Raw genomic sequence first — 111,174 nt, 5'->3', positions numbered from 1 at the left:
GTAGATGGCGGTGACGTCATCGTCGCTCGGCACGCGGCCGAACTTGGCCTTGTAGCGCTCGGCGATGGCCGGGATGTCGCACAGGGTACGGATGTGGTCCCACTTGCCCATGCCCATGGGGCCGCGGGCTTCTGCCAGGCTGACCTGCACGCCGAACTCGGCGAAGGCTTCGACGAAGATCTGGGTCGGTGCGAAGGAGCCGAAATCGACCACGGTGCCAGCCCAGTCGAGGATGGCGGCTTGCAGTTGCTTGGGTTGTTCATAGTTCATGGCATTCAATCCTGTGGGAATTCGGGCAGGCGTCAGATTTCGAATACTTCCATTTCCTTCAGCGTCTCGGCGATGGCCGCGACGGCGGCACGCATGCCGCTGGCGTCGACCTGGCCGATGCAACCGACGCGGAAGGTTTCCACCTGGGTCAGCTTGCCCGGGTAGAGGATGAAGCCCTTCTCGCGCACCCGGTTGTAGAACTCGGTGAAGCTGTAGCGGGCGTCACTCGGAGCATGGAAGGTGACGATGATCGGAGCCTGGATCGCGGCCGGCAGGAAGCTGCGGAACCCGAGTTCGGCCATCTCGGCCAGCAGAGTCTGGCAATTGTTTGCGTAACGCTGATGACGGGCCGCAAGGCCGCCCTCCTCCTCGTACTGGGTCAGCGCTTCGTGCAGCGCGGCGACCACGTGGGTCGGCGGAGTGAAGCGCCACTGGCCGGTCTTGGCCATGTAGGCCTGCTGGTCCTGCAGGTCCATGGACAGCGAATGGCAGTTGCCGGCGCTGGCGTTCAGCGCGCTGCTGCGGGCGAAGACGAAGCCCATCCCCGGCACGCCTTCCAGGCATTTGCCGGAAGCGGCGATCAGCGCGTCGAAGGGAATGTGGCGGGCGTCGATGTCCAGGGCGCCGAAGGAGCTCATGGCGTCGATGATCAGGCGCTTGCCGTGGGATTCGATGACCTTGGCGATGTCCTGCAGCGGGTTGAGGATGCCGGTGCTGGTCTCGCAATGGATCAGTGCGACGTGGGTGACGCTGGGGTCTTCCGTGAGCAGACGGTCGACGTCCGCGGCGGTGGTCGGCACGTCTTCTTCGGTTTCGAAGGTGCTGAACTCGCGGCCGATCACCTGGCAGATTTTCGCCAGGCGCTTGCCGTAGGCGCCGTTGATCAGCACCAGCACCTTGCCGTCGCGCGGCACCAGGGTGCCAATGGCGGCCTCCACTGAGAAGGTGCCACTGCCTTGCAGCGGTACGCAGGTGTGGGTCGCTTCGCCGTGGATGATCGCCAGCAGGCGCTTGCAGACGTCGGCGGTCAGGTCGTTGAAATCGCGGTCCCAGGAGCCCCAGTCGACCATCATGGCGCGACGGGTGCGGGGGGACGTGGTCAGCGGACCGGGAGTCAGCAGGATGGGGGCTCGCTCGGCAGTGCTCATGCTCGATTCCTCTTTCGTGGGAACGTCGTCAGGGCTGAATTCGGTTGGGCCGGGCGGGTTCGCCGTGGCCTGGGCATAACTTGCCGGCCGGGCAGATATCGTTCAAATTGTTTATCACGATGCACTGCATAAGCCGGACATATACCTCATGAACCTCTTCCAGCTCCGGGCGTTCGACGCCGTCGCCCGCGAACGCAGCTTCACCCGCGCCGCCGAGCGCTTGTTCATCAGCCAGCCAGCGGTGACCGGGCATGTAAAGGCGCTGGAGGAGCACTACCAGGTCAACCTGTTCCGCCGCACCGCGCGAGGCGTGGAGCTGACAGAAGATGGCGTACGCCTGTCGGCGATCAGCCGCACCCTGTTCGCCCTGGAGGAGGAAGCCGAAGCCATGCTCGACGCCAGCCGCGAGCTGGTGACCGGGCGTATCGAGGTAGCCGCCGACGGCCCGCACCTGGTGATGCCGATGCTCGCCCGGCTGCGCGCGTCCTACCCCGGCATCACCGTCAATCTGCGCCTGGGCAATGCGCAGGAAACCCTCGCAGCACTGATGGACGAGCACGTCGATATCGCCGTGCTGACCGAAGTGGAGCCGCGCGCCGGGCTGTTCCTGCGCGAACTGGTGGAGTCACGCATCTGCGCGTTGGTGCCGGCCAGCCATGCCTGGAGCGAGCACGCTGGCGAGCTGCCGCTGGGCGAGCTGGACCAGCGGATCATGGTGCTGCGCGAGCCCGATTCCATCACCCGGCGCACCTTCGATGCGGCCTGCTCGGCAGCCTCAGTGGCGCCGCGCGTGCTGCTGGAGTTGGACAGCCGCGAAGCGGTGACCGAAGCAGTGGCGGCGGAGCTGGGGATCGGCATCGTGTCGTCGCTGGAGGTCAGCCCGGACCCGCGGGTGAAGGCGATTCCACTGAGCGGCGACGGGCTGCTCAACCGCCACGCCATCGGCTGCCTGGAACGGCGCCGGGGGTTGCGGGTGGTGAGTGCGTTTCTGGAGTTGGCGGAAGCCTGACCTGAGGTTCGGCAGGATGCGGTTCGCGAGCAAGGTCGTTCCTACAAGGGAAACGCCAGCGTATGACCAATCTGTAGGAGCGAGGGGACGCCTAGTTCTTGCTCGCGAACCACCCACAACCATGCCCTACTCCGCCGGCAAATCTTCCTTCACCAGATCGAGAAAGGTCGCCACGATCCGCCGCGTGCTCTGCTCGCGCAGGCATACCAGCGTCTCGCTCATACGCCAGTGGCAATCGAGGATCGGCAGCGCATGCACGCGCGCATCCGCGCCCAGTTCGGCGGCCGAAACCACGCCCACACCAATCCCCACTGCCACCGCTTCCAGCGACGCCTCACGCCCCTCCACCTCGATGGCCGGACGGATGCGCAGGCCGGCGCGGGCCATTTCCGCTTCGAGCATCTGCCGGGTCACCGAGCCCTGCTCGCGCAGCACCAGCGGCATGTCGTCGAGATCGGCCAATTCGATGGACTCGCGCCCGGCCCAGGGATGACTGCGGCCGACGAAGGCCACGATGGGGTCGCTACGCAGGGTGAAGGTCAGCAGGCGTTCGTCCTGGACTTCGCGGCCCAGCAGCGCCAGGTCGGCCTGATAGTCGAACAGCCGTTGCAGGGACTCGTCGGTGTTGCCCGTTTCCAGCTTTACGCGGATACCCGGATGGCGTTGGCAGAAGCGCGCGATCTGCGGCAGCACGTGTACCGGTGCATCCACCGCCAGGGTCAGGCTCCCTGTCTGCAGCGCGCTGGATTCCTGCAGCAGCTCCTGCGCCTCAGCCTCGATCACGAACAGCCGCTGGGTTACCGACAGCAGGCGTTCGCCCAATTCGGTCAGGCGCACCGAACGCTTGTTGCGGTGGAACAACAACACGCCATAGCGCTCCTCCAGCTTGCGCACCTGATCGGAGACCGCCGGCTGGGTGAGAAACAGGCGCTCGGCGGCGCGGGTGAAACTGCCGTGCACCGCGACGGCATGGAAGGCCTTGAGCTGGGCGTGGGAAACGGACATGGGCGCGCCTCTGCAGGAAGGTTCTGACCCGTCATCCGCCATCGGACAGAACGCGACTGAAAGGTCATTCACGCAGAACACTAGCGTCATGGCGCTCTGTCATACAAGCCCAGCTTATTTTTGAAATCTGATAAATCGATTTCAGTTATTTATTCGAAATTGTTTCCATCGCTCCACCGCCGCTTCCCGACATCCACACGGAACGGCGGCACAGAACAGCTACAGCGCTTCTGACCCGCACCGCGAAGACGGTGCGACGTGCTCGGAAAACAACAATAAAAAAGGCGTTACCCACTGACTGCCGGCACAGCACAACAACAAAGAGGTCAGACCATGCTCAACCCTCACGGCATCGCATCGCCGCGCGCCTCCCTCGCCCGCTGGAAATGGCAGATCTTCGCCATCACCTGGCTGGCCTACGCGGCCTTCTACTTCACCCGAAAGGCCTTCTCGGTGGCCAAGCTCGGCATCGCCGAGGACCCCAGCTTCCATCTCGACAAGATCGCGATGGCCAACCTCGACGCCATCTATCTCACCGCCTATGCAGTGGGCCAGTTCACCTGGGGTGTCTTCGCCGACCGTTACGGCCCGCGTGTGGTGGTGTTCGGCGGCCTGCTGATCTCCGCCGCTGCCGCGCTGGTCATGGGCAGCTTCGCCACCCTGCCGATCTTCGCCACCTGCATGGTGGTCCAGGGCCTGGCGCAGTCCACCGGCTGGTCGGGGCTGTGCAAGAACATCGGCAGCTTCTTCGCCACCCACGAACGCGGCCGCGTGCTCGGGCTGTGGAGTACCTGTTACGCCTTCGGCGGACTGGTCGCCTCGCCCTTCGCCGGTTGGTGGGCCTATGAAGTGTTCGGCACCTGGCATGCGGCGTTCTACTCCACCGCTGCCGTGGTCGGCGCAGTCGCCATCCTGTTCTTGCTGCTGCAACGCAACCGTCCGCAGGACGTCGGCCTGCCGCCGGTGGAGGCCGATGTACAGCAACCCGAAGCGGTGAACTACGCCGGCTTCAAGCACGAGGGCGAAAACGGCAAATCCCTGCGCATCCTCGGCAAGGTGCTGCGCAACCGTACCGTGCTGACCCTGGGGCTGGCGTACTTCCTGCTCAAGCCGGCGCGCTACGCGATCCTGCTGTGGGGGCCGGTGATCGTCTACGAACGCATGCCGGGGCTGGGCAAGGTCGGCGCGGCAATCCTGCCGTCAGCCTTCGAGGTCGCCGGGCTGCTCGGTCCGATCCTGATCGGCTACGCCTCCGACCGCATCTTCGGCGCACGGCGCATGCCGGCCTGCGTGATCAGCCTGCTCGGCCTGACGGTGTGCCTGGCGCTGTTCGTCCCGGCCATGCAGACCGGCAGCAGCCTGTTGGTGCTGGGCCTGCTGTTCATGATGGGCCTGACCCTGTACGGACCGGACTCGATGATCAGTGGCGCCGCTGCCGTGGACTTCGGCACCGGCGAAGCGGCCGGCACGGCAGCGGGTTTCGTCAACGGCTGCGGTTCCATCGGCGCGATCCTCGGTGGCCTGCTGCCGGGCTACTTCGACACCTACACCGTGTTCATCGGCTTCACCGTTACCGCGCTGATCGCCGCCGGCATCCTCATTCCGCACTGGAACAGCCGCCCGGAAGCGGCCAACCAGCCAAACTCCGGCAACGACGAACCCCGCCTGAACGCACGCCCCGTGCGCTCCTGAGTCCCGCTTGCCCCTCACCAGCCGGCTGAGGGCATGGGTGAGGCGCCCCGCGCGCCTCGCCCTTTTTTCGTTTACCGAACACACCCGGAACCATGGATGGACTTGTGCCATCAGTCACAGCTGAATAACATTGATTATCATTTGAAAATTATTCCTGCTGGACGCCCTTGTGAGCACTTCCAACCTCGACGCGGTCTTCCTGGCCCAGCGCCTGCCGCTGCTGCGCACGCTCGTTCGGATGGTGAAGAACCCGAGCATCGCCGAAGACCTGGTGCAGGAAACCTACCTGCGCGTCGCCCGCACCCTGCTCGAACGCCGCATCGATCACCTGGAGCCTTTTCTCTTCCAGACCGGCCGCAACCTCGCGCTGGACCACCTGCGCCACCTGCGCATGCAGTCGCGGACCATGCTCGAGGACGTGCCTTTCGACGTGGTACAGGCTGTGCCAGCGCCGGGCTCCAGCGCCGAGGACCAGTTGCACGCGGAGAAGCTGCTCGAACGCCTGGGCGCCACCCTCGAACAACTCAGCGAACGCCAGCAACGCATCTTCATCCTCAGCCGCCTGCACGGCTGCGGCTATGCGGAAATCGCCGAGCAACTGGACGTCTCGCCCAGCACGGTGCAGAAGGAACTGAAACTGATCATGGCGATCTGTGTCGGACTGGTCAGCCGCCTCGAGGAAACGGTATGACGGACTACCGTTCGCCGGCCGATTCGACAACAATGCGCGGCTCCCCCTCCCAGGACCGCCCCGAGGATCGCCCCTTGCCCCCCGCAGACCCGCAGCAGATGGCCGAAGCCCTCGACTGGCTGATCCTCGAGGACGACATGGACGCCGCCACCCGTGCGCGCTTCGAGGCCTGGCTCGCTGCCAGCGAAGGCAATACGCAGGCGTACCAGCGCGTGCGCGATGCGTGGCAGTCGCCACTGCTGCCGGTGGCTGCCGCCCGCCTGGAACGCAAGCGGGAGCAGGCAAAGGTTCAGCCGCTGCGCCGACAGCGCCGCTTCTGGAAACCAGTCGCCACGGCTGCGGCGCTGGTGCTCGCCATCGGTGTCGTGGTTCAGGGCGACCTGCTGACGCGCCTGTGCGCGGACCATCTCACCGCCGTGGGCGAACGGCAGAAAGTCCAGTTGGCCGATGGATCGAACGTGCTGCTCAATACCGACACCGCGTTCTCCAGCAAGGTCGACGACCAGCAACGCGTCGCCCGCCTCTATCGCGGCGAAGCCTTCTTCGACGTCGCCCACGACCGCAGCCGCCCGTTCGAAGTGGAAGCCGGGCCGGTGCAGGTCACCGTGCGCGGCACGGCATTCGCTGTGCGCTACCTGGGCAACGAGGCGGAGGTCAGCGTGCAGCGCGGCGAGGTGGACCTGCGCACGCGCCTGGACGATGCCCGCGTCAGCCTGGGTGCCGGCGACAGCATCCGCGTCGGCCCGCAGGGTTTCGGCGAACGCCAGCACAGCGGCGAGGCTGCCTCGCAACTGGCCTGGGTAAAGGGCCGCATGGTGTTCGAGAACTGCCCCATGAGCCAGGTACTGGCCGAGTTGCGCCGCTACTACCCCGGCTGGATCGTCAACACCAACGAGCGCCTGGACAACGTCAGCGTCACCGGCAACTGGCGCCTGGACGACCCGCTGGGCGTGGCCCGCTCGCTGGCGCAGATCACCTCCGCCGAGCTGCACGAATACCCGAAACTGCTGATCCTCAACTGATCGCCCGCCGCTGAACGGAAAGTATTTTTACTCGATTCGAAAGGCTCGTTCGTTTAGTCAGAAGCCAATGCAATAGATTCGCATTTACGAATGCGAACAACGACTGACTAAGAGAGCCCTTCGATGACCATTGCTTCTTCGCGTGCCCCTCTGCGCCGGCTGTCCGCGCCGGCCAGCATCTCGCTGCTCGCCCTGTCCATCGGCCTCGCCAGCCTGCCGGCCACTTCCGCACTGGCGGCCGAGGCCAGCCAGACCCAGGCCGGCTACCGCTTCGATATCGCTCGCCAGCCCCTGCCGCAGGCACTGAATGCCTTCAGCGCGGTGACTGGCTGGCAGGTGGGCGTGGCTGGCGATTTGGCCGACGGCGTGGAATCCCCAGGCGTCAGCGGCCGCCTGCCGGCGGAGCGCGCACTGAAGACCCTGCTCGGCGGCACCGGCCTGACCGTCCGCCAGCTCGGCCCGCGCAATGTGGTCCTGGAACGCAACCTCTCCTCCGTCTCCGAGATGCAGCCGCTGACTGTCACCGCCACCCGCCAGGCGCAGAGCGTCACTTCGGTGCCGACCACCGTCAACGTGGTGAGCCGCGAAGAGCTGGACCGCAAGAACGTCAACAGCATCAAGGAACTGGTGCGCGACATGCCCGGCGTCTCCGTCGGCGGCACCGGCAACCGTGCCGGCATCACCGGCTACAACATCCGCGGCATCGACGGCGACCGCGTGCTGACGCAGATCGACGGCGTCGAGATCCCCAACAGCTTCTTCAATGGCCCGTATGCGCAGACCGAGCGCAACTACGTCGACCCGGAGATCGTCAAGCGCGTCGAAGTCCTGCGCGGCCCGGCCTCAGCCCTGTACGGCAGCAACGCCATCGGCGGCGCGGTGAGCTACTTCACCCTCGACCCGGACGACATCATCAAGGACGGCCAGGACGTTGGCGCGCGACTGAAGACCGGCTACAGCTCCGCCGATGACAGCTGGCTGACCTCCGCCACCGTCGCCGGCCGCCTCGACACCTTCGACGGCCTGCTGCACCTGAGCCAGCGCAACGGCCACGAAACCGAGTCCTACGGCAGCACCGGCGGCACCGGCCTGTCGCGCACCGAAGCCAACCCCGAGGACGTGCGCACCACCAACGTGCTGGCCAAGCTGGGCTGGAACTACGCCGAAGGCAGCCGCTTCGGCCTGGTCTACGAGAAGTACAAGGACGACGTCGATACCGACCAGAAAAGCGCCTACGGCGGCCCGTACTTCAACGGTGCGCCGACCATTCCCGATTCCGTGCTGCCCGGCGGCATGTACCAGTGGCGCACCGGCAACGACACCATCACCCGCGAGCGCTATGGTCTGGAACACCAGATGCTGCTGGACAGCGCCGTGGCCGATCACCTGAAGTGGACTTTCAACTACCAGATCGCCAAGACCGACCAGAGCACCGACGAGTTCTATTACCCCATCACCCGCCAGGTGCTGCGCACCCGCGAGACCCAGTACAAGGAACGCCAGTGGGTGCTCGACCTGCAGATGGACAAGGCCTTCGCCCTGGGCGACACCGACCACCTGCTGACCTACGGCACCACCCTCAAGCGCCAGAAGGTCACCGGCTACCGCGAAGGCGGCGCCACCTGCCTGGCCGTCAGCCGTACCTGCCCCACGATCGGCGGCCCGAGCACCGTGGCCAGCGATCAACTGGCGCGCAGCAGCGACTTTCCCGATCCGACCATCGACACCTACGCGCTCTTCGCCCAGGACGAAATCCGCTGGAACGACTGGACCTTCCTGCCCGGCCTGCGCTACGACCACACCCGCCTGAAGCCCCACGTCACCGACGAATTCCTCAACACCGTCGACCAGAGCGGCGACGGCGACGTGAGCAGCGAAAGCAAGACCTGGCACCAGCTCTCGCCCAAGCTCGGCGTGACCTATTCGTTCAACGACAACTACCTCTGGTACGGCCAGTACGCCCAGGGCTTCCGCACCCCGACCGCGAAGGCGCTGTACGGTCGCTTCGACAACCCCACCAGCGGTTATCGCGTGGAGCCCAACCCGGACCTGGACCCGGAACGCAGCCAGAGCTACGAGACCGGCCTGCGCGGCAACTTCGAGGAAGGCTCGTTCGACGTGGCGGTCTTCTACAACAAGTACCGCGACTTCATCAACGAAGACGCCATCACCCCCGGCTACGACGAACCGACCTTCACCAGCAACAACATCAAGCACGCCATCATCAAGGGCGTGGAAGTGAAGGGCCGCCTGGAGCTGGGCGCCTTCGGCGCACCACAAGGCCTCTACACCAAGGGCTCGGTGGCCTATGCCTACGGTCGCAACAAGGACACCGGCGAGCCGATCAACAGCGTCAACCCGCTCACCGGGGTGTTCGGCCTGGGCTACGACGAACAGGCTGGCCGCTATGGCGCGCTGCTCGACTGGACCCTGGTCAAGCGCAAGAACCGCGTGGACGACAGCCAGTTCAACGCCCCGGACGGCACCAGCAGCCAGTTCAAGACGCCGGGCTTCGGCATCCTCGACCTGACCGGCTACTACAAGCTGACCGACGACCTGACCCTCAACGCCGGCCTCTACAACCTCACCGACAAGAAGTACTGGCTGTGGGATGACGTGCGCGGCTACGACGGCGTCGGCGAAGCGGCGGTGCTGGCCCCGGCCAACCTCGACCGCCTGACCCAGCCGGGCCGCAACTTCGCGATCAACCTGGTGTGGGATATCTGATGCACTGATTGGCACGGGATTCCTGATGAACCCCGTGCCAGCTCGCGAACCTGTCTCGCTCCGGCATCACCCATTGAACGCGCGACAATCTTTACGCTTTCCAAACGCTGATTCGTCTCGTCTACAAAGCCCTGTAATTTCAAGGAATTGGACATGTCCACCGTGGAACTCCCTGCCCTGCGCTCGCAGCGCCTGAACGCGCTGACCCACGCTCCCCACGAGCGCCTCGACCACGCCGTGAAGGCCCGCGAGCCCTTCTCCAGCCGTGAGCGCTTCGCTCGCTTCGTGGTCGCCCAGTACCTGTTCCAGTCCGAGTTGCAGGCCCTGTACCAGGACGCCGAGCTGGGCAAGATATTCCCCGACCTGCCGCAGCGCTGCCGCGCCGATCAGGCCCGCCTGGACCTGGCCGACCTGGACACCGAAGTCCCCGCTCCGGTTGCCGGCGCCGTCGATAAGCCGAGCCTGGCCCACGCGCTGGGCTGGCTGTTCGTCTCCGAGGGTTCCAAGCTGGGCGCTGCGTTCCTGATCAAGCGCGTCGCCGCGATGGGCCTGGACGAAAACACCGGCGCGCGCCACCTGGGCGAGCCCGAGGGTGGTCGCGCCGAAGGCTGGAAACGCTTCACCCGCACCCTCGACGCCCTGGAGCTCAGCGAAGCCGAAGAGCGTGAAGCCGAAGCCGGTGCCATTGCCGCCTTCGAGCGCTTCGCCCATCTGCTGCAACACAGCTACGACAGTGCACCTGCCGCCGTCTGAGGCCATCGAGCGCGCGCCCGTAGCAGGAGCGCGCGCCACGCCGTTCGGCCCGGCACGCTCGCGCCTGGCACGGATCGCCTTCGCGCTGCTCGCCTATACCAGCCTGGGCGTGGGCATGGTGGGGTTGGTGGTGCCAGGATTGCCGACCACCGAGTTCGTCCTGCTCGCCGCCTGGGCAGCGTCGAAGAGTTCGCCGCGTCTCTCGGCCTGGCTGGAGAACCACCGGCTGTTCGGCCCCATCCTGCACAACTGGCGCAATGGGCGCGCCGTCGCCCGCCGCGCCAAGATCAGCGCCAGCCTGGCAATGCTCGCCGCCCTGGCGATCATGCTGATCACCCTGCCCCACGGCCTCTGGCTGTACGCCGTGATCCTCGGTATGGCGGTTGGCAATCTGTGGATCTGGTCGCGCCCGGACACACCCAGGCCGTAGCCAGCACGCGGGCGCGGACCTATGCTGGAGGTCCGTTTCCTTTCTGCCTCAACGAGCCATGAACCAGCCCACCAGCAAAGTCGACGCCGTCCTCGCCGAAGCCCAACGCCGCCGCGAAACCAGCTACCGCGAAAAGGCCCTGAAGATGTACCCCTGGATCTGCGGTCGCTGCGGCCGCGAGTTCAGTGGCGTGCGCCTGCGCGAACTGACCGTCCACCACCGCGACCACAACCACGACAACAATCCCGAAGACGGCTCCAACTGGGAGCTGCTGTGCCTCTATTGCCACGACAACGAGCACCAGCGGCAGGTGGACCTGCATTACCAGAACGGCAACGACGCCGGGAACAAGGGGCCGAAGGTCACCCACAAGGGACTCGCCGGGCTGGCCGACCTGCTGAAGAAGAAGGACGACGGCGAAGCATGAATCCCACATCCTTCCTGTAGGAACGGACTTGTAGGAGCGGACTCCGTCCGCGATCGGTTTTCCACCGCACCGGTCGACAAGGGATCTCCGCGAAGCCATCGCGGGCGGAGTCCGCTCTTACGCCGCCTGCCACAATCTGGCATGCACCTGTAGGAGCGAGCTTGCTCGCGAACAACCCCCGCTGCGGACCCGGTTCGCGAGCAAGCTCGCTCCTACAAACCGGTCCGCGCGATGGAGACTTCAGCGCAGGCCGGCAACGATCTCCAGCGAGCGCAGGCGCAGCTCGTGATCGTAGATGTCGCTGGTGAAGATGATCTCGTCCACGCCCGTCTGCTCCAGCAGGATTTCCAGGCGGCTGCGCACCTTCTCCGGACCACCGATCACCGCCAGACCAAAGAAGTTGCCGACAGTATCCTGCTCATGAGGTAGCCACAGCCCGGCCATGCTCGGCACTGGCGGCTTCTGCTTCAGGCTGTCGCCACGGATCAGCGCCAGCACGCGCTGGAAGGCAGTGGTCGCCAGGTATTCGGCTTCCTCGTCGGTCGGGGCCGCCACCAGCGGTACGCCGATCATGGCGTACGGCTTGTCGAGCACCGCCGAAGGCTGGAAGTTCTCGCGGTAGATGCGCAGCGCGTCGTGCAGGTAGCGCGGTGCGAAGTGCGAGGCGAAGGCGTAGGGCAAACCCTTTTGCGCTGCCAGGTGGGCACTGAACAGACTGGAACCCAGCAGCCAGATCGGCACGTTGGTGCCCTCCCCCGGAATCGCCAGCAGCGACTGTTGCGAGCGACGCGGGCCGAGGAGCATTTCCAGCTCGGCGACCTGCTCGGGGAAATCGGCACCGTCACCCAGGCGGTCGCGGCGCAACGCGCGCATGGTCGCCTGGTCGGCACCCGGCGCACGCCCAAGGCCGAGGTCGATACGGCCCGGGTACAGCGTCTCCAGGGTGCCGAAGTTCTCCGCCACCACCAGCGGCGGATGGTTGGGCAGCATCACGCCGCCGGAGCCGACGCGGATATGCTCGGTCTTGCCGGCGATGTGACCGATCAGCACGGCCGTGGCCGAGCTGGCGATGCCGTCCATGTTGTGGTGCTCCGCCAGCCAGTAGCGGGTAAAGCCCAGGCGTTCGACGTGCCGGGCCACCGCGACGGCGTTGTTCAATGCCTCGGCAGCGGTGCCCTGGTCGCGCACGGGGACCAGGTCGAGCATGGAAAAGGCAGTTTCTGACAGGGACTTCATAGGCACTCCGATTCGGGTCGCGCAGGCACCGGAACGCAGCGCCGCGGACAGGACTTTGACAATGACTCTATCGATGCGCTCCTCGCCTGACCACTTGTCGGGATCGATAGTGCTCATGCCGGCGAGTGATAAAGGCGCAGGCGCGTTGCCATCACCTGTTCACGGGACAGTCACCGCGCTGTCATGCCGGACCGCCAGAATGCCCTGGCGCTGAAGGACCAGCGCCCCATCTACACGGACATCCGCCGCCAATCCTCCCCAGGCAACGGCGAATCCTGTGGCCTGCGAAGCAAAAAGCCCGCATCCGTGCGGGCTTTTTGCTTTGTCATCGCCAGAAACTTCAGTCGCGGTTCTTCACCATTTCGAAGAGTTTCAAGCGATCGCTGATTTCCTGCAGGGTGTGGCGGAACGGGTCGTGCTGTTCGCTGTGGGCCGGGTCGACGAAATTCCACACGATCACCTGGCTGGAAGTCGGCAGTTCGTCGCCCTCGTCGCTGGACTTGTCGCACAAGTCGATCAGGTAATCGAAATGCTGGCCGCGGAATTCATCGATGGACTTGCTGCGTAGGCCTTCGGTGGAAATCCCTGCGTGTTCCAGGACGCTGCGCGCACGGGGATCGACGGCGGTCGGGTGGATGCCCGCGCTGAAGGCTTCGAAGTGTTCGCCATCGGTGTGCCGCAGCAGCGCTTCCGCCATCGGCGAGCGGGCGTCGTTGGCGACGCAGACGAACAGGACTCGGCGTTTCTCGGTCATCTTTACCTCGGCACGGGGGATCGGCTTTGCGCCCCCTTATACGTCAGGTTTTATGACAAGGCCGTGTCAGCGCCATGAAGGCTCACAACACGATGTAGTCGCTGCGCTGCACGATGCCGCGGCTCTCGCCTTCCACCAGGTGGACATAACGCCCGCCGACCTGGTCGACGGCAATGCAATCGTCGACGTCGATCACGGCATCGGTGTGCGCCTTGTCCCAGCTGCGCGGCATGCGGCGCTTGGCGCGTACCTTGGCGTCGGCGGCATCGCGTGCGGCCACCAGTACGTACTGGTGCGCCTCGCCGAAACTGCCCAGCTCGTAGCCGCCCAGGTTGACGAAGAACAGCCGCTGCTCGCCTGGCGCCGGCATTGAATCGCTGAACTCCACGCGATACGCCTCGACGCCGTCCACCTCCAGCCAGGAATCGATGTGCAGGCCTTCCGGGCTGCCGAACCAGGCGTCGCGCAATTGCGCGTAGGTGGATTTCAGGTTGTCGCCAAGGACAAAGGCCACATCGTGAACCTCGATCCGCGCGCGCGGATGGCGTCCCCCCAGCATGACTACGAACAGCATCTCAGCCCCTTCCTAGGTTTCAGACTGGCTCTGACAAATTCGTCACACGGCAGGTTCAATCTAATGGCGGATAAATGGCCATCCGCCAGCCAACCTCATGGGTGTGCAAGCGCTATATATAAAGTTATATTCTGAACCCTCGCTTGATTGCCCCGATGTTTCCCCATGCCCCAGACCGCGCCCACCCCGACGCGCCGCCGTCAGCGCCCCGCCCTCAGCATCCGTGACCGCAATCGCCAGCGCATCCTGCTGGCCGCCGGCGAGGAATTCGCCGAGAAGGGGTTCACCGCCGCCAAGACCCAGGACATCGCCAGCCGCGCCGACCTGCCCAAGTCCAACGTTTATTACTATTTCCAGAGCAAGGAGAATCTTTACCTGCGCCTGCTGGAAAACGTGGTGGATGCCGTGCTGGAAGCCTCCGCCCTGCTGCGCGAGTGTGACGACCCGGCCTGGGCGCTGCCCGCGCACATCCGCGCGCGCCTGTATATCGCCCGGCAGTGGCCGTACGCGTACAAGGTATTCGCCAGCGAAATGCTCCACGGCGCTCCGCGCCTGCCGCCGGAATGGTTGCAGCGCCTGCGGGCGGAATCGCGTCGCAGCCTGGAGTGCATCGCCGCCTGGATCGACCGTGGCCTGCTCGCCCCGGTGGACCCGCAGCACCTGCTGCTGAACATCTCCGCCGCCACCCGCACCTACATCGATTTCGACTGGCAGATCGCGATGATCACCGGCAAGGCACAGCCGGATGCCGATGACTTCGACGCGGCCGCCGCGACCATCACCCGCCTCGTCCTGCGCGGTACCGAGCCGGAACCGGCAGCACGCCTGCGGCCCTTGCCGCTCTAGCGCGCCACGAGGTCTGCACTAAGCTGTGATTGTCCGCGCGGCCTTGCGCCGTGTCCGCAGCTCTCAGGGAGACGCCATGAAACCGCTACTGATCGCTACGCTGTCGCTGATCGTCGTGCAGCCCGCCTTTGCCGCCATCCCCATGCTCAACTACGACTGCCCCAATGACATCCAGGTCTACACCGACGAGGGCGGCCCGGTGTACATCAACGGCAAGGAAGCCAAGGTCAAGCAGAAGAACGACCAGTACCTCGAGGCCAAGGGCGAAGGCGTGACCATCTCCATCAGCCTCAATGAGGATGGCAGCGCCACGGTGTCCTACACCGGGCCGAAAGGCGCCAACGGTATGTGCCAACCCGCTGAGGGCGACTGATTCAGTCCTTCGGCGCACGCCCCAGGCAGCGCTGGTAGCGCTCGCCCACGCGCTGGGCGAACCAGGCGGTGGTGAGCTGGCGGGTGATCTTCGGGCTGTGCAGCGTGATCCCCGGCAACATCGCCCGCGGCATCGACTTGCCAGCGGAGCGTTCGGCCAGGGCGAAGACCTTGGTGTAGAGCTCCGACCGGGTGAACTCCGGCTTATCGCCCAACTCCAGGTCGCGGCGGATTTCCCGCTCGCTCATGCCCAGCTTCGGCCCCAGGGTGCGCACCGCCTTCTCGGTGCTGCCGGCGTCATTGCTGCCATAGAGGATCACGTCCCCGTCCAGTGCCAGGGTGATACCGGTGAGGTCCGCGACCACGCGCTGGAACGCCGCGTTGCGGCTGGCATACCAGCCGGCGTTGAAGTCGGCGAAACGGTACAACTGACGCGGATAGTTCACCGGATAACCCAGCAGGTGGGCGGTACCGAAGTACATGCCGCCTCGGCGGCTGAACACCTCGCGGCGGATACTGCCGTCCACCGGGTACGGGTAGCCCTCGGCATGGGCCTGCGCGAACGCGATGCTGACCTGCATCGGCCCACCGGTATGCACCGGGTTGAAGCGTCCGAACAACTGCTGGCCCAGCGGTACGCCGCCGATGAAGTCATCGAAGATCGCGCTCAGTTCCCTCTCGGTCTTCGCGCTCGCCAGGCGCTGGCTGTAGGTGCGGCCATTCGGCGATTTCAGCGCCAGCGCGGTATCGATGAGGAAACCCGGCACATGGACCTTGCTCGCACGCCGGTCGATCTCGGCGCGAGCGATCTTGCCCAGCCCAGGCACGGCCGGGTCGGCCTTGAAGTTGGACTCCTGCTCGGTGATCGCCACCACTGAGCAGAGGTTCTCGGTAGTCGCCGGAATGCGCTGGGTGGTGAAGGCGACCTGGATGTCCTTCGCCCAGCCCTCGCGGTCAGAAGTGCCAGCGGGAATCAGCCTGACCAGCTTGCCGCGCACCTCCTCCGGGGTCGGCTCCGGCACGCTCGGCGCGCGGCTGCCGCAGCCGGCCAGCGCCAGCAACGCGGCCACGCCCAGCAGTTGAATGTATCGGGATGAAAGCCTTTTCAGGCTGGGTGAATCTGCCGTCAGGGCAGCCGCAGTCATAGTCCGTTCCTTGCTTGAAGTCCGCCTACAGGACCGGTGCGCAGCGGCACAGGTTCCCCGGCATTGTCAGGCAAGCACGGATTTCAGCGCCAGGCCAGGCGCCGCAGGTTCAGGCTCCAGCCGCGCTGCATGCCGGCGGCGGCCAGCAGGATGGCGATCACGCCCAGCCATTGCAGCGGAGTCAGGCGATGGCCGAAGGCGAACCAGTCGACGAAGATCGCTGCGATCGGATAGATGAACGACAGCGCCCCGGTCAGGGCTGTCGGCAGTTTCTGGATCGCGCCGTAGAGCAGCACGTACATGATGCCGGTGTGCACGATGCCCAGGGTCGCCAGGCTGGCCCAGGCCGTGCACGCCTGGGGCAGCGAGGTCAGGTTGGCCCAGGGGGCGAGCAGGAGCACGCCGGTCACCGCCTGGATCAGCGCGATCAGGTGCGGCGGCACGCCGGTCAGGCGCTTGATGATCAGTGCCGCCACGGCGTACAACGCCGCCGCACCGAGTGCCAGCGCGATCCCGCCCAGGTAGTCGCTGCCCACCTGCCCCGCTTCACCGTGCGCGCTGACGATGGCCAGCATGCCGAGGAAGGAAATACCCAGCCAGGCGAGTTTTTGCGCCGTCACCTTCTCGCCGAGGAACAACGCGCCGAGCAACACCAGCAGGAATGGCTGCACGTTGTACACGGCCGTGCCGATGGCGATGGAGGCCCGCGAGTAGGAGCCGAACAGCAGCACCCAATTGCCAACGATGGCCGCGCCGCTGAGCAGCGCCAGGCCGAAGGTGGCGCGGCTGAGAATGCCAGGGCGCAGGAAGCCCATGGCGGCACAGATCACCAGCAGGGTGGCGGCGCCGAATACGCAGCGCCAGAACACCACGTCCAGCACCGGCTGGCCGGAAACCACCACCAGCCAGCCGATGGTGCCGCAGATCAGCATGGCGCTGATCATTTCCAGGGTGCCGCGCCTGATTCGCTCGTTCATGATTCACCTCCGCTTGTGGTGATCAGTATGAAGAGGTGAATTCATGCACTCCATCGCCTGACGCAGGCAAAGCCAGCTATTCACCTTTACTATCAAGGCAACTATCCGAATTCACCTTTCGAGACAAAAATGACCGACGATATCGACCAGTTGCTGATCGCCGCACTGATGGAAGACTCGCGCCTGTCCCTCAAGGCCCTGGCCCAAGTCAGCGGCCTAAGCTCCCCCAGCGTCGCCGAGCGCCTGCGCAAGCTGGAGGAGCGCCAGGTGATCACCGGCTACACGCTGAACGTCGACCCGCGCGCCTTCGGCTACCAGTTGCAGGCGATTGTCCGGGTGCGACCGCTACCGGGAAAATTGCAGGAAGTGGAGAAGCAGATCCTGGCGATCCCCGAATTCACCGAATGCGACAAGGTCACCGGGGAGGATTGCTTCTACGCGCGGATGTGCGTGCGCTCGATGGAGCAGTTGGATGAAATTCTCGATCACCTCAATGGCTTCGCCGAGACCAATACGGCCATCGTCAAGAAGAGTCCGGTAAAGCGGCGGTTGCCGCCGATGGCATGAATCGCCGTGGCCCGCGTCAGACAACTCAGACCGAAAGCCAGACATTCAAGACCAGGCGCCACGCGGCTTCGCCAGATCGGAACCGGGTCCCGCTAGCGGGCCCGGCCTAGTCCAATGGTAGTGTTCCCTTTCGCCGGCCTGTTTCGAATGTCATGATTCGGCGTCCGCCGGATCCGCTAGCCCGGCACTTGCACTGTGACACTTGAATTCGGCGTCCATGTCTTCACTCGGCGGCTTTGACTCACACCTACCGACCGTTCTGGTCATCGATGACGAACTGCGCTCCCGCGAAGCCCTGTCGCGAGTGCTCGACGGCGAGTTCCAGGTTCTGCTGGCAGACTCGGCCGAGCAGGCCCGCGAGTTGCTCGAATGCCACCCGGTCACGGTGATCCTCTGCGATCAGCGCATGCCCGGCGTGCAAGGCATCGAGTTTCTCAAGGAGGCGCGCGAGCGCTGGCCCGAGGTCGTGCGCATCGTACTCTCCGGCTACACCGACTCCGAAGACATCATCGCCGGCGTCAACCAGGCCGGCATCTACCAGTATCTGCTCAAGCCCTGGCTGCCCGAGCACCTTCTCACCACGGTGCGCAACGCCGTGGAAAGTCGTGCTTTACACAACCACATGCAGCATCTGGATGTCGAGTTGCGCACAGCTACGCCTGTGCTTCGTCGGCGCAGCCAGCAGGTGCTGGACAAAGTCCGCGACGCCTTCGACTTCGCCCGCATCGTGCGCGAGCCCGGCAGCCCCCTGGACGTCGTGTGCGAATTGGCGGCACGGGTGGCACGTTTCGATCTGTCGGTGCTGCTGCTCGGCGAGTCCGGCACCGGCAAGGAACTGTTGGCACGCGCCATCCACTACGCCAGCCCGCGTTCAGGCAAGGCCTTCATCATGGAGAACTGCGCGGCGCTGCCGGACTCGCTGCTCGAATCCGAACTCTTCGGCCACAAGCGCGGAGCCTTCACCGGCGCCCACCAGGATCACATCGGGTTGATCCAGCGCGCCCATGGCGGGACCTTGTTCCTCGACGAGATCGGCGACACCTCGCCGGCCTTCCAGGTAAAGCTGCTGCGCGTTCTGCAGGAAGGCGAGCTTCGCCCGGTCGGCGCCAGCACGTCGGTGCGCGTCGATGTGCGAGTGATCGCCGCAACGCACCGTGACCTGGAGGCCGACGTCCGCGACGGGCGATTCCGTGGCGACCTCTACTACCGGCTCGCCGGAGTATCCCTTGGATTGCCGCCGCTGCGTGAACGCAGCGGCGATCTCATTCCCATCGCCAGCAAACTGCTGGCCGACGCCAGCCAGGAACTCGACCTGCCCGGCCTGCATTTCGCCGCCGACGCCTTGGGCAGCCTGCTGCACTATCCGTGGCCCGGCAACATCCGCGAGTTGCGCAACGAGATCTACCGTGCCGCCGCGCTGTCCGAGGGAGCGGAAGTCGGCGCCCGTGCGTTTTCCCTGAAGGTACTTCAGGGCCAGGCACAACGCGCACGCCCCTCCTCCTGTGTGCCTGGAGTCCCAGCCGGCACGTTGCAGGAGCAACTCGACGCCATCGAGGCGGGCCTGCTCAAGGAAGCGCTTCTGCGCAACCACTGGAACAAGACCCACGCCGCACGCGAACTGGGACTGTCGCGCGTTGGCCTGCGCCAGAAACTGCGCCGCTTCGGCCTGGAGGAATCGCCATGAGTGCCCCTTTTCGCGTTCTCTGGCTGCAGTCCGGCGGTTGCGGCGGTTGCAACATGTCGCTGTTGTGCGCCGATACCCAGGACTTCGCCGGGCTGTGGCGCAACGCCGGGATCGAGTTGCTGTGGCACCCCTCGCTGTCGCTGGAAAGCGCGCATGAAGCGTTATCGATCCTCGATGACTGTCTGAGTGGACGCACGCATCTGAATGCACTCTGTATCGAAGGTTCGCTGCTGCGCGGCCCCAATGGCAGCGGTCGCTTCCATCTACTGGCCGGCACCGGCGTGGCGATGATCGAGTGGGTGCGGCGCCTGGCGGATGTCGCCGACTACACCCTGGGCATCGGTACCTGTGCCGCCTACGGCGGCATCACCGCAGCCGGCAACAACCCCACCGACGCCTGCGGCCTGCAGTACGACGGCGAGCGTCTCGGCGGCCTGCTGGGGGGCGAATACCGCTCGCGCAAAGGGCTACCGGTGATCAATGTCGCTGGCTGCCCCACTCATCCAGGTTGGGTCACCGATACGTTGATGGCCCTGGCAGCCGGATTGTTCTGTGCATCCGACATGGACGCCCTGGGCCGCCCGCGTTTCTACGCCGACCAACTGGTCCATCACGGCTGCACGCGCAACGAGTTCTACGAGTACAAAGCCAGTGCGGTAAAACCCTCCGACCTGGGGTGCATGATGGAGAACCTCGGCTGCAAGGGCACCCAGGCCCACGGCGACTGCAACAACCGCCTGTGGAATGGCGAGGGCTCCTGCACCCGCGGCGGCTACGCCTGCATCAATTGCACGGCGCCCGGGTTCGAGGAGCCCGGCCACGGCTTCCACCTCACGCCCAAGCGCGCCGGCATCCCCATCGGCCTGCCCACCGACATGCCCAAGGCCTGGTTCGTCGCCCTGGCGGCCCTGTCGAAATCGGCCACCCCGGAACGCGTCAAGCAGAACGCCACCGCCGACCATACGCTGATCGCACCCGTCATCCACCGCACCCGCCGCTAGGGAATTCGCCCATGACACGCCTGCTGGTCGGCCCGTTCAACCGTGTCGAAGGTGACCTCGAAGTCCAGCTGGATATCGAGGACGGACGGGTGCGCTCGGCCCAGGTCAACGCCACCATGTACCGGGGCTTCGAACAGATCCTCCGTGATCATCCACCGCTCGACGCGCTGGTCTATGCCCCGCGTATCTGTGGCATCTGTTCGGTATCCCAGTCAGTCGCTGCCGCACGGGCGCTCGGTGCTTTGGCCGGCGTTCAGCCACCCGCCAACGGTTTGATCGCCACCAATCTGATGGCCGCGACAGAGAATCTCGCCGACCACCTGAGTCATTTCTACCTGTTCTTCATGCCGGACTTCGTGCGCCCGCTGTATGCCGACCGCCCCTGGTTCGCCGATGCGGTACAGCGTTTCACGCCGCACACCGGCAGCCAGCAGCGTCTGGCCCTGGCCGCGCGCAAACGCTGGCTGGACCTGATCGGTACGCTGGGCGGCAAGTGGCCCCACACCGGCTCCATCCATCCCGGCGGCTCCACCCGCGCCATCGATCCGGCCGAGCGCCTGCGCCTGTTGACGCGGGTGCGCGAGTTTCGCCAGTTCCTGGAGAACGAGCTGTTCGCAGCGTCCCTCGAGCGCATCGCCGGGCTCTCCAGTGAAGATCAGCTGTGGTCCTGGTACGCCGAAGCGCCGGGGCACGGCGACCTGCGTCAGTTCCTGCGAATCGTCCTGGACAGCGGTCTGGAACGCCTGGGCCAGGGGCCGGGACTCTACCTGTCCTATGGCGCCTATCCGCAGGCCGACGGCACGCTGGCTTTCCAACGCGGCCTGTGGGATGCGGCGACAAGGCAGGTCCGCCCGCTGGTACTGGATGAGATTCGCGAGGACGCGAGCCATGCCTGGCTGCACGATAGCGCAGGCCCGCTGCATCCCTCCGTCGGCGTGACCGAGCCTAGCCTGGACAAGAACACGGCCTACACCTGGAACAAGGCACCGCGCCTGGCCGGCGCCGTGCTGGAAACCGGCGCACTCGCCCGCCAGCTGATCCGCGGCCAGCCCTTGTTGCGCGAGGCAGCGGCTCGCTGTGGCGGTAGCGTCTACACGCGGTTGTTGGCCCGCCTGGTGGAGTTGGCACAGGTCATACCACTGATGGAGGGCTGGTTGCTCGCCCTGCGCACTGGCGAGCCTTATTATCTGGACTGCCCACTACCCGAAAACGGCAGCGCCGTCGGCCTCACAGAAGCAGCGCGCGGCGCGCTGGGGCATTGGCTCACGGTCGATCAAGGGCGAATCGCCAGCTACCAGATCATCGCCCCGACCACCTGGAATTTCTCGCCACGCGATGCCCAGGGCCGTCCCGGAGCCCTGGAGCAGGCCCTGGAAGGCGCCCCGGTGCAGCCTGGCGAACAGAATCCGCTAGCGGTGCAACATATCGTGCGCTCGTTCGACCCCTGCATGGTCTGCACCGTGCATTGACCCGGAGTATCGCCATGCAACGCCTGACCATTTCCCTCGACGACAACCTGGCCGATGCGCTTGACCAGTTGATTCGCGCCCAAGGGTACGGCAATCGCTCCGAGGCGCTGCGCGACATGCTGCGCCGGCACATCGAACAGTCGCGCCTGTGCCAGGACGCCGAGTCGCTGCACTGCGTCGCCAACCTCAGCTATGTCTACGATCATCACTCGCGCACGCTCGCCGGAAGAGTCATGACGCTGCAGCACGACCACCACGACCTGACCATTGCCAGCCAGCACGTCCACCTGGACCATGACCACTGCCTGGAAAGCCTGATGCTACGCGGACCGGTGGAGCAGGTCCGCGCCTTCGCCGAACGGCTGAGCGCCGAACGCGGCGTACGCCACGGCAATCTGAACCTGATCCCGGTGGCGACCTCGACCGATGATCACGTCCACCTGCATCCCACGAGCTGACACGCATGGCCCGCAAACCGCCGTCGCAACTGGACGAAGACGCCTGGCTGGAAGTCATCGTCAAGATGGATGAGGTTTACTCGCAACTGGTCCAGGACGAGATCGAACTGGAGCAGAAAAACGCCGAACTGGAGCAGTCGCAGCAGTTCATCGCCAGCATGCTGGCATCCATGTCGGACATCCTCCTGGCGTGCGATCCGCAGGGGCTGATCGAGGAGTCCAACCAGTCGCTGCGCAACCTGGTCAGCAGCGACGAAGCAGGCCTGCTCGGTCTTTCGGTCTACTCGTTACTTGGCGATGACGCCAGTATCCAGCGGCTGCGCAGCCTGCTCGGCGGCCTGCGCCGGGACAACGACAGTGCCAGCCTGGAAGTGAACTTTCGCGGCAACGCGGGAGAGTTGTTACCGGTCGACCTCAGTTGCACGGTACGCAGTGGCCTGCATGGTCGCTGCCTGGGGCACGTTCTGGTAGGCCGTCCACTGGGCGAACTGCAGCACGCCTACCGCCAACTCCATGAGGCCCACGAAGCGCTCAAGCGCACCCAGCAGCAACTGCTGCACGCCGAGAAAATGGCCTCCCTGGGACGCCTGGTCGCCGGCGTGGCCCATGAACTGAACAATCCGATCAGCTTCGTGCTCGCCAATGCCCACGTCCTGGGTGGCTATGGCAAACGCCTGCAGGACTACCTGCAAGCCGTACACGATGAGCAACCGATCGACCAGCGCGAGGTGCTGCGACGGCAACTGCGCATCGATCCGTTATTGGCCGACCTGCCGCTGTTGATCGAAGGTACGCTGGAAGGCGCGCAGCGCACCGCCGATATCGTCAGCGCACTCAAGCGCTTTTCCGCGATGGACCGCGGGCACCCCGGCGAAGCCTCGCTCAATGACGTTATCGAGCGTGCCATTCACTGGATCACCCGCGGCACCGCACCCGATCTGATCGTGCACTGGCAACCCGCCGACGATGTGCAGGTGCAGGGCAATGCCGGGCAGTTGCTGCAAGTGCTGATGAACCTCACCCAGAACGCCTACGACGCCGCGCGCCATGCTACGGCCGAGCCCCCGCAACTGTGGATCGAACTGACCCGCGAGCCCGGCTGGGCCAATCTGAGCCTGCGTGATAACGGCGCCGGCATCGCCGAACACCACCTCAGCCAGGTGTTCGAACCCTTCTTCACCACGAAGCCTGCCGGACAAGGCACCGGCCTGGGCCTGGCGATCAGTTACGGCATCGTCGAGCGGTGTGGGGGCACGCTGACGGCGGGCAATCACCACTCGGGCGGTGCGGAGTTCCACCTGCGCCTGCCGAGCCTGGACTGACCGCAACGGAGAATAGCTTTCCACTGCGCGAGCCATACCGGCAATCGACTCATCCGCACCACGAGCACCGGCCATTTGCCGCGCCCGAGGGATTGGCACAGCGCTTGTATGACGATTTTTTGATTCTTCATACAAGACAGCTGGAGACCCCATGCCTCACCCGGCCTCGCCCCGCTCCACCATCACGCTGTTCATCGGCCTGTTCAGCATCAATCTTCTAGCCTGGGCCTGGGCATTGGTCGCCTTCAGCGACTATCCGATGCTGCTGGGCACCGCTGTGCTCGCCTACAGTTTCGGCCTGCGCCATGCAGTGGATGCAGACCACATCGCCGCCATCGACAACGCCACGCGCAAACTGATCCAGGAGGGCCAGAGCACCGCCAGCGTCGGCTTGTATTTTTCCCTCGGCCACAGCAGCGTGGTGATCCTCGCCTCGGTACTGATCGCCCTCAGCGCTGCCAGCCTGCAGGACGAACTGGAAGCCTTCCACGGTATCGGCGCACTGATCGGGACCTCGGTGTCGGCGGCTTTCCTGCTGCTGGTAGCGCTGATCAACCTGGTGATCCTGCGTTCGGTCTATCGCGCCTTCCGCCGCGTCCGCCAAGGTGAGCGGCTCGGCGAAGCTGAACTGCAGGGCATGCTCACCGGCAGCGGCCCAATCGCACGCCTGGCGCGCCCGCTGTTCCGCCTCATTCGCCGAAGCTGGCATCTCTACCCGCTGGGCTTCCTGTTCGGCCTGGGCTTCGATACCGCCACGGAAATCGGCCTACTCGGCATTGCCGCGAGCCAGGCATCGCAGAACCTGCCGATGGTCTCGATTCTGGTGTTTCCTGCGCTGTTCACCGCCGGCATGGCCCTGGTCGACAGCGTCGACAGCGTGCTGATGACCGGCGCCTATCGCTGGGCCCAGGTGCGCCCTGCGCGCAAGCTCTACTACAACCTCACCATCACCTCCGCTTCCATATTGGTGGCGCTGCTGGTGGGTGGCATGGAAGCCCTCAACCTGCTGGCCGGGCAACTGGGACTGGAAGGCGCCGCCTGGGACTTCATTGCCGAAGTCAACGAGCAGTTCGGCTTGCTCGGCTACCTGATCATCGGCCTGTTCGTCGCTACCTGGCTGCTGTCCTGGGCGTTCTATCGCTACAAGGGCTATGACCGGCTGGACCTGGCATCGGCCTGAACAACTGATCACAGTGTTTCCAGTTCAGACCCCAAAGCGGTAATCAACTTTCCAGACAGGGCCCTCAGCGATTCTGGAAGACCACTACCTGACGGTGCGAAACCCTGCCGTACCGGCCTTTTCGGCCTGGAAAAAAGTCGTATCCCGTCATGCGACCAAATGGCACAGGTTTTGAAGTGGCCGGGTATGCCATTTCAACGCACGTCCCCATCGCACCCTGCAGCCTTTCGCCATGATCACGCGCCGGCTGCCCCTTCCTCCCCCGATCCCACCGTCACGCCGGCCTGCCGGTCCGCCGTGACGGTCCCTTACGCCGTGTCAGAAACGCCGGCGCAAGCCATTCCAGAGAGCAAGAAAAGCCTGGCCGAGGAGAAAACAAGTGACCGAAACCTTCTATGAAGTAATGCGCAGGCAGGGCATCTCGCGGCGCAGCTTCATCAAATTCTGCTCGCTGACCGCCACGTCGCTGGGCCTGGGCCCGGCCTTCATGCCGCAGATCGCCTGGGCCATGGAGAACAAACCGCGAACGCCGGTGCTCTGGCTGCACGGCCTGGAGTGCACCTGCTGCTCCGAGTCCTTCATCCGTTCTGCGCACCCGCTGGCCAAGGACGTCGTGCTGTCGATGATCTCCCTCGACTACGACGACACCCTGATGGCCTCCGCCGGGCACCAGGCCGAGGCGATCCTCGATGAGGTGATGACCAAGTACAAGGGCAACTACATCCTCGCCGTCGAAGGCAACCCGCCGCTGAACCAGGACGGCATGAGCTGCATCATTGGCGGCAAGCCCTTCGTCGAGCAGCTCAAGCGCGTCTCCCGCGACGCCAAGGCAATCATCTCCTGGGGTTCCTGCGCCAGCTGGGGCTGCGTGCAGGCCGCCAAGCCAAACCCGACCCAGGCGGTGCCGATCCACAAGGTGATCACCGACAAGCCCATCATCAAGGTGCCCGGCTGTCCGCCCATCGCCGAGGTGATGACCGGGGTAATCACCTACATGCTGACCTTCGACCGCATTCCGGAGCTGGATCGCCAGGGGCGGCCGAAGATGTTCTATAGCCAGCGCATTCACGACAAATGCTATCGCCGACCGAATTTCGACGCAGGCCAGTTCGTCGAGGCCTGGGACGATGACTCCGCGCGCAAGGGCTACTGCCTGTACAAGGTCGGCTGCAAAGGCCCGACCACCTACAACGCCTGCTCCACCGTGCGCTGGAACGGCGGCACCAGCTTCCCGATCCAGTCCGGGCACGGCTGCATCGGCTGCTCGGAAGAGGGGTTTTGGGACAAAGGCTCGTTCTACCAGCACCTGACCGACATCAACGCCTTCGGCGTGGAGGCCAACGCCGACCAGATCGGCCTGGCCGCTGCCGGCACGGTCGGTGCGGCAATCGCCGCCCACGCCGCGGTCTCCGCCATCAAGCGCGCCAGCAACGGCAAGGCCCATACCTCCACGCACGACGCCTGAACGCAGTACAGGAAGCCTGATCCATGAGCAATTATTCCACCCAGGGTTTCGATCTGGACAACAGCGGCCGGCGCATCGTCGTCGACCCCGTGACCCGCATCGAGGGCCATCTGCGTGTCGAGGTCAATCTCGATGCCAACAACGTGATCCGCAATGCCGTATCCACCGGCACCATGTGGCGCGGCCTCGAAGTCATCCTCAAGGGGCGCGACCCGCGGGATGCCTGGGCCTTCGTCGAACGCATCTGCGGTGTGTGCACCGGCTGTCACGCCCTGGCGTCGGTACGCGCGGTGGAGGACGCGCTGGGTATCCACATCCCGCCCAACGCCCACCTGATCCGCGAAATGATGGCCAAGACCCTGCAGGTGCACGATCACGTCGTGCACTTCTACCACCTGCACGCGCTGGACTGGGTCGACGTGGTCTCGGCGCTCAAGGCCGATCCCAAGGCAACCTCGGAGCTGCAGCAACTGGTTTCACCGGCGAATCCGAAGTCTTCTGCGGGCTACTTCCGCGACGTGCAGAACCGCCTGAAGAAGTTCGTCGAAAGCGGCCAGCTCGGTCCGTTCATGAACGGCTACTGGGGTAATCCGGCGTACAAGCTGCCGCCGGAAGCCAACCTGATGGCGGTCACCCATTATCTGGAAGCACTGGACCTGCAGAAGGAGTGGGTAAAGATCCACACCATCTTCGGCGGCAAGAACCCCCACCCCAACTATCTGGTGGGCGGCGTACCCTGCGCCATCAACATCGATGGCGACCTCGCCGCCGGCGCTCCGTTGAACATGGAGCGGCTGAACTTCGTGCGCGCCCGCATCGACGAAGCGCTTGAGTTCGTGCGCAACGTCTATGTGCCCGACGTTCTGGCAATCGGCACTCTGTACAAACAGCAGGGTTGGCTGCATGGCGGCGGCCTGGCGGCGAGCAACGTGATGGACTACGGCACCTATGCCAAGGTCAATTACGACGACAGCACCAACCAATTGCCCGGCGGCGCCATCCTCAATGGCAACTGGGACGAGATCCTGCCGGTGGATCTGCGCGACCCGGAGCAGGTACAGGAGTTCGTCAACCACTCCTGGTACCAGTACCCGGACAACGACAAGGGCCTGCACCCCTGGGATGGCATCACCGAGCCGCATTACGAGCTGGGCGCCGCCACCAAAGGTTCCCGCACCGCGATCGAGGAGATCGACGAAAGCGCAAAATACTCCTGGGTCAAGTCGCCGCGCTGGCGCGGCCATGCCATGGAGGTCGGTCCGCTGGCCCGCTATATCCTCGGCTATGCCCACGCACTCAAGGGCAACCCGCACTGCCAACGGGTCAAGGAGCAGTTGGAAGGCTCGCTGCAGGCGGTCAACCATGACCTGCCCCGCGCCCTTGGCCTGGGCGAAACCGACTACAGCGCCAAGCAACTGCTGCCGAGCACCATCGGCCGCACCCTTGCCCGCGCGCTGGAAGCGGAATACTGCGCGGAGATGATGGTCGACGACTGGAACGAGCTGATGGCGAACATCCGCAACGGCGACCGCGCCACCGCCAACGTCGAAAAGTGGGACCCCAAGACCTGGCCCGCCGAAGCCAAGGGCGTGGGCAGCGTTGCCGCGCCGCGCGGCGCGCTCGGCCACTGGATACGCATCAGGAATGGGCGCATCGAGAACTACCAGTGCGTGGTGCCCAGCACCTGGAACAGCAGCCCGCGCGACGGCAAAGGTCAGATCGGCGCCTTCGAGGCCGCACTGATGAACACCCCGGTCGCGGTGGCCGATCAGCCGGTGGAAATCCTTCGCACGCTGCACTCCTTCGACCCCTGCATGGCCTGCGCGACCCACGTGATGAGTGAGGAAGGCGTCGAGTTGAGCACGGTCACCGTGCGTTGAGCCACCCAGCAGCCAGACGCCGGGCGCCACCGCGCTCCCGGCGCACTTGAGGTGACGACATGTCCGAGCATCACAGCGAATACGTCTACGAGGCACCCGTGCGCCTATGGCACTGGATCAACGCCAGTTGCATCCTGGTGCTGGCGGTGAGTGGTTATTTCATCGGTTCGCCGCTACCCACCCAACCGGGCGAAGCCAGTGCCGACTTCCTGATGGGCTATATCCGCTTCGCCCATTTCGCCGCGGCCTACTTGTTCGCCATTGGCATCGTCGGCCGCGCCTACTGGGCTCTGGTCGGCAATCAGCATGCCCGCGAGCTGTTCTGGGTTCCCCTCACCAGCAAGGCCTACTGGCTCAGCTTCGGTGTCTGGCTGCGCTATTACCTGGCGATGGGACCGGTACCGAAACCGATGTTCGGCCACAACCCGCTGTCCCGATTCGCCATGGTGTTCGTCTTCCTGCTCACCTCGCTGTTCATGCTGGTGAGTGGTTTCGCCCTGTATGGCGAGGGCGCGCAGATGGGCTCCTGGCAGGAGCGCCTGTTCGGCTGGGTAATGCCGCTGCTGGGAGGGTCGAACAATGTGCGTACCCTCCACCACCTGGGCCTGTGGCTGATGGTCATCTTCATCATGGCGCATGTGTATGCCGCCGTGCGTGAGGAAATCTACGGCCGCCTGAACCTGATCGGCAGCATCATCACCGGCTACAAGAGCCTGAAGAAATGAACCCGACCTCCCCCTCGCCGCGCATCACCGTGCTCGGCATCGGCAACCTGCTTTGGGCCGACGAAGGTTTTGGCGTGCGCTGCGTCGAGGCACTGCAGCAACGTTACGAGTTCGCCGGCAACGTTACCCTGATCGATGGCGGCACCCAGGGCTTGTACCTGATCCAGCATGTGCAGCAGGCCGACTACCTGCTGATCTTCGACGCGGTGGATTACAACATGGCGCCCGGCACCCTCAAGTTCGTCGCGGATGACGAGGTGCCGCGCTTTCTCGGCGTGAAGAAGCTCAGCCTGCACCAGACGGGCTTCCAGGAAGTGCTGATGCTGGCCCAGCTCACCGGCCACTACCCTCAGCGGGTCCTGTTGATGGGTTGCCAGCCCGAGCGCATGGACGACTACGGCGGCAGCCTGCGCCCACCCGTAAAGGCCGCACTGGAGTTGGCCATCGACGCCGCCCGGCAGGTACTCGAGGACTGGGGAGGCGCGCCGCGTACACGGACCGCGCCGCTGCCTGAAGAGGAAGCCGTGACGATGCTGAACCTGGACCTGCAGCGCTACGAAAGCGAGCGCCCCAGCGAGCAGGATGCCTGCCGCGTCGGCGACGAACGCATCCTCGGGCGGCGCAGCTGACATGTGCATCGGCCTTCCCATGAACGTCCTCGCCGTCCGCCCCGGCGCAGCGCTTTGCAGCGACCGCCAGGGCCAGCAACGCTGGATCGACACCGTTCTGGTGGACGAGTGCGCCATCGGCGATTGGCTGCTGGTATTCATCGATGCGGCTCGCGAGCGCTTGGCGCCTGAACGCGCAGCGGAAATCCACGCCACCCTCACCCTGCTCGACGCCGCGCTGCACGGCGAACCCGCCGATAGCCAGCCCGCCTTTGCCCTGCCCTCGGCCATGAGCGCCGAGCACCTCGCCAGCCTGCTAGGCCAACCACTATCCAAGGAGACCCTATGAGCGAGTCCGCCGCCTTCCTGGCGCCCCTGCCTGCCACCCCCGACGTACCGCCGCTGATCACCCGCCTGGTCGAGCAATTCGCCGCCAGTTGGGTGGGCCTGGATAACCTCGATGCCTGGCTCGCCCAGTCCGGCGAAGCCTTGCTGCTCCTCTGCGGCGACCCGGTGCGCCATCCCGAAGGTCTCGACGTGGCGGTGATACTGCCCGAGCTGTGCAGGACGCTCGCTGCCCGCCACGATTGCCACCCGCGCCTGGGCGTTGGGCGCAGCGCGGACGAAGCAGCCCTGGCCGAGCGTTTCGCCCTGCGCCGCTGGCCGAGCATCATCTGGCTGCGCGATGGTGGCTACGTCACCCAGATCGACGGCATGCGCGACTGGGATGCCTACCTGCGCCTGGCCGAGGACGCCCTGCAGCAGGGTAACGCGCTGATCCCGCTGCGCAGCGAAGCCGTACAACCCGTGCCAGGAGGCTGCCAGTGAACGGCGCCCGTCCCATGGACCCGCTCCAGTACATCCCACTGATGGACATCGGCCCCGGCTCACAACCCGAGGACGACGCCACGCTGGAATACATCAGCATGCCGCAGGGCATGTACACCCACGCGTCGCCAAGGCTTCCCGAGCCTGAGGCGCTGGACGCCACGCCGGGCGCACGCCAGGCGTTGGGCGAAATCCTCCACATGCTGCGCAGCCGGCGCGCCGGCGATGCGCCGCCGAGCCTCGACCTGCATACCTATAGCGAGGCTGATCGAGTCCTGCTCGACCAACTGCTCGGCGAAGGCGAAGTCAGCGCGCGAATCGGCGGCGCCGACGGTGTACGCATCCAGGAATCGATTTTCGCCGGCGTCTGGCGTGTGTTCGGTGCCGGGCATGATTACATCGACGTGGACGCGGCCCCGGCATTGCTGCGGCGCACCACGAAGCTCGACGTCTCGACCGAGGTGTTCGTACCAGTGCTACCGCTGCCGGGAGGCGTGATGAACGCCCCGGCGCTCCTCACCGAACTGCAGGATCGCACCCTCAACTGGCGCCCCGGCAGCGCGGCTCATGTCATCAACCTCAGCCTGCTACCGCTCTCCGAACAGGATGTGCCCTTTCTCGACCAGCGCCTGGGTGAAGGCACCGTGCTGATCCTGGCGCGCGGCTACGGCAACTGCCGCATCAGCAACACCCGCGCGCCCAACTGCTGGCGGGTGCGTTACTTCAACTCCCAGGACGCGCTGATCCTCGACACCATCGAAGTCACCGACCTGCCCGAAGTGGTACTCGCCGCGCCAGAAGACATCGCCGACTCGCTGGAACGTTTCGAAGACGTCATCCAATGGTTCGAAAGTGAGCTTGCCGGGGCCGACCAATGAGCGAGCGTGCAGGTTTCGAAGGCAGCTACCTGGGCGACCGCAATCGGCTACCGGACGATGCACGCCTGGAATGCAAGATCTGCTGGTGGGTCTACGATCCGTCCCAGGGCGATCCGGTATGGCAGATCGCGCCGGGGACGCCGTTCGCGCAGTTGCCCGCACACTGGCGCTGCCCCAATTGCGATGGCGAGGCCGAGCAGTTCATGGTGCTCGATGACTGACCCGCTCGCCCGCGCCAAAGCCCTGGCGCAGCGCTTTCGCGAGATTGCCGACACGCGCATGCGCGGCCTGCCGTTACTCAACCCAGCACTGGGAGTCGAGGCAATCGATTTTGCCCCTCAGCGCCTGGGCCCGGAATCCAACAGTGGATTGCTCGGCATCCTCATCACGCCCTGGTGCATGAACCTGGTCTGGTTACCCGACGACACCCGGAACTCACCCGCCGAAGGCATCACCTGCGAGTATGCACTGGGTGGCGAACGCTTGAGCTTCATCGGCAGCGTCGATGAACGAATCGGCCATTACCGGAGCTGCTCGCTGTTCTCGCCCATGTTCGAGTTCCGCGACCCACAAAGCGCTCGGGATATGGCTCACCAGGTATTGGCCGCTCTACGCCGTCCGCCCGTTGAACAGCCGGCCAACCCGAGCCGCCGTGGCTTGTTCTTCCGCCTGGCAGGAGCCCGTCAATGAGTGTTGGCGAAGGCCTTTCGCGTCTGGCCGGTTCGCTACGCGTGCGCCCGGCGCAGCAGCCGGCACTGCTCGGTGGTCGCCCGCCACTGGCCGGACGCTTGCTGCGCGGGCAGCCGGCGGAAGCGGCAGTGCGTCATCTTCCGCTGATCTACAGCCTCTGCGGCCAGGCCCATCGGCTGACTGCCGAACTGGCGCTGCAAGCCGCGATACAGGGCGGCGGCGAGCCTGATGATCAGGCTCGCCAGCGCCTTCGCGAGGAAAACATCCGCGAACACCTGCGGCATATCCTGCTGGATTGGCCGCGTCTTCTGGCAGGCCCGCAATCCGGCGTGAAGCTGCTCTCGCCCCGGCCGGCTCAGAACCTCGACAGCTGGTTCGATGGCTCAGCCCAGGACTGGCTGCAACGTTGGCACACCGACCCACGCAAGGCTCTGCTGGAGTGGAGCCTCCATAGCCATCACCCTCTGGCCCGCCTGCTGCACGACTGCCGTCGGCGTGCTGAGGCGCTTGTGCTATCGGCCCAGGCACTGCCGACCACCCCGGCCAGCCTGCTGGAAATCGGCCGAAGCCTGGGCGGTGAAGAGGATTTCCTGCGCCGTCCCGAACTGTGCGGCGAACCACGCGAGACCGGCGCCTGGACGCGCGGACGGGAAACCCGCCCGGAGCGCTACGACACCGCCTGGCTGCGCCTGGGCGCACGCCTGGCCGACCTCGTCGAACTGAGTCAGGCGCCTGCCGCACCGCTGGAGATGGGCGCACTGGCTCTGGGCGAAAGTCAGGCGCTGGCCTGGAGCGAAACCGCCCGTGGCCTGCTGCTGCACCGGGTACGCCTCGAACCCGCCCCCGGCGGCTGGAAAATCTGTGACTACCGGATACTGGCACCTACCGAGTGGAACCTGCATCCTCGTGGAACGCTGGCGCGGGCGCTTGAGACCCTGCCCGACGATGCCATGGCAGCACGCCAGGCGGAACTGTTGCTGGCGGTATTCGATCCTTGCCTTCCCTACCGACTGGAAAGTCCCGTGCTCACCCCAGTCAATACCGCAGGAGCGTTGCACGATGCATGAGGTCAGTCTGGCCGGGGGCATTCTCGCCGCCGTTGACGACGCCGCGCGCAAGGACCCGTTCCGGCGCGTCAGCCGCCTGCGCCTGGAGGCCGGCAAATTGGCCGGAGTCGAGGTTGAGTCACTGCGCTTCGCCCTTGAGGCCATCGCTCCCGGCAGCCTGCTCGAAGGCGCACAGATCGTGATCGAACAGCCCGACGGCCAGGCCTGGTGTCTGGACTGCGCCACCAACGTACCGCTGGTCCAGCGCGGTGCTCCCTGCCCGCAGTGTGGCGGCTTCTGGCTGCAACCCAATGCCGGCACCCAATTGCGAATCCTCGACCTGCAGGTCGAGGACCACTGATCCCGCGACAGGAGGAACGCCATGTGCGTCGTCTGCGGCTGCTCCAGCGGCCACTCCCATGACAGTCACTCGCATCCCGCACCAGACTCTGCACCCAGTACCGATGTGATGGATGCAGGTGGCGACCTGCACTACGGCCTGGGCACCGCCGGGGTGTCCCTGCCCGGCGTCAGCCAGTCGCGCACCATCCAGATCGAGCAGGATGTCCTCGGCGAGAACGACCGCCATGCCAGACGCAATCGCCAGGGCTTCGAAAGCCACCAGGTGCTCGCCCTGAACCTGGTGTCCAGCCCCGGCTCGGGCAAGACGACCCTGCTCTGCGCCACCCTCGAAGCCTTGCGTGCACAGCACCCGCACCTGCCGCTGTCGGTGATCGAAGGCGACCAGCAGACCAGCAATGATGCCGAGCGCATTCGCGCCACCGGCGTCGCGGCGATCCAGGTCAACACCGGCAAGGGCTGCCATCTCGATGCGCGGATGGTCGCCGACGCCTACGCGCGCCTGCCGCTGCACGACGCAGTGCACGCCCATCATGGACACGCCCATGCCATGCCGTTGCAGGCGCCCGCCGCCGGGCTGGGCGCCGGCACACTGCGTCCGGTCAAGCCCCACGCCCCGGCCGGCATTCTGTTCATCGAGAACGTCGGCAACCTGGTCTGCCCTGCCCTGTGGGATCTGGGTGAAGCGGCCAAGGTGGCGATTCTGTCGGTGACCGAGGGTGAGGACAAACCGCTGAAGTACCCCGACATGTTCGCGGCGGCGGGGTTGATGCTGTTGACCAAGACCGACCTGCTGCCGCATCTGGACTTCGACGTGCAGCGCTGCCTGGAGTATGCCCAGCGGGTCAACCCCGGCTTGCGCGTGATCCAGCTCAGCGCCCGGAATGGCAGCGGCATGCAGGCCTGGCTGGACTGGCTGCTCGGCGACCGGACACTGCGCGCCGATGCCCGGTCCGCGCGCATTGCCGCCCTGGAAGCGGAGCTCGCTCAGCTCAAGGCGCGCCATGACTGAGCTGAGAATCCAGAGCCTGCCCGGCGCTGCGACCTGGCCGCCGGTTCTGGCCTGCGGCGCATGGCTGAAGAACAGCGCCTGTCTGCTGCAGGGCGATCAGGTCATCTGGTCCCCGGTACACGGTGACCTCGGTGAACCGGACAACTGCCTGGCGCTGGAAGACTCGCTGGAGTGCTTGCTCGGCCATGCCGAAACCCGCCCGCGCGCCATCGCCCATGACCTGCACCCGGACTTCCACAGCACCCGGTTGGCGTTCGATGTAGCAGCTCGCCTGGGCGTCCCGGCGCTGGGCGTGCAGCATCATCATGCGCACATCGCCGCCCTTCAGGCCGAACACGGTCTGCAGGGGCCGGCCCTCGGACTGGCACTGGATGGCGTGGGCCTGGGCACTGACGGTAACGCCTGGGGCGGCGAGCTGCTGTGGGTCGACCACGGCGCCTGGCGTCGCCTCGGAGCATTACTGCCGCTGCCCCTCCCCGGTGGCGATATCGCCGCTCGCGAGCCATGGCGGCTGGTGGCCGCGGCGCTGCATCTGCTCAGACGCAGCGAAGAGATCGGCCCGCGCCTGGCCCCACTGGTCGGCGCCCAGCCTGCCGCCACCGTGGCCCGGATGCTCGAACGTCAGCTCAACTGCCCGACCAGCAGCGGCGCCGGACGCTGGTTCGATGCCGCCGCCGGTATTCTCGGGCTGAGTGTGCGCCAGGCCTTCGAAGCCGAAGCAGCGATCGCCCTCGAACGCTGCGCAACCGACTATCTGAGTCAGCATCCGGCCCCGGACGTCGCCGGACTCTGGCAAGTGCGCCACGACGGGCGCCTGGATCTCCTGCCGCTGCTGGCCCGACTGTTCGAGCTGGCCGACCAGGGCCGCGCCCATGAAGGCGCCGCCCTGTTCCACCTGACCCTCGCCGCCGCCCTGGCCGACTGGGTGGCACAGCAGCCCACGGAACTCTCGGTGCTGTTGGGCGGCGGCTGTTTTGCCAATCGCCTGCTCAGCGCGCAATTGAGCGATCTTCTGTCACTTCAGGGGCGGTGTGTATTCGGCACGCAAACCGTTTCCTGCGGCGATGCCGGCCTGGCCCTGGGGCAGGCCTGGGTCGCCGCGCAGTGGGCCGTCCCGGCCTGTGAGGCGGCGCTGCCGCTGGAGGATATTGCCCCATGTGTCTAGCCATTCCCGCCCGCGTGGTCGAACTGCGCGATAACGACCAGGCGCTGGTCGATCTCGGCGGCATCCGCAAGGAAATCTCCCTGGCGCTGGTCAATGGCGCGCAGCTGGGTGACTACGTGATCGTCCACGTGGGCTATGCCCTCGGGCTGATCGACCCGGAAGAAGCGCAGCGCACCCTGGAGATGTTCAATGAGCTGGGCCAGTCCCAGGGGCTGGAGCCATGAAATACATCGATGAATACCGCGACGGCGAACTCGCCCGGCAGATCGCCCAACGCATCCGCACAGTCGCACAGCCGGAACGGGAATACCGCTTCATGGAATTCTGTGGCGGCCATACCCATGCTATCTCCCGCTATGGCGTGAGCGACCTGCTGCCAACCAACGTACGCCTGATCCACGGGCCCGGCTGCCCGGTCTGTGTGTTGCCGATCGGGCGAATCGATCTGGCCATCCGCCTGGCCATGGAGCGGCAGGTGATCCTCTGCAGCTACGGCGACACGATGCGCGTGCCAGCCTCCGATGGACTCTCGCTGCTGCGCGCCAAGGCCCGGGGCGCGGACATCCGCATGATCTACTCGCCCCAGGACGCGCTGAAGATCGCCGAGGCCAACCCTGAGCGCGAAGTGGTGTTCTTCGCCGTCGGCTTCGAGACCACCACCCCACCCACCGCCCTGGTGATTCGCGAAGCGGCGCGGCGCGCAGTGGACAATTTCAGCGTGCTCTGCTGCCACGTCCTCACCCCGCCCGCCATTGCCCACATTCTCGACGCACCGGCCGAACAGGCGGTAGCGCTGGACGGCTTCATCGGCCCGGCACACGTCAGCGTGGTCATCGGCGCAGGTGCCTATGGCGAGTTCGCCCGGCGCTACCGCAAGCCGGTGGTGATCGCCGGCTTCGAACCGCTGGACGTGCTGCAGTCCATACTCATGCTCGTGCAGCAGGTCAACGAAGGCCGCGCCGAGGTGCAGAACGAATTCATCCGGGCCGTCAGCGACGAAGGCAGCCGGCCGATGCAAGCGTTGATGGAGGAGGTCTTCGAACTGCGCGAATGCTTCGAATGGCGCGGCCTGGGCGAGATGCCCGCCAGCGCCCGGCGCATCCGCCCGGCCTTCGCCCGGCACGACGCCGAAGCGCGCTTCGCCCTGCACTACCAGTCCGTACCGGACCACAGGGCCTGCGACTGCGGGCCGATCCTGCGCGGGCAGAAACAGCCTGTCGACTGCCGACTGTTCGGCACGGTCTGCACCCCGGAGAACCCTGTCGGCTCCTGCATGGTTTCCAACGAGGGCGCCTGCGCCGCGCACTACGCCTACGGGCGCTACAAGGACATCGAGGTAACCCGCGTATGACCTCCCCCACTGCCGTCAGACGCGCCTACGTGCGCCCTCTGAACCTGCGCGACGGCCGCATCGAGATGGCCCACGGCTCCGGCGGCCGGGCCTCGGCGCAACTGATCGAGGAAATCTTCCTGCGCGCCTTCGACAATCCCTGGCTACGCCAGGGCAACGATGGGGCGACACTGGCTACGGTGCTGGGCACGGGTGAGCGACTGGTGATGGCGACCGACGCCCACGTGATCTCGCCGCTGTTCTTCCCCGGTGGCGATATCGGCAGCCTGTCGGTACACGGCACCGTCAACGATGTCGCCATGAGCGGCGCTCGCCCCCTGTACCTGTCGGCCAGCTTCATCCTCGAAGAAGGCTTCCCCCTCGCCGACCTCAAGCGCATTGCCGACTCCATGGGCCGCGCCGCGCAGGAAGCCGGCGTCGCCATCGTCACAGGCGATACCAAGGTGGTCGAGCGTGGCAAGGGCGATGGCGTGTTCATCAGCACCACAGGAGTCGGCGTGGTGGCCGCCGGCATCGATACCAGCGGCAACCGCGCGCGCCCCGGCGATGTGATCCTCGTGTCCGGCTGCATCGGCGAGCACGGCGTAGCGATCCTCTCGCAACGCGAATCCCTGGAGTTCGAGACACAGATACGGTCCGACAGTGCAGCACTGCACGGTCTGGTGATGTGCATGCTCGAAGCCGTACCGGGCATACGCGTATTGCGCGACCCCACGCGCGGCGGGCTGGCAGCGACGCTCAACGAGATCGCCGGGCAATCCGACGTGGGCATGCTGCTCGATGAAGCCGCCATCCCGGTGCAGCCGCAGGTGGAAGCCGCCTGCGAATTGCTCGGGCTCGATCCCTTGTACGTCGCCAACGAAGGCAAGCTGGTGGCGATCTGCGACGCGCGCGACACCGACACCCTGCTGCAAGTGATGCGTGCCCATCCGCTGGGCGCACAGGCGGCGCGAATCGGCAGCGTCATCGAGGACGGGCACGGCTTCGTGCAGATGCAAACCCGTTTCGGTGGCCGCCGCATCGTCGACTGGCTCGCAGGAGAGCAACTACCGCGGATCTGCTAGCGGCTGGCGAGCCACAAAGCGTCTGGGCTGCCGGCAAGCACGGAGCATCTCCGCGCTAGCCGAAAAACAAAGGCCCCTTGCGGGGCCTTTGTCGTTTGCTCGCTTAGCGAGAGGCCTTGCGGCGCAACGCCGAGGGACTGAAATTGGAGTCGTCCGGGGCCGGCTGGCTGAAGTCGGCGGTGCCAGGCTCCTCGTTGTCCAGCCACTGGATGCTGTAGCGGTGCGCCTGGAGGTCATGGAAGGTGTCCAGGGCGGTCCACACCATCGGCTGCTCGTAGAAGCTCTTCAGGTAGGCCAGCGACACGCGCCACAGCTCGCCGCGGCCGTCGTACTGGTCCACCACGGCGGCGCCCCAGCTGTCCTCGTCGAGGTAGAGGGTGCGGCGCGAGTAGATGTGCCGCGCGCCGGGCTTCAGCTTGCCGTCCACTACCCACACGCGGTGCAGTTCGTAACGGGTGTACTTGGGATTGACGTGGCCCGGGGTGAGCAGGTCCTTGTACTTAACCTCCGGGCTGGTGATCTGGTAGTTGTTGTAGGGAATGTAGATTTCCTTCTTGCCCACCAGGGTCCAGTCGTAGCGGTCCGGCGCGCCGTTGTACATGTCGGTGTCGTCGGCGGTGCGCAGACCGTCGGAGTCTTCGATCGGAGTGTCGTAGGCCAGCGTCGGGGCGCGGCGCACGCGTCGCTGGCCGGGGTTGTAACCCCAGGCCTGGCGCGGTTCCTTGACCTGGTCGAGGGTCTCCTGGACCAGTGCGCCGTTGCCGGCCAGGCGAGCCGGCGCGGTGGTGAAGGTCATGTAGTAGAACAGTGTATTGCCGAGCTTGTCGTAGCTGCCCTTGGGGTCGTAGAAACGGAACAGCGCCTCGTCCTGGGAGGTCACCAGCGCGTAAGCGCCGTTACGCTGCACGCCGGCCTGGGACGAACGCCGCACGATATAGGTGCCGCGGTAGCGGGCGATGTGATTCCACACCGCTTCCACGCCACTTTTCGGGATCGGGAACGGCACGCCGCCGTAGGCGTCGGAGAAGCCGTTGCCGCCCTCCACCAGCTTGGCACTGGTGGCGTTCTTGTAGATGTTGTCGTAGATCCACTGTGGCGCGGAACCGGTACGGTGGGTCTCGTAGACCGGCATCTGGTAACTGTCCGGATAGGCGTTGAACAGTGCGATCTGCCCCGCGGTCAGGTTGGCCTTGTACTGGTCAAGGTTGGCCTTGGTGATGACGAACTTCGGCTTCTCCCCAGCGAACGGATCGACATGGTGCGCACCCGGCCCCTTGTAGCCGGCGGGTGCCGAGGTCAGGCCGCCGCTCCAGGCAGGAATGGTGCCAGCGGCGTTACCGGCCTTCTCCGCGCCCATGGGCGTCAGGCTGCTCTTCAGCTGGGCAGCCTGGTCGGCCGAGACGGCAGCGCGCGCATCGGTGACGGCGAGGGCTGTCAGCGTGGCAAGGACGATCAGGGAACTCTTCTTGTACATGGTCCTCTCCGGATCAGAACGAGTATTTCGCGGTGATCGAGACGTTGTCGCGGTCGCGCATGGAGTTGCTGGAGCCGGCGCCGTAGTAGTTGGTGTACTGGGTGCCGACTTCGAAGGTGTTCAGGTAGCTGGCGTCGATGCCGAGGGTGTAGGCCTTGCGGCCTTCGATGAAGTTGCCGGTGCGGTCGGAGTTGCCGCTGAAGTCCTCCTGGTAGACGGCGTAGGGCGAAAGTTTCACCCCAGCGTAGACGTCGTTCCAGCTACCGGTGAGCAGCAGGGTGTAGCCATAGCTGTCGCGGCTGATCTGCACGTCGTCGTCGTTGCCGCCGACGTAGGCCTTGTCCTGGGCGCCGACGAACTTGCGCTCGGTGCCGTCCCAGGCGGTGTACTTCAGGCTGCTGCCACGGATGTGCTCGGAGGCGAGCTCCGCCACGCCGGTCATGGAGTCGAAGGTCAGGTGCGGGCCGAAGTTGTAGATGGTCGACAGCGAGATGTTGTAGGTCTCGGCGCGTTCATAGTTCTCGAACAGGCTGCCGCGGCACAGCTGCTTGCCGGCCACCTGGGCGCAGGCCTGCCCGGCGGCCACATTGCCGTCGTAGAGGTTGGTCTGGCCCAGCACGCCCTGGGTCAGCAGGTCGCCGAGCAGGTCGTCGGTGGCGGAAATGCTGATGGGCATGTTCGGCCGGTAGGCGATCTCGCCGGATACCGAGGCATCGCCCAGGGTGGTGTTGAAGCTGAAACCGTACATGCGGATGTCTTCGACATAGTCACGGCGGGCTTCGGCGTTGCTCGCCATGTCCAGCGTGGCCAGGCCCGGCACCGCCTCGCCCAGGCCCAGCGGGCCGAGCAGGCTGTTCAACGCGTCGACATCGACACCCTGGTAGTTGCGCAGATCGACCGCGACCTGCGGCTCCTTGGCATGGTAGTTGACGAAGTAGAAACCGAACTCGGTGGAGTTGAGCTCCTCGGCGATGTAGCGGAACGCCACGCCGAACTGGCCGTCGTCGCGCGCCTCGATGTCCTTGCCGATGTTGGCCACCTTGAAGGTGCCGGTGTTCGGATCGAGGAAGGCGTTCGGCCCATGCGGGCCGTTGCCCAGCAGGCCGAGAGAGGCGACCGTCGGGTAGCCGGCCAGCAGTTCCTTGATCAGCGGGTCGGTTTCGGTGGTATAGGCGGTTTCGCCACCATCGCTGAACAGGTCGGTATCGGAGAAGTAGGTACCGACCGAGTCGAGGCGGGTTTCCTTCCACTTCCACTGGTAGAAGGCTTCCATGGAGAGGTCGTCGGTCAGGCCGAGGTTGAAGCTCAGGGCCTCGACCGGCACCAGCACTTCCTTGAGTTCGGAACCCGGCAGGTGGAAGCGTGCGGCGTCGACCGGGTTGATGGTGTTGACCCCACCACGGTAGAACACGCCCTCGCCCCAGTTCAGCACCTGGCGGCCGACGCGGCCGGTCAGCGGGTGCTCGTCGACATCCCAGCTGCCGGACAGGTAGGCATCCAGCAGCTCGGCCTTGCGGCCGGCGATATGCCGGGTGTCGTCGGTGAAGTGGTCGTCCTGCGGGTACGACTGACTGGGACGCTCCACGCCATTGGTGGTGTCGTAGTAGTCGTTGCGCTTGTCCATGATCTGCGTGTCGTAATACGCGGTGCCACGCATGAACAGGCCATAGTTCTGGTACTTGGCCGAGAGGTCGGAAGTGAGCTTGAAGACCTGGGAAACCAGGCCGGTGTCGAAGTTGCGGTTGCCGTCGTCGGCGTTGATGTCGCTGATGTTGCTCTTGTCGCGGCCCTGCACGCGCCACATGGCGCCGTAGGACAACGTGCTGTCCAGCGAGCCGGTGATCTCGTTGTCGGCCAGCTTGAACTCCAGAGCCTGGGCCGAGCCCGCCACCAGCAGCGGCAAGAGTCCCATCACCGCCCCCGCCCGCCGCGGCGCCCAGAAAATGGACGAGCGCGCACCCAATCGACTGTTCATAGACAGCATTACCTCCATGGCCAAGATTTATCGCCCCGGTCATTGCGGCCAGAGCTGTTCTTATTCGTTTCTCGGCTGCCGCCAGCCTCGGACAAAACCGGGCCGCCGTGCAGTAACACTCCTGCCAGAGCGCTTGCGGGCGCTATGGCCCCCCCTCCTCTTCTGCTTGCACGCTGGAGTTGGGACTATCGTGCAGGCAAAGTAACAAACTGTTTCCCCTCTGCCAATGGAAAGGATGTAATCCGTCTCTTTCAACAGGCAAAGAAAAGCCCGGCATATGACCGGGCCCTTCTCTTACAGAGGGTTATTACTGCGTGACTTATTCGACGGTGAAGGTCTTTTCTGCCAGCAGGCGATCGCCCTGAAACACCATGAAGCGCCACTGGCCCTGTACCACCTCATGATTCTCGGTGAACTGGTAGGCCATCACATCGGTGGGCGCGCCCACGACCAGCTTCTGCACCACTTCGAACTTGTCGTGGCGCTGGCCATCGGGGCTGACCACGCCGGGAGTGAAGTACAGCAGCGTCAGCGGAGTATCGCCCTCGACCTTGCCACTGAGCTGGTAGCGCAGGCCGAACTTGGTGCCCAGCTTGGCCGGCACGCGGGTGGTGGACTCGAGCTCCTGCTCGCTGCGCGTCAGCACGCGCTCGCCCGGCTGGTAATCCTTGTAGTTGCTGACGAAGACGCCGTACTCGACCGGGCCGTTGACGCGCACTTCGGCAAAGGCCGAGGAGGCGAAGGCAGAAGCCAGGGAGAGAGCCAGGACTGCTGGCAGGCGGGAAATGGGCATGTCGCGCTCCTTGTTGGGGTCCGCGCGAGGCTATGACATCGCCGTGACAGCCTGATGACAGCTTGGCGCCGCGTGGGTAGGCATGGCGCCAAGCGTCTATCATGCGTGGATCGGACCACTGGACACCATCATGAGCGACAGCCTGCTAGCCATCCGCCCGCGCGCCGAAGACGTCGAGGGCGTGCCCATCCTGCGGCCCCTGCCGTCTGCACAGCGGCGCAGCATCGGCCCCTTCGTATTCTTCGACCACATGCTCGAAAGCAGCTTCGCGCCGGAGCATGGCATGGACATCCGCCAGCACCCGCACATCGGCCTGTCCACCCTCACCTACCTGTTCGAGGGCCAGGTGCAGCACAAGGACAGTCTCGGCTCGGACCAGCGGGTACTGCCCGGCGACGTCAGCTGGATGACCGCCGGCCGCGGCGTCGCCCACGTCGAGCGAACCCCCGCCGACCTGCTGCACAGCGGCTCGCGCCTGCACGGCCTGCAGGTCTGGCTGGCTCTGCCGCGCGAGCTCGAGAGTTGCGAGCCCAGCTACAGCCACCACGCCAGCGCCAGCCTGCCGGAAAGCGACCACCTGGGCGTGCGCATCCGCATGATCGCCGGCACCGGCTTCTGCCTGGAGTCACCGGTGCCGGTGCACTCCAGAACGCTTTACGCCGACCTGCAACTCAATGCTGGCGCGACCCTGGTGATACCCGACGAACACCCCGAACGGGCGCTCTACCTCATCGAGGGAGAGGCCCTCCTGGACGACGAGCCCTTGTCACCGCACGAGCTGGTGGTGCTGCCCGAAGGTGAAACCTTCACCCTCAGTGCCTGTGGCGACTGCCATGCCGTGATCGTCGGCGGCGAGCCGCTGGATGGTCCGCGACGGATGAACTGGAACTTCGTCGCCAGCGACCCGGCACTGATCGACAACGCTCGTGCCCGCTGGGCCGCCCACGACTGGCCGACGGTGCCGGGTGAGCAGGAACGCATCGAGTTGCCGCGCTAGCCGAACAGAGAAACCTATCGGATATCGCCGCCGCGCTGTCGAACACCGGCGAATGCTTGAGGACTCGCGCGAAGGCCTGCTGTAGCATCGCGCGCCCTGAACCCTTGCCCCCGGCAAGCCCGCTACTTCTGGCCCGAGGAGTCCGCGATGGACCAGTCGACCGCCCAACGCCACACCAGCGCCCTCACCGTGCTGACACTGCTGTTCTTCATGTGGGGCCTGATCACTTCGCTGAACGACATCCTCGTGCCGCACCTCAAGGCCGTCTTCACGCTGTCCTATGTGGAGGCCTCATTGGTGCAGTTCTGCTTCTTCGGCGCCTACTTCATCATGTCCTTCCCCGCCGGGCGGCTGGTGGAGAAGGTCGGCTACAAGAGCGGCATCATCGTCGGCCTGTCCACAGCCGGCCTCGGCTGCCTGCTGTTCTACCCGGCGGCCGGCTCGCAGTCCTATCCGTTCTTCCTCGCCGCGCTGTTCATCCTCGCCTCGGGCATCACCCTGCTGCAGGTTGCGGCCAACCCCTACGTGAATGTGCTCGGCCCCGCCGCCACCGCGGCCAGCCGGCTGAACCTGACCCAGGCGTTCAACTCCCTGGGCACGACGGTCGGCCCGCTGCTGGGTTCGGTGACCATCCTCGCCATCGGAGCCGGTGCCGCTTCGCAGATCGGTGGCTCCGCCGCCAGCGAAGCCGACTCGGTGAAGACGCCTTACCTGGTGCTGGCCGGGCTGCTGTTCGCCATCGCCGTGCTGATCGCCCTGTTCCGCCTGCCGAAGATCCATCACGGCGAACCCACCGATGGCGCGGCAGGCCGCCAGTCGATCCTCGCCCACCGGCACCTGGTGTTCGGGGTCATCGCGATCTTCTGCTACGTCGGCGCCGAAGTCTCCATCGGCAGCTACCTGGTGAGCCTGATGGGCCAGCCGGACATCGCCGGGCTGCCGGCGGAGCAGGCCGGCAAGTACCTGTCGTTCTACTGGGGTGGCGCCATGGTCGGTCGCTTCATCGGCAGCGCCCTGATGCGCGCGATCGCGCCGAACCGTCTGCTGGCCTTCAACGCCGTGGCCATCGCGGTGCTGATCGGCATAGCGCTGACCCTGGGCGGGCACGTGGCGATGTGGGCGCTGATCCTGATCGGCCTGTTCAATTCGATCATGTTCCCGACCATCTTCTCTCTCGCTCTGGAGGGCCTGGGCAACCTCACCAGCAAAGGCTCCGGCCTGCTCTGCATGGCCATCGTCGGCGGCGCGCTGATGCCGCTGGTGCAGGCCTTCTTCGCCGACCGTATCGGCCTGCTGCCCTCCTTTGCCGTGCCGCTGGTGTGCTACCTGTACATCATCTGGTTCGGTGCGCGCGGCTATCGTGCCGACCAATCAGCCTCCGCCCCTGCCGGCACCCCCTGAAACCACACTGCGACGGGGCGCGGTGTCCGCGCCCCTTTCACCTGATTCCTACAGGCCTATCGGCCCCCTCGCCCTAGCTGGCGTCAGCTCGTTCCCGAAGACTGCCTTCCGTTTCCCTCCGCCGACCCTCTTCGGCGCAAGGGACCGATTTCCCCGGAAGGAGCACACCCCGTGGCTGACCCCCTCTCGCTGGTCGTCAATGGCCAGCCCCGGCACCTCGCCGTGGCCGCCGATACGCCGCTGCTGTACGTCCTGCGCAACGACCTGCAGCTCAATGGCCCCAAGTTCGGCTGCGGCCTGGGCGAGTGCGGCGCCTGTACCGTGCATCTCGACGGCATCGCCACCCGCTCCTGCGTCACGCCGGTCTCCGCGGCTGTGGGGCGCCAGGTCACCACCCTGGAAGGTCTCGGTACACTGGATGCCCCGCACCCGGTCCAGCAGGCCTTCATCGACGAGCAGGCGGCGCAGTGCGGTTACTGCAGCAACGGCATGATCATGACCAGCGCAGCCCTGCTCGCCCGCAACGGCTCGCCCAGCGACGAGGAGATCCGCCAGGAACTGGCCTATAACCTGTGCCGCTGCGGTACCCACGTGCAGATCCTCAGTGCCGTGCGCAGGGCCGCCGAGCGAATCGGCAACCGCGGCCAGGAAAACCCGGCATGAGCCTGCTCGGCCGCCGTGAGTTCCTGAAGGCCGGCGCGGCCCTGCTGGTCAGCACTCAACTGCCTGCCCCATTGCTGGCGCAAGGCGCCGATGGCGTGTTGACCCTCGACGAGGTCGACAGCTTCATTGCCATCGCCGGCAACGGCACCATCACCGCTGCCTGCGGCCATGTCGACCTCGGCACCGGCATACGCACTGCCCTGACCCAGATAGTCGCCGAGGAGCTGAATGTCGACCTGCAGCAGATCACCCTGCTGCTGGGTGACACCCGCTACACGCCCGACCAGGGGCCGACCATCGCCAGTTCGACCCTCCAGGTCAGCGCCATTCCGCTGCGCCGGGCAGCCGCCGAGGCAAGGGAGTTCCTGATGCAGCGCGCGGCGCAACACCTCCGGGTCGACATTCGCCAGCTCGACTGCGCCGGCGGGGCAATCTTCGTCAGAGGCAAACCCACCCGCAGTATCGGCTACGGCGAACTGCTGCGTGGCGAGCGCTTCGAACTGAAGGTCGATGCCAGCGCGCCGCTCAAGGCCCACAGCGATTACCGCGTGGTCGGCCGCTCGGTGCCGCGCCTGGACATCCCGGCCAAGGTCACGGGCGGGCTGACCTACGTACACGACATGCGCCTGCCGGGCATGCTCCATGGCCGCGTGGTGCGGCCGCCCTACACCGGTGCGGATGTCAGCGCGCCGCTGGGCAGGAGCCGGGCGGAAGTGGATGAGCAGTCCGTAGCCCACCTGCCCGGTTTTGTCCGGCTGGTGATAATAGGTGACTTCATCGGCGTGGTAGCCGAGCGCGAAGAGCAGGCGATCCACATTGCCCGCCAGCTGAAAGTACGCTGGAAGCACTGGAGCGGCCTGCCACCCCTGGGCCTGGACGAACTGGAATCCACCCTGCGTGCCCATCCCAAGCAGCCACGCATGCTCCAGGACGACATGCAGATGGATGCCGCGCTGGCGCAGCTCCACCGTCCCCTGCAGCGCACCTACGTCTGGCCCTATCAGCAGCACGCCTCCATCGGCCCATCCTGCGCGCTCGCGCACTTCGAGGATGGCCTGATGAAGGTCTGGTCGGGCAGCCAGAACCCCCACGACCTGCGTGCCGACCTGGCGACCTTGCTGGGCATGCAGCCGGAACAGGTCGAGGTCATCCGGATGGAAGCGTCGGGCTGCTATGGCCGCAACTGCGCCGACGACGTGAGCGCCGATGCCGCGCTGCTCGCCCTGGCCGTCGGCCGACCGGTGCGCGTGCAACTGATGCGCGAACAGGAACACGGCTGGGAGCCCAAGGGTTCGGCGCAACTGATCGAAGTCCGCGGCGGGCTGGATGAGAACGGCGACGTGGCGGCGTACGACTTCTCAACCTGCTACCCCTCCAATAACGCGGCCAACCTGGCCCTGCTGCTCACCTCGCGGGTGGACGCCAAGCCGCAGATAACCCAGATGGGCGATCGCACCGCCGTCCCGCAATACGCCTTTGCGCACATGCGGGTGGTCTGCAACGACGCAGCCCCCATCGTTCGCGCCTCGTGGATGCGCGGCGTATCGGCACTGCCCAACGTCTTCGCCCATGAGTCCTACATCGACGAACTGGCGCAGATGGCCGGCGCCGACCCCATCGAATTCCGCCTGCGCTACCTGCATGACGAACGTGCCATAGCGCTGATCAACGCGCTGGCCACCGCCGCCCAGTGGCAGCCGCGCGTCTCGCCCAACCCGCGGGCACGCCAGGGCAACCTGCTGGTCGGCCGCGGCTTCGCCTACGCGCGCTACTTCCACAGTACCTTCCCAGGGTTCGGCGCGGCCTGGGCGGCGTGGATAGTCGACGTCGAGGTCGAGCCGCACACCGGCGCCGTCCGCGTGACCGAGGTCCACGTGGCGCAGGACTGCGGGCAGATGGTGAATCCCGACGGGGTACGCCACCAGGTCCACGGCAACGTGATCCAGGCCACCAGCCGTGCACTGATGGAGTGCTCGACCTTCGACCGCAGCGGTGTCACCAGCCTGGAATGGGGTGGCTACCCGATCCTCGGATTCCCCCAGGTGCCCAGGATCACCGCGCTGCTGCTCGACCGCCCCGGTACACCGCCGCTGGGGGCCGGCGAATCTGCCTCGGTACCCAGCGTCGCCGCCATCGCCAATGCCCTGCACGACGCGACGGGCGTGCGCTTCACCCGCCCGCCGTTCACGCCAGAACGGGTACTGGCTGCCCTGAACGAGAAACAACCCAAATGAAAAACCACTCACCGGGCATCATCGCAGCGCTGGCCGCATCAAGCCTGGTAGCGCTGGCCATTACCTGGAAAGGGAGCATTGCACCAGCCGACCCGCCGGCCGTCGACAGCTTCGGTGCCGAGTCCATCGCCCGCGGGCAGAAACTGGCGGCCCTGGGCGACTGCGCCGCCTGCCACACCCGTGAAGGTGGCGCGCCGCTGAGCGGTGGCCGTGCGATGGCCACACCGTTCGGCACGCTCTACACCAGCAACCTCACCCCGGACCGCGATACCGGGCTGGGCAGCTGGTCCTTCGAGGCCTTCGAGCGAGCGATGCGCGAAGGTGTCTCGCGGGAGGGCGACTACCTCTACCCGGCCTTCCCCTACACCGCCTTCACCCGCATTGGCGACGAAGACCTGCGCGACCTCTACGCCTACCTGATGAGCCGGCCGCCGGTGAAGGCGCAGCCCAGGGCCAACCGCCTGCGCTTCCCCTACAGCCAGCGCAGGCTGATGGCCACCTGGAACCTGCTGTATTTCGACCAGGGCCGCTTCCAGCCTCAGCCGCAGCGCGATGCGGCCTGGAACCGCGGCGCCTATCTGGTGGAGGGGCTCGGCCACTGCAGCGTCTGCCATTCACCGCGCAACGCACTGGGTGCCGAGCGTGCCGGCAAGCAACGCTTCACCGGTGCGACAGTGGACGGCTGGCAGGCGCCCCCTCTCGACGGCAGCGGCCAGACGGCGATTCCCTGGACCCAGGCGACGTTGTACGACTATCTGCGCAACGGCTTCTCGCGCTACCACGGCGGCGCCGCCGGCCCCATGGCAGCGGTAGCTGCAGGCCTTGCGCAGCAACCGGACGCGGACCTGCAAGCCATGGCGCGCTACCTCGCGAGCCTCCGGCCGGAACAGCCCGTCGACTTCTCGCCACAGAAGCAGGCGAGCGAGTTGGAAGAGCGTACCTACGGCACCCTGCAACCGGTCAGCGGTACTGGCGCAAGGCTATTCAATGGCGCCTGCATGGCCTGCCACCATGACGGCGACAGCCCGAAGCTCAATGGCGTGCGGCCGTCACTGGCTGTGAGCAACAAACTCTATGCGGCCACGCCGGACAATCTGCTGAGGGTGATCCTGGATGGCATCGGCGAACCCGCCCGACCGGAGCTGGGCTACATGCCGGCGTTCCGTCACAGCCTCAACGACGAACAGATTGTCGCGCTGGCGCGCTTCCTGCGGGAGGACTTCGCCGGCCTGCCAGCCTGGCCGGACCTCGAATTCAAGGTCGCCAAGCTGCGCTGAGCCCGGCGTGGGGGAGCGGCGCGACCGCCCTCCCCCCGATGCCGTCAGGCGCCGAAGCGCTCCTCCAGCAGGTCGAACATCGCGGCGAAGGCACGGCGTGCCACCTTGGCGTCGTACTGCATCTTGCCGGGAATCTGCGCGTGCGGGTCGGTGAAGGAATGCGCGGCGCCGCCGTAGCTGGTCAGGGTCCAGTCCACCCCGGCATCGATCATTTCCTTGGCGAAACCGCTGAGCTGCTCGCGCGGCACGAACGGGTCGACAGCGCCGTCGAGGACCAGTACCGATCCCTTGATGTTCTGCGCATCGGCCGGGTTCGGCGTATCCAGGGTGCCGTGGAAGGACACCGCAGCCGCCAGCGGCGCGCCGTCACGGGCCAGTTCCAGGGAGCAGCAGCCGCCGAAGCAGAAGCCGAAGGTGGCCAGCTTCGCGGTATCCAGCGGCGCCTTGTCGGCCTGTTCCAGCAGGGTCTTCAGCGAAAGCTGCATGCGCTTGCGCAGCAATGCACGGTCGTTCTTCAGCGGCATCATGGCGGCGCCGGCCTGTTCCGTGCCATTGGGGCGCACATCCTTGCCGTAGAGATCGGCCACCAGCACCACATAGCCGCGCTCGGCGACCTTGCGGGCGATATCCACTGCGCCCTGGCTGACGCCCATCCAGTTCGGCGCCATCAGCAGGCCGGGACGCGGCGCGTTGCTGGCGGCATCGAATACCAGTTGGCCTTCGAAGGACACGCCATCGAGGCTATAGGCGACAGGTTGCACGCTGATCTGGCTCATTCGGGTAGTCCCCTTTCGCTTGTCGGTGTAGTTGATCGAGTACTGGAAAAACACAAAGCCCGCCGAAGCGGGCTTTGGGCTGGTTCAGCTTAGGCGGAAAGTTCCACCAGCAGCTTGTTCAGGCGGCGCACATAAGCGGCCGGGTCCTTCAGGCTGTCCCCCGCGGCCAGGGCGGCCTGGTCGAAGAGGATGTGGGTCAGTTCGCCGAAGCGGTCTTCGTCGGCTTCCGCGTCGAGCTTCTCGATCAGCGGGTGGGCCGGGTTGAACTCGAAGATCGGCTTGGCTTCCGGCACCTTCTGCCCGCTGGCCTCGAGGATCTGGCGCATCTGCAGGCCCAGGTCCTGCTCGCCGATGGCGAGGATCGCCGGCGAGTCGGTCAGGCGGTGGGAGACACGCACCTCGGCGACTTCATCGCCCAGTGCGGCTTTCAGGCGCTCGGCCAGGCCTTCCTTGGCCTTGGCGATCTCTTCCTGGGCCTTCTTGTCCTCTTCCGAGTCCAGGCTGCCCAGGTCCAGGTCGCCGCGGGCGACGTCGACCAGTTGCTTGCCGTCGAATTCCGGCAGGTAGCTCATCAGCCACTCGTCGATGCGGTCGGTGAGCAGCAGCACTTCGATGCCTTTCTTGCGGAAGACTTCCAGGTGCGGGCTGTTCTTCACCTGGGCGAAGCTCTCGCCGGTGAGGTAGTAGATCTTGTCCTGGCCTTCCTTCAGACGGCCGATGTAGTCGGCCAGGGAAACGCTCTGCTCGCCGCTCTCGTCGCTGGTGGAAGAGAAGCGCAGCAGGCCGGCGATCTTGTCCTTGTTGGCGAAGTCCTCGGCGGGGCCTTCCTTGAGCACCTGGCCGAAGTTCTTCCAGAAGCCCTTGTAGGCCTCGGCGTCATTGCTGGCGAGTTTTTCCAGCATGTCCAGGGAGCGCTTGGTCAGCGCGGACTTCATCGAATCGACGATGGGGCCGGACTGCAGGATCTCGCGGGAGACGTTCAGCGACAGGTCGTTGGAATCCACCACGCCCTTGATGAAGCGCAGGTACAGCGGCAGGAACTGGTCGGCCTGGTCCATGATGAACACGCGCTGCACGTAGAGCTTGAGGCCGCGCGGCGCCTCGCGGTGGTACAGGTCGAACGGCGCGCGGGCCGGGACGTACAGCAGCGAGGTGTACTCGAGCTTGCCCTCGACCTTGTTGTGGCTCCAGGTCAGCGGGTTCTCGAAGTCATGGGCGATGTGCTTGTAGAACTCCTGGTATTCCTCGTCCTTCACCTCGGTGCGCGGACGGGTCCACAGGGCGCTGGCACGGTTGACCACTTCCCACTCGGTTTCAGCCGGCTTGTCGGCCTCTTCCCCGTGGTGCTCCTTCGGCAACTCGATGGGCAGCGCGATGTGGTCGGAGTATTTCTTGATGATGTTGCGCAGGCGCCAGCCGTCGGCGAACTCGTCCTCGCCGTCCTTCAGGTGCAGGACGATGCGGGTGCCGCGCTCGGCTTTCTCGATGGTGGCAACTTCGAACTCGCCCTCGCCCCTGGACGACCAGTGCACGCCTTCGCTGGCCGGCGCACCGGCACGGCGGCTGAACACATCGACCTGGTCGGCGACGATGAAGGCACTGTAGAAGCCCACGCCGAACTGGCCGATCAGGTGGGAATCCTTCTTCTGGTCACCGGAGAGGTTCTTCAGGAAGTCGGCGGTACCGGACTTGGCGATAGTGCCCAGGTGCGCGATCACTTCCTCGCGGCTCATGCCGATGCCGTTGTCTTCGAGGGTGACGGTCTTGGCGTCCTTGTCGAAGCTCACACGGATCTTCAGCTCGGCGCCGCCTTCGAGCAGCTCGGGCTTGGCCAGGGCCTCGAAACGCAGCTTGTCGGCCGCGTCGGAGGCGTTGGAAATCAGTTCGCGAAGGAAGATTTCCTTGTTCGAATACAGGGAGTGAATCATCAGGTGAAGCAGCTGCTTCACTTCGGTCTGGAAGCCCAGTGTTTCTTTTTGAGTCTCCGCGCTCATCGTTTCTCGCTCCGAGGGTGACAAATGCCGCGTCGTGCGGCCGATGTCAGCGAGATGGGGGCTTCCCGAACCAATTCAAGGGGTTGGAGAAAATTCGCCGGCAAATGACCGGCGAAAGGTCAGCGCGCCGGCAGTTCGATGTCGGTCACTTCGCTGGGACGCAGCGTGTAGCTCGCCTCGCCCGGGCCATCGATGACCTGGCGGATGACGATGCGGCCGTCGACATCGAGGCCGACGAAGACGCCCTCGGCAACCCGGCCGCGCTCGGTGGTCACGCGCATGCTGCGGTTGACGTAGCGCTGCGGTGCGGACAGCAGGCGCTCGATGGCCAGGCGACCGCTTTCCGGCGCCTGCGGCACAGGGGCACTGGATTTCGCCGGCGTGGCGGCCGCAAGGGGGGCAGCAGCGACGTTCGACGCCTTCATCCGCGGGTAGCGGTCGTCCCGCACACCCCAGCCGCGCGTGGGGGTCTTCTCCAGCGTGACCTGCAGGTCCTGCGGCGCGCCGCCTACCTCGACGGTCAGTGCAACCTCCTGGGAGGCACGCTGGGTATCCAGGGCAGGCATGCGGGTGACGGCGACATCACGACGCGCAAAGCGGCGCTGCAGGTAGTCCTGCAGTACATAACGCAAGGTATCGCGGGAGTCGAAGCGGGTATCCACCTCGCCATCGCGATAGCGCAGGCGGTCGGTGAAGACTTCGATGGTGCCCGAAAGCGTGGTCTGCATCTGGGCCGGCAGCACCAGGTGGAAGGCGCCCTCCAGGCGGTTGGGAGCCTTCGGCGTCAGGTCCAGGTGCAGGCTGTAGCCACGCTGCAGACGGACCGCTTCGGGCAGGTCCTGGCTTGGCGCGAGCCAGCTGACTTCGATTTCCGGCAGGCGTCCCTTGTCGTCGGGCAGCACGTCCAGCCTGAGCGGGCCGCTGACCGGCGCAGCCAGGCGCACCTGGATTTCGCGGTGAGCGTAGAAGTCCTGGCCTTCGCGCAGGCTGAGCACACCGTCGATGAACTCGGCCTGTTCGGGCACGAAGGGCTGGCCATTCAGCTCCCCGCGCAGGTTGATCGCCAGTTCAGGCTTGGCGACCGCCTCGGGCTTGAGCCACTCCAGGCGGAGGATGGCCTCCAGGCGCGCACTGTCGCGGCTGGCCAGCATCGTCAGGCCGACCACCAGCGGAATGCAGCCCAGGGCCCCGAGGGCCACGGCGCTGCGGGCCAGCCGCCAGTGGATCAGGACGAACAGCACGGCCAGCGGCGGTAACAGGCTGGCAAGCCCCCAGAACAGGCTGCGCTCGAACGCGCGGGCAATCAGCCAGACGTACCCCGCGAGGATCAGCAGCAGGCCGAGCAGGATCAGCAGCGTATCCATTCAGGCGCCATCGACCTTGAAGTGCGCGCGAGCGGTGGCGATGGGTTCGGTGCGAGTGGTCTGCCAGGCGGTAATGGCGACGTTCGCCACGCGCCGGCCCTGGCGCCAGACCTGGCACTGCGCGTAGGTATCGCGGAAGTGCCCGGCGCGCAGGTAGTCGATGGAGAAGTCAATGATCTTGGGCATGTGCGGGATGCCCATGAACATCAGCAAATGCAGCAGCGCCGAGTGCTCCATGAAACCGGCGATCACCCCGCCATGCAGGGCCGGCAGCGTGGGGTTGCCGATGTTGTCCGGGTTGGCCGGCAGGTGGAAGATCGCATCGTCGCCCAGGCGCAGGCAGCGGATGCCGAGCAGCCGGGCATAGGGGATCGCGTCTATCAGCGGGTCGTAGTCCTTGCTCTCGTGCGCGGCGCGCACCATGGCCTCGATGTTCACCGTGGTCATCCCTGGCCCCCATCGACGTCGCGCTTCACCGAGCCGGCGGATACCGCCTTAGCCATGCGCATGAAGGTCCCGACCACATGGGCGATGGGTTCGCTGGGGTCGTCCTGATAGGCATAGCCACGGGTGAAGATGATGTTCGGGGTGACCCGGTAGCACTCGGCGAACCCGTAGACATCCTTGTGCGGCTGCGCCGGGTGCATGTAGTCGATACGCAGGTCCAGGGTCGGGCAGATCTCGAACTGCGGCAGCACGCAGACGGTGGAAATGCCGCAGGTGGTGTCCATCAGCGTGGTGATGGCGCCGCCATGAATCACGCCGGTTTCCGGGTTGCCGACAATGGCCTCGCTGTAGGGAAGCCGCAGGGTCAGGCCGGAGGCGTCTGCCGCATGCGCGCTGATGCCCAGCAACTGGCAGTGACGCAGCGCCGAAAGGAAGCGTTGGGCGCGCTCCAGGAGTGGGTTTTCGGACATGGGAGGGTCGACCGATTGACTGCACGGGGCCGCATCATACCCCGGTCGTTGTCACTCCTGCAGTGATGGAATACAGGGGCGCAGGAATATTCATTGAACTAATTCACACAAGCCTGGTTCAAAGGGCTAACACCAGGAAAGCCGCACATGGAGGCTCCGCATGAAAAAAACCCTTCCCTTCGCTCTGCTGATCGTTGCAGGTCTGGGCCTTGCCGCCTGCGACAAGAAAGAAGAGCCGAAAGCGCCGCCGGCACCGGCCGCGACCGAGCAGCCGGCTACTCCGGCGCCGACCACTCCACCGGCACCTGAAGCCTCCCCGGCCACTCCGGCTGCCCCGGCCACTGCGCCGCAGGAGCCCGCCGGCGACGAGCAGAAACAGTAAGTCGCTTGCGCTGCACAAGACAAGGCCCGCATTTTGCGGGCCTTGTCGTTTCTGCCGTTTGCCGCTCAGCCGCTGGGAGGAATGTCGTTGTCCCGTGGCGCGTCGCTCTGGGGCGTCGGCGTGTAGACCATCACATGGAGCACGCTGGAGTGGAATTCACGCTGGTACAGCACGCCCACTACACCCGCCGTCACCAGCATGAAGATCCAGGGGTTGATGAACCAGGCCAGCATCGCCAGGCCGAAGTAGTAGGTGCGCAGGCCCTGGTTGAACTGGTGCGCCGCCAGCGACACCACGCGTGCCGCGCGCTCGGCGAAGGATTTGCGCTCCAGCTCGCCGACGTTGCGCTCCCCCACCATGGGCGCCGAACCGATCAGCACCGCCGCGAAGTTGTATTGGCGCATGCACCAGCTGAAGGTGAAGAAGGCATAGACGAACACCACCGCCAGGCACAGCAGCTTCAGCTCTGAAAGCCCGCGAGTGGGCGGCGTCACGAAAGGCAGGTCGGCGAGCACCGATATCGTGCGCTCGGCCGAGCCCAGCAGGGTGAGGATACCGGCCAGGATGATCAGGGTGCTGGAAGCGAAGAACGAGGCGTTGCGCTCCAGGTTGCCGATCACGCTGGCGTCCGCCACGCGGTTGTCGCGCAGCAGCACGCGACGCATCCAGTCCTGGCGGTAGAGATGCAACACGCTGGCCAGGCACGCGGTGTCGCGGGCCTTGGTCTTGGCGTAGCGGGTGTAGCCGATCCAGCAGAAGAGGAACCAGAGGATGGCAAGCAGGTTCCAGAAATACTGGATGTCGAACAGGTCGACGACGTCGGTCATGGATTTCCTTGCGATTGGAGACGGAATGAAGTCGGTACGCAGCCGATAGACGCCAGTTTATCCCGCCAGGACACGCGCCCCCTGCGCAGGCTTACCGGTATGTGGCGCATGTCCGGGCGCGGGGGCCGCCGGGCGTTCACAAGCCTTCGCAGCCGCGCCCGGTGGGCGTGTTGCCCGGCACGCCCCTACCAGCGCAACAGACGCGGACCCAGGGCCAGGCCCAGCAGCGTAGGCAGGAGCATGCCGAGCAGGTACCACACGCCCCAGAAGGGAATGCCCATCTCCGGGCAGTGCAGGCAGTACGCCAGGGTCGAGGTAGCCCCGGCGAGCAGACCGCCAGCAGCACCGGCCAGGCGCAGCCGGGTGGGCGCCAACCCACGCAGCGCCCAGAAGACGGCGATGAATGTGGGTATCGAGAGCAACGCAATGTTCAGCGGGCAGGTGCGCCAGGTCTTGCCCAGTATCAGCCCGGCGCGCGCTTCGGCAGGCACCGCAGCCAGCTCCACCGCGCCACCCAGCCACACCAGCAGCACCGGCAGCCCGAGCAGTAGCCACGCAGCACCACCCTTCACTCCCGGCCGCGCCAGGCGGCTGCTCAACCCGTAAGCGATCAGCGCCAGGCCGCCGGGCAGCGCGACCTTGGCCCAGAACAGTGGAGTCCGCGCGACGTCAGCGAGGTCCGCGCGCACCCCATAGAGCGCGGCCATCAGCAGTATCGCGCCCAGGCCGCCGCCCAGCAGAGCCAGTGCAAAGCGCTTGCCCAGCGCTCGCCTATCGACCGCGCTTTCGCCGGCAGCCAGCAGGTCGATCAGTTCATTGGTCTTCATCGCTTCGCAACCCTCGGATCATATTCGCCAGGGCCTTCAGCCCGCGGTGGATGCCGACCTTCACGGCGGAACTGGAAAGCCCGGTCAGGCTTGCCGTTTCCTCTACAGATAACCCTTCCAGCTTCACATGGACGATCGGCAGGCGCTGCTTGTCCGGCAACTGCTGCAGCAGTTTGCCCAGATCGCGGCTGGCCTGCGCCGGCTGGTCGTCCTCGGTGGCGAACAGCTCGCCCTCATCGTCGTCCAGCGGATCATGCAGCGCTTCGCGACGGGCAAAGGCGCGGAAATGGTCAGCCAGCTTGTAGCGCGCAATCGCCTGCACCCAGGCCGTCAGTGGCTGTTCTGCGCGATAGGTGTGGCGGGCGTTGTGCACGGCCAGCAGGACTTCCTGCACCAGGTCCTCCACCTCGCCGGGGCGCTGCGCCAGACGGCGGCGCAGAAACGCGCGCAAGTGCGGGCCAAGGGCGGCGAGGAACTCGCGGTAGGCCGCCGCGTCACCGGCCATGCCCTGCATCAGCAGTGTCTGAAGCTGCGCTTCGCGCGCGATCAACACGTCCTGGCTGGTAGTTCGTTGCATCGGCCGTCCTGGTTACAGCGCGCAAGGAAAATCTTCCCGAGTCTGCCCCACGCTTGCTGGCAGATCGCCGGCCCGCAGAAAAAACAGGCAGCTGTTCAATACCTTAGGGCCGCCCCAGGGAAATCTCAAAAAAATCTTCAGGCGGCTGTAACCGGATCACCACTCCCGGCGAACTACTCGACAAGCCGCCGGAAATCTCTGTGCGGCCCCACCACCCAACGGGAGACCGCACCATGAAAAACCTCACCCTCGCCACCGCCGCCCTTGCCCTTGCTGCCCTTGCCGGGAACGCGCTGGCCGACGACATGAATACCAAGGCCAGCACGGGCGCGGCCATGGAGAAATGCTACGGCGTGGCCCTGGCCGGCAAGAACGACTGCAAGGCCGGCGCCGGCACCACCTGCGCAGGCAGCGCCAAGAAGGACTACGACGGCATGCACTGGAAGAACGTCCCGGCCGGCACCTGCGCCTCGATCAAGACGCCGCACGGCATGGGCTCGCTGACCCCGATGAAGTCCTGAGTGCAGGCTGCCGACCATGAACGTATCGACTCAACCGGGTGCCGGGCTTGGGCTCAAGGCCGAGCACTACGCCCAGGCGCTCGACTGCTGCGCGCGAGGGCTCTGGTTCGAAGTGCATCCGGAAAACTACATGGTCGGCGGCCCTCGCCTTGCCTGGCTGGAGCGGATCGCCGAACGGCATCCGCTGTCGCTGCACGGGGTTTCGCTGTCCCTGGCGGCGGACGCCGCCCCCGACAAGGCTCATCTGCTGCGGCTGCGCGCGCTGGTTGAGCGCGTGCAGCCCGTGCTGATCTCCGAGCACCTGGCCTGGTCCACCTGGCGCGGCCGGTACCTGCCGGACCTGCTGCCCTTCCCGCGCAGCCACGCGGCCCTGGCCCGCATCGTCGACAACATCGAGCGCACCCAGCATGCCCTGGGCCGGCGCATCGCCATCGAGAACCCCAGCCACTACCTTCGCCTCGACGGCCACGACTGGGACGAGATCGAATTCCTCACCGAACTGGCGCTGCGCACCGGCTGCGGCCTGCTGCTGGACATCAACAACGTGCATGTCAGCGCGCACAATCTCGGCTTCGATGCCAAGCGCTATCTCGACCGATTCCCCGCCGCGGCCATCCTGGAAATCCACCTGGCCGGGCACAGCCACGACGAGCGCGGCGAGCTGCTGATCGACTCCCACGACGCCCCCATCGCCGAACCGGTCTGGGAGCTCTACCAGCACCTGATCCGGCGCATCGGCCCGCGCCCGACGCTGATCGAGCGCGACGACCAGATCCCCGCCTTCAGCGAACTGCTGGCCGAGCGCGAAATCGCCCAGGGTATCCTCAACCGGGCGAAGGTGGCCGCATGAAGACGTCCCTCGGCAGATTCCAGGAAGCTTTCGTCGAAGCGCTGTACCAGCGCTCTCCCCCCGGACTGCAAGGTCTGACCGAGCAGGCCGGCTTCAGCGTCTACCGCAACACCGTGCTCAAGGGCTGCACCGACGCCTTGTGCGACAACTTCCCCAGTGTCGAACGCCTGGTCGGCACCGACTGGCTGCGCGGCGCGGCGACCATCCACGCACAGCAGACACCGCCGAACGACGCTCGCCTGGTGCTCTACGGCGAAGACTTCGCCGATTTCCTCGACGCCTTCGAACCCGCGCGCGAGTTGCCCTACCTGGCCGGCGTGGCGCGCCTCGACCGCTTGTGGCTGGAAGCCTACACCGCGCCACAGGAGCCTGCGCTGCAGTGGTCCGACCTGGCGGGCATGACCGCTTCCGACCTTGCCCCCTGTCACCTGCAACCCCGCGCCAGCGCGCGCTGGCGCTGGTTCGATCAACAGCCGATCTACAGCATCTGGCGCTACAACCGCGAAGCGCTGCCATTGCCCGAAGAGCTGCCCTGGCACGCTGAAGGCGCGCTGCTGGTCGGCCATGCCGAGGGCGTCACCTGGCAGGCACTGGACGTGGGCGGTTGCGCCTTCCTCGATGCCTGCGCCAGCGGTCATGACCTCGATCAGGCATCGACCCTGGCGCTCAGGGCGCAAGCCGACCTCGACTTCACGGTACTGCTGGGCAACCTGCTCGGCGCCGCCGTGTTCCAACCGCTGAAACTCACCTGAGGAAGCCGCCATGGACATCTCCCGCAGCCACTACCCGGGCGGCGCCCTTCGCCAGCACTGGAACACCATCGCCAGCCGCCTGCAGTCCCTGCTCAGCGACTCTTTGTTGTGCCTGGTGGCGCGCCTGGGGATCGCCTCGATCTTCTTCCTCTCCGGGCGCACCAAGGTCGAGGGCATCCTGACCATCACGCCGAGCACCTACGAGCTGTTCCAGACCGAATACGTGCTGCCGCTGGTGCCACCCTATATAGCCGCGCACCTGGCGACCTACGCAGAACACTTCTTCCCGGTCCTGCTGGTGCTGGGCCTGTTCACCCGCCTCTCCGCCCTCGCCCTGCTGGGCATGACTGCCGTGATCGAAGTGTTCGTCTACCCCGATGCCTGGCCGACGCACCTGTCCTGGGCCGGCCTGCTCCTGCTGCTGATTGGTCGCGGCGCGGGCGCCTGGTCGCTGGACCGGGCATTGAAGATCGGCTGACGGCATGGCGGCTCTCGTCGACGGTCATCCTGGCTTTCCCGGTTCAGCCGGTAGCGGTCATACTCGGTCTTTCTGGGACGAAACCTCTACCCGCCGATGTCCGACTCTGACCTCCAAGATGAACCCGATGCACGAAGCGTTTCCGCCGCAAGCAAGCGCACGCGGCGACTGCTTCGCTCGCGCTGGCTGAAATGGCGGCAGCACCTCGCGTTCTGGGTCGGCGCCCTGCTGGTGGGGCTGGTAGCCCTGGCTTTTGCGTGGCTGGCGGATCGCTCCTTCGGGTTATTCCAGCGGATGCTGCAGGTATCGCCGTGGCTGCCGCTACTGGCGACGCCGCTGGGTTTTGCGCTGCTGGCCTGGATCACCCAGCGCTGGTTCGTGAACTCGAAAGGCAGTGGCATCCCGCAGGTGATTGCCGCGCTGGAATCGCCATCGCGGCGATTCCGTGCGCAGGTGCTCGCCCTGCCGGTGGCGCTGGTGAGGATGCTGTTCACCCTCGGCGCCCTGCTGGTCGGTGGCTCGGTCGGCCGTGAGGGGCCTACCGTGCACGTGGGCGCCGCGGTGATCTACGCCTTCGGCACGCGCCTGGGCCTCCACGGCCGACGCACCGTGGCAGGGCTGATCCTGGCGGGCGGCGCCGCCGGCATCGCGGCAGCTTTCAACACACCCCTTGCCGGGGTGGTTTTCGCCATCGAGGAATTGAGCCGCACCTACGAGCAGCGCTTCAGCGGGCTGGTGCTGACCGCCGTACTGATCGGCGGCGTGGTCACCCTGGGCCTGATGGGGCACTACTCCTACTTTGGCGACATCAGCGGCGGGTTGCCCACGGGCTGGGGCTGGAGCGAAGTGCCCGCCTGCGCGCTGCTGGGCGGCGTGCTCGGTGGGCTCTACGTGAAGCTGGTACTGCCGGCGCAGCACGGCTGGATAGGCCGGATGTGCGCCGTGCGAGAGCGCTTCCCGGTGCGCTTCGCTGCTGTCTGCGGGCTTGCACTGGCACTGCTCGGCGTGATTTCCGGCAACCACGTGTTCGGCACCGGCTACGAGGAAACCCGCGCCCTGCTCGACGGCAACCCGGTGACCGACGCCAGCTTCCTGCTCTGGAAGTTCCTCGCCAACGTGGTCTCGTACCTGGCCGGAATTCCTGGCGGCCTGTTCTCGCCATCATTGAGCGTCGGCGCGGGGTTCGCGCCCGTGCTCTCCCTGCTGCCGGGCGTCAACCCGCAGACCTGTGCACTGCTCGGCATGGGCGCCTATCTGGCGGGCGTTACGCGCTCGCCATTGACCGCCTCGGTGATCGTGCTGGAGCTTTCCCACAGCCCGGACCTGGCCATTCCCATGCTCGCCGCCACGCTGCTGGCCGCGGCCATTTCCGGCTGGATAGCGCCGGTGTCGCTCTACCATGCCCTGGCCCGGCAGATTCTCGACAAGGTGGCGCCGAACAAGCCCTGAGTTCAGCGCACGACATGGAGGTAATGCAGGTGCCGCTCGTACTGGTCGAGGATGTCGGAGATCACATCGTCGCGGTTCCACCCCATCACGTCGTAATCCTGCCCTCCTTCGCGCAGGTGAACCTCGGCGCGGAAGTACTTGCGCGCCTCGGTGCCCTCGTCCTCCTCCAGTAGAACGAAGCTGGGGCTGGTGAAGGCCCGCGGGCGGACTTCATAGAGGAAATGGCCCTCCCCCGGCTGCGCCAGCTCCAGGGCCACGCGGCCATCCTCGCGCTCCAGCACCTGCACGTCATGGCCTTGCTTGCGCAACTCGGCGGCCACTTCCTCGCAAGCCGGCCGCACGACTTCGGCAATGAAGCGGGTCACGTGGGCACGCCGGGGGCGCATGGCAATACTGCGAAGGCGCCGTTGCCAACCGCCTTCGTGGTGTGGCGCATGCCGCGGCGCAGGCAGCGACTGGTGGCGCAGGCCGCGCCGCGTGGCATCCAGGTGCAGCGCGCGGAACAGTCCCCAGATGGACGCCAGCAGGATCGCCGAGAATGGCAACGCACTGGCGATGGTCGCTGTCTGCAGGGCCTTCAGCCCGTTCGCCAGCAGCAATGCCACCGCCACCACGCCAATGCTCACCGACCAGAAAATGCGCTGCCACAACGGCGAGTGGGAGTGCCCCGAGGACGCGAGCATGTCCACCACCAGCGCCCCGGAGTCTGCCGAGGTGACGAAGAACACCACCACCATCAGCACCGCCACCATCGACACCACGCTGGATAGCGGGAAGTGCTCGAGGAAGGCGAACAGCGCCAGGGAACTGTCCTGATCAACAACCGCCGCCAAGGTGGTCACGCCCTCGTTGAGGATCATGTGGATCGCCGAATCGCCGAACACGGTCATCCACAGCAGGGTGAAGCCGGCCGGGACGAAGAGCACGCCGCAGACGAATTCGCGGATGGTCCGCCCGCGTGAGATGCGCGCGATGAACAGCCCCACGAACGGCGACCAGGACAGCCACCAGCCCCAGTACAGCAGGGTCCAGCCGCCAATCCAGTCGGTCGGCTCGTAGGCATAGAGGTTGAAGGTCTTGTTGACGATGTCCGAGAGGTAGGCACCGGTGTTCTGCACGTAGGTCTGCAGCAGGAACACGGTCGGGCCGAGCAGCAGCACGAACAGCATGAGGATCACCGCCAGCGCCAGGTTCAGCTCGGAAAGGATGCGGATGCCCTTGTCCAGGCCGCTGGCCACCGAGAGTGTCGCCAGGGCGCAGGTCGCGGCGATGAGGATGATCTGCACCGTCGCATTCACCGGCAGGCCGAACAGGTGGTGGAAGCCACTGTTGATCTGCAGCACGCCATAACCCAGTGAGGTGGCGACGCCGAACACCGTGCCGAGGATGGCGAAGATGTCCACTGCATGGCCGATCGGGCCGTAGATGCGCTCGCCGATCAGCGGATACAGCGCCGAGCGCAATGTCAGCGGCAGGCCCTTGCGGAAGCTGAAGTAGGCCAGGATCAGCCCGACGATGGCGTAGATCGCCCAGGCATGCAGGCCCCAGTGGAAGAAGGTGATCTTCATCGCTTCGCGAGCCGCGGTGACCGTGCCCGCCTCGCCCACCGGCGGGCTGGTGAAGTGCATCACCGGTTCGGCCACGCCGAAGAACATCAGGCCGATGCCCATGCCGGCGGAGAACAACATGGCGAACCAGCTGCTGCTGCGATACTCGGGCTCGCTGTGATCGGGCCCGAGCTTGATGTCGCCGTAGCGACTGACCGCGAGGAACACCACGCTGATCAGGATCAGCGCCACCGCGAGGATGTAGAACCAGCTGGCGTTGGTGAAGATCCACTGCTGGATGTGTTCGAACTGCGTCTGGGCCTGGCTCTTGAAGAGCACGGCGTAGAGCACCAGCAGCAGGATCAGCGCCGCGCTGGTATAGAAGACCGGAGGGTTCAGGGTTGTCCTTGGCTTGCCGGATGAGCTCATCGGGAAGGTTTCTCCTGTGCAACGACATCGCGCGCACCAACCTGCAAGCCCCGGCGTGCGTGGCGGCACGCCGGTCCAAGGGTATCGCGTTCAGTACTCGTAAAGATTCGGTTGGCACCCTGCCCCGAACATCAAGGACAACGCGTGCCGCCGCTGGCGTTCGCTTGCGCCACCAGTTCGGCGAACTTGCGCACATTGGCCTGGTGCGCGACCACCAGCCCGTCCACGGTACCGTTGGCCACCGTCTGCAGGCTGCTACGGCAGCTCAGCGGTTTGTTCGATCCGGGCCGCTGCAGGCGCCAACGGGCATCGAGCAACGCGTACTGGCCCGGCACCGAATCGAAGCGCTGCACTTCCACGCGCAGCAATGCAGCGCCTGGCCCCGGAGCGCCGAGCTGGTCCTCCAGGGCATTGCGGAACTCGTCCACCAGGTTGGCGCCCCACCACTCGGTTTCCAGGATCGACAGCCCGCTGCCGCCCTGGCGGACGACAATCTGCGAGCGATCGACCTGCGGCGGCATCTCCACCCGTTCGACGCGTACCTGGCCGCTGGCGGGGCTGCCCGGCTGTGCGGGAACCAGCGTGTGGTAGTGGATCGGAGCGCTGCTGCAGCCCGACAACACGGGGAACAGTGCGGCCAGGAGCAGCATGGGCAGCTTCGGCATCTGAAGTCTCTCCTTGTACGCGAATCAGGGCTGCAGGTTGTCGGCGTTGGCGTTCTTCGGACGACCACGGATCAAGGATTCCGGGTGGCGCCCGAGGTAATCGGACAGGTCACGCAACGAGCGCGACATGCGGTCCAGCTCATCCAGGGTGTCGCTGAGCTTTTCCCGTTGCGGCGAGTTCTCGCCCAGCGCCGAGTTGGCCGTGGCGAGCGTGGTGCGCACCTCATCGAGCGTCCGGGTGACGCCCGGCAACGTCTGCGTATTGAACTGCTTGAGGCTGCCCTGCAGCTCACGCAGGTTGCCGTCGAGGTTGTTGGCGATACGCTCCAGCGGCAGCTTGCCGATGCGGTCGACCACCGCCTGCAACTGTTCCTGGAGTTTCGCCAGGCTGCTGGGCACCGTCGGGATGCGCAGCGGCCGCGCGCTGGCATCGAAGGCCACCGGCTTGGCGTCGGGATAGAAGTCCAGCGAGATGTACAGCTGCCCGGTCAGCAGGTTGCCGCTGCGCGCCTGGGCACGCATGCCGTGCTCGACGAAGCTGCCGATCACGCGGGTGACGCCGCCCTGGTCGCCCACGCTGCTGTTGAAGACCTTGAGCATCTTCTGGTGCACGGGCCCCAGACGCTGCGGGTAGATCACCGCATCGACCACCACCGGGAAAATCTGCAGCTTCTCGTCGTAGTCCAGCTGGATGTTGGTGACCTTGCCGAACTCGACACCCATGAACTCCACGGGTGCGCCCACGCTCAGGCCGCGCATCGACTGGTCGAAGCGCAGGCGCAGGTACTGCGGCAGGCCGGTGGGCGGAGCCAGGGCATTGTCGCGGTCGACGTAGAGGTCGAAGGCTTCGTTGTCCTGGGCGGCGGCCGTTTCCTCGCTGCCCTCGGGCGTGCCGAAGGCCAGCCCGCCGACCAGCAGCGCGGACAGCGATTCGGTGTTCACCTTCAGGCCGTTGGCGCTGACGTTGACGTCGACGCCACTGGCATTCCAGAACCTTGTGTTCTGGGTCACGAAAGCGTCGTTGGGCGACTCGATGAAGATGCCCAGGTCCACGCCCTTGCCATCGCTGCGCAAGGCGTAGGAAGTCACCTGGCCCACCGGAATCTTGCGGTAGTAGATGGGCGAGCCGATATCCAGCGAGCCCAGGTCGTCGGCGCGCAGGACGAAGCTCTTGCCCTTCTCCCCGTAGGTGATCGGCGGCGGCAGCTCCAGGCCGGTGAAGCGCTTCTTCGGCGCACTCGATTCACCGGCGTCGGCACCGATGAAATTGCCCGACAACAGCGTGTCGACGCCGGTCACGCCGCCAGCGCCGATGCGTGGCCGCACGACCCAGAATTTCGCCCCCTCGGTGGCGAAGGATTCGGCCTCCTTGTTCAACTTGACGCTGGCGGTGACGCTCTTCTTGTCCTTGGCCAGCTCGACGCCTTCGACCTCGCCGATCACCACGCTGCGGTACTTCACCTGGGTCTTGTGCGCGACCAGGCCCTCCCCCGTGCGGAAGGAGATCTCGATGGTCGGCCCCTGCTCCATCCAGTTGCGCACGATGAGCGAAGCGCCCACCAGCAGCGCCACGATCGGCACGATCCAGACCAGCGATACATTCCAGCGCCGCGTGCGTACCTGCGGCTGTCCGGGGGCGGCGTGCTTAGGGGTGTCCTGCTCCATCAATCGGATCTCCGTCGTCCCAGATATGTCGTGGATCGAAACTCATGGCGGAAAGCATGGTGAGGACCACCACCATGCCGAAGAACAGGATGCCGGCGCGCGGCTCGATGGTGCCCAGTTCATGCATCTGCACCAGGGCCGCCACCAGTGCGACGACCATCACGTCGAGCATCGACCAGTAGCCGATCAGCTCGACGAAACGGTATAGCTGCGAACGCTGGCGGCGTGCCCAGTTGCTGCGGCGCTGGGCAGTCCAGAGCAGCAGCCCGAGGGAGAAGAACTTGATCGCCGGCACGCCGATACTGGCAATGAAGATGATCAGCGCGATGTCCCAGGCGCCGCTTTCCCAGAACTCCAGCACGCCGCCACCGATGGTGCTGTCGATACCCTGGCCGAGCATCTCGGTGTGCATGACCGGCAACAGGTTGGCCGGCACGTAGAAGATCAGCGCCGCCACCAGGTACGCCCAGCCGCGGGTGATGGCATCGGCCTTGCGCGGGTGCAGGGGGGCACCACAGCGTTGGCAATGATGGCCGCCGCTGCGCGTATCGCAGGCGGCGCCGCAGCCGTGGCAAAGGCACAGGTTCAGCTGAGCGGCGAGCGGGGGCGTATTCATACCCGCTCCCAGAGATCGCGGATGTCCTTGCCGGCGATGTAGATGATCAGCACGCTCAGGGCGGCCATCGCCAGCAGGCCGATGCCGGGTATCACATCGAGCAGGCCGGCCAGCTTGATCACCGCGACCATGGTGCCCAGCAGGCAGACCTCCAGCATGCTCCAGGGGCGCAACGACTCCAGCCAGCGCATGCACCCGGCAAAGGCCGGCGCGCGGTGCCCGGCCAGGGCGAAGCCGAGTACCCAGATCAGCAGCGCTACCTGCAGCGCCGGCGCGAGGATGATGGCCAGCGCTGTCACCAGTGCGATGAAGGTGATGGGGCCGCTGCTCAGGATCATCACCGCGTCCCACAGCGTCGCCGAATTGCTCAGGCCCTGCATGCTGATGGTCATCACCGGGTAACTGTTGGCGAAGGCCAGCAGCACCGCGCCGGTCAGCGCCAGCGCCAGGCGTTGCTGCACGGACAGTGAGTTGTGCCGATGCAGTACCCCGCCGCAGCGCACGCACAGGGCACGCTGGTGTCGCTGCAGTGGCTGGCGTTCGTACACCGCATCGCAGTACTCACAGATGATCAGGTCGCTGGCTGCTGCCATGGGCGCTCTCGTGGTGAGCCGGCGCACGGCGCCGGCCAGGGAAATCGCTATCCACGACGAGAGCCTGGGCACAGGCTCTGGAGCGATCCGCATGAAGTCAGCACAAGACTAGTCGAGGATTTTCGATGGTGGGGGTCGCGCGGCGAAATCGCACTAAAGAGAAAGTCGTTCCACACTCCACTGCATAACGGCAGCTCGGCATTCACCGTCCATACTGCACGGACGCCACTTCGACAGGGAGCCGCGTCGATGCTCGATTTTTTCCTCCACGCCTTGCGCGCCAACCCCGAGATTGCGGTGTTCCTGGCGATCTCCCTGGGGGTTCTGCTGGGGCGGATCCAGATCGGCAGCTTTCACCTGGGTTCGGTCTCCGGCGCGCTGCTGATGGGCCTGCTGATCGGGCAGATCGGCCTGGAAGTTCCCCATGAGCTGAAGTCGGTGTTCTTCGCGCTGTTCATCTATGCCGTCGGTTTCAAGAGCGGCCCGGAGTTCTTCGGCAGCCTCAATCGCGGCACCCTGAAGCTGGTACTGCTTTCCGTGGTGCTCTGCGCCACTGCCCTGGGCGTCATCCTCGGCATGTATCACCTGTTCCACTTCGACGCCGGCTTCACCGCCGGCCTGGGCGCGGGAGCGCTGACCGACACGGCGATCATGGGCACCGCCAGCAGCGCCATTTCCCAGCTGGCCATCGACGATGCCGCCAAGAGCCAGCTCAATAGCCACATGGCGGTGGCCTATGCCATTACCTACCTGTTCGGCACCATCGGCCTGATCGTCTTCGTCGGCAGCATCGCGCCGAAGCTGCTGCGCGTCGACCTGCGCCAGAGCGCGCGCGAGCTGGAACGGGAGCTGGGCATCGAGCGCGAAGAGAACGCCATCAGCATTCCCTACACCCGCATCGTCGTCCGTGCCCATCGTGCCCAGTCGGCGGCAGCGATCGGCCAGCGCATCGCCGATGTCGAGGCGCTGCACGCCGCGCTGAGCGTGGAGCGGGTCATCCGTGGCGGTCAGATTCTCGAGCGCGACCCGCAATTGCGACTGGAGAGCGGCGACATCCTCGGCGTCTACGCCCTGCGCGAAGCCGTGGCCGACCTCAACGACTGGATCGGCCCGGAAATCGACAACCCCGACAGCATGTCCTTCGCCACCCGCGATGCCGATATCGTCCTGACCTCGCCCCGGCTGGCCGGCAAGACCATCCACCAGATCAAGACGCTGCTGGTCGGCGCCGACCGAATGGGCTGCTACATCCGCTCCATCACCCGGCAAGGCCTGGAGCTGCCGCTGCTGCCCGACACCGTGCTGCGCCGTGGCGACGTCATCACCCTGGTCGGCCGCACGGCCAGCGTCGAGGCGCTGGCAGCGCAGATCGGCCGCATCCGGGCGAGCAACTACAAGAGCGATATCGCCATCCATACCCTGGGCATGGTCGTGGGGTCGCTGGTCGGCATGCTCTCCACCCACATCGGCATGATTCCGGTAGAGCTGGGCATCGGTGGCGGCATGCTGCTCGCCGGCCTGCTGATCGGCTGGTACAACTCGCGGCATCCCGAAGTCGGCGCCCTGCCCCCGGCCGCGCAATGGGCCTTCTCGGAGTTCGGGCTGACCGCCTTCGGCGCCGTGGTGGGGCTGCTGGCCGGTCCGGCCGCCATCGCCGCGATCCAGAGCCAGGGCGCGGCGCTGCTGCTCTCCGGCGCCCTGGTGACCATCATCCCGCCGCTGGTGACGCTCTACTTCGGCCGCTACGTCCTGGGGCTGCATCCGATGATCCTGTTCGGCGCCCTGGCCGGCGCGCAGACCGAAGCGGCCTCGATGAACAAGATCATCGAGCAGTCCGGCAGCAATACACCGGTCATTGGCTTCACGGTGTGCTACGCCATTTCCAACGTACTGCTGGCGGTGTGCGGTCCGATCATCGTCGCCGTCACGGCGGGCTGAGCCCGCCATCGGTTCACCGGCTGCGTTGCGCTGTCGTCGGCCGGCTTCCCCAAGGAGGTCGAAATGCTGAAGTTCATCCGCACCACCATCGCCGGTGGCCTGCTGTTCATCCTGCCGCTGGTGCTGCTCTTCATTCTGATCGAAAAGGCCATCCACCTGCTCACTCCACCGGTGCAGAAGATCCTGCCACTATTCACCGGCTTCACCGCCTGGGGTGTCACCTCGGTAACGCTGGCCTGCATCGTTCTGCTCCTGTTGCTGTGCTTTCTCGCCGGGTTGCTGGCAAGGACCCGCGCCGCGGCGGCCTCGCTGCGCACGCTGGAAGACCGGCTGCTGAGCAACTTGCCGGGTTACCAGTTGCTCAAGGACGCCACGGCGCGCTTCGCCGGAATGGACGAAGTGGAAGGCGCCAAGGTCGGCCTGGTGGGGGAGGACGTCGGGTTTCGTTTCGCGCTGATTCTGGAAACTCGGGACGACTGGCTGCTGGTCTACCTGCCCGATGGCGGCCCTGCCGGTGGCACCGCCGGGGAAGTGCGGATGGTGCCGGCCGGCTCGGTGCGTGTCACCGACATTCCCTGGCTGCCCCTGCTAGCTTGCCTGCGCCGTGGTGGCCGAGGCGCGCTGGAACTGGCGGCACGGCACATGAACCCGGCTGAGCCTGACGCTCAAGGCGAGCCCAGGAACCATCGGTAATAGGGATTGTCGCCGTCATCGATCGCCACCTGCCGCGCATCCCGTGCCCAGGCCTGGCGGTCGCCCCGGTACGCGTGCAGGCTCAGATCGTAGAAGCGTCGCAGCCGGGCCCAGTAATCGTCGACTGACGCGCGGACCGATGGCACGGCGTTCTCCAGTGGCGGTGCCGTGCGCAGGGCCAGCAGCGTTGGCAGCACACGGGCGATTTCCTTGGAACGTACCCACGGCGCATATTCGATTCGCGGCTGGTCGTCGGTGACCGGCAACGCATCGCCGGCATAGCGCTCAAGGCCCGCGCGGTCGGTCACCCAGGTGGCCAGCAGCGCTTCGACCGAATCGATCCCCACCTCTCCCAGCGCAGCGGCCACATCGGGCTGTTCGAAGCGTTGGCGGATGGTCGTCACGTCCAGATGCAGAGGCTGCTGCGAGCCCACCAGGAGCATTTCATGGAACTCGGTCGTCCAGAGCGTGGCATTGGGGAAGACATCGATGAAGCTGCGCACCAGGGAGCGGCTTTCCTCATCGTTCTGCGTCGGCAGCGGCAACCACTGGGCGACTATGCCGTCCTCCTCCAGCCGCGACGCCGCCAGCTCATAGAAGTCCCGCGAATACAGGTTGACCACCCCGGCAGCCGAGGGCGGTGGCGGTTCGAGCGTGATCATGTCGTAGCGCTCGGCGCTGCGCAGCAGCTCACGCCGACCATCGCGCAGGCGGATATCCAGGCGCGGGTCGTGGATCGCGTCGAAGTTGCCCTTGAAGCGCGGGGCGGCGGCCAGTACCTCGGGCAGCAACTCGGCCACCACCGGGTGCTGCAGGTCGCGATAACGCAGCATCGCGCCCGCGGTAATGCCCGTGCCGAAACCGATGACCAACGCAGAACGCGGCTCGCCGTTATGGATCAGTAGCGGCAACAGCGCTTGCAATCGCATGTAGCGCAGCGACGGCATGGCGTCGCCGGTGTTGGAAACACCCTGGATGTAGAGACGGCTGAAATGGTTGTCGCCCCGGCCCTGCTCGATCACCGCCACCGTGCCGCCGCGGCCCTCGGCATAGAAGCTGATCTGACCGTTGCGCGCCCCCGGCATCAGCTGCGCCAGATGCTGCGCTGGCGTCAGTGCGCCGATGGCCAGTGTCAGGACCGCGACCATGGCGACGCCAATGCGCGGGACCTTGCCCACGCCATCCCCCCGCCAGACTGCCAGCAGGCCGATGAGCGCAGCCAAAGCTCCGAGGACCGCCAGGGTACGCACCAGGCCGATCCCCGGCACCAGGACGAACCCCGTCAGCATCACGCCGACGATGCCGCCCAGGGTATTGAGCGCCACCACCACGCCCACATCGCGCCCCACGTGCTGCTGGTCCACCGCCAGGCGCAGGGCGATGGGGAACGCGGCCCCCAGCAGGGTGGTCGGCAGGAACACCACGCACAGCGAGGCCACGGCGAAGCGCGCGCACATGCCCGCCAGTTCGCTGCCACCGGCCTGCAGCACCAGCCATTCGGCGCGGGTCTGCAGGCCGACCAGCCAGCTACCCAGCCCGGCGACCTGCAGGATGGCCAGCAACCCGGCCGCCGCGATGAGCAGGCCGAACAGGCTCCAGGGGTCGCGAACGCGGTCCGCGCGCCGGGCATACAGGGCGCTGCCCAGCACCAGGCCGCAAAGATAGGTGGCCAGCACCACGGCGAAGGCAAAGGTACGGGTGCTCATGAACTGGACGATGGATTGCGTCCAGACCACCTCGTAACCCAGCGCGACGCCACCCGCCACGCAGTAAAGAGCGATGGCCAGGCGCGCCGCCTTGCCGCGCGGAGCGGTCAGCGATTCACCTGCGATCACTGGCGTGGCGGGCTCGCGCCGCAGCGTCAGCGCGCCTGCGGCGGCGATCAGATTGAACACGGCTGCCGCAAAGGCGCTCGCCAACACGCCAAGCATCGGCAGGAAGACGAACGCCGCCATCAGCGTGCCGGCGATGGCGCCGGCGGTATTGGCGGCGTACAAACTGCCGCCCGCGCGTCCCATCTGCCCGTCGGCGGGCTCCACGGCGCGCACCAGCACCGGCAGCGTGCCGCCCATGAAGAATGCCGGCACGCCCACCAGCACCAACGGCAGCGCCCAGGCCAGGATGCCGAAGGCTTCCTCCAGAAACGCGAAAGCGCTGGCGGCATTGGCCAGCGCCACGGTAGACGCGACGGCCAGCAGCGCCACCAGGACCTCCAGCGCTGCATAGAGACGCAAAGGCCGCGCCAGCCGATCGGCGAGCCGCCCGAAAGCCAGTCCTCCCAGCGCCAGGCCGGCGAAGAAGGCGCTGATCGCCGTGGTCACGGCGTACACCTCCACACCGACCACCAGCGACAACTGCTTCACCCACAGCACCTGGAACACCAGCGCCGCACCGCCGGAAGCAAACAGCAGCAGAGCCGGCATCCACATGGCCAGCCGGCGCGGAACGCCAATGGCGGCCTGTCTGGCGGGGCGAGCATTCATGGTCGACGAACTGGCAGGTGACGGCATCGGGACAACCTTGTCGAACAGAAGAATCCCCGCGACAGCGGTGCTGTCGCGGGGATTGAGGTGGGCAATGCCGGAGCGCTGCCCAATGCGTGGATCACTACTTGCTGCCCTGCTTCATCTTCGCTTCGATCTTCGCGTCCACATCCTTGCGAATCTGATCGATGCTGAAGCTGGCCGGGCGCTGGCTCGGCGGGTAGTCGACGAAGGTCTGGAGGAACTTCGCCGCCTTCTGCGTGCCCTGGAACAGCAGGTAGTCGTTCTTGGTCAGCCAGTCGTAGTACTGGTCCGATACCACGTCCGCCCGCTCGTAGGGGTCCATGCGCAGGTTGAACAGCTTGGGCACCCGCAGGCAGGTGAACGGCTCGCTCCAGACCTTCAGCCCGCCCGGTGCACGCTGTTCGCACCAGACGATCTTCCAGTCGTCGAAGCGCATGCCCACCAGCTCGGCATCGTCGTTGAAGTAGTAGAACTCCTTGCGCGCCCCCTTGTCGGTCTTGCCGGTCAGGTAGTCGAGCTGGTTGTAGCCGTCCAGGTGCACCTTGAAGTTCTTGCCACCGATATCGGCGCCCTTGAGCAGGCGGTCCTTGATGTCGGTGTCACCGATGGCGGCCAGCAGCGTCGGGAACCAGTCCAGCCCGGAGAACATCTGGGTGGAAACGCTGCCCGGCTTGACGTGGTTCGGCCAGCGGATCATCGCTGGCACACGGTAGGCGCCTTCCCAGTTGGAGTTCTTCTCGTTGCGGAACGGGGTCGTCGCCGCGTCCGGCCAGGACCACTGGTTCGGGCCGTTGTCGGTGGTGTAGATGACGATGGTGTTGTCGGCGATCTTCAGGTCATCCACCGCCTTGAGCAGTTTGCCGACGTCGCCGTCGTGCTCGATCATGCCATCGGCGTAATCGTTGCCTGCCATGCCGCTCTGGCCCTTCATCGAATCACGCACGTGGGTGAAGGCATGCATGCGCGTGGTATTCATCCAGACGAAGAACGGCTTGTCCGCCTTCACCTGCTTGTCCATGAAGTTGATCGCAGCCTGGGTGGTGTCATCGTCGATGGTTTCCATGCGCTTGCTGTTCAGCGCACCGGTATCCTCGATCTTGCCGTCGGCAGTAGCCTTGAGTACGCCACGGGGCGTCGCGGCCTTGGTGAAGGCCTCGTCATCCTTGGGCCAGTACGGGCGCTCGGGCTCTTCCTCGGCGTTGAGGTGGTAGAGGTTGCCGAAGAACTCGTCGAAGCCGTGCTTGGTCGGCAGGTATTCGTCGCGGTCGCCCAGGTGGTTCTTGCCGAACTGGCCGGTGGCATAGCCGTGGGCCTTGAGCGCCTGGGCGATGGTGACATCGCGGTCCTGCAGCCCCACCGGCACCCCCGGCATGCCAACCTTCGACAGCCCGGTACGCAGGATCGTCTGCCCGGTGATGAAAGTCGAACGCCCCGCGGTGCAGCTGTTCTCCGCATAGTAGTCGGTGAACATCATGCCTTCCTTGGCGATGCGATCGATGTTCGGCGTCTGGTAGCCGACCACGCCGAACGAATAGGCGCTGATATTGGTCTGGCCGATATCGTCGCCGAAGATCACCAGGATGTTCGGCTTGTCAGCAGCGCTGGCGACCGTACACCCCACTATCGCGGTCGCCGCGAGGGCGAACTGCGATAACCATCTTCCCGTGCGCTTCATTGTTGTCTCTCCATTCCAGTTACTCATCGTTTGCCACGACTGCGTCACTGGAGATACCGACTGCTCGACTGGAGATCCCCATGCCCCTGCGGTTTCACTTGTTGGTCTTACTGATCAAACGGGTAGATCCGCTTCCACTCCTTTGCCATGTCCACTACGACCCAGTCCTTGCTCTTCGCCTCATCGAGCGCCTTGTCCAGGCGCCCGACCTTGCTCTCCCGGTCATAGGCCCACTCCCGCCGGGCATCGGTGTGGTGCACCAGGCCGGCAAAGCGCAGCCCCTCGCCGGCGGTCGTCCACTGCAGCATCTGCAGGTCGCCGTCGGAGTTGCCGAAGGCCAGGATCGGCCGGCGGCCGATGATGCTGTCGATGCTCTCCGGCTTGCCGGGGCCGTCGTCGTTGTGCACCAGTTTGGGCAGGCGCTGGATCGACAGCTTGCCGTCGCGGTCCTCGAAGCGGCTGCCCAGGGTGGTGCCGATCACCTGCTCCGGCGCAATGCCATAGACCTCTTCGGCGAAGGCGCGCATGAACGCCACTTCGCCACCGGAGACGATGTAGGTCTTGAAGCCCTTGGCCCGCAGGTAGCCCAGCAGTTCCAGCATCGGCTGGAACACCATCTCGGTGTAGGGCCGGTGGCTGCGCGGGTGCTTGGCACTGGCGAGCCAGCGGCGGGCATTGGCGATGAAATCTTCGGTGCTCATGCCCGAATGGGTGGCGGCGACTATCTCCAGGATGCCGTTCATGCCGCTGGCGGCGAGGGTCTTCTGGTCGCCCTCGAGCACCGCCTTGAACGGCTGCTTCTGCTTCCACTCCGGATGCTGCGGCGCCTGCCGCTTCACCTCGTCCAGGGCGAAGAGCACCTGGAAGTACATCGGCTGCTCGCTCCACAGCGTACCGTCGTTATCGAACACGGCGATGCGCTCGGCCGGCGGCACGAAGTCCTTGCCGCCCTCGTGGGTCACGGCCTCGACGAATTCGATGATCGCCTGCCGCGAGGGTCCTTCGTTCCACGATGGCAACTCGTCCGCTGCCTGAACCAGCAGCGGCAGGCAGAGCAGCAGGAGCATCCAGCGGGCAATCGGTCGCGCAAGGTACGAAGGCATGTCACATCCCTGGATCACGGATTCAAAGGTTTGAGGGCATGGGCCGGCAGGCTCGCCGGCTTGCCGCGGCCCATCTCCCGGTGGATTTCCGGCAACGCCTGTATCAGTTGGGCGGGAGCGCTACGCACCTGCGCATCGGCCCGGCCGTAACGGGCCCTGAGAAACGCTAGCAAAGAATTGCCGGGTTTGACGGAACCATCAGGCACTGCCGTGCTTAATTCACGACCTCCGGTTGTCCGCCGCAGCCACAGGTACAGCGCACCGAGCTGCGGCGGGTCGCCCTTGAGCTGGGGGCGAACCTGGCGCCAGGCGTAGCCAGGCGACTCGCGCCATGCCTGGCGGCGGCGTTCGATGGCATTCATCACGCCGGTACGCAACGGCGCGCCCCACGCATGCGCGGCGTAACCCGCGCCCACCAGAACCGCCAGTAACACGGCCAGCAGCAACCAGTGACGGGCGATACGCAATTGGGCATGGCGCCCCAGCTCGCGCAGGTCATCGCTGATGGAGAAAGGCGCCTTGTAGACGGCCGCAGCCTGGGCCGACAGCTCCAGCGCAGGGACCGAAACAGTACGTTGTTCCCCGCTGTCCGCCGCCCACCAGTGCAACTCGATGGGCGGCAGCTGGAAATCGCCGGCCTGGCTGACCACGTAGGTGGCCGCATCCATGCGCTCACCGCCGCTGCTGCCGCCACGCCCATCGCTCAAGGCCTGCACCGTCGGGGGCTGCATGTAGCGGCGCAGCCCCTTCACCTCGGCGAAGTCCGGCGCGGGAATCAGCATGGCCTGGGCGTTTTCGGCGGTGATGTGCAGGCTGCGGGTCACGCTGTCGCCCACCCGCAGTGGCTCGTGGGAAGCCTTGAGCTGCTGGGCCATCAGCACCTGGCTGGCGACCAGGCGCTGACCGCCTTCGGCAGCAACGCCCGCGGGGGCCTTGGCGGTGAAGTGCAGCGGCTGGCTGGTGATCTTCAGCGGACCGCTGCCCTGCCCTGGCTGCACCTGGATATCCAGCGCAGGCAGCGTGAACTCCCCGGCATTCTGCGGGGTGATTTGGTAGCCGTAGCGCAGGCCGAAGAACGGTTTCCCGGCGATCTTCTCGTTGAGGTGGGCAGCCTCGCTGCTCGGCTCGGAGACCACTGCTCCGGCGACCTTCAGCGCGGGCAGTTGCGGCGGCTGGGCGAACCAGGTGTCCACCAGCAGATCGACCTGCAACGTGAGCGTCCCACCGACCAGCACCGAATCGCCCGGCAGCAGCTGGGTACGGACCTTCACCTCCGGCTCGGCGGCCAGCCCCAGCAAAGGCCAGCACAGCAACAGGCAGAGCAGCGCGCGCCTCATGATCCCGCCCCCGTCGCCGCATCCTGCAGCAGGAACTTGCGGCGCAGGAACTGTGCCGGCGAGGTGCTCAGGTTGTTCAGCCACTGCTCGTCCGAGTCGGCCTTGGCGCGTGCGCGGGGCACGCTCTTGCCCTTGCCGGCGGTATTGTCGAAGACCTCCTGGTCGGGCTTCTCGTCGGGCGGGCCGGCTTCCTGCTGGTCTTCGCGGTCCTTCTGCAGGGCCAGCGCCAGGGCGAGGTTGGCGGTGGCGGCTGGAAAGTCCGCCTGGCGCTGCAGGGCCTGACGATAAGCGTCGATGGCCTGATCGAACTTCGACAGGCGCACATAGGTATTGCCCAGGTAGAAGTACGCCTCGGACGAATCCAGCCGGGCGAAACTGCTCAGGGCCAGCGGGTAGTCTGCGGCGCGATACGCGGCCAGCCCCTTCCAGAATGGATCACGGAAATGCGCAGCCGCCTGCGGATAATGGCCGTGCTCGAAAGCCCAGCGCCCCTGCTGGTCCGCCGTAAAAAAGGCATCGGCCAGCGCGCCGGCACGCGCCGGTTCCGGGGCACCACTCAGCCCGACGGCGAGCAACAGTGCGCTCATCCAGTGCACCTTCCAGCCCTTGCGTACACTCACCAGCGCCAGCAGCAGCAACGGCCAGCACAGCCAATAACCGGCATCCTTCCAATGCAGCTGCTGCTCGTCACCCTGGGCGGCCTGGAAGTGTTGCTGGGCGTGCAGTTCGATCCAGTCCAGGTCGTCATCTCCCAGGGTCAGGCTTCCCAGCGGCGCATCCGCCGCCTCCGCGAGGCCCTTCAAGGCGTCCGAGTCGAAGCTGGCCAACAAGGGGCGGCCGGCGGCGTCCTGCTGGCCACCGTCGAGCAAGCCGCCATCCTGGCTGCCCACCGCCAGCACCAGCACTTGCAGATCACTGCCGCGCAGGGCTTTGTCGATGGCGTCGAACTGCTGCTGGTCGGCGCCATCGGTCAGCAATACCAGGGTACCCGGCGACTGCTCGGCCGCCAGCAGGCGCTTGGCGATCTCGATGGCACCCAGCGTGTCCTTGCCGCTGCGCTGGATAAGGCCGGGAGACAGCGCCTGCAGGAAGCTGTCGAGCAAGCCGCCATCGTCGGTGGCGGGCAGCACCAGGTGTGCGCTGCCGGCATAGGCGATAAGCGCCGTCGGGCTGCCCGGCCGCCGCACGATGAGGTCGTGGAGCTTGTGCTTCACCGCCTCGATGCGTGACGGCGGAACATCGCTGGCGGCCATGGAGGGCGACAGGTCCACCGCCAGGATCAGCGGCGCACGGTTCTCCAGAAAGGCCGGGCGGTCCTGCTCCCAGGTCGGCCCGGCCGCCGCCACGCCGCCCAGCACCAGCACGGCGCCGAGCAGCTGTACCGGGCGCACACGCTGGCGTTCGGTGGGCGTGATCACCAGGTGCGCCAGCAGATGGGGTGCAATGATGCCGTCGAGGCGGCGGGCCAGATCGTGACGCCGGCTCCACAGCAGCGGCAGCAGCACTCCCGGCAGCAGGAGCAGCAACCACCACGGCCGCAGGAAATGAAAGGCACTGAGGTCGATGTCCATCAGCCCTCCACTTCCCGGTTGGCGCGCGAATCGCCTGGCACGGCCAATCGTCCGGCGATGGCCGCCAACAGGTGCGACAGCACCAGCAACACCAACGCAGCACTGAGCGGTACCCAGAACAGGTCGCGCTTGGGCTGATGGCTGAGGGTCTTCACCTGGTGCGGCGTGATCTGGTCCAGCGTCGCGTAGACGGCCTTCAACGCCTCGCGGTCGCCGGCTCGGAAGTAGCGCCCGCCGGTGCTGTGGGCGATATCCTGCAACGTCTTCAGGTCCACCTTCGACTCGCCGCTGGCCGCGGGGTCGCCAATGCCGATGGTGTGCACCACCACACCGCGCTCATGGGCCATGGCCGCCGCGTGGCTGGGCGTGATGGCGCTGGCGGTGTCGTTGCCGTCGGTGAGCAGGATCAGCACCTTTTCCTGCTCCGGCGCGTCCTTGAGCAGCTTGAGCGTCAGGCCGATGGCATCGCCCAGGGCGGTGTTCGGCCCCGCCATGCCGATGCCGACTTCGTCCAGCAACATCAGCAGGCTGGCGTGGTCCAGCGTCGGCGGCGCCTGGGCGAAGGCGCCGGTACCGAAGACGATCAGGCCGATACGGTCATCCTTGCGCTCGCCGATGAAGTCGCGCACCACGCCCTTGACGATGCTCAGGCGGTCCACCCGCTGGCCACCGGCATCGAGGTAATCGTTGGTCTCCATGGACTGCGAGATATCGATGGCCAGCATCAGGTCGCGGATCGGCCGCACCCGCTCGATGGGTTTCTCCACCAATACCGGACGCGCGCACGCCACCAGCACCATCCCCCACACCAGCAGGTTCAGCGGGAGTTGCCAGCGCCCGCCGGCGGCTCCGCCGCGGCTGGGCTCCTGCCCCACGGCGCGGCTCATGGCGGCGAAGAACGGCACCCGCAAGGCGCTGCGCGATTCCCGGTAGGCCGGCAGGTAGCGCCAGGCGAGCCAGGGCAACGGTAGCAGGAGCAGCAACCAGGGCAGATCAAACTGCCACATGGTGCACCTCGATCCATTCCCGGCAGACCGCCAGCAGGGCCTGCGCCTCCTGCTCACCCAGTGCCTGGACGCGCTCATCCGGCGCATAGGCCAGCATGGCCAGCCGCTGATCCAGATCGGCCGGCAGCTGCGCCGGGCTGCGGCCTTGCAGATAGCTGCGCCAGGCGCGGCCACCCAGCGCCGCCGTGGCTTCGCCACCGGGCCTCGACAACGCCACACGCTTGAGCAGCGAAGGCAGCTGGCGCAGCGCGGCAAGACGACGCTGTGGGTCCGCCAGGGCCTCGCCCAGATCATCCAGGAGCAGCAGCGCCTCGCGCCGATAGCGGTCGCGCCGCCATCGCCGGTAGCGCCATAGCGCCCACACGGCCAGGGCCGCCACGAGCAGCAGGGCAAGTACCGCCCAGGCCCAGGTCTGCGGCCAGTAGCTGACCAGCGTCGGTGGCGGCGGCAGTTCCTGGAGCTGGTCGATGCGCGGAGTGCTCATCGGGCCAGGCGCCCCAGCTCGCCGCGCAGTTGCTCCAGGCTGTCGCGGCCGCTGCTGAACATCATCAAGGGCACCTGGCTGCGGCGCAGCAGGGTCGCCACGTCCTTCAGGCGGCCGGATAGGAACTCGCCCAGCGGCCGGTGCACCTGCCGCCGGCCAACCTCCAGTTCCACCTGCAGCTCGCCCTGGGTCACGGTCACGCGGCCGCGGTCCGGCAGGCGCAGGGCAAGCGGATCGAATACCTGCAAGGCCAGCACGTCGTTATGCGAGCTCAGCTGCCGCAACAGCTGCAGCGTCTGGTCGGTCACGCCGGCAAAGTCGCTGATGATCACCACCAGGCTGTCGTGCCCCGCTACCCCCAGGCATTGGCGCAGCGCCCGGTCGAGCTGGCCGGGTGCATCGTCGTCGCTGCGGGTGGCTTGCAGTGCATGGTTGTGCCGCACGACGGCCGCGCACAGCGCCTCGACTCTGGCCCGGCTGCGCAAGGGGCGGATGTACTCGATCTGGCGGTCGCCGAACACCAGGCCACCGACCCGGTCACCCGCCTGCAGGGCCATCCAGGCGCCAAGTGCGGCAATCTCCGCGGCGGTCACGGACTTGAAGCTGCGCTTGGAGCCGAAATACATGCTCATGCGCTGGTCCACCAGCAGCAGCGTGGGACGGTCGCGCTCCTCGGTATAGCTGCGCACGAAGGGCTTGCCGTAACGCAGCGAGGCACGCCAGTCCAGATGACGCAGGTCGTCGCCAGGGTTGTACTGGCGCAGCTCGTCAAAGCTCAGCCCCCGGCCGCGCAGGCGCGCCGCGTGGCTGCCGGAAAGGATGCTGGACAACGGTTGCCGCGACAGGAAGCTCAGGCCGCGCACGCGATGTTCCAGCAGCATCAGTTGCTGCAGCGAGGCGTAGACGAAACCATCGGCGACCGGCTGCTGATCCGCCATCGACGCCCTCCTCCTCAGGCAGGAATCGCAACTTTGTCGAGCAGCCGGTCGATCACCTGATCGGCACCGACGCCATCGGCCACCGCGTCATAGGACAGCAGCAGGCGATGGCGCAGAACGGGATGCACGACAGCGCGTACATCGTCGGGCGTGACGTAATCATTGCCGGCCATCCAGGCGTGGGCGCGGGAAACGCGGTCCAGGCTGATGCCGCCGCGCGGGCTGGCGCCGACCTTCAACCAGCGGGCCAGGTCGGCGTCATAGTCGGCGGGTCGGCGGGTGGCATGGATGAGGTCGATCAGGTAGCGGTCGATGGCGTCCGAGACATGCACGTCGCCCACTTCCCGGCGCGCCGCGAACACGGCGTCCTGGGCAAGCGGCGTGATCTCCGGCGGCTCGGTGCCGGACTGCTGGCTGCGCTCCTCGGCGCGCACCAGCTGCAAGACGCGGGACTCGTCTTCGACCTTGGGATAGTCGATCAGCAGCTTCATCAGGAAGCGGTCCATCTGCGCTTCGGGCAACGGGTACGTGCCTTCCTGCTCGATGGGGTTCTGCGTCGCCAGCACCATGAACAGGCCAGGCATCCGATGCGTTTGTCCGGCGACGGTGATCTGGCGCTCTTCCATGGCTTCGAGCAACGCCGCCTGCACCTTGGCCGGCGCGCGGTTGATCTCGTCGGCGAGGATGACATTGCCGAACAGCGGCCCCGGCTGGAACCTGAGCTGGTTGCCCTGCTCGGTCTGCTGGAGGATCTCGGCACCGGTGATGTCCGACGGCAACAGGTCGGGGGTGAACTGCACGCGGCTCATGCGCGCATCGAGGTGCTTCGACAGCGCCTTGACGGTGCGGGTCTTGGCCAGGCCGGGCAGGCTTTCCAGCAGGACGTGACCGTTGGCCAGCAGGCCCAGCAGGATGTGGCGGACGGTTTCTTCCTGGCCGAGCACCTGCGCCGACACGGCGGCTTCCAGGCCAGCAATCTGCTCACGCGTGGACACGGGGATGATCCTTGTACCGTGGGTTCGGGTTCCTTGCCGATGGCGTGCTGGAGCTGCCCTCCAGCCACACTGCCGTGCCACGGCCTGCTGGATAACAGTAGCCCACCGGTAATACTTCGCTATGGAAGCGGGTTGCCATGATGCGGGCAGGCAAAACCAGGGAGGCTGGCGGCGGCGTGCTCTGCAGCCTTGGCTTCTGCCATCGCCACTTCGAGCATGCACCGCAATGCTGGCGGGCCTCGTGCAGCAGAGCTGGGGAACGGTCACCGCTCCTGGTAGTGCATGATTTTCCCCAGCTGGCGATTTCCTACAATCGGCACTACGTCGGCTTTTTTCATTTCACGCCCGAGAGATTCATCCTGGCTCACGCACTCCCCGGCAGAGCTGAGCAAGCGGTTTGCATCTGAAGGGGGATGCGGTGGGCATTAATTTCACTAAGAATTTAAAGTCGGCTTGCACATCGCATTTGGCTATCTAGGCTGATTTCACGGTCCCCCACTCAATGGGGAATCAGCAGTCGACTCCAGACAGCATTCGGAGCATTGAGCCACCACAGACCTGAATCTGGGGCGGTGGCTAACGATATGCACCCGGAGCGCCAGATGAACGCGGATCACCTACGAACCAAGCCTGCTTCTGTTTATCTGCTATCGACCGTTTTCCTGGCTTGCCTGAGCAGCCCTGCGCTGGCGGGCGGCATCCTGATCTACGAGGCCGGGCAGGAAGGCAACGGCCTTGCCAACGCCGGCTCCGCTGCGCTGACCACCGACCCGAGCGTGCTGATGAGCAACCCGGCCGGCATCGCCGAACTCAAGGGCACGCAGATCAGCGCCAACGCCCAGGTGATCCTCGGCGACATCCGCTTCTCCCGTGACAGCGACAACCAGTTCGATGGCAACGAAGGCGGCAACGCCCTGCAATGGCTGCCGGGCTCCAGCCTGTTCATCAGCCACCAGATCGACGACCGCTCCGCCATCGGTTTCGGCATGTACGGCAACTTCGGCCTGGCGCTCGATTACGACGACGACTGGGCCGGCCGCTACTTCACGCAGGAGGCGGCAGTGATCGGCGTGTCCTTCCAGCCGACCCTGGCGCACAAGTTCACCGATGACCTCACCGTGGGCATCGGTCCGCGCTTCGTCTACGGCTACTACCGCACCGAGATGGCCATCAACAACAACCTGCTCGGGCTGGCGGACCGGCCGGACGGCCAGCTGGAATACAAGGACACCGACGTCGGCACCGGGGTCAACCTGGGCCTGCTCTACCACGTGAGCGACCGTACGCAGATCGGCCTCGCCTACACCAGCAAGGTCAAGCTGGAGTTCAAGGACAGCCCGGATGTACGCAAGGTCAGCAACCCGATCATCAATGCCGCCCTGAATCGCCTGGATGTCGACTCCCTGGAACTGGACATGAACATCCCGCAGACGGCGACCCTGAGCATCGCCCACCAGCTCGACCCGCAATGGAAGCTGCTGGGCAGCCTGGGCTGGCAGGACTGGAGCGACTTCGGCCAGATCGGCGTGGAAGTCGACGCCAACGCCGGCGGCGTCGACCGCACCGTCGACCGTCAGTACAAGGACACCTGGCACGCCTCCGTCGGCGCGCAGTATCAGGCCAACCCACGCCTGCGCTGGAGCATGGGCCTGGGCTACGACAGCTCGGCGGTGGACGACAAGGACCGCACCGTCGACAACCCCATGGGCGAGGCCTGGCGCCTGGCGACTGGCGTGAACTACGAGTTGGAGGAAGGCCTCGACCTGCACCTCGCCTACACCCTGGTGTGGCTCGGCGACATGGACGACGAGCAGACCAAGCCCCGCTCTGGTGAAACCCTATCCGGCACCTATCGCAATGCGGCCCTGCACATTCTTGGCGGCGGTGCGACCTGGCGATTCTGACCACTCACGCCAAACGAAGCATTCACGCGACGAAGAACGCGATCCAACCCCTGCTGTACCTACAAGGAGCGACTCGATGCACACCAAACTCCTGGCCCTGTGCCTGGCTTCCATCACGCTCGCCGGCTGCGCAAGCAAGTACGTCGAGCCCGAGAACTACTCCGGCTTCCTCAAGGACTACAAGGTCCTCAAGGAAGAGAAGTCCCCTTCCGGTGCGCCGGTGATGCGCTGGATCAAACCCGGTATCGACGTCAGCCAGTTCACCAGCGTGTACGTCGAGCCGAGCCAGCTCTATCCACAACCACAAGCCAGCGAGAAGATTCCGCAGAGCACCCTGGATGGCATCACCAAGTACTATGATCAGGCCCTGCAGACGCAATTTTCCAAGGCCCTGCCGCTGGCCAGCGGCCCCGGCCCGGGCGTGCTGATCGTGCGTCCGGCGATCACCGCCGTCAGCGCCTCGACCAAGGGGCTGCAGCCCTATGAGGTCATCCCCATCGCCCTGATCGCTGCCGGCGTCAGCACCGCTACCGGCATCCGCGACCAGGACACCAGCATCGCCACCGAAGCCGCCTTCCTCGATGGCAGCAACGGCACGGTGGTCGCCCAGGTGGTCCGCAAGGGCGCCGGCACCGAGCTGGAAAACTCCTCCCAGGTCATGACCGCCAACGACGCCAAGGCCCTGCTCGATGGCTGGGCGCGGGACATGGTCAAGTCCTACGAGCAGTTGAAGCACAAATAGTACCCGACGAGTCCACGAAGGACGCCGCCAAGCATCTGCTGGAGCAATGAAAAAGGCCGCCTTGTGGGCGGCCTTTTTCATTGGTGGCTCAGTACGGCGGGATCAGGCCATCGCTTCCTGGGGTTTGCCCAGCAGACGGTCGATCACCACCATCACGGCCAACATGGCGACCGAGGGGATCAGCCAGGCGAGGCCCTGCTCGGCCAACGGCAGATGCTCCATCCAGGACGGCATCCAGGCGTCGAGCTTGGCGCCCTTGAGCGCGTCGATGATGCCAAATGCGAAGGAAATCACCATCACCGGAGCGACGATGCGGGTCTGCGAGCGCCACAGGCTGGCGCAGAAGCTCAGCGCTACCAGCACGATGCACGGCGGGTAGATGGCGGTCAGCACCGGGATGGAGAACTGGATGAGCTTGGTCAGCCCCAGGTTCGACACCAGCAGCGAGAAGCCCGCCAGGATGATCACCAGGCTGCGGTACGACAGCGGCAGGATGCGGCAGAAGTACTCGGCGCAGGCGCAGGTCAGGCCTACGGCGGTGACCAGGCACGCCAGCGCGATCAGCACGGCGAGGAAGGTGCTGCCCAGCGAGCCGAAGGTGTGCTGCACATAGGCGTGCAGGACGGCTGCGCCGTTGGCGGCACCGGCGGCGATGTCGTGGCTGCCAGCGCCCAGACGGAACAGGCTGATGTACACCAGCGCCAGGCCAACCCCGGCGATCAGCCCGGCGATGATGGCATAGCGGGTGATCAGCCGCGGCGACTGCACGCCACGGGAACGGATGGCGTTGACGATGACGATACCGAAGACCAGCGCACCCAGGGTATCCATGGTCAGGTAGCCATTGACGAAACCCTGGGAGAACGCCGCGGCCTGGTAGGCCGGCTCAGCAACGCCGATGGGGCCCGCCGGCAGCATGAAGGCGGCGATGCCCAGGGCGGCCAGGGCGATGATCTTCAGCGGCGCGAGGAAGCGGCCGACGGTATCCAGCAGCTTGCCCGGATACAGCGAGATCACCAGCACGATCAGGAAGTACACCAGACTGTAGAGGAACAGCGGCAGAGCGCCCTCCCCGGTCAGCGGCGCCAGGCCGACTTCGAAGGAGACCGTGGCGGTACGCGGGGTGGCGAACAGCGGTCCGACCGACAGGTAGCAGACAGCCGCCAGCAACCCACCGGCGACTTTGCCGATCGGGTGGCTCAGGGTATCCATCGCACCGCCGACCTTGGCCAGCGCGACCACGGTGATTACCGGCAGGCCGACCGCGGTGATGAGGAAACCCAGCGCGGCCATCCAAACGTGCGGCCCCGACTGCAGGCCCACGATCGGCGGGAAGATGATGTTGCCCGCACCGACGAACAGCGCGAAGGTCATAAAACCCAATGCCAGGATGTCCTGGCCTTTCAAGACGTTCATGAAGGGAAATACCACAGTGCTTTAGCGGGTTTGTGGTCTCCCAAGGCACGCACACCGTACGGACGTGACAAAGCCGCATCGAACGGGACTGGCCGACTCACTCGGGGCGAGCCTGCGCATCCTGTGATGCTGCTGTCATCGGTACGGAGAGTTGTTCTTGGAAGTCCGATAGCAGAGGTTTTCCATGGGCTCGTGGCCCGTTTGCTCCTGCATTCTGGTTATCCCGCCATCCTTGACGGTCAGGAATCGCCATCGCTTCCGGGTAGGAATTGACGGTGAGCGAGCCTTCCCTTGTGGGGAACGCGACGCTTCATATAGTTGCTAGCCTAACGATCTATTCCGATGAGCTGCACTGACATACGTCAGATCGTCCGCGCAATGATCGGCGATGTCGCTTGAACGACACTTTTCAGACGAGGCGGAAACGACAGAGGCCACCCGAAGGTGGCCTCTGTTGACGAACGGTTAAATAAGCGAGGCGCTTACTTGACCGGCCAGCCGGTCAGCTCGGCCAGGGCCTTGCCGATGTCGGCCAGGGAACGCACGGTTTTCACACCAGCGTCCTGCAGGGCGGCGAACTTCTCGTCCGCAGTGCCCTTGCCGCCGGAGATGATGGCGCCGGCGTGGCCCATGCGCTTGCCGGGCGGTGCGGTGACACCAGCGATGTAGGACACCACCGGCTTGGTCACGTTGGCCTTGATGTAGGCAGCCGCTTCTTCTTCAGCCGAACCACCGATCTCGCCGATCATGACGATAGCTTCGGTTTTCGGGTCTTCCTGGAACAGCTTCAGGATGTCGATGAAGTTGGAGCCCGGGATCGGGTCGCCACCGATGCCCACGCAGGTGGACTGGCCGAAGCCGGCGTCGGTGGTCTGCTTCACGGCTTCGTAGGTCAGGGTGCCGGAACGCGACACGATGCCTACCTTGCCCGGCAGGTGGATGTGACCCGGCATGATGCCGATCTTGCACTCGCCGGGAGTGATCACGCCCGGGCAGTTCGGGCCGATCAGGCGTACGCCCAGCTCGTCGCACTTGACCTTGGCTTCCAGCATGTCAATGGTCGGGATGCCTTCGGTGATGCAGACGATCAGCTTGATACCGCCGAAGGCCGCTTCCAGGATCGAGTCCTTGCAGAACGGAGCCGGAACGTAGATGACCGAAGCGTCGGCGCCGGTAGCTTCCACGGCTTCCTTGACGGTGTTGAACACCGGCAGGCCCAGGTGGGTGGTGCCGCCCTTGCCGGGGGTCACGCCGCCAACCATCTTGGTGCCGTAGGCGATGGCTTGTTCGGAGTGGAAGGTACCCTGCGAGCCGGTGAAGCCCTGGCAGATGACTTTGGTGTCTTTATTGATCAGGACGCTCATTACTTACCCTCCGCGGCCTTGACGACTTGCTGGGCAGCGTCGGTCAGGCTGGTCGCCGCGATGATGTTCAGACCGCTTTCGGCCAGGACCTTGGCGCCGAGGTCGGCGTTGTTGCCTTCCAGACGAACGACAACCGGGATTTTCACGCCGACTTCTTTCACGGCGCCGATGATGCCTTCGGCAATCATGTCGCAGCGAACGATGCCGCCGAAGATGTTCACCAGAACGGCAGCGACGTTGCTGTCGGACAGGATGATCTTGAACGCTTCGGTCACGCGCTCTTTGGTGGCACCGCCGCCAACGTCGAGGAAGTTGGCCGGCTTGCCGCCGTGCAGGTTGACGATGTCCATGGTGCCCATGGCCAGGCCAGCGCCGTTGACCATGCAGCCGATGTTGCCTTCCAGCGCGACGTAGTTCAGTTCCCACTTCTGCGCATGGGCTTCACGAGCGTCGTCCTGGGACGGGTCGTGCATGGCGCGCAGCTTGGGCTGACGGTACATGGCGTTGGAGTCGATGTTGATCTTGGCGTCCAGGCAGTGCAGGTTGCCGTCTTTCTTGATCACCAGCGGGTTCACTTCCAGCAGCGCCAGGTCGTAGTCCTGGAACAGCTTGGCCAGGCCGACGAAGATGTGGGTGAACTGCTTGATCTGGTCGCCTTTCAGGCCCAGCTGGAAGGCCAGCTCGCGGCCCTGGTAGGGCTGTGCGCCAACCAGCGGATCGATGGTGGCCTTGAGGATCTTCTCAGGGGTTTCGTGCGCCACTTTCTCGATGTCCACGCCACCTTCGGTGGAGGCCATGAAGACGATGCGACGGCTGGAACGGTCGACAACGGCGCCGAGGTACAGCTCCTTGTCGATGTCGGTGCAGGACTCCACCAGGATCTTGCTGACCGGCTGGCCATTGGCGTCAGTCTGGTAAGTCACCAGACGCTTGCCCAGCCAGTTGGCGGCGAACGCCTTGGCGTCCTCTTTGCTCTTGACCAGCTTCACACCGCCCGCTTTACCGCGGCCACCGGCGTGTACCTGGGCTTTAACGACCCACTCGGTACCACCGATTTTTTCACAGGCTTCTGCGGCCTCTTCGGGTGTGTCGACGGCGAAGCCCTTGGATACGGGCAGGCCGTACTCAGCGAACAGCTGCTTACCCTGATATTCGTGGAGATTCATGCTTGTCTACCGTTTTCGTCTTGGGTATTGCGCATTCGGCGCGGCGCTCGTGGCGCCACGCCACCTGTGACCGAGTCCCCCTCGGGGGAGAAACGATCCGGCGGGTCGGGGGCAGCCCCTCGCAAAAGACTGCCGCCCTCCCCGCCGTGGTCCCGTTCCTTAGCGCTTCTTGCGGTTGGCGATGTGGATGGCGTGGCCATTCACTGCCAGTGCCGCTTCGTGCAGCGCTTCGGACAGAGTCGGGTGGGAGAAGACCATCATGCCCAGGTCTTCGGCGCTGGTGCCGAATTCCATGCCGATCGCGCCTTGCTGTACCAGCTCGGCGGCGCTCGGGCCGATCACGTGGACGCCCAGTACGCGGTCGGTCTTGGCATCGGCGATGACCTTGACCAGGCCGGTGGTGTCGTTGGCAGCCATGGCACGGCCGCTGGCGGCGAACGGGAAGGTACCGACGTTGACTTCAACGCCTTCGCCTTTCAGTTGCTGCTCGGTCTTGCCGACCCATGCAATTTCCGGGTGGGTGTAGATCACCGACGGAATCAGGTCGTAGTTCATCTGGGCCTTGTGACCGGCGATGCGCTCGGCAACCATAACGCCTTCTTCCGAGGCCTTGTGCGCCAGCATGGCGCCGCGGACCACGTCACCGATGGCGTAGACGCCCGGAACGCTGGTCTTGCAGTGGTCGTCGACGTAGATGAAGCCACGCTCGTCCAGGGTCACGCCGCTGTCCGCGGCCAGCAGGTCGGTGGTCACCGGGCGACGGCCCACGGCCACGATCAGCTTGTCGAAGGTTTCCTTCTGCTCGCCGTTGGCGTCGGTGAAGGTCACGGTGACCTGCTTCTTCTTCACGTCCGAACCGGTGACGCGAGCGCCCAGGCGGATGTTCAGGCCTTGCTTGGTCAGGACCTTCAGGGCTTCCTTGGCGATCTGCTCGTCGGCAGCCGGCAGGAACTTGTCCAGGGCTTCCAGTACGGTGACTTCAGCGCCCAGGCGAGCCCAGACCGAACCCAGTTCCAGGCCGATGACGCCAGCGCCGATCACGCCGAGCTTCTTGGGTACGCTCTGGAATTCCAGGGCGCCGGTGGAGTCGACGATCACGTCTTCGGTCAGCGGGGCCGGCGGGATTTCAACCGGCTTGGAGCCCGAGGCGATGATGATGTTGTCGGCTTCCAGAACCTGGGTCTTGCCGTCCAGGCCGGTCACTTCGACCTGCTTGTTGGCCAGGACCTTGCCGTGGCCTTCGAAGGAAGTCACGCCGTTGGCCTTGAACAGGGTGGCGATGCCGCCGGTCAGGTTCTTCACGATGGTGGCCTTGCGGGCAACCATCGCCGGAACGTCCATCTTCACGCCGCCGGTGGAGATGCCGTGGACCTCGAAGCCCTCTTTGGCTTCCTTGTACTTCCAGGAGCTGTCCAGCAGTGCCTTGGACGGAATGCAGCCTACGTTCAGGCAGGTACCGCCGAGGGCAACCTTGCCCTCTTTACCGATGTACTTCTCGATGCAAGCGGTCTTCAGGCCGAGTTGGGCGGCACGGATGGCGGCTACGTAGCCGCCGGGGCCGGCACCAATCACAACCACGTCGAATTTCTGGCTCATGTCTCAATCCTTATTCCGGTGAAGCGGACGGCCCCTCGCGGGGCCGTCGTGTAGTACGGGGCCGTCGTGTGAACTGACGTATCAGACGTCCAGCAGCAGGCGAGCCGGATCTTCCAGCAGATCCTTCATGGTGACCAGGAAGCTTACCGCTTCCTTGCCATCGATCATGCGGTGATCGTAGGACAGCGCCAGGTACATCATCGGCAGGATGACCACTTGACCGTTAACGGCCATCGGGCGCTCCTGGATCTTGTGCATGCCGAGGATGGCGGTCTGCGGCGGGTTGACGATCGGAGTCGACAGGAGCGATCCAAATACGCCACCGTTGGAAATGGTGAAAGTACCACCGGTCATGTCTTCGATGGACAGCTTGCCGTCCTTGGCTTTCTTGCCGAAGGTGGCGATGCCGTTTTCGATCTCGGCCAGGCTCATGAACTCGGCGTTACGCAGGACCGGTACGACCAGACCGCGGTCGCTGGAAACTGCCACACCGATGTCCTGGTAGCCGTGGTAGACGATGTCGTTGCCGTCGATCGAGGCGTTGACGCCCGGGAAGCGCTTCAGGGCTTCGGTGGCAGCCTTGACGAAGAAGGACATGAAGCCCAGGCGAACGCCGTTGTGCTTCTTCTCGAACAGGTCCTTGTACTTGTTGCGCAGGTCCATGATCGGCTTCATGTTGACTTCGTTGAAGGTCGTCAGCATGGCCATGGAGGACTGGGCTTCGACCAGACGCTCGGCAACCTTGGCGCGCAGGCGGGTCATCGGAACGCGCTTCTCGACGCGGTCGCCAGCGGCGAAGACCGGAGCCTCGGCAGCCGGAGCTGCAGCCTTGGCAGCCGGAGCGGCGGCCGGGGCGTTCTTCTTCGCTTCAACGGCAGCGACGACGTCTTCCTTGGTCACGCGACCGCCCTTGCCGGTACCGGCCAGGCTGTTCGGGTCGATGCCGTTCTCTTCGGCCAGCTTGCGGGCAGCCGGCGAGAGGATGTTGTCGTCGCCAGCGGCGGCCGGTGCAGCGGCAGCAGGTGCAGCAGCGGGAGCCGAGGCAGCAGCCGGAGCGGCAGCGGCAGCACCGCCTTCGCTCAGCTTGCCCAGCAGTTCGTTGGAGAGAACGGTGTCGCCTTCGTTCTTGACGATCTCTGCCAGGACGCCGTCAGCCTCGGCCAGTACTTCGATCACGACCTTGTCGGTCTCGATGTCGACGATCAGTTCGTCGCGCTTGACGGCTTCACCGACCTTCTTGTGCCAGGTTGCAACGGTGCCGTCGGCAACCGATTCCGGGAAGGTTGGGGCTTTGATTTCGATAGCCATTATGTGTGTTTCCTTAAATTCGGTATCAACTGCGCGTTGGCGTTAAACGGTGAAGGCGTCCTGCAGCAGTTTTTCCTGCTGCTCGGCGTGCATCGAAGCGTAGCCGCAAGCCGGAGCTGCCGAGCCTTCGCGGCCCGCGTATTCCAGGTTGAGACCTTTCTTGTGCGCGGCGATGACACGACGCATATGGTGCTGCGAGCAGAACCAGGCACCCTGGTTCATCGGCTCTTCCTGACACCAGACGATGTGCTTGAGGTTCTTGTACTGCGACAGCACCTCGGCCAGATCGTCTTCCGGGAAGGGATACAGCTGCTCGAGACGAACGATCGCGATGTTCTCGAGACCTTCGGCGCGACGCTTCTCCAGCAGGTCGTAGTACACCTTGCCGCTGCACAGCACGATGCGGTCGACTTTCTTCGGATCCAGGCTGTCGATCTCGTTGATCACAGTCTGGAAAGAGCCGTCTGCCAGATCTTCCAGGGTCGAGATGGCCAGCTTGTGACGCAGCAGCGACTTCGGAGTCATCACGATCAGCGGTTTGCGCAGCGGACGGATCACCTGACGGCGCAGCATGTGGTAGACCTGAGCCGGGGTAGTCGGCACGCAGACCTGGATGTTCTGCTCGGCGCACAGCTGCAGGTAACGCTCCAGACGCGCGGAGGAGTGCTCCGGACCCTGGCCTTCGTAACCGTGCGGCAGCAGCATGGTCAGACCACACAGACGTTGCCACTTGGTCTCGCCGCTGGTGATGAACTGGTCGATCACGACCTGCGCACCGTTGGCGAAGTCACCGAACTGGGCCTCCCAGATCACCAGCGCGTTCGGCGTGGTGGTGGCGTAGCCGTATTCGAAGGCCAGTACGGCTTCTTCCGAGAGGTAGGAATCGTACAGGCTGACGCGCGGCTGGCCGTCGAACAGGTGAGCCAGCGGGATGTAGACCGAGTCGTCCTTCTGGTTATGCAGCGCCGCATGGCGGTGCGAGAAGGTACCGCGGCCGACGTCCTGGCCGGTCATGCGCACCGGGTGACCTTCGAACAGCAGGGTGGCGTAGGCCAGGTTCTCGGCGAAGCCCCAGTTGATGGGCATGCCGCCGGCAGCCATCTTCGCGCGGTCTTCGTAGATCTTCTGCACCTGACGCTGCATGACGAAGCCGTCCGGGGTTTCCAGCAGCTTGGCGGAGAGGTCCTGCAGGGTCTTCAGGTCGAAGCGGGTGTCGTGACGCGCGGTCCAGGCGTGCCCCACGTACGGACGCCAGTCGACGAAGAGCTCCTTGTTGGGCTCCTTGACCAGGCTCTTCACCACGTGCTGACCGTTGTCGAGAGCGTCGCGGTATTCGTCGACCTTCTCCTGGGCCTGCTCGGTGCTCTGCACGCCGGCAGCGATCAGCGCGTCGGCATACAGTTCACGGGTGGTGCGCTGCTTGGCGATCTGCTGGTACATCAGCGGCTGGGTGCCGCTCGGCTCGTCGGCCTCGTTGTGGCCGCGACGGCGGTAGCAGACCAGGTCGATGACCACGTCACGCTTGAACTGCATGCGGTAGTCGACGGCCAGTTGGGTCACGAACAGGACCGCTTCCGGATCGTCGCCGTTCACATGGAAGATCGGCGCCTGGATCATCTTCGCCACGTCGGTCGCGTACTCGGTGGAGCGAGCGTCGTCCTGACGGCTGGTGGTGAAGCCGACCTGGTTGTTGATCACGATGTGGATGGTGCCGCCCGTCTTGTAAGCACGGGTCTGCGACATCTGGAAGGTCTCCATGACCACGCCCTGCCCCGCGAAGGCGGCATCACCGTGGATGGAGATCGGCACGACCTTGTCGCCGCTGCCGTCCTTGCGACGGTCCTGGCGGGCGCGTACCGAACCCTCGACCACCGGGGAAACGATTTCCAGGTGCGAGGGGTTGAACGCCAGGGCCAGGTGGACTTCACCGCCGGTGGTCATGACGTTGGAGGAGAAGCCCTGGTGGTACTTCACGTCACCGGAGCCCATCTCGACCAGCTTCTTGCCTTCGAACTCGTCGAACAGCTCGCGCGGGTTCTTGCCCAGGGTGTTGACCAGGACGTTCAGACGGCCGCGGTGGGCCATACCGATGACGATTTCCTTCACACCATAGGAGCCGGAGCGCTGGATGATCTCGTCGACCATCGGGATCAGGCTCTCGCCGCCTTCCAGGCCGAAGCGCTTGGTGCCCGGGTACTTGGTGCCCAGGTACTTCTCCAGGCCTTCTGCAGCGGTCAGGCGCTCCAGCAGGTGGGAGCGGGCGTCGGCGGAGTACGTCGGACGGCCACGGACGCTTTCCAGGCGCTGGGCGAACCAGTGGCGCTGCTCGGAATCGACGATGTGCATGAACTCGGCGCCGATGGTGCTGCAGTAGGTCTGCTTCAGCGCATCGATGATTTCACGCAGGGTCGCTTCTTCCTTGCCGATGTAGAGCTCACCGGTACGGAAAGTAGTGTCGAGGTCTGCAGCGGTGAGCCCGTAGTGTTCGAGCGACAGATCGGAGGGAGCGGTACGCACCCAGAGACCCAGCGGATCGAGCGATGCTGCCTGATGTCCACGCAGACGGTATGCCAGGATCAGACGCAGGACTTCAACCTGCTTTTTCTCGTGCTCGGTGCTTACGCTGCCAGCGGAAACAGGCGCGGCGCGGCGCTGGTTCTTGGCCAGGAGTACGAAATGATCACGGATAGAGGAATGCGAAACGTCGGGGGCAGGATTGCCGTCGGCAGGAAGCTTCTGGAAGTACGTGCGCCACTCTTCTGGCACAGCGTTCGGGTCGTGCAGGTAGAGCTCGTAGAGCTCTTCGACGTAGGCAGCGTTTCCACCGGATAGATGGGCACTGTTCCACATCCGCTGCATTACGCTTTCGTGCATGCTTGGTCACCCTCGGTAAGGGGACTCCACCTGTGGAACCTCTGGCGCGAAGTCAAACACAGCGACTTCAAGCCACCGATTCCCGCAGATAGTCCGGGTACCAGCCCGGATGCCCCTGCTGGTCATATATACGTTTTCAAAACAGGACCCCCGCTTTGTGGGCTTGGGTCCTAAGGACTGTACCGCCGGACAATGTTCCGGCGGCACAGGTGTCGCTCTTTCATGATCTTTGGGCGCAAGGCCCGCAGATCAAGTGCCGCTCTGCAGCAGCATGTTACGGATGTGACCGATTGCCTTGGTGGGGTTCAGACCCTTCGGGCAAACGTTCACGCAGTTCATGATCCCGCGGCAGCGGAAGACGCTGAACGGGTCATCCAGGCTCGCCAGGCGCGCCTGAGTTTCGGTGTCACGGCTGTCGGCCAGGAAGCGGTAGGCCTGCAGCAGCGCGGCGGGACCCAGGAACTTGTCGGGGTTCCACCAGAACGACGGGCAGGAGGTCGAGCAGCAGGCGCACAGGATGCACTCGTACAGACCGTCCAGCTTCTCGCGCTCTTCCGGGCTCTGCAGACGCTCGATGGCCGGCGCTGCATATTTGTTCTGCAGGAACGGCTTCACGCTCTCGTACTGTTTGTAGAAGATGCGCATATCGACGACCAGGTCACGAATGACCGGCAGGCCCGGCAGCGGACGCAGAACCAGCTTGCCGCCCTTCAGGCCAGCGGCCGACAGGGGGGTGATGCAGGCCAGGCCGTTCTTGCCGTTGATGTTCATACCGTCGGAACCGCACACGCCTTCACGGCAGGAACGACGATAGGAGAAGCCCTCGTCCTGTTCCTTGATCAGCGCCAGCACGTCCAGGACCATGATGTCCTTGCCGTCGGTATCGACCTGGAAGTCCTGCATGTAGGGTGCAGCGTCCTTCTCAGGGTTGTAGCGGTAAACACTCACTTGCAACATGGCGGGCACCCTTAGTAAGTACGAACCTTGGGTTCGAATGCCGGAACAGTTTTCGGCGCGAAGTTGACGGCACGCTTGGCTACACGCTTCTCACCCGGGAAGTACAGGGTGTGGCACAGCCAGTTCTCGTCATCGCGCTCCTCGAAGTCTTCACGGGCATGCGCGCCGCGGGACTCTTTGCGGGCTTCTGCCGCAATCGCAGTGGCTTCGGCCACTTCGAGGAGGTTCTGCAGTTCCAGCGCTTCGATACGCGCCGTGTTGAATGCCTGGCTCTTGTCGTTGATCTTGACGGTGGCGATACGCTCACGCAGATCAGCCAGCTGAGCGATACCTTTCTGCATGTACTCGCCGGTACGGAACACACCGAAGTAGTTCTGCATGCAGGATTGCAGCTCGCGCTTGAGCGGAGCGACTTCTTCGCCGCTAGTGCGCTCGTTCACACCGTTCAGGCGCTTGAAAGCGGATTCCAGGTCGGACTCGGAAGCCTGGCGGTGCTCGATACCATCCTTGAGCGCCTTCTCCAGGTGCAGGCCGGTGGCACGACCGAACACAACCAGGTCGAGCAGCGAGTTGCCGCCCAGGCGGTTGGCACCGTGTACCGATACGCACGCCACTTCGCCTACGGCGAACAGGCCTTCGACGATCTGCTCGTTGCCGTTGGCATCGGTAGTCAGGGCCTGGCCATGGATGTTGGTGGCCACGCCACCCATCATGTAGTGACAGGTCGGGATAACCGGGATCGGAGCGACCACCGGGTCGACGTGGGCGAAGGTCTTGGACAGTTCGCAGATGCCGGGCAGGCGGCTGTGCAGAACTTCTTCGCCGAGGTGGTCGAGCTTCAGCAGTACGTGGTCCTTGTTCGGGCCCACGCCGTTGCCGGCGATCACTTCTTTCACCATGGAACGGGCAACCACGTCGCGGCCGGCCAGGTCCTTGGCGTTCGGAGCGTAACGCTCCATGAAACGCTCGCCATGGGCGTTGATCAGGTAGCCGCCTTCACCGCGGCAGCCTTCGGTGACCAGTACACCAGCGCCGGCGATGCCGGTCGGGTGGAACTGCCACATCTCGATGTCCTGCACCGGCACACCAGCGCGCAGCGCCATGCCGATACCGTCACCGGTGTTGATCAGGGCGTTGGTGGTGGAGGCGTAGATACGGCCGGCACCGCCAGTGGCCAGGACCACGGCCTTGGAGCGGATATAAACGGTGTCGCCGGTTTCGATGTCGATGGCGATGACGCCAACCACATGACCGTCCTGGTTCTTCACCAGATCGACTGCGTACCACTCATTAAGGAAGGAAGTACCGTTCTTCAGGTTGGCCTGATAGAGGGTGTGCAGCAGGGCGTGACCGGTACGGTCAGCCGCGGCACAGGTACGAGCAGCCTGGCCACCCTTGCCGAAGTCCTTGGACTGGCCACCGAACGGACGCTGATAGATGCGGCCCTGTTCAGTACGGGAGAACGGCAGACCCATGTGTTCCAGCTCGAACACGGCTTCCGGGCCGACGGAGCACATATATTCGATCGCGTCCTGGTCACCGATGTAGTCGGAGCCCTTGACGGTGTCGTACATGTGCCAGCGCCAATCATCGTTCGGGTCGGCCGAAGCGATGGCGCAGGTGATGCCGCCCTGGGCGGATACGGTGTGCGAACGGGTCGGGAAGACCTTGGTCACCACGGCAGTCTTGTGACCACCCTGAGCCAGTTGCAGCGCGGCACGCATGCCGGCACCGCCGCCACCCACGATGATGGCGTCGAAAGAAAGAGAGCGAATGCTAGCCATGGATCAGTTACCCCAGAGAATCTGCACACCCCAGACGAAGAATGCGAACATGGCCATGCCGCATACCGCCTGGACGAGGAAACGCACGACGGTCGCGGACTTGCCCAGCGCCATCGGAGTCAGGTAGTCGGTGGTGATGGTCCACATACCGACCCATGCGTGCACGCTCAGGGACACCAGCGTCAACAGGCTGAAGATCTTCATCAGGCTGTGGGAGAACAGACCATGCCACTCGGCGTAGGTGATACCTGGGTGAGCGATCAGGAAGCCCAGCAGGAAGAGAACATAAGCCGCGAGAACGACCGCGGAGACGCGCTGGACCATCCAGTCGTAGAGACCCGAACGCGACAAGTTAGTGACGTTAGTTACCATACCCATACCCCCGCCAGAACGATCAGCACCACTGCGACAGCGATGACGATTTTCGAACCACGCTTACCGCCTTCCAGTGTTTCGCCAATACCTGCGTCCATGACGAGGTGACGAATACCGGCTACCAGGTGGTACAGCAGCGCAGACAGCAGGCCCCAAATCACAAGCTTGACCAACGGATGGGTCAGACACGCCTTCACCTGCTCGAAGCTGTCTTCGGATGCGAGGGAACGATCCAGTGCGAACAGCAGCACTGCGATACCCACGAACAGAATGACGCCGGAGATGCGGTGGAGAATCGACGTGTAAGCAGTGATAGGGAGTTGGATGGTCCTTAGGTCTAGGTTTACGGGTCGTTTGCTATTCACGGCTTTTTTCACACTGAGAGCCCTTCTATGGATCAGGGCTAGTTGTCGGGAGGTGCACTTGTCAGGTACCCATCACCTTCGGGAGTGACAACCACCAATCAAGCGAGGCCGGACGGCCCTTGGCGGCTGGTCGCCGAGTATAGACAGTTAGGCCCCTAATGACAACGGAAAGACCTCCACCTAAGGACTAATTGCCGCACCCCCATAAAAGGCGTAAACAGGCAAATTTTTCCGGCAAAACAGGGGCTTGGAGGAGCCAAACTTCTCCGATTGTGCAAATTGACATTCGGATTTATCTCTCTATAGTGGTGCGGGCCCTGCGTGGGGGGTCGTACAGATGATTTCAAGCATAAATAGGAGGCCATCATGGCTGACAAAAAAGCGCAGTTGATCATCGAGGGCGCTGCCCCCGTCGAACTGCCTGTCCTCTCCGGCACGCTGGGTCCCGATGTTGTCGACGTGCGGGGCCTGACCTCCACGGGTCACTTCACTTTCGACCCCGGCTTCATGTCCACTGCCTCCTGCGAGTCGAAGATCACCTTCATCGACGGCGATAAAGGTGTACTGCTGCACCGCGGCTACCCGATCGAACAGCTCGCCGAGAAGTCCGACTACCTGGAAACCTGCTACCTGCTGCTCAACGGCGAACTGCCCACTGCCGAGCAGAAAGAGAAGTTCGTCGGCACCATCAAGAACCACACCATGGTTCACGAGCAACTGAAGACCTTCTTCAACGGTTTCCGCCGTGATGCGCACCCGATGGCCGTGATGTGCGGCGTAATCGGTGCCCTCTCCGCCTTCTATCACGACTCCCTGGACATCAATAATCCGAAGCACCGGGAAGTCTCGGCGCATCGTCTGATCGCCAAGATGCCGACCATCGCTGCCATGGTGTACAAGTACTCCAAGGGCGAGCCGATGATGTACCCGCGCAACGACCTGAACTATGCAGAAAACTTCCTGCATATGATGTTCAACACCCCCTGCGAGACCAAGCCGATCAGCCCTGTGCTGGCCAAGGCCATGGACCGCATCTTTATCCTGCACGCCGACCACGAGCAGAACGCCTCCACTTCCACCGTTCGCCTGGCGGGCTCCTCGGGTGCCAACCCGTTCGCCTGTATCGCCTCGGGCATCGCCGCCCTGTGGGGACCGGCTCACGGCGGTGCGAACGAAGCCGTTCTGCGCATGCTGGACGAGATCGGTGACGTGTCGAACATCGAGAAGTTCGTGGCCAAGGCCAAGGACAAGAACGATCCGTTCAAATTGATGGGCTTCGGCCACCGCGTGTACAAGAACTTCGACCCGCGCGCCAAGGTCATGAAACAGACCTGCGACGAGGTTCTCCAGGAGCTGGGCATCAACGACCCGCAACTGGAACTGGCCATGAAGCTGGAAGAAATCGCCCGCCACGATCCGTACTTCGTGGAGCGCAACCTCTACCCGAACGTGGACTTCTACTCCGGCATCATCCTCAAGGCCATCGGCATTCCGACCAGCATGTTCACCGTGATCTTCGCCCTGGCACGTACCGTGGGCTGGATCTCGCACTGGCAGGAAATGCTCTCCGGCCCGTACAAGATCGGCCGTCCGCGCCAGCTGTACACCGGCGCCACCCAGCGCGACTTCGTGGACCTCAAGGCCCGCTAAGCGCTACGGCGTAAAAGAAAAGGCCGCCTTCGGGCGGCCTTTTTATTGCCACGGCTTTTCTGTAGGAGCGAGCTTGCTCGCGAACAGCCCCGCTGCGAGCTTCCCCACCCCTCGGTTCGCGAGCAGGAACTGGGCGTCACCTCGGTCCTGCAAAAGCAAAAAAGCCGCCCGAGGGCGGCTTCTTCACGAAAGGGAACGACAGCGCCGATTACTTCTCGGCAGCGCTGCGCAGGCCCTTCAGGGTATTCATCGGCGCATCGACCACGAAGCTGTTGGCCAGCCAGGACGGGATGCTGCCACCCGGCTCGGTCTGCACCTGGTAAGTCACCTCGGTCACGCCGGCACCCTTGGGCACCAGCTTCCACTCGCCGATCAGTTTCGGCACGCGGATTTCGCCTTTCTCTTCCGGGATATAGGTCGGCTCGGCCTTGAGATGACGGATCAGGCCACCGTCGGCGGTCTTCTCGGTGGTTACGTGGATCACCACGTCGCGGCCGGTCACCGGCCAGGGCATGTCGATCTTCGAGTAGGTCCAGGAATTGTCGCCCTCGGTCTTCAGCAGACGCATCTCGGCGCAGGCGTGGATCCACTTGCAGGAGCCGGCCACGTCTTCCTGCAGGGCGTTGATCTTGGCCACATCGGCCTTGATATCGACGACGCCACGGTAGGCCTTGTACTTGGAGCCCGCGACCGGGCTGAGGAAGACCTTCACACCGTCGTCTTCCTTCTCCAGCTTCCAGTCGTCCGCCAGGGCAGTACCGGCAAAGCCCATCACGGCAGTGGCCAGCAGGGTCATACGCAATACACCACGCATCGTCTTACCTCTCTTTATTCTTGGTCTCGTAGGGTCGGCAATTGCCGGCGCCCTGTCGCAATCCGCGGTCTTGAGCGGATCGGGGCGTCAGTATGGACCGCGAAATCGTGACTTCCAAGTCACATCAGGCGGCGGTGATGCGCTCCCACTCGGCGAGGATCCGCAGGGCCTGTTCGTTGCTGCTGCCACAGGCATCGGCGTCCGCATCGAAGGCCGCACAGACCTTTGGACGCCGCGAGTCGCCGAATAGTTTGCACAGATTGCGCTCATCCAGTTGCACGCAGCGAACACCCGCCGGCTTGCCGTCGGGCATGCCAGGGATGGGCGAGGAAATCGACGGCGCTATGCAACAGGCGCCACAGCCGATACGGCATTGCATGGATCTACTCTCTATTCGACATCAAGACGTCATCGGGGCTGGTCGCTCAGCAGCCGTTGCTTGCGCAGCTTCGCCACTTCACATATCGACTTCGACCGCGCGGCGAGCCAGCATCTTGCATGGCCCGCTAAGCCCTTTCGCCGCGGGCGGATATGCACGGCGGGCGGCAATCCCGAGGCGAGCAGAACGGGGCCGCCGAGCATATAGCGGGTCGAGCATTCCGCCAAGCGGGCCAGATCAGCGGGAAACTCCGGCAACGGCTCGCTCATCGGACACTCTCGGACTCCCGTCTCACCCCGACCAGGCCCAGGGATGTCAGCTTCACAGCAACAGCATGCCGTCCTAGCGCCGCGATCGCCGCCCCTTGGCTGTATCGCGGCGCATCCAGTAGGCTCATGCGCAGCCCCCAACCCTGGAGCCTCTGCCATGCCGGTCTGGCTGCAAACCGCTTTTCTTCTGTGTCTTTCCAACCTGTTCATGACCTTCGCCTGGTACGGCCACCTGAAAACCCTGAACAGCAAGCCGTGGATCATCGCGGCACTGGTCAGCTGGGGCATCGCACTCTTCGAGTATTTATTGCAGGTGCCGGCCAACCGCATCGGTTACACGGTGATGTCGGTCGGGCAACTGAAAATCATGCAGGAGGTCATCACGCTAGCGGTCTTCGTGCCGTTCAGCGTGTACTTCATGCAGCAGCCACTGAAGCTCGACTATCTATGGGCCGGGCTGTGCCTGCTGGGCGCGGTGTACTTCATCTTCCGCGCCTGAATCGGACTGACTCGGCACACGACGATCTCCGCGAACGCCCGGGGAAATAGAAGACCGATCAGGACTCGGACGAGTCCCGCAGACGGGTGATCAGGCTGGAAGTATCCCAGCGCCCGCCACCGGCGGCCTGCACCTCGGCGTAAAACTGGTCGACCAGCGCCGTGACCGGCAGTTGCGCGCCGTTGCGGCGGGCCTCGTCGAGCACGATCCCCAGGTCCTTGCGCATCCAGTCCACCGCGAAGCCGAAGTCGAAGCGCCCTTCCAGCATGCTCTGGTGGCGATTCTCCAATTGCCAGGATTGCGCCGCACCCTTGCTGATCACTTCCATGGCCGCCATGCCGTCGAGGCCGGCGCTCCGGGCGAAGTGCAGCGCCTCCGACAGCCCTTGCAGCAATCCGCCGACGCAGATCTGGTTGACCATCTTGGTCAGCTGGCCGCTGCCCACCGAGCCCATGCGCCGCACCATGCGCGCGTAGGTGGCGATCACCGGTTCGGCGCGCGAATAGAGGTCCGCATCGCCGCCGACCATCACCGTCAGCGCACCGTTCTCGGCGCCGGCCTGGCCGCCGGAGACCGGCGCATCAAGGAAGCCCAGCTCGCGCTCCGCCGCCGCCACGGCCAGTTCACGGGCGACCTCAGCCGAAGCGGTGGTGTGGTCCACCAGCACAGCGCCCGGCTGCATCCCGGCCAACGCGCCTTCCTCGCCCAGCACCACGCTGCGCAGGTCATCATCGTTGCCGACGCAGCACATCACGAACTCAGCCCACTGCGCGGCCTCGCGCGGAGTGTCCGCCGAACCGCCGCCGAACTGCCTGACCCACTGGGCCGCGCGGCTCGCGGTGCGGTTGTAGACGCACACCTCATGCCCTTCGCGCGCCAGATGCCCGGCCATGGGATAGCCCATCACGCCCAGACCGATGAATGCCACTTTCGCCATCTTGATCCCCCTTGTCCTGGTAGCCGGTCAGCCTAGCACAGCGGTTTGCCGGCCCCGCAAACGCCTTCCATACTCGATTCGTACCCAACCACGAGCACCGACTATGCCCCACTGGCTGGTGATCGACCTGGAAGCCACCACCGAGGAAGGCGGCTGGCCGGTCGAGGAAATGGAAATCATCGAGATCGGCGCCAGCCTGGTGGCCGAGGCCGACGGCCGCGAGCTGGATCACTTCCAGCGCTTCGTGCGCCCGCAACGTCGACCGCTGCTGACCGCCTTCTGTCGCGAACTCACCCACATCACCCAGGCCAACGTCGATGCCGCCGCGCCCCTGCATGAGGTCTGGCCGCAATTCGAGCGCTGGCTGGCCCAGCACCGCCCGCGCCTGGCCGGCTGGACCAGCTGGGGCGACTACGACCGTCACCAACTGGAACTGGAATGGCGCCGCCAGAACCTGGACAGCCACCTGGCCCGTGTTCCTCACGTCAACCTCAAACAGCGCTTCGCCCAGGCCCGCCAGCTCAAGCGGCCGGTGGGCCTGAATGCCGCGCTGCACCTGGCCGGATTGAACTTCCAGGGACAGCCGCACCGCGCCCTGGAGGATGCCCGTAATACTGCCCGCCTGTTGCCGCTGACACTGCCGGTGGCCGGCTGAAAGAAGGCTCCATTCACTGACCGAACGGTCGCCTGCGCCGCTCTAGTGACGGAGCCTGCGCCCTTGGGCATACTGGCGGGCCCTTTTTCACCCCTCTAGCAGGAGAAGCCCATGTTCAAGGTCAACGAGTACTTCGACGGCACCGTCAAATCCATCGCCTTCGACATGACCGCAGGCCCCGCCACCATCGGCGTGATGGCTCCCGGCGAATACGAATTCGGCACCAGCCAGCTGGAGGTGATGCACGTCGTCGCCGGCGCGCTGACCGTCAAGCTGCCGGGCAGCGACAGCTGGGAAACCTTCGAAGGCGGCAGCAACTTCACCGTACCGGCCAACAGCAAGTTCCAGCTGAAAGTCGCCCAGGACACCGCCTACCTCTGCGAATACCGCTGAGTTCGGCTGTTCCATGAAAGAGCCGGCCCTGAGGCCGGCTTTTTATTGCCGGTACAACTGTCGAGCTCTGTCCTACGAAAAGCAGCCGCATAACCCGGCCGCAAGATCAGCCCGCAATCCTGCGTCCTTTTCCGCGATGAACACCAGCCGCGATCCCTGTGCCGCTTCGGCCGCCGTCGCCGGCCGCAGCTGATAGCGCCCGCCAACGTACTGCAGCCACAACGCATCCCCCTGTCCAGACAGTCGGATCAGTCCCTTGAGGCGCAGCAGGCCACGCGGCAGCGTCTCCAACCAGAGTTTCAGCCGCACACCCTCAAAGCTTTCATCCCCCTGCCAACTCCAGCTGTCGAACAGGTCGCCATGGTCGACACCTTCCTGCCCATGGGGCCGCAGCTTGCGCGACGGCTCGCCCAGCAGCAGCTCATCGGGAATCTGCGCCTGGATGGTTTCCAGCACCCGCGCGCCACGGCCGAAGCGTTCGCGCTGGGCGGCCAGCTCATCGGTTTCGAGCAGGTCGCACTTGTTCAGCAGCAGCAGATCGGCGGCAGCCGCCTGCATGCGTTCCAGCCGCGCATACTCGCCTTCGAGCGGCTCACGACGGGCGGCGTCGACCACGGTCAGCACCGCATCCAGGTGCAGGCGCCTGCGCAGCTTCGGGTAGCCGAGCGTCTGTACGATGCGCTGCGGGTCGGACACCCCGCTGCACTCGATCACCACCTGTTCCAACGGCGGGTGCATATTCGCCAGTCGTTCCAGCTGCGCCAGCAGGTCGTCCTGCACCGAGCAGCAGATGCAGCCGTTCTCCAGGCTGTACACCGCCTCGGTCTGCTCGGCGATCATCCCGGCGTCGATGTTCAGCTCGCCGAAGTCATTGACGATCACTGCCAGCCGCCGCCCTTCACAGCGCTCCAGCAGGTTGCGCAACAGCGTGGTCTTGCCGGCGCCGAGGAAGCCGGCGACCACCGTTACCGGGATGCTCGCGGCATTCATGCGTTGACCCCTTCGATACGCGGCGGCTCGCCCTGCCACACCGCCGCCAGGGCGGTATCGCTGAACTGGCCGAGGCGGTCGTACACCGGGCGACCTTCGACGAAGGTCAGTTGCACCTCGGTGCGGTGGATGTAGTTGCGCGCCGGCTGCTCGAACAGGTTGCGGTCGAGGACGATGAAGTCCGCCGACTTGTCCGCCTCCAGGCTGCCGGTAAGATTTTCCAGGCCCATCGCATAGGCACCGTTGAGGGTCGCAACGCGGATCGCCTGTTCCAGGCTGATCGGCTCGCCGAAGCAGGCCGGGTCGTCATTCCATGGGTTCTGCCGGGTCACCAGGGTTTCCAGTGCCAGCCACGGGTCGATTGACGCCACCGGCCAGTCGGTGCCGAATACCGCGACGCCGCCGGCGGCCAGCACGCCCTTGAAGTCGTAGATGCGCTTCAGGCGATCCGGGCCGTAGCCGGAGCGCGCGCCGCTGGCGAAAGGCGTCGGGTACCAGGCCGCCGGGGAGAACTCGGCGATCACCTCCAGCTCACGGAAGCGCTTGAGGTTGCCCGGATGCAGGATGGTGCTGTGCGCGCACTGGTGGCGCACGCCGGAAAAGCCATTGCGCCGGCGCGCTTCGGCCACCGCATCGAGGAATACGTCGGACGCGGCATCACCCGTGCAATGGGCGATCACGCGGATGCCGCGACGGTCCATGTCCACCACCATGTCAGTGATGTGCTCCGGCGTCAGGTTCAGCTTGCCGCGCCAGGCATCTTCGCCCGGCCAGGGAGTGATAAGGAAGGACGAGCGCGGCTCGACGGTGCCGTCGAAGTGGAATTTCACCGCATTCGCCGACAGCCGCGCACTGCGGTAGTAGTGGCGTTCGCCGGCGAGCAGCTCCCAGCGACGACGCACCGGGAAGATGTCGTCCTGCCAGCTGATTGCCGCTTCCACTCGCAGGGTCAGCTGGCCGGCGTCATCGAGGTACTTAAGCGCATCCAGGCGGTTCTCGCAGACGTGCAGGTACTTGGCCGCGGTGACGCCGCGAGAACTCTGGAAGTGCACGCCTTCGCGGTAGGACTGGCGCAGCACCTTGGCCGGGGTCGGCGGCATGGCAGCGTGGATCAGCGCGTAACCGCCGTCGATCAACAGGCCGTTGGGCTCGCCGGTCAGCTCGTCGCGCTCCAGGTAGCCATTGCGCGGATCGGGCGTATTGGCGTCGATGCCGGCCAGTTCCAGCGCGCGGGAGTTGACCATCATGGTGCCCCACATGCGGTCGAGCAGCGCCACGGGGCGATCCGGCATCACCGAGTCGAGCCACTCGCGGCCCGGCTTCAGCCCGGCTTCGCGGAAGGTGTAGCGCACCCAGTACTGGCCGTAGACCCAGCCATCGCCCGGGTGGCTGTCGGCATAGTCTCGAATGGCCTTGGCAAGCTGCTCCGGAGTCGGGTCCTCGATGCCGACATCGAGGTCGTCGGCATAGCGCGGATTCAGCGCCAGGTCCGGGTGAGTGTGCATGTCGTGCAGGCCAGGCATGCAGAAGGCGCCTTCGAGATCATGCACCAGGGTGTCCGGGCCGATCAGGTGCTCCATCTCTTCGCGAAGGCCGACCGCCAGCAACCGACCATCCCGGATGGCAACGGCCTCGGCCCAGGGTCGTGCGGGATCGAGGGTGTAGAAGCGGCCGTTGTGCAGCAGCAGTTCGGCAAAGCGGCCGGTTGGGGAATTGGAGGAGCGGAAGCGGTCCGGAGCGGTCATGGGAAGCCCTTGTTGTTCTTGTCCGTGGGGGCAGTATAGGGCTCGACTTTCAACCATTGACTAGCACAAGATGACAACTCGCTAGCACTAAACAACAGGTTGACCGCGCGAATGCCCACCGCTTCCTTCGATATCGATTACGCCGCGCGTCAGCTTTTCCGCCATTTCATCGACGAATGGCGCGCTCGCCCCGCCCTGCCACCCGTGGCTCCCCTGCTCGGTGGCCTCGGCTTGCCACCGAGCGGAGAAGCGGCAGCCAGCATGATGAACTTCGCCCGCTACTATCGCCTGCTGCAGCAGGCCGCCGGACTGCTCGGCCCGAGCGACTTCTTCCTGCGCCTGGGCCAGCGCTACAACCTCTATGACCTGGGAGTGATCGGCTACGCGCTGATCAGCGCGGCCAACCTGCGGCGCTCCTGGGACATCTCCCTCGGCCAGCCGTCGAGCCTGATGCCTCACCCGATCCACACCCACCGAGAGGAGGTCGACGAGCACATTCGGCTGACGCTGCAATTGCCGCCTTTCAGTGAAGTGGAGCGCATCGCCCTCTGCGAGGAATGGCTGAGCAGCACCTGGCGCTGGTTGTGCCAGCGCCTGCCGGACCTGGAGAACTGCGCCAGCATGCAGTTGCACCTGCCCTACCCGCCGCCGGCGCATGCCGCGCTGTACGGCGAGATTTTCCCCGGCCTCTGTCATTTCAATGCCGAGCGGGCCGAATTGTGGATGCCACGGGAATTCCACGATCGCCCCTTCTCGACCGCCAACCCTTCCGTGACGCGGCTGTGCCAAGCCCAGGGCGCGGCGACCCTGGCCAGTTTCGAACGCGGTCAGGCGCTACCGGATGACGTGCGCTATTACCTGCTGCAGAACGCGCGTATCCCACTACCGGATCTGGAACAGACCGCCGCCTGGTTGCGCCTGCCGCCGCATACGCTGCAACGCCGGCTGCGGGAGCACGGGCTGACCTTCAAGGGCATAGTGCTGGAGGTGCGGATGGCGCTGGCCCAGCGTTATCTGCTGGCCAGCCGGATGGCGCTGCAGGAGATCGCCTTCCTCCTCGGCTACGAACACGTCACCAGCTTCCACCGGGCATTCCAGCGGTTTACCGGGACGACACCGGAGCGATTCCGCGCAGCGGGCGGGATCTCAGCTGAATAGGCAAGCGCGAGCAGAGTCCACTCCTACGCCAGGGTCGGCCCTTGTGTAGGAGCGCACTCCGTCCGCGACAGGCTCGCCGTTGCGCTTAAGCTTCCTTCTCGCAGTTGATCATCCACGGCACGCCGAAGCGGTCCTCCACTGCGCCGAACAATTCGGCCCAGAAGGTCTGCTCCAGCGGCATGGTGACCTTGCCGCCCTTGCCCAGCGCCTCGAACAGGCGCCGGGCCTCGGCCTTGCTGTCGACGTTCAGGGTGATCGACACACCCTTCACTCCTTCGTACTGGCCGCATTGGGGCGAGGCGTCCGATCCCATCAGCACATGGCCATCCACTTCCAGACGGACGTGGATGACGCGGTTCTTCAAGGCCTCGGGCATGTCCTCGCAACCCGGCGCATCGGAGAAGCGCATCAGCGCCGGCAGCTCTGCGCGCAGCACCTCGGCGTAATAACGGAAGGCTTCCTCGCAGTTTCCATCGAAGACCAGATAGGCATTCATCAACATGGCGGTATCCTCCAGATTCAGGATTTGCTGGCGATTTCGGCGCGCAGACGCTCTTCCTGCTCACGCAATTCAGGGGTGAATTCGGCACCGAAGTCCTCGGCCTCGAAGATCTGCCGGATTTCGATCTCGGACTCACCATCGAAGGGATTGGGCGAGCGCTTGACCCAATCGATGCACTCCTGCAACGACGCGGTCTGCATGATCCAGAAGCCGGCGATAAGCTCCTTGGTTTCGGCGAACGGGCCGTCGATCACCTGCCGCGAAGCGCCATCGAAGCGCACCCGCGCGCCCTTGGCGCTGGGGTGCAGCCCTTCGCCCGCCAGCATCACCCCGGCCTTGACCAGTTCTTCGTTGAACGCCCCCATGGCGGCGAGCAGTTCTTCCTTGGGCATCACACCCGCCTCGGAGTCGGCGGTGGCTTTGACGATCACCATGAAACGCATGGGTTTTCTCCTCTTGTCATTCTCTTGTAATTGCCAGCGTGGCGGCCGGTTTCATCCGGTTCCTGATGAATAGTCGAAGGGCAGGACGACGAATCGACAGCCCACGCAAAAATATTCTCAGGGGTACTGCGAGGGCTTTGAGCATAGGTCGCGCCAAGGACCGCAGCTGCAGAAATGGGAAAATTCGCTATGGACGCCCAGGGCCAACGCCATTAGAACGTGCCGTTCGGAAAACTCCGGGCGCCCCCATGCAGGTCCAGCTCATTCCCGTCATCGAACTGTTCTACCTGGTCGACTCCGTGCCGGTGCCGACCGAGGGGCCGTACTGGGAGCACGTGGAAAGCTGGCGGGCCTTCCATGAGCGCAATCTGAGGGCCAGCGGCTTCGATCCGAGCCTCAGGCCCTACCGGCCGGGAAGCGCATTCCACCGTATCGCCGAGCTGAGCGATGCTGACATTTCGCGCCTGATACGGCTGCACTGTGAAGAGGGGCTGGCGGGCTCGGGGAACTGGAAACAGATCCAGCCCTTGCCCGGCGGCTATGTATTGCGGATCGGCAGTCTCGATGTGCTGTTCCCGCAGTGCTGCAGCGACCTGGGCGACCTGCACAGCTGGAAGCGCATCGCCGCTGGCAAGGGTGCCTACCTGTACAGCGGCCACCCTTCGCCCGACATCAGTCGCCGCAACCAGTCCGCCCATTTCGACTTCAACGGGCCGGGCGAGGGCTTTGCCCCGCCCCCGCCGCTGCATTCGGTCACGGTACCATTGAGCGAACTGATGCGCGCCGTGCATGCCGCCGATCGGGAACTACGGATTTTCGCGGCGCGATTGGCATTGGTGAACGCCGAGCAGGCGCTGCACGTACCGGACATCGAAACCCTGCTCATCCACGGACGCTAGCCTTCCGGGCTGGACAGTCTTCTCCGCGCTTCTTAGATTCAGACCTTTTCGCAAGATACGGAGCATTGCCCCATGAGCCTGGAATCGGTTCGCGCCTTCTTCGCCGAAAAGGCCCCCGACATCCCCATCATCGAGCTGGAAACCAGCACCGCCACCGTCGCCCTGGCCGCCGAGGCCCACGGCGTCGAGCCGGGCCGCATTGCCAAGACGCTGTCCCTGCGCATCGGCGAGCGCACCGTGCTGGTCGTGGCGCGTGGCGACGCGCGGCTGGACAACCGCAAGCTCAAGGAAGCCTTTGGCGGCAAGGCGAAGATGCTCGGTGCCGAGGAAGTCGTGGAGTTGACCGGCCACCCCGTGGGCGGGGTCTGCCCGTTCGGCCTGGCGACGCCGTTGCCGGTGTATTGCGATGTGTCGTTGCAGGCGTTCGACGAGGTGCTGCCGGCCGCTGGCGCGGTGCACAGCGCCGTGCGGATCGGGCCGCAGCGCATGGCGGAGCTGGTGGCGGCGGACTGGATCGACGTCTGCCAGGAGCGGGTTGATCAACCAGTTTAGGTTTGCCGACCATCGCGGACGAAGTCCGCTGCTACACCCGATGGAAACTTCCGTTAGCAGCGGACTCCATCCGCGATGGGCGTCAGGCCGCTCCAATCCGCCAAGGTATATCCCTGCTCCGCCACTGTTGCCACAGCAACACTCGCCCAACACTTTGCTGTTCGCCCAGCGTCTCAACTGTTTACCAAAAACGACAAACTATTGATTTAAAAGACTTTTAAATTACGGCACAGCTTGTGCAATGACCTGAACAGACAGGCCCGAACACCGGGCCGATTCATCTGCCCCGAGGTCGCTGTACTGCCATGTCCCAACTCCCCGAATCCGCCCACTACGACATCCGTGAGCCGAACGCCCAGGTAATCACCTCCGACGCCGAGGCCATCGACGTCGCCCACAAGGTCGCCGCCTTCCTGCTCGAAGGCGCCGCCGAGCGCGACCGCAACCGCGAAGTCCCCCCGGAAGTGGTCGAGGTCTACTCCAACAGCGGCCTGTGGGGCATCACCGTGCCGCGCGCCTTTGGCGGCGCCGAGGTGTCCTACGCCACGCTGGCGGAAGTCATCGCCATCATCTCCGCCGCCGACCCGTCGCTGGGACAGATTCCACAGAACCACTACTGCCTGCTGGAAGACATCCGCCTGCAGGGCAGCGACGAACAGAAGCGCTTCTTCTTCGACCTCGCGCTCAAGGGCAACCGCTTCGCCAACGCGCTGTCGGAAACCGGCGGCAAGACCGTGCAGGACATCCAGACCCGCCTGCGCCGTGACGGCGATCATGTCGTGCTCGACGGCCGCAAGGGCTACTGCACCGGTTCGCTCTACGCCCATTGGCTCGGCGTGCTGGGCCTGGACGAACAGGGCAACGCCCAGCTGGCCTTCGTCCCGCGCGGCACGCCGGGACTGGTGATCGTCGACGACTGGGCCAGCATCGGCCAGCGCACCACCTCCAGCGGCACCGTGCTGGTGGACGGCCTGCGGGTGCCGGCGTTCAACGTCTTCCCTACCCACCGCTCCTACGACGTGCCGACCCTGGCCGGCCCGTTCGCGCAGATCACCACCGCCGCCATCGACGCCGGCATTGCCCGCGCTGCGCTGCGCGACACCATCGCCTTCGTCCGCGAACAGGCGCGCCCGTGGATCGACGCCGGCGTGGAGAAGGCCAGCGAAGACCCGCTGACCATCATCCAGGTCGGTGAACTGGGCATCCGCATCGAAGCCGCCGATGCCCTGCTGGAACGCGCCGGCAGGGTGATGGACGCCGCTCGCCCGGCGCCGGACGAAGACAGCGTGGCCCGCGCCTCGGTTGCCGTGGCCAAGGCCAAGGTGCTGACCACCGAAGTCGCCATCGATGCCGCCAACAAGCTGTTCGAGCTGGGCGGCACCCGCTCCACCCTCGCCCGCCACGCCCTCGACCGCCACTGGCGCAACGCCCGCGTGCACACCCTGCACGACCCGGTGCGCTGGAAGTACCACCTGGTCGGCAACTGGCTGCTCAACGACAAGCGTCCGCCGCGCCACGACTGGAACTGAGGCCATCGCCATGAGCAAGCAGATTCGCCTCAACGCCTTCGCCATGAACTGCGTCGGCCACCTCTCGCCCGGCCTCTGGCGCCACCCGCGCGACCAGCAGGCCGCGCGCTACACCGACATCCACTACTGGATCGAACTGGCGAAAACCCTCGAACGCGGCAGGATCGACGGCCTGTTCCTGGCCGACGTGCTGGGCGTCTACGACGTCTACCACGGCAACGCTGACGCCGCGCTGAGCGCCGGCGCCCAGGTGCCGGCCAACGACCCGCTGCAGATCGTCCCGGCCATGGCCGCGGCCACCGAGCACCTGGGCTTCGGCATCACCGCCTCGGTGTCGTTCGAGCACCCGTTACCGTTCGCCCGGCGCATGTCCACGCTGGATCATCTGACCCGTGGCCGAGCCGGCTGGAACATCGTCACCTCCTACCTCAACAGCGGCGCGCGCAACCTGGGGCTGAAGCAGCAGCTCAACCACCAGCAGCGCTACGCCCTGGCCGCCGAGTACCTGGAGGTCTGCTACAAGCTCTGGGAAGCCAGCTGGGACGATGACGCCGTGGTCGCCGACCGCAAGAGCGGCGTCTACGCCGACCCGCGCAAGGTCCACCCCATCGAGCACAAGGGCGAACACTTCGAGGTGCCCGGCTTCCACCTCAGCCAGCCATCGCCGCAGCGCACGCCGGTGCTGTACCAGGCCGGCGCCTCCAGCCGCGGCAAGGCCTTCGCCGCCGGCAATGCCGAGTGCGTGTTCGTCGCCGCGCCGACGAAGAACATCCTCCGCGACCAGGTGGCCGATCTGCGACGCCTCGCCGTGGAAGCCGGTCGCCAGCCCGACGACGTGCTGGTCCTGAACCAGCTCACCGTGATCGTCGCGCCGACCGACGCCGAGGCACTGGCCAAGCTGGAAGACTATCGCCAGTACAGCGACCGCGAAGGCGCCCTGGCGCTGGTCTCCGGCTGGACCGGCATCGACTTCGGCCAGTACGCGCCGGACCAGGTGTTGCGCCACGTACAGAGCGACGCCATCCAGTCCGCGGTGGACGCCTTCAGCGCTGCCGACCCGCAGCGCCAGTGGACCGCCGCCGAGATCGCCGACTACTGCGCACTGGGCGGTGACGGCCCGCTGCTGGTGGGTTCGCCGCAGACCGTGGCAGACCAGCTGCAGGCCTGGGTCGAGGAAACCGACGTGGACGGCTTCAACCTCTCCAGCCTGGTGGCGCCGGAAACCTTCGTCGACATCGTCGACCTGCTTGTTCCGGAACTGCAGGCGCGCGGCCTGTTCAAGCGCGAGTACGAACAGGGCACGCTACGCAACAAGCTGTTCGGCCAGGGCGACCGCCTGGGCGCTTCGCACCGCGCCGCCAAGCTGCGCAGGGGCCGCGAATGATGGACGGCTGGTTCCGCAACCTCGACTGGCACGACCTCGCCCAGGCCTGCCTGGACACCCTGGCCATGCTCGGCGGCGCGCTGGCCTTCACCGTGCTGCTGGGCCTGCCGCTGGGCGTGTTGCTGTACCTCACCGGCAAGCGCCAGCTGCACGAGAAACCCGGCCTGTACCGCGCCCTGTCGGTGGTGGTGAACATGCTGCGTTCGCTGCCGTTCATCATCCTGCTGATCGTGCTGATCCCGGTCACCACGCTGGTCACCGGCACCTCGCTGGGCGTGCCCGGCGCCATCCCGCCACTGGTGGTGGGCTGCACGCCGTTCTTCGCGCGGCTGGTGGAAACCGCCCTGCGCGAAGTCGACCGCGGCCTGGTGGAAGCCACCCAGGCGATGGGCGCCAGCACCTG

General features: G+C 65.3%; 109 protein-coding genes (2 of these 109 only partly in view). 58 read left to right on the top strand and 51 right to left on the bottom strand.

Annotation, left to right across the window (positions count from 1 at the left end; translation table 11 throughout):
- Positions 1-270, bottom strand: partial view of a phosphonoacetaldehyde hydrolase gene (phnX, locus tag LDJ84_RS13315; protein WP_196912851.1) — the 5' portion only. The gene continues 558 nt to the left of window position 1, outside the view; the window shows 270 of its 828 coding nt (coding positions 1-270); the start codon lies at positions 268-270; its stop codon lies off the left edge, out of view.
- Positions 271-302: 32 nt separating this feature from the next.
- Positions 303-1,418 (bottom strand): 2-aminoethylphosphonate--pyruvate transaminase, encoded by a 1,116-nt coding sequence (locus LDJ84_RS13310; protein WP_024762380.1) that lies wholly within the window; start codon positions 1,416-1,418, stop codon positions 303-305.
- A gap of 148 nt (positions 1,419-1,566) precedes the next feature.
- Between LDJ84_RS13310 and LDJ84_RS13305 the strand changes: the two genes are divergently transcribed.
- Positions 1,567-2,427, top strand: a complete 861-nt coding sequence (locus LDJ84_RS13305; protein ID WP_024762381.1) for a LysR substrate-binding domain-containing protein — start codon at positions 1,567-1,569, stop codon at positions 2,425-2,427.
- 126 nt (positions 2,428-2,553) lie between these two features.
- On the opposite strand, the gene LDJ84_RS13300 is transcribed toward LDJ84_RS13305, so the two are convergent.
- Complete coding sequence (locus LDJ84_RS13300) at positions 2,554-3,432, bottom strand: LysR substrate-binding domain-containing protein (protein ID WP_024762382.1); 879 nt, start codon at positions 3,430-3,432, stop codon at positions 2,554-2,556.
- Positions 3,433-3,765: 333 nt separating this feature from the next.
- Between LDJ84_RS13300 and LDJ84_RS13295 the strand changes: the two genes are divergently transcribed.
- The 7 genes from LDJ84_RS13295 to LDJ84_RS13265 all read left to right on the top strand — a co-directional run bounded on the left by LDJ84_RS13295 (position 3,766) and on the right by LDJ84_RS13265 (position 11,174).
- Positions 3,766-5,124 (top strand): MFS transporter, encoded by a 1,359-nt coding sequence (locus tag LDJ84_RS13295; RefSeq protein ID WP_084357656.1) that lies wholly within the window; start codon positions 3,766-3,768, stop codon positions 5,122-5,124.
- 169 nt (positions 5,125-5,293) lie between these two features.
- Complete coding sequence (locus LDJ84_RS13290) at positions 5,294-5,815, top strand: RNA polymerase sigma factor (RefSeq protein WP_226046446.1); 522 nt, start codon at positions 5,294-5,296, stop codon at positions 5,813-5,815.
- Positions 5,816-5,847: 32 nt separating this feature from the next.
- Positions 5,848-6,837: a FecR family protein gene (locus tag LDJ84_RS13285; RefSeq protein WP_413247460.1), complete on the top strand. Its 990-nt coding sequence runs from the start codon at positions 5,848-5,850 to the stop codon at positions 6,835-6,837.
- 123 nt (positions 6,838-6,960) lie between these two features.
- A complete protein-coding gene (locus tag LDJ84_RS13280; RefSeq protein WP_196912850.1) occupies positions 6,961-9,564 on the top strand; it encodes a TonB-dependent receptor in 2,604 nt (867 codons plus the stop codon).
- 153 nt (positions 9,565-9,717) lie between these two features.
- Positions 9,718-10,317 carry a biliverdin-producing heme oxygenase gene (locus tag LDJ84_RS13275; RefSeq protein ID WP_065084785.1) on the top strand — a complete coding sequence of 200 codons (600 nt, stop codon included), beginning with the start codon at positions 9,718-9,720 and terminating at the stop codon, positions 10,315-10,317.
- 4 nt (positions 10,318-10,321) lie between these two features.
- A complete protein-coding gene (locus tag LDJ84_RS13270; protein ID WP_051445546.1) occupies positions 10,322-10,747 on the top strand; it encodes a YbaN family protein in 426 nt (141 codons plus the stop codon).
- Positions 10,748-10,805: 58 nt separating this feature from the next.
- Positions 10,806-11,174 (top strand): YajD family HNH nuclease, encoded by a 369-nt coding sequence (locus tag LDJ84_RS13265; RefSeq protein WP_024762388.1) that lies wholly within the window; start codon positions 10,806-10,808, stop codon positions 11,172-11,174.
- Positions 11,175-11,414: 240 nt separating this feature from the next.
- On the opposite strand, the gene LDJ84_RS13260 is transcribed toward LDJ84_RS13265, so the two are convergent.
- From LDJ84_RS13260 to LDJ84_RS13250, 3 genes are all read right to left on the bottom strand, one after another.
- Entirely contained in the window at positions 11,415-12,410 is a 996-nt protein-coding gene (locus tag LDJ84_RS13260) for an LLM class flavin-dependent oxidoreductase (RefSeq protein WP_226046445.1), read from the bottom strand.
- A 340-nt stretch (positions 12,411-12,750) separates the two neighbouring features.
- On the bottom strand, positions 12,751-13,164 hold the full coding sequence (locus LDJ84_RS13255) for an arsenate reductase ArsC (RefSeq protein WP_037013182.1): 414 nt from the start codon (positions 13,162-13,164) through the stop codon (positions 12,751-12,753).
- Positions 13,165-13,246: 82 nt separating this feature from the next.
- Positions 13,247-13,738, bottom strand: a complete 492-nt coding sequence (locus tag LDJ84_RS13250) for a DUF1543 domain-containing protein (protein WP_024762391.1) — start codon at positions 13,736-13,738, stop codon at positions 13,247-13,249.
- A 165-nt stretch (positions 13,739-13,903) separates the two neighbouring features.
- On the opposite strand from LDJ84_RS13250, the gene LDJ84_RS13245 reads away from it, so the two are divergent.
- Both LDJ84_RS13245 and LDJ84_RS13240 read left to right on the top strand, forming a co-directional pair.
- Entirely contained in the window at positions 13,904-14,584 is a 681-nt protein-coding gene (locus LDJ84_RS13245; RefSeq protein ID WP_024762392.1) for a TetR/AcrR family transcriptional regulator, read from the top strand.
- Positions 14,585-14,660: 76 nt separating this feature from the next.
- Complete coding sequence (locus LDJ84_RS13240) at positions 14,661-14,957, top strand: hypothetical protein (protein WP_226046444.1); 297 nt, start codon at positions 14,661-14,663, stop codon at positions 14,955-14,957.
- A 1-nt stretch (position 14,958) separates the two neighbouring features.
- Here LDJ84_RS13240 and LDJ84_RS13235 read toward each other — a convergent pair whose 3' ends face one another.
- Complete coding sequence (locus LDJ84_RS13235) at positions 14,959-16,101, bottom strand: DUF1615 domain-containing protein (RefSeq protein WP_051445543.1); 1,143 nt, start codon at positions 16,099-16,101, stop codon at positions 14,959-14,961.
- A gap of 83 nt (positions 16,102-16,184) precedes the next feature.
- Complete coding sequence (locus tag LDJ84_RS13230) at positions 16,185-17,078, bottom strand: DMT family transporter (protein ID WP_226046443.1); 894 nt, start codon at positions 17,076-17,078, stop codon at positions 16,185-16,187.
- Between the two features lie 129 nt (positions 17,079-17,207).
- Here LDJ84_RS13230 and LDJ84_RS13225 point away from each other — a divergent pair, with 129 nt between their 5' ends.
- The 23 genes from LDJ84_RS13225 to hypE all read left to right on the top strand — a co-directional run bounded on the left by LDJ84_RS13225 (position 17,208) and on the right by hypE (position 37,831).
- Positions 17,208-17,645, top strand: coding sequence for an Lrp/AsnC family transcriptional regulator (locus LDJ84_RS13225; protein WP_037013174.1), 438 nt, complete (start codon positions 17,208-17,210; stop codon positions 17,643-17,645).
- Between the two features lie 217 nt (positions 17,646-17,862).
- The gene (locus LDJ84_RS13220) at positions 17,863-19,329 is read left to right on the top strand and encodes a sigma-54-dependent transcriptional regulator (RefSeq protein WP_024762397.1); all 1,467 of its coding nucleotides are present in this window, start codon (positions 17,863-17,865) and stop codon (positions 19,327-19,329) included.
- Positions 19,326-20,330 (top strand): HupU protein, encoded by a 1,005-nt coding sequence (locus LDJ84_RS13215; RefSeq protein WP_037013172.1) that lies wholly within the window; start codon positions 19,326-19,328, stop codon positions 20,328-20,330. The genes LDJ84_RS13220 and LDJ84_RS13215 overlap by 4 nt, the downstream gene beginning before the upstream one ends.
- 11 nt (positions 20,331-20,341) lie before the next feature.
- On the top strand, positions 20,342-21,799 hold the full coding sequence (locus LDJ84_RS13210) for a nickel-dependent hydrogenase large subunit (RefSeq protein ID WP_065084784.1): 1,458 nt from the start codon (positions 20,342-20,344) through the stop codon (positions 21,797-21,799).
- Positions 21,800-21,813: 14 nt separating this feature from the next.
- Positions 21,814-22,257, top strand: coding sequence for a nickel-responsive transcriptional regulator NikR (gene nikR, locus LDJ84_RS13205; protein ID WP_024762400.1), 444 nt, complete (start codon positions 21,814-21,816; stop codon positions 22,255-22,257).
- Positions 22,258-22,262: 5 nt separating this feature from the next.
- On the top strand, positions 22,263-23,579 hold the full coding sequence (locus LDJ84_RS13200) for a sensor histidine kinase (protein ID WP_037013168.1): 1,317 nt from the start codon (positions 22,263-22,265) through the stop codon (positions 23,577-23,579).
- A 151-nt stretch (positions 23,580-23,730) separates the two neighbouring features.
- A complete protein-coding gene (locus LDJ84_RS13195; RefSeq protein WP_084357652.1) occupies positions 23,731-24,759 on the top strand; it encodes a HoxN/HupN/NixA family nickel/cobalt transporter in 1,029 nt (342 codons plus the stop codon).
- Between the two features lie 403 nt (positions 24,760-25,162).
- The gene (locus LDJ84_RS13190; RefSeq protein WP_037006519.1) at positions 25,163-26,224 is read left to right on the top strand and encodes a hydrogenase small subunit; all 1,062 of its coding nucleotides are present in this window, start codon (positions 25,163-25,165) and stop codon (positions 26,222-26,224) included.
- A 23-nt stretch (positions 26,225-26,247) separates the two neighbouring features.
- Positions 26,248-28,104: a nickel-dependent hydrogenase large subunit gene (locus LDJ84_RS13185; protein ID WP_226046442.1), complete on the top strand. Its 1,857-nt coding sequence runs from the start codon at positions 26,248-26,250 to the stop codon at positions 28,102-28,104.
- Between the two features lie 59 nt (positions 28,105-28,163).
- On the top strand, positions 28,164-28,829 hold the full coding sequence (gene cybH, locus LDJ84_RS13180; RefSeq protein ID WP_038803164.1) for a Ni/Fe-hydrogenase, b-type cytochrome subunit: 666 nt from the start codon (positions 28,164-28,166) through the stop codon (positions 28,827-28,829).
- Complete coding sequence (locus LDJ84_RS13175; protein WP_084357650.1) at positions 28,826-29,458, top strand: HyaD/HybD family hydrogenase maturation endopeptidase; 633 nt, start codon at positions 28,826-28,828, stop codon at positions 29,456-29,458. Before cybH ends, LDJ84_RS13175 begins: the two co-directional genes overlap by 4 nt.
- Positions 29,459-29,477: 19 nt before the next feature.
- Positions 29,478-29,786 (top strand): HypC/HybG/HupF family hydrogenase formation chaperone, encoded by a 309-nt coding sequence (locus LDJ84_RS13170; RefSeq protein WP_413247448.1) that lies wholly within the window; start codon positions 29,478-29,480, stop codon positions 29,784-29,786.
- Positions 29,783-30,265 carry a hydrogenase gene (locus LDJ84_RS13165; protein ID WP_226046440.1) on the top strand — a complete coding sequence of 161 codons (483 nt, stop codon included), beginning with the start codon at positions 29,783-29,785 and terminating at the stop codon, positions 30,263-30,265. The genes LDJ84_RS13170 and LDJ84_RS13165 overlap by 4 nt, the downstream gene beginning before the upstream one ends.
- Positions 30,262-31,143, top strand: coding sequence for a hydrogenase expression/formation protein (locus LDJ84_RS13160; RefSeq protein WP_226046439.1), 882 nt, complete (start codon positions 30,262-30,264; stop codon positions 31,141-31,143). Before LDJ84_RS13165 ends, LDJ84_RS13160 begins: the two co-directional genes overlap by 4 nt.
- On the top strand, positions 31,140-31,364 hold the full coding sequence (locus LDJ84_RS13155; protein ID WP_037013159.1) for a rubredoxin: 225 nt from the start codon (positions 31,140-31,142) through the stop codon (positions 31,362-31,364). The genes LDJ84_RS13160 and LDJ84_RS13155 overlap by 4 nt, the downstream gene beginning before the upstream one ends.
- Complete coding sequence (gene hybE, locus LDJ84_RS13150) at positions 31,357-31,833, top strand: [NiFe]-hydrogenase assembly chaperone HybE (RefSeq protein ID WP_226046438.1); 477 nt, start codon at positions 31,357-31,359, stop codon at positions 31,831-31,833. The genes LDJ84_RS13155 and hybE overlap by 8 nt, the downstream gene beginning before the upstream one ends.
- On the top strand, positions 31,830-32,900 hold the full coding sequence (locus LDJ84_RS13145; RefSeq protein WP_226046437.1) for a HoxV: 1,071 nt from the start codon (positions 31,830-31,832) through the stop codon (positions 32,898-32,900). Before hybE ends, LDJ84_RS13145 begins: the two co-directional genes overlap by 4 nt.
- Positions 32,893-33,240, top strand: coding sequence for a hydrogenase maturation nickel metallochaperone HypA (locus LDJ84_RS13140; RefSeq protein WP_226046436.1), 348 nt, complete (start codon positions 32,893-32,895; stop codon positions 33,238-33,240). Before LDJ84_RS13145 ends, LDJ84_RS13140 begins: the two co-directional genes overlap by 8 nt.
- A 21-nt stretch (positions 33,241-33,261) precedes the next feature.
- Complete coding sequence (gene hypB / locus LDJ84_RS13135; protein ID WP_065084778.1) at positions 33,262-34,251, top strand: hydrogenase nickel incorporation protein HypB; 990 nt, start codon at positions 33,262-33,264, stop codon at positions 34,249-34,251.
- Positions 34,244-35,416 (top strand): carbamoyltransferase HypF, encoded by a 1,173-nt coding sequence (locus LDJ84_RS13130; protein ID WP_318784722.1) that lies wholly within the window; start codon positions 34,244-34,246, stop codon positions 35,414-35,416. The genes hypB and LDJ84_RS13130 overlap by 8 nt, the downstream gene beginning before the upstream one ends.
- Entirely contained in the window at positions 35,407-35,640 is a 234-nt protein-coding gene (locus tag LDJ84_RS13125; protein ID WP_024762414.1) for a HypC/HybG/HupF family hydrogenase formation chaperone, read from the top strand. Before LDJ84_RS13130 ends, LDJ84_RS13125 begins: the two co-directional genes overlap by 10 nt.
- The gene (gene hypD / locus LDJ84_RS13120; protein WP_226046435.1) at positions 35,637-36,767 is read left to right on the top strand and encodes a hydrogenase formation protein HypD; all 1,131 of its coding nucleotides are present in this window, start codon (positions 35,637-35,639) and stop codon (positions 36,765-36,767) included. Before LDJ84_RS13125 ends, hypD begins: the two co-directional genes overlap by 4 nt.
- A gap of 29 nt (positions 36,768-36,796) precedes the next feature.
- Entirely contained in the window at positions 36,797-37,831 is a 1,035-nt protein-coding gene (gene hypE, locus LDJ84_RS13115; protein ID WP_318784724.1) for a hydrogenase expression/formation protein HypE, read from the top strand.
- 103 nt (positions 37,832-37,934) lie between these two features.
- Here hypE and LDJ84_RS13110 read toward each other — a convergent pair whose 3' ends face one another.
- The 3 genes from LDJ84_RS13110 to LDJ84_RS13100 all read right to left on the bottom strand — a co-directional run bounded on the left by LDJ84_RS13110 (position 37,935) and on the right by LDJ84_RS13100 (position 42,073).
- The gene (locus tag LDJ84_RS13110; protein ID WP_193452398.1) at positions 37,935-39,305 is read right to left on the bottom strand and encodes a DUF1329 domain-containing protein; all 1,371 of its coding nucleotides are present in this window, start codon (positions 39,303-39,305) and stop codon (positions 37,935-37,937) included.
- Positions 39,306-39,318: 13 nt separating this feature from the next.
- The gene (locus LDJ84_RS13105) at positions 39,319-41,280 is read right to left on the bottom strand and encodes a DUF1302 domain-containing protein (protein WP_089285751.1); all 1,962 of its coding nucleotides are present in this window, start codon (positions 41,278-41,280) and stop codon (positions 39,319-39,321) included.
- Between the two features lie 319 nt (positions 41,281-41,599).
- Positions 41,600-42,073 (bottom strand): DUF3859 domain-containing protein, encoded by a 474-nt coding sequence (locus LDJ84_RS13100; RefSeq protein ID WP_037013152.1) that lies wholly within the window; start codon positions 42,071-42,073, stop codon positions 41,600-41,602.
- Between the two features lie 130 nt (positions 42,074-42,203).
- On the opposite strand from LDJ84_RS13100, the gene LDJ84_RS13095 reads away from it, so the two are divergent.
- The 5 genes from LDJ84_RS13095 (at position 42,204) to LDJ84_RS13075 (ending at position 48,645) form a co-directional block, all read left to right on the top strand.
- Positions 42,204-43,070 (top strand): pirin family protein, encoded by an 867-nt coding sequence (locus LDJ84_RS13095; RefSeq protein WP_084357648.1) that lies wholly within the window; start codon positions 42,204-42,206, stop codon positions 43,068-43,070.
- Positions 43,071-43,217: 147 nt separating this feature from the next.
- Positions 43,218-44,471 carry a sugar MFS transporter gene (locus LDJ84_RS13090; protein WP_024762419.1) on the top strand — a complete coding sequence of 418 codons (1,254 nt, stop codon included), beginning with the start codon at positions 43,218-43,220 and terminating at the stop codon, positions 44,469-44,471.
- A gap of 171 nt (positions 44,472-44,642) precedes the next feature.
- The gene (locus tag LDJ84_RS13085) at positions 44,643-45,134 is read left to right on the top strand and encodes a (2Fe-2S)-binding protein (RefSeq protein ID WP_024762420.1); all 492 of its coding nucleotides are present in this window, start codon (positions 44,643-44,645) and stop codon (positions 45,132-45,134) included.
- Positions 45,131-47,368: a xanthine dehydrogenase family protein molybdopterin-binding subunit gene (locus LDJ84_RS13080; protein ID WP_226046433.1), complete on the top strand. Its 2,238-nt coding sequence runs from the start codon at positions 45,131-45,133 to the stop codon at positions 47,366-47,368. The genes LDJ84_RS13085 and LDJ84_RS13080 overlap by 4 nt, the downstream gene beginning before the upstream one ends.
- A complete protein-coding gene (locus tag LDJ84_RS13075) occupies positions 47,365-48,645 on the top strand; it encodes a cytochrome c (RefSeq protein WP_226046432.1) in 1,281 nt (426 codons plus the stop codon). The genes LDJ84_RS13080 and LDJ84_RS13075 overlap by 4 nt, the downstream gene beginning before the upstream one ends.
- Before the next feature lie 44 nt (positions 48,646-48,689).
- On the opposite strand, the gene LDJ84_RS13070 is transcribed toward LDJ84_RS13075, so the two are convergent.
- The 5 genes from LDJ84_RS13070 to LDJ84_RS13050 form a co-directional block, all read right to left on the bottom strand.
- On the bottom strand, positions 48,690-49,421 hold the full coding sequence (locus tag LDJ84_RS13070; protein WP_193452394.1) for a dienelactone hydrolase family protein: 732 nt from the start codon (positions 49,419-49,421) through the stop codon (positions 48,690-48,692).
- 89 nt (positions 49,422-49,510) lie between these two features.
- Positions 49,511-51,415, bottom strand: coding sequence for a molecular chaperone HtpG (gene htpG / locus LDJ84_RS13065; protein ID WP_024762424.1), 1,905 nt, complete (start codon positions 51,413-51,415; stop codon positions 49,511-49,513).
- A gap of 119 nt (positions 51,416-51,534) precedes the next feature.
- Positions 51,535-52,779: an MFS transporter gene (locus tag LDJ84_RS13060; protein ID WP_226046431.1), complete on the bottom strand. Its 1,245-nt coding sequence runs from the start codon at positions 52,777-52,779 to the stop codon at positions 51,535-51,537.
- Positions 52,780-53,226 carry a PaaI family thioesterase gene (locus LDJ84_RS13055; RefSeq protein WP_024762426.1) on the bottom strand — a complete coding sequence of 149 codons (447 nt, stop codon included), beginning with the start codon at positions 53,224-53,226 and terminating at the stop codon, positions 52,780-52,782. It lies immediately after the preceding gene.
- Positions 53,223-53,696 carry a PaaI family thioesterase gene (locus LDJ84_RS13050; protein ID WP_226046430.1) on the bottom strand — a complete coding sequence of 158 codons (474 nt, stop codon included), beginning with the start codon at positions 53,694-53,696 and terminating at the stop codon, positions 53,223-53,225. Before LDJ84_RS13050 ends, LDJ84_RS13055 begins: the two co-directional genes overlap by 4 nt.
- A 160-nt stretch (positions 53,697-53,856) precedes the next feature.
- Between LDJ84_RS13050 and LDJ84_RS13045 the strand changes: the two genes are divergently transcribed.
- A complete protein-coding gene (locus tag LDJ84_RS13045) occupies positions 53,857-54,078 on the top strand; it encodes a hypothetical protein (RefSeq protein WP_024762428.1) in 222 nt (73 codons plus the stop codon).
- A gap of 65 nt (positions 54,079-54,143) precedes the next feature.
- On the opposite strand, the gene LDJ84_RS13040 is transcribed toward LDJ84_RS13045, so the two are convergent.
- The 3 genes from LDJ84_RS13040 to LDJ84_RS13030 all read right to left on the bottom strand — a co-directional run bounded on the left by LDJ84_RS13040 (position 54,144) and on the right by LDJ84_RS13030 (position 56,309).
- Positions 54,144-54,905: a DUF599 domain-containing protein gene (locus LDJ84_RS13040; RefSeq protein ID WP_084357640.1), complete on the bottom strand. Its 762-nt coding sequence runs from the start codon at positions 54,903-54,905 to the stop codon at positions 54,144-54,146.
- Between the two features lie 185 nt (positions 54,906-55,090).
- Entirely contained in the window at positions 55,091-55,732 is a 642-nt protein-coding gene (locus LDJ84_RS13035; protein WP_024762430.1) for a DUF1109 domain-containing protein, read from the bottom strand.
- Positions 55,719-56,309 (bottom strand): sigma-70 family RNA polymerase sigma factor, encoded by a 591-nt coding sequence (locus LDJ84_RS13030; protein WP_037013131.1) that lies wholly within the window; start codon positions 56,307-56,309, stop codon positions 55,719-55,721. Before LDJ84_RS13030 ends, LDJ84_RS13035 begins: the two co-directional genes overlap by 14 nt.
- 233 nt (positions 56,310-56,542) lie before the next feature.
- Between LDJ84_RS13030 and LDJ84_RS13025 the strand changes: the two genes are divergently transcribed.
- The 5 genes from LDJ84_RS13025 to LDJ84_RS13005 all read left to right on the top strand — a co-directional run bounded on the left by LDJ84_RS13025 (position 56,543) and on the right by LDJ84_RS13005 (position 60,359).
- A complete protein-coding gene (locus LDJ84_RS13025) occupies positions 56,543-56,830 on the top strand; it encodes a DUF2282 domain-containing protein (RefSeq protein ID WP_024762431.1) in 288 nt (95 codons plus the stop codon).
- Positions 56,831-56,846: 16 nt separating this feature from the next.
- Positions 56,847-57,680, top strand: coding sequence for a DUF692 domain-containing protein (locus LDJ84_RS13020; protein ID WP_084357637.1), 834 nt, complete (start codon positions 56,847-56,849; stop codon positions 57,678-57,680).
- Complete coding sequence (locus tag LDJ84_RS13015) at positions 57,677-58,432, top strand: DNA-binding domain-containing protein (protein WP_024762432.1); 756 nt, start codon at positions 57,677-57,679, stop codon at positions 58,430-58,432. The genes LDJ84_RS13020 and LDJ84_RS13015 overlap by 4 nt, the downstream gene beginning before the upstream one ends.
- 10 nt (positions 58,433-58,442) lie before the next feature.
- The gene (locus LDJ84_RS13010) at positions 58,443-58,910 is read left to right on the top strand and encodes a DoxX family protein (protein ID WP_037014890.1); all 468 of its coding nucleotides are present in this window, start codon (positions 58,443-58,445) and stop codon (positions 58,908-58,910) included.
- Between the two features lie 225 nt (positions 58,911-59,135).
- On the top strand, positions 59,136-60,359 hold the full coding sequence (locus LDJ84_RS13005) for a chloride channel protein (RefSeq protein WP_401035575.1): 1,224 nt from the start codon (positions 59,136-59,138) through the stop codon (positions 60,357-60,359).
- Positions 60,360-60,361: 2 nt separating this feature from the next.
- Here LDJ84_RS13005 and LDJ84_RS13000 read toward each other — a convergent pair whose 3' ends face one another.
- From LDJ84_RS13000 to LDJ84_RS12980, 5 genes are all read right to left on the bottom strand, one after another.
- Complete coding sequence (locus tag LDJ84_RS13000) at positions 60,362-62,335, bottom strand: BCCT family transporter (RefSeq protein ID WP_226046429.1); 1,974 nt, start codon at positions 62,333-62,335, stop codon at positions 60,362-60,364.
- A gap of 131 nt (positions 62,336-62,466) precedes the next feature.
- Positions 62,467-63,000, bottom strand: coding sequence for a membrane integrity-associated transporter subunit PqiC (locus LDJ84_RS12995; protein ID WP_226046428.1), 534 nt, complete (start codon positions 62,998-63,000; stop codon positions 62,467-62,469).
- Between the two features lie 24 nt (positions 63,001-63,024).
- Entirely contained in the window at positions 63,025-64,665 is a 1,641-nt protein-coding gene (locus LDJ84_RS12990) for an intermembrane transport protein PqiB (protein WP_024762436.1), read from the bottom strand.
- Positions 64,646-65,281: a paraquat-inducible protein A gene (locus LDJ84_RS12985; RefSeq protein WP_024762437.1), complete on the bottom strand. Its 636-nt coding sequence runs from the start codon at positions 65,279-65,281 to the stop codon at positions 64,646-64,648. Before LDJ84_RS12985 ends, LDJ84_RS12990 begins: the two co-directional genes overlap by 20 nt.
- The gene (locus LDJ84_RS12980) at positions 65,278-65,874 is read right to left on the bottom strand and encodes a paraquat-inducible protein A (protein WP_024762438.1); all 597 of its coding nucleotides are present in this window, start codon (positions 65,872-65,874) and stop codon (positions 65,278-65,280) included. The genes LDJ84_RS12985 and LDJ84_RS12980 overlap by 4 nt, the downstream gene beginning before the upstream one ends.
- Before the next feature lie 249 nt (positions 65,875-66,123).
- Here LDJ84_RS12980 and aspT point away from each other — a divergent pair, with 249 nt between their 5' ends.
- Together aspT and LDJ84_RS12970 are read left to right on the top strand one after the other, a co-directional pair.
- The gene (gene aspT, locus LDJ84_RS12975; RefSeq protein ID WP_226046427.1) at positions 66,124-67,812 is read left to right on the top strand and encodes an aspartate-alanine antiporter; all 1,689 of its coding nucleotides are present in this window, start codon (positions 66,124-66,126) and stop codon (positions 67,810-67,812) included.
- Positions 67,813-67,875: 63 nt separating this feature from the next.
- Positions 67,876-68,505 carry a hypothetical protein gene (locus tag LDJ84_RS12970; protein WP_065084760.1) on the top strand — a complete coding sequence of 210 codons (630 nt, stop codon included), beginning with the start codon at positions 67,876-67,878 and terminating at the stop codon, positions 68,503-68,505.
- Here LDJ84_RS12970 and LDJ84_RS12965 read toward each other — a convergent pair.
- From LDJ84_RS12965 to LDJ84_RS12925, 9 genes are all read right to left on the bottom strand, one after another.
- Positions 68,478-70,988, bottom strand: a complete 2,511-nt coding sequence (locus LDJ84_RS12965) for a fused MFS/spermidine synthase (RefSeq protein WP_226046426.1) — start codon at positions 70,986-70,988, stop codon at positions 68,478-68,480. The genes LDJ84_RS12970 and LDJ84_RS12965 overlap by 28 nt on opposite strands.
- Positions 70,989-71,112: 124 nt before the next feature.
- Entirely contained in the window at positions 71,113-72,687 is a 1,575-nt protein-coding gene (locus LDJ84_RS12960; RefSeq protein ID WP_226046425.1) for an arylsulfatase, read from the bottom strand.
- A 107-nt stretch (positions 72,688-72,794) separates the two neighbouring features.
- The gene (locus tag LDJ84_RS12955) at positions 72,795-73,790 is read right to left on the bottom strand and encodes an HAD family hydrolase (RefSeq protein ID WP_226046424.1); all 996 of its coding nucleotides are present in this window, start codon (positions 73,788-73,790) and stop codon (positions 72,795-72,797) included.
- Positions 73,791-73,804: 14 nt separating this feature from the next.
- Positions 73,805-75,127, bottom strand: coding sequence for a BatD family protein (locus tag LDJ84_RS12950; protein WP_226046423.1), 1,323 nt, complete (start codon positions 75,125-75,127; stop codon positions 73,805-73,807).
- On the bottom strand, positions 75,124-76,698 hold the full coding sequence (locus tag LDJ84_RS12945; RefSeq protein WP_226046422.1) for a VWA domain-containing protein: 1,575 nt from the start codon (positions 76,696-76,698) through the stop codon (positions 75,124-75,126). The genes LDJ84_RS12950 and LDJ84_RS12945 overlap by 4 nt, the downstream gene beginning before the upstream one ends.
- Positions 76,698-77,705 (bottom strand): VWA domain-containing protein, encoded by a 1,008-nt coding sequence (locus tag LDJ84_RS12940; protein ID WP_226046421.1) that lies wholly within the window; start codon positions 77,703-77,705, stop codon positions 76,698-76,700. Before LDJ84_RS12940 ends, LDJ84_RS12945 begins: the two co-directional genes overlap by 1 nt.
- Positions 77,692-78,189: a DUF4381 domain-containing protein gene (locus tag LDJ84_RS12935; protein WP_226046420.1), complete on the bottom strand. Its 498-nt coding sequence runs from the start codon at positions 78,187-78,189 to the stop codon at positions 77,692-77,694. Before LDJ84_RS12935 ends, LDJ84_RS12940 begins: the two co-directional genes overlap by 14 nt.
- Positions 78,186-79,127, bottom strand: coding sequence for a DUF58 domain-containing protein (locus LDJ84_RS12930; RefSeq protein WP_170859875.1), 942 nt, complete (start codon positions 79,125-79,127; stop codon positions 78,186-78,188). Before LDJ84_RS12930 ends, LDJ84_RS12935 begins: the two co-directional genes overlap by 4 nt.
- A gap of 14 nt (positions 79,128-79,141) precedes the next feature.
- The gene (locus LDJ84_RS12925; protein WP_226046419.1) at positions 79,142-80,122 is read right to left on the bottom strand and encodes an AAA family ATPase; all 981 of its coding nucleotides are present in this window, start codon (positions 80,120-80,122) and stop codon (positions 79,142-79,144) included.
- Positions 80,123-80,724: 602 nt separating this feature from the next.
- On the opposite strand from LDJ84_RS12925, the gene LDJ84_RS12920 reads away from it, so the two are divergent.
- Positions 80,725-82,026: an OmpP1/FadL family transporter gene (locus LDJ84_RS12920; protein ID WP_226046418.1), complete on the top strand. Its 1,302-nt coding sequence runs from the start codon at positions 80,725-80,727 to the stop codon at positions 82,024-82,026.
- Positions 82,027-82,102: 76 nt separating this feature from the next.
- On the top strand, positions 82,103-82,768 hold the full coding sequence (locus tag LDJ84_RS12915) for a DUF3313 domain-containing protein (RefSeq protein WP_065084752.1): 666 nt from the start codon (positions 82,103-82,105) through the stop codon (positions 82,766-82,768).
- A gap of 102 nt (positions 82,769-82,870) precedes the next feature.
- Here LDJ84_RS12915 and brnQ read toward each other — a convergent pair whose 3' ends face one another.
- The 10 genes from brnQ to sdhC form a co-directional block, all read right to left on the bottom strand.
- Complete coding sequence (gene brnQ, locus LDJ84_RS12910; protein ID WP_169887781.1) at positions 82,871-84,184, bottom strand: branched-chain amino acid transport system II carrier protein; 1,314 nt, start codon at positions 84,182-84,184, stop codon at positions 82,871-82,873.
- Positions 84,185-84,666: 482 nt separating this feature from the next.
- Positions 84,667-85,548: a succinate--CoA ligase subunit alpha gene (gene sucD, locus LDJ84_RS12905; protein ID WP_038803160.1), complete on the bottom strand. Its 882-nt coding sequence runs from the start codon at positions 85,546-85,548 to the stop codon at positions 84,667-84,669.
- Positions 85,548-86,714 (bottom strand): ADP-forming succinate--CoA ligase subunit beta, encoded by a 1,167-nt coding sequence (gene sucC / locus LDJ84_RS12900; RefSeq protein WP_015477516.1) that lies wholly within the window; start codon positions 86,712-86,714, stop codon positions 85,548-85,550. Before sucC ends, sucD begins: the two co-directional genes overlap by 1 nt.
- A gap of 159 nt (positions 86,715-86,873) precedes the next feature.
- Positions 86,874-88,310, bottom strand: coding sequence for a dihydrolipoyl dehydrogenase (gene lpdA / locus LDJ84_RS12895; RefSeq protein WP_065084750.1), 1,437 nt, complete (start codon positions 88,308-88,310; stop codon positions 86,874-86,876).
- 81 nt (positions 88,311-88,391) lie between these two features.
- The gene (gene odhB, locus LDJ84_RS12890) at positions 88,392-89,618 is read right to left on the bottom strand and encodes a 2-oxoglutarate dehydrogenase complex dihydrolipoyllysine-residue succinyltransferase (RefSeq protein ID WP_038803159.1); all 1,227 of its coding nucleotides are present in this window, start codon (positions 89,616-89,618) and stop codon (positions 88,392-88,394) included.
- 42 nt (positions 89,619-89,660) lie between these two features.
- A complete protein-coding gene (locus LDJ84_RS12885) occupies positions 89,661-92,492 on the bottom strand; it encodes a 2-oxoglutarate dehydrogenase E1 component (protein ID WP_024765469.1) in 2,832 nt (943 codons plus the stop codon).
- A gap of 249 nt (positions 92,493-92,741) precedes the next feature.
- A complete protein-coding gene (locus LDJ84_RS12880) occupies positions 92,742-93,449 on the bottom strand; it encodes a succinate dehydrogenase iron-sulfur subunit (protein WP_024765470.1) in 708 nt (235 codons plus the stop codon).
- An 11-nt stretch (positions 93,450-93,460) separates the two neighbouring features.
- Positions 93,461-95,233: a succinate dehydrogenase flavoprotein subunit gene (sdhA, locus tag LDJ84_RS12875; RefSeq protein WP_024765471.1), complete on the bottom strand. Its 1,773-nt coding sequence runs from the start codon at positions 95,231-95,233 to the stop codon at positions 93,461-93,463.
- A gap of 3 nt (positions 95,234-95,236) precedes the next feature.
- Complete coding sequence (gene sdhD, locus LDJ84_RS12870) at positions 95,237-95,605, bottom strand: succinate dehydrogenase, hydrophobic membrane anchor protein (RefSeq protein ID WP_024765472.1); 369 nt, start codon at positions 95,603-95,605, stop codon at positions 95,237-95,239.
- The gene (gene sdhC / locus LDJ84_RS12865) at positions 95,599-95,985 is read right to left on the bottom strand and encodes a succinate dehydrogenase, cytochrome b556 subunit (protein ID WP_162483999.1); all 387 of its coding nucleotides are present in this window, start codon (positions 95,983-95,985) and stop codon (positions 95,599-95,601) included. Before sdhC ends, sdhD begins: the two co-directional genes overlap by 7 nt.
- A gap of 354 nt (positions 95,986-96,339) precedes the next feature.
- On the opposite strand from sdhC, the gene gltA reads away from it, so the two are divergent.
- Positions 96,340-97,623 carry a citrate synthase gene (gene gltA, locus LDJ84_RS12860; RefSeq protein ID WP_024765474.1) on the top strand — a complete coding sequence of 428 codons (1,284 nt, stop codon included), beginning with the start codon at positions 96,340-96,342 and terminating at the stop codon, positions 97,621-97,623.
- Positions 97,624-97,831: 208 nt separating this feature from the next.
- Here gltA and LDJ84_RS12855 read toward each other — a convergent pair whose 3' ends face one another.
- From LDJ84_RS12855 to LDJ84_RS12845, 3 genes are all read right to left on the bottom strand, one after another.
- On the bottom strand, positions 97,832-98,437 hold the full coding sequence (locus tag LDJ84_RS12855; protein WP_024765475.1) for an START domain-containing protein: 606 nt from the start codon (positions 98,435-98,437) through the stop codon (positions 97,832-97,834).
- A gap of 124 nt (positions 98,438-98,561) precedes the next feature.
- Complete coding sequence (locus tag LDJ84_RS12850) at positions 98,562-98,816, bottom strand: YkgJ family cysteine cluster protein (protein WP_024765476.1); 255 nt, start codon at positions 98,814-98,816, stop codon at positions 98,562-98,564.
- A gap of 29 nt (positions 98,817-98,845) precedes the next feature.
- Positions 98,846-99,085: a hypothetical protein gene (locus tag LDJ84_RS12845; RefSeq protein ID WP_128082552.1), complete on the bottom strand. Its 240-nt coding sequence runs from the start codon at positions 99,083-99,085 to the stop codon at positions 98,846-98,848.
- A gap of 157 nt (positions 99,086-99,242) precedes the next feature.
- Here LDJ84_RS12845 and LDJ84_RS12840 point away from each other — a divergent pair, with 157 nt between their 5' ends.
- Positions 99,243-99,584 (top strand): DMT family protein, encoded by a 342-nt coding sequence (locus LDJ84_RS12840; protein WP_024765477.1) that lies wholly within the window; start codon positions 99,243-99,245, stop codon positions 99,582-99,584.
- A 58-nt stretch (positions 99,585-99,642) separates the two neighbouring features.
- On the opposite strand, the gene LDJ84_RS12835 is transcribed toward LDJ84_RS12840, so the two are convergent.
- On the bottom strand, positions 99,643-100,521 hold the full coding sequence (locus LDJ84_RS12835; protein WP_024765478.1) for an NAD(P)-dependent oxidoreductase: 879 nt from the start codon (positions 100,519-100,521) through the stop codon (positions 99,643-99,645).
- A 103-nt stretch (positions 100,522-100,624) separates the two neighbouring features.
- On the opposite strand from LDJ84_RS12835, the gene LDJ84_RS12830 reads away from it, so the two are divergent.
- Together LDJ84_RS12830 and LDJ84_RS12825 are read left to right on the top strand one after the other, a co-directional pair.
- Entirely contained in the window at positions 100,625-101,176 is a 552-nt protein-coding gene (locus tag LDJ84_RS12830) for an exonuclease domain-containing protein (protein ID WP_024765479.1), read from the top strand.
- A 111-nt stretch (positions 101,177-101,287) separates the two neighbouring features.
- Positions 101,288-101,569, top strand: a complete 282-nt coding sequence (locus LDJ84_RS12825) for a pyrimidine/purine nucleoside phosphorylase (protein ID WP_024765480.1) — start codon at positions 101,288-101,290, stop codon at positions 101,567-101,569.
- Positions 101,570-101,641: 72 nt separating this feature from the next.
- Here LDJ84_RS12825 and LDJ84_RS12820 read toward each other — a convergent pair whose 3' ends face one another.
- Complete coding sequence (locus LDJ84_RS12820) at positions 101,642-102,559, bottom strand: CobW family GTP-binding protein (RefSeq protein ID WP_024765481.1); 918 nt, start codon at positions 102,557-102,559, stop codon at positions 101,642-101,644.
- Complete coding sequence (locus tag LDJ84_RS12815) at positions 102,556-104,304, bottom strand: amidohydrolase (protein ID WP_024765482.1); 1,749 nt, start codon at positions 104,302-104,304, stop codon at positions 102,556-102,558. Before LDJ84_RS12815 ends, LDJ84_RS12820 begins: the two co-directional genes overlap by 4 nt.
- Before the next feature lie 111 nt (positions 104,305-104,415).
- On the opposite strand from LDJ84_RS12815, the gene LDJ84_RS12810 reads away from it, so the two are divergent.
- The gene (locus tag LDJ84_RS12810; RefSeq protein ID WP_024765483.1) at positions 104,416-105,462 is read left to right on the top strand and encodes a helix-turn-helix transcriptional regulator; all 1,047 of its coding nucleotides are present in this window, start codon (positions 104,416-104,418) and stop codon (positions 105,460-105,462) included.
- 85 nt (positions 105,463-105,547) lie between these two features.
- On the opposite strand, the gene LDJ84_RS12805 is transcribed toward LDJ84_RS12810, so the two are convergent.
- On the bottom strand, positions 105,548-105,964 hold the full coding sequence (locus tag LDJ84_RS12805) for a VOC family protein (RefSeq protein WP_024765484.1): 417 nt from the start codon (positions 105,962-105,964) through the stop codon (positions 105,548-105,550).
- Positions 105,965-105,981: 17 nt separating this feature from the next.
- Positions 105,982-106,407 carry a YciI family protein gene (locus LDJ84_RS12800; protein ID WP_024765485.1) on the bottom strand — a complete coding sequence of 142 codons (426 nt, stop codon included), beginning with the start codon at positions 106,405-106,407 and terminating at the stop codon, positions 105,982-105,984.
- Positions 106,408-106,655: 248 nt separating this feature from the next.
- On the opposite strand from LDJ84_RS12800, the gene LDJ84_RS12795 reads away from it, so the two are divergent.
- From LDJ84_RS12795 to LDJ84_RS12775, 5 genes are all read left to right on the top strand, one after another.
- Positions 106,656-107,306 carry a hypothetical protein gene (locus tag LDJ84_RS12795; RefSeq protein WP_024765486.1) on the top strand — a complete coding sequence of 217 codons (651 nt, stop codon included), beginning with the start codon at positions 106,656-106,658 and terminating at the stop codon, positions 107,304-107,306.
- A 72-nt stretch (positions 107,307-107,378) separates the two neighbouring features.
- Positions 107,379-107,858 carry a YbaK/EbsC family protein gene (locus LDJ84_RS12790; protein WP_065084744.1) on the top strand — a complete coding sequence of 160 codons (480 nt, stop codon included), beginning with the start codon at positions 107,379-107,381 and terminating at the stop codon, positions 107,856-107,858.
- Positions 107,859-108,163: 305 nt separating this feature from the next.
- Entirely contained in the window at positions 108,164-109,387 is a 1,224-nt protein-coding gene (locus LDJ84_RS12785) for an SfnB family sulfur acquisition oxidoreductase (RefSeq protein WP_065084743.1), read from the top strand.
- 10 nt (positions 109,388-109,397) lie between these two features.
- A complete protein-coding gene (locus LDJ84_RS12780) occupies positions 109,398-110,771 on the top strand; it encodes an LLM class flavin-dependent oxidoreductase (RefSeq protein ID WP_196913593.1) in 1,374 nt (457 codons plus the stop codon).
- A protein-coding gene (locus tag LDJ84_RS12775) for a methionine ABC transporter permease (protein ID WP_024765489.1) crosses the window boundary here: on the top strand, positions 110,771-111,174 show its 5' portion. It continues 262 nt past the right edge of the window; 404 of the gene's 666 nt are visible here — the first part of the coding sequence; its start codon is at positions 110,771-110,773; its stop codon lies off the right edge, out of view. Before LDJ84_RS12780 ends, LDJ84_RS12775 begins: the two co-directional genes overlap by 1 nt.

Source organism: Pseudomonas sp. HS-18 (genome assembly GCF_020401845.1).
GTDB lineage: Bacteria > Pseudomonadota > Gammaproteobacteria > Pseudomonadales > Pseudomonadaceae > Pseudomonas > Pseudomonas nitroreducens.
This window is presented reverse-complemented; position numbering and strand designations above follow the sequence as displayed.

What these genes read in the sequence shown, in the direction of transcription:
- LDJ84_RS12825 (WP_024765480.1), top strand. Translation starts at nt 101,288, where the DNA reads ATGTTCAAGGTCAACGAGTACTTCGACGGCACCGTCAAATCCATCGCC.
- LDJ84_RS12995 (WP_226046428.1), bottom strand. Translation starts at nt 63,000, where the DNA reads ATGCCGAAGCTGCCCATGCTGCTCCTGGCCGCACTGTTCCCCGTGTTG.
- sdhD (WP_024765472.1), bottom strand. Translation starts at nt 95,605, where the DNA reads ATGGTAACTAACGTCACTAACTTGTCGCGTTCGGGTCTCTACGACTGG.
- LDJ84_RS13010 (WP_037014890.1), top strand. Translation starts at nt 58,443, where the DNA reads ATGGACATCTCCCGCAGCCACTACCCGGGCGGCGCCCTTCGCCAGCAC.
- LDJ84_RS13285 (WP_413247460.1), top strand. Translation starts at nt 5,848, where the DNA reads ATGCGCGGCTCCCCCTCCCAGGACCGCCCCGAGGATCGCCCCTTGCCC.
- LDJ84_RS13200 (WP_037013168.1), top strand. Translation starts at nt 22,263, where the DNA reads ATGGCCCGCAAACCGCCGTCGCAACTGGACGAAGACGCCTGGCTGGAA.
- LDJ84_RS12835 (WP_024765478.1), bottom strand. Translation starts at nt 100,521, where the DNA reads ATGGCGAAAGTGGCATTCATCGGTCTGGGCGTGATGGGCTATCCCATG.
- LDJ84_RS13045 (WP_024762428.1), top strand. Translation starts at nt 53,857, where the DNA reads ATGAAAAAAACCCTTCCCTTCGCTCTGCTGATCGTTGCAGGTCTGGGC.
- LDJ84_RS12820 (WP_024765481.1), bottom strand. Translation starts at nt 102,559, where the DNA reads ATGAATGCCGCGAGCATCCCGGTAACGGTGGTCGCCGGCTTCCTCGGC.
- LDJ84_RS13245 (WP_024762392.1), top strand. Translation starts at nt 13,904, where the DNA reads ATGCCCCAGACCGCGCCCACCCCGACGCGCCGCCGTCAGCGCCCCGCC.
- LDJ84_RS13060 (WP_226046431.1), bottom strand. Translation starts at nt 52,779, where the DNA reads ATGGATACGCTGCTGATCCTGCTCGGCCTGCTGCTGATCCTCGCGGGG.
- LDJ84_RS12810 (WP_024765483.1), top strand. Translation starts at nt 104,416, where the DNA reads ATGCCCACCGCTTCCTTCGATATCGATTACGCCGCGCGTCAGCTTTTC.
- brnQ (WP_169887781.1), bottom strand. Translation starts at nt 84,184, where the DNA reads ATGAACGTCTTGAAAGGCCAGGACATCCTGGCATTGGGTTTTATGACC.
- LDJ84_RS13070 (WP_193452394.1), bottom strand. Translation starts at nt 49,421, where the DNA reads ATGAGCCAGATCAGCGTGCAACCTGTCGCCTATAGCCTCGATGGCGTG.
- LDJ84_RS13220 (WP_024762397.1), top strand. Translation starts at nt 17,863, where the DNA reads ATGTCTTCACTCGGCGGCTTTGACTCACACCTACCGACCGTTCTGGTC.
- LDJ84_RS12990 (WP_024762436.1), bottom strand. Translation starts at nt 64,665, where the DNA reads ATGGAGCAGGACACCCCTAAGCACGCCGCCCCCGGACAGCCGCAGGTA.
- LDJ84_RS13040 (WP_084357640.1), bottom strand. Translation starts at nt 54,905, where the DNA reads ATGACCGACGTCGTCGACCTGTTCGACATCCAGTATTTCTGGAACCTG.
- LDJ84_RS13235 (WP_051445543.1), bottom strand. Translation starts at nt 16,101, where the DNA reads ATGACTGCGGCTGCCCTGACGGCAGATTCACCCAGCCTGAAAAGGCTT.
- LDJ84_RS13030 (WP_037013131.1), bottom strand. Translation starts at nt 56,309, where the DNA reads ATGCAACGAACTACCAGCCAGGACGTGTTGATCGCGCGCGAAGCGCAG.
- LDJ84_RS13240 (WP_226046444.1), top strand. Translation starts at nt 14,661, where the DNA reads ATGAAACCGCTACTGATCGCTACGCTGTCGCTGATCGTCGTGCAGCCC.
- LDJ84_RS13275 (WP_065084785.1), top strand. Translation starts at nt 9,718, where the DNA reads ATGTCCACCGTGGAACTCCCTGCCCTGCGCTCGCAGCGCCTGAACGCG.
- LDJ84_RS13175 (WP_084357650.1), top strand. Translation starts at nt 28,826, where the DNA reads ATGAACCCGACCTCCCCCTCGCCGCGCATCACCGTGCTCGGCATCGGC.
- LDJ84_RS12805 (WP_024765484.1), bottom strand. Translation starts at nt 105,964, where the DNA reads ATGTTGATGAATGCCTATCTGGTCTTCGATGGAAACTGCGAGGAAGCC.
- LDJ84_RS13090 (WP_024762419.1), top strand. Translation starts at nt 43,218, where the DNA reads ATGGACCAGTCGACCGCCCAACGCCACACCAGCGCCCTCACCGTGCTG.
- lpdA (WP_065084750.1), bottom strand. Translation starts at nt 88,310, where the DNA reads ATGAGCCAGAAATTCGACGTGGTTGTGATTGGTGCCGGCCCCGGCGGC.
- LDJ84_RS12915 (WP_065084752.1), top strand. Translation starts at nt 82,103, where the DNA reads ATGCACACCAAACTCCTGGCCCTGTGCCTGGCTTCCATCACGCTCGCC.
- LDJ84_RS12790 (WP_065084744.1), top strand. Translation starts at nt 107,379, where the DNA reads ATGAGCCTGGAATCGGTTCGCGCCTTCTTCGCCGAAAAGGCCCCCGAC.
- LDJ84_RS12785 (WP_065084743.1), top strand. Translation starts at nt 108,164, where the DNA reads ATGTCCCAACTCCCCGAATCCGCCCACTACGACATCCGTGAGCCGAAC.
- LDJ84_RS12950 (WP_226046423.1), bottom strand. Translation starts at nt 75,127, where the DNA reads ATGAGGCGCGCGCTGCTCTGCCTGTTGCTGTGCTGGCCTTTGCTGGGG.
- LDJ84_RS13110 (WP_193452398.1), bottom strand. Translation starts at nt 39,305, where the DNA reads ATGTACAAGAAGAGTTCCCTGATCGTCCTTGCCACGCTGACAGCCCTC.
- LDJ84_RS12780 (WP_196913593.1), top strand. Translation starts at nt 109,398, where the DNA reads ATGAGCAAGCAGATTCGCCTCAACGCCTTCGCCATGAACTGCGTCGGC.
- LDJ84_RS13035 (WP_024762430.1), bottom strand. Translation starts at nt 55,732, where the DNA reads ATGAAGACCAATGAACTGATCGACCTGCTGGCTGCCGGCGAAAGCGCG.
- sdhA (WP_024765471.1), bottom strand. Translation starts at nt 95,233, where the DNA reads ATGGCTAGCATTCGCTCTCTTTCTTTCGACGCCATCATCGTGGGTGGC.
- LDJ84_RS12965 (WP_226046426.1), bottom strand. Translation starts at nt 70,988, where the DNA reads ATGAATGCTCGCCCCGCCAGACAGGCCGCCATTGGCGTTCCGCGCCGG.
- LDJ84_RS13255 (WP_037013182.1), bottom strand. Translation starts at nt 13,164, where the DNA reads ATGACCGAGAAACGCCGAGTCCTGTTCGTCTGCGTCGCCAACGACGCC.
- hybE (WP_226046438.1), top strand. Translation starts at nt 31,357, where the DNA reads ATGACTGACCCGCTCGCCCGCGCCAAAGCCCTGGCGCAGCGCTTTCGC.
- LDJ84_RS13310 (WP_024762380.1), bottom strand. Translation starts at nt 1,418, where the DNA reads ATGAGCACTGCCGAGCGAGCCCCCATCCTGCTGACTCCCGGTCCGCTG.
- LDJ84_RS13015 (WP_024762432.1), top strand. Translation starts at nt 57,677, where the DNA reads ATGAAGACGTCCCTCGGCAGATTCCAGGAAGCTTTCGTCGAAGCGCTG.
- LDJ84_RS12840 (WP_024765477.1), top strand. Translation starts at nt 99,243, where the DNA reads ATGCCGGTCTGGCTGCAAACCGCTTTTCTTCTGTGTCTTTCCAACCTG.
- LDJ84_RS13190 (WP_037006519.1), top strand. Translation starts at nt 25,163, where the DNA reads ATGCGCAGGCAGGGCATCTCGCGGCGCAGCTTCATCAAATTCTGCTCG.
- cybH (WP_038803164.1), top strand. Translation starts at nt 28,164, where the DNA reads ATGTCCGAGCATCACAGCGAATACGTCTACGAGGCACCCGTGCGCCTA.
- LDJ84_RS13080 (WP_226046433.1), top strand. Translation starts at nt 45,131, where the DNA reads ATGAGCCTGCTCGGCCGCCGTGAGTTCCTGAAGGCCGGCGCGGCCCTG.
- LDJ84_RS12845 (WP_128082552.1), bottom strand. Translation starts at nt 99,085, where the DNA reads ATGAGCGAGCCGTTGCCGGAGTTTCCCGCTGATCTGGCCCGCTTGGCG.
- LDJ84_RS13260 (WP_226046445.1), bottom strand. Translation starts at nt 12,410, where the DNA reads ATGAAGTCCCTGTCAGAAACTGCCTTTTCCATGCTCGACCTGGTCCCC.
- LDJ84_RS12850 (WP_024765476.1), bottom strand. Translation starts at nt 98,816, where the DNA reads ATGCAATGCCGTATCGGCTGTGGCGCCTGTTGCATAGCGCCGTCGATT.
- LDJ84_RS12795 (WP_024765486.1), top strand. Translation starts at nt 106,656, where the DNA reads ATGCAGGTCCAGCTCATTCCCGTCATCGAACTGTTCTACCTGGTCGAC.
- LDJ84_RS13075 (WP_226046432.1), top strand. Translation starts at nt 47,365, where the DNA reads ATGAAAAACCACTCACCGGGCATCATCGCAGCGCTGGCCGCATCAAGC.
- LDJ84_RS13230 (WP_226046443.1), bottom strand. Translation starts at nt 17,078, where the DNA reads ATGAACGAGCGAATCAGGCGCGGCACCCTGGAAATGATCAGCGCCATG.
- LDJ84_RS12980 (WP_024762438.1), bottom strand. Translation starts at nt 65,874, where the DNA reads ATGGCAGCAGCCAGCGACCTGATCATCTGTGAGTACTGCGATGCGGTG.
- LDJ84_RS12815 (WP_024765482.1), bottom strand. Translation starts at nt 104,304, where the DNA reads ATGACCGCTCCGGACCGCTTCCGCTCCTCCAATTCCCCAACCGGCCGC.
- LDJ84_RS12935 (WP_226046420.1), bottom strand. Translation starts at nt 78,189, where the DNA reads ATGAGCACTCCGCGCATCGACCAGCTCCAGGAACTGCCGCCGCCACCG.
- LDJ84_RS13295 (WP_084357656.1), top strand. Translation starts at nt 3,766, where the DNA reads ATGCTCAACCCTCACGGCATCGCATCGCCGCGCGCCTCCCTCGCCCGC.
- hypB (WP_065084778.1), top strand. Translation starts at nt 33,262, where the DNA reads ATGTGCGTCGTCTGCGGCTGCTCCAGCGGCCACTCCCATGACAGTCAC.
- LDJ84_RS13185 (WP_226046442.1), top strand. Translation starts at nt 26,248, where the DNA reads ATGAGCAATTATTCCACCCAGGGTTTCGATCTGGACAACAGCGGCCGG.
- LDJ84_RS13225 (WP_037013174.1), top strand. Translation starts at nt 17,208, where the DNA reads ATGACCGACGATATCGACCAGTTGCTGATCGCCGCACTGATGGAAGAC.
- LDJ84_RS13170 (WP_413247448.1), top strand. Translation starts at nt 29,478, where the DNA reads ATGAACGTCCTCGCCGTCCGCCCCGGCGCAGCGCTTTGCAGCGACCGC.
- LDJ84_RS13145 (WP_226046437.1), top strand. Translation starts at nt 31,830, where the DNA reads ATGAGTGTTGGCGAAGGCCTTTCGCGTCTGGCCGGTTCGCTACGCGTG.
- LDJ84_RS12955 (WP_226046424.1), bottom strand. Translation starts at nt 73,790, where the DNA reads ATGCCTTCGTACCTTGCGCGACCGATTGCCCGCTGGATGCTCCTGCTG.
- gltA (WP_024765474.1), top strand. Translation starts at nt 96,340, where the DNA reads ATGGCTGACAAAAAAGCGCAGTTGATCATCGAGGGCGCTGCCCCCGTC.
- LDJ84_RS13020 (WP_084357637.1), top strand. Translation starts at nt 56,847, where the DNA reads ATGAACGTATCGACTCAACCGGGTGCCGGGCTTGGGCTCAAGGCCGAG.
- LDJ84_RS13210 (WP_065084784.1), top strand. Translation starts at nt 20,342, where the DNA reads ATGACACGCCTGCTGGTCGGCCCGTTCAACCGTGTCGAAGGTGACCTC.
- LDJ84_RS13250 (WP_024762391.1), bottom strand. Translation starts at nt 13,738, where the DNA reads ATGCTGTTCGTAGTCATGCTGGGGGGACGCCATCCGCGCGCGCGGATC.
- LDJ84_RS13000 (WP_226046429.1), bottom strand. Translation starts at nt 62,335, where the DNA reads ATGAGCTCATCCGGCAAGCCAAGGACAACCCTGAACCCTCCGGTCTTC.
- LDJ84_RS12945 (WP_226046422.1), bottom strand. Translation starts at nt 76,698, where the DNA reads ATGGACATCGACCTCAGTGCCTTTCATTTCCTGCGGCCGTGGTGGTTG.
- LDJ84_RS12960 (WP_226046425.1), bottom strand. Translation starts at nt 72,687, where the DNA reads ATGAAGCGCACGGGAAGATGGTTATCGCAGTTCGCCCTCGCGGCGACC.
- LDJ84_RS13125 (WP_024762414.1), top strand. Translation starts at nt 35,407, where the DNA reads ATGTGTCTAGCCATTCCCGCCCGCGTGGTCGAACTGCGCGATAACGAC.
- LDJ84_RS12830 (WP_024765479.1), top strand. Translation starts at nt 100,625, where the DNA reads ATGCCCCACTGGCTGGTGATCGACCTGGAAGCCACCACCGAGGAAGGC.
- LDJ84_RS12800 (WP_024765485.1), bottom strand. Translation starts at nt 106,407, where the DNA reads ATGCGTTTCATGGTGATCGTCAAAGCCACCGCCGACTCCGAGGCGGGT.
- sucC (WP_015477516.1), bottom strand. Translation starts at nt 86,714, where the DNA reads ATGAATCTCCACGAATATCAGGGTAAGCAGCTGTTCGCTGAGTACGGC.
- odhB (WP_038803159.1), bottom strand. Translation starts at nt 89,618, where the DNA reads ATGGCTATCGAAATCAAAGCCCCAACCTTCCCGGAATCGGTTGCCGAC.
- LDJ84_RS13025 (WP_024762431.1), top strand. Translation starts at nt 56,543, where the DNA reads ATGAAAAACCTCACCCTCGCCACCGCCGCCCTTGCCCTTGCTGCCCTT.
- LDJ84_RS12940 (WP_226046421.1), bottom strand. Translation starts at nt 77,705, where the DNA reads ATGTGGCAGTTTGATCTGCCCTGGTTGCTGCTCCTGCTACCGTTGCCC.
- LDJ84_RS13215 (WP_037013172.1), top strand. Translation starts at nt 19,326, where the DNA reads ATGAGTGCCCCTTTTCGCGTTCTCTGGCTGCAGTCCGGCGGTTGCGGC.
- LDJ84_RS12885 (WP_024765469.1), bottom strand. Translation starts at nt 92,492, where the DNA reads ATGCACGAAAGCGTAATGCAGCGGATGTGGAACAGTGCCCATCTATCC.
- LDJ84_RS13300 (WP_024762382.1), bottom strand. Translation starts at nt 3,432, where the DNA reads ATGTCCGTTTCCCACGCCCAGCTCAAGGCCTTCCATGCCGTCGCGGTG.
- LDJ84_RS12970 (WP_065084760.1), top strand. Translation starts at nt 67,876, where the DNA reads ATGCTGAAGTTCATCCGCACCACCATCGCCGGTGGCCTGCTGTTCATC.
- nikR (WP_024762400.1), top strand. Translation starts at nt 21,814, where the DNA reads ATGCAACGCCTGACCATTTCCCTCGACGACAACCTGGCCGATGCGCTT.
- LDJ84_RS13305 (WP_024762381.1), top strand. Translation starts at nt 1,567, where the DNA reads ATGAACCTCTTCCAGCTCCGGGCGTTCGACGCCGTCGCCCGCGAACGC.
- LDJ84_RS13055 (WP_024762426.1), bottom strand. Translation starts at nt 53,226, where the DNA reads ATGACCACGGTGAACATCGAGGCCATGGTGCGCGCCGCGCACGAGAGC.
- LDJ84_RS13130 (WP_318784722.1), top strand. Translation starts at nt 34,244, where the DNA reads ATGACTGAGCTGAGAATCCAGAGCCTGCCCGGCGCTGCGACCTGGCCG.
- LDJ84_RS13165 (WP_226046440.1), top strand. Translation starts at nt 29,783, where the DNA reads ATGAGCGAGTCCGCCGCCTTCCTGGCGCCCCTGCCTGCCACCCCCGAC.
- LDJ84_RS12920 (WP_226046418.1), top strand. Translation starts at nt 80,725, where the DNA reads ATGAACGCGGATCACCTACGAACCAAGCCTGCTTCTGTTTATCTGCTA.
- LDJ84_RS13050 (WP_226046430.1), bottom strand. Translation starts at nt 53,696, where the DNA reads ATGTCCGAAAACCCACTCCTGGAGCGCGCCCAACGCTTCCTTTCGGCG.
- LDJ84_RS13280 (WP_196912850.1), top strand. Translation starts at nt 6,961, where the DNA reads ATGACCATTGCTTCTTCGCGTGCCCCTCTGCGCCGGCTGTCCGCGCCG.
- LDJ84_RS12930 (WP_170859875.1), bottom strand. Translation starts at nt 79,127, where the DNA reads ATGGCGGATCAGCAGCCGGTCGCCGATGGTTTCGTCTACGCCTCGCTG.
- sucD (WP_038803160.1), bottom strand. Translation starts at nt 85,548, where the DNA reads ATGAGCGTCCTGATCAATAAAGACACCAAAGTCATCTGCCAGGGCTTC.
- LDJ84_RS12985 (WP_024762437.1), bottom strand. Translation starts at nt 65,281, where the DNA reads ATGAATACGCCCCCGCTCGCCGCTCAGCTGAACCTGTGCCTTTGCCAC.
- LDJ84_RS13155 (WP_037013159.1), top strand. Translation starts at nt 31,140, where the DNA reads ATGAGCGAGCGTGCAGGTTTCGAAGGCAGCTACCTGGGCGACCGCAAT.
- LDJ84_RS13265 (WP_024762388.1), top strand. Translation starts at nt 10,806, where the DNA reads ATGAACCAGCCCACCAGCAAAGTCGACGCCGTCCTCGCCGAAGCCCAA.
- LDJ84_RS13140 (WP_226046436.1), top strand. Translation starts at nt 32,893, where the DNA reads ATGCATGAGGTCAGTCTGGCCGGGGGCATTCTCGCCGCCGTTGACGAC.
- LDJ84_RS12880 (WP_024765470.1), bottom strand. Translation starts at nt 93,449, where the DNA reads ATGTTGCAAGTGAGTGTTTACCGCTACAACCCTGAGAAGGACGCTGCA.
- LDJ84_RS13195 (WP_084357652.1), top strand. Translation starts at nt 23,731, where the DNA reads ATGCCTCACCCGGCCTCGCCCCGCTCCACCATCACGCTGTTCATCGGC.
- LDJ84_RS12855 (WP_024765475.1), bottom strand. Translation starts at nt 98,437, where the DNA reads ATGCGTGGTGTATTGCGTATGACCCTGCTGGCCACTGCCGTGATGGGC.
- LDJ84_RS13105 (WP_089285751.1), bottom strand. Translation starts at nt 41,280, where the DNA reads ATGAACAGTCGATTGGGTGCGCGCTCGTCCATTTTCTGGGCGCCGCGG.
- htpG (WP_024762424.1), bottom strand. Translation starts at nt 51,415, where the DNA reads ATGAGCGCGGAGACTCAAAAAGAAACACTGGGCTTCCAGACCGAAGTG.
- LDJ84_RS13095 (WP_084357648.1), top strand. Translation starts at nt 42,204, where the DNA reads ATGAGCGACAGCCTGCTAGCCATCCGCCCGCGCGCCGAAGACGTCGAG.
- aspT (WP_226046427.1), top strand. Translation starts at nt 66,124, where the DNA reads ATGCTCGATTTTTTCCTCCACGCCTTGCGCGCCAACCCCGAGATTGCG.
- hypD (WP_226046435.1), top strand. Translation starts at nt 35,637, where the DNA reads ATGAAATACATCGATGAATACCGCGACGGCGAACTCGCCCGGCAGATC.
- LDJ84_RS13100 (WP_037013152.1), bottom strand. Translation starts at nt 42,073, where the DNA reads ATGCCCATTTCCCGCCTGCCAGCAGTCCTGGCTCTCTCCCTGGCTTCT.